The sequence below is a fragment of the Nocardia sp. NPDC003183 genome (assembly GCF_053590715.1).
Genome location: NZ_JBSFTG010000004.1, coordinates 282677 through 398019, shown reverse-complemented (window position 1 = coordinate 398019; position 115343 = coordinate 282677). Strand labels below are relative to the sequence as shown.

The 115343-nt window shown below is 67.5% G+C and carries 103 protein-coding genes and 3 tRNA genes (2 of these 106 running past the window's edge); 58 read left to right on the top strand and 48 right to left on the bottom strand.

Annotated features, from left to right (window positions below):
• The 5 genes from ACWDXS_RS17745 to rraA all read left to right on the top strand — a co-directional run.
• Positions 1-86, top strand: the end of a protein-coding gene (locus ACWDXS_RS17745; protein WP_379311968.1) for a YcnI family copper-binding membrane protein. 568 nt of this gene lie to the left of the window's left edge; the window shows 86 of its 654 coding nt (coding positions 569-654); its start codon lies beyond the left edge, outside the window; its stop codon occupies positions 84-86.
• Positions 86-610 (top strand): copper resistance CopC family protein, encoded by a 525-nt coding sequence (locus ACWDXS_RS17740; protein WP_378989420.1) that lies wholly within the window; start codon positions 86-88, stop codon positions 608-610. Before ACWDXS_RS17745 ends, ACWDXS_RS17740 begins: the two co-directional genes overlap by 1 nt.
• A 6-nt stretch (positions 611-616) precedes the next feature.
• The gene (locus ACWDXS_RS17735; RefSeq protein WP_449966813.1) at positions 617-1561 is read left to right on the top strand and encodes a CopD family protein; all 945 of its coding nucleotides are present in this window, start codon (positions 617-619) and stop codon (positions 1559-1561) included.
• A gap of 65 nt (positions 1562-1626) precedes the next feature.
• On the top strand, positions 1627-2082 hold the full coding sequence (locus ACWDXS_RS17730; protein WP_378989418.1) for an SRPBCC family protein: 456 nt from the start codon (positions 1627-1629) through the stop codon (positions 2080-2082).
• A 46-nt stretch (positions 2083-2128) separates the two neighbouring features.
• Entirely contained in the window at positions 2129-2617 is a 489-nt protein-coding gene (rraA, locus tag ACWDXS_RS17725) for a ribonuclease E activity regulator RraA (RefSeq protein ID WP_378989416.1), read from the top strand.
• A gap of 22 nt (positions 2618-2639) precedes the next feature.
• On the opposite strand, the gene ACWDXS_RS17720 is transcribed toward rraA, so the two are convergent.
• Positions 2640-2861, bottom strand: coding sequence for an RNA-binding S4 domain-containing protein (locus ACWDXS_RS17720; RefSeq protein ID WP_378989415.1), 222 nt, complete (start codon positions 2859-2861; stop codon positions 2640-2642).
• Between the two features lie 121 nt (positions 2862-2982).
• On the opposite strand from ACWDXS_RS17720, the gene lysX reads away from it, so the two are divergent.
• The 3 genes from lysX to ACWDXS_RS17705 all read left to right on the top strand — a co-directional run bounded on the left by lysX (position 2983) and on the right by ACWDXS_RS17705 (position 7510).
• Positions 2983-6291, top strand: a complete 3309-nt coding sequence (lysX, locus tag ACWDXS_RS17715) for a bifunctional lysylphosphatidylglycerol synthetase/lysine--tRNA ligase LysX (RefSeq protein ID WP_387446009.1) — start codon at positions 2983-2985, stop codon at positions 6289-6291.
• 162 nt (positions 6292-6453) lie between these two features.
• Positions 6454-6771 (top strand): hypothetical protein, encoded by a 318-nt coding sequence (locus tag ACWDXS_RS17710; RefSeq protein ID WP_378989413.1) that lies wholly within the window; start codon positions 6454-6456, stop codon positions 6769-6771.
• 118 nt (positions 6772-6889) lie between these two features.
• Positions 6890-7510: a histidine phosphatase family protein gene (locus tag ACWDXS_RS17705; RefSeq protein WP_387446010.1), complete on the top strand. Its 621-nt coding sequence runs from the start codon at positions 6890-6892 to the stop codon at positions 7508-7510.
• 54 nt (positions 7511-7564) lie between these two features.
• On the opposite strand, the gene ACWDXS_RS17700 is transcribed toward ACWDXS_RS17705, so the two are convergent.
• The 8 genes from ACWDXS_RS17700 to gltB all read right to left on the bottom strand — a co-directional run bounded on the left by ACWDXS_RS17700 (position 7565) and on the right by gltB (position 18175).
• Positions 7565-8464, bottom strand: a complete 900-nt coding sequence (locus tag ACWDXS_RS17700) for a cutinase family protein (protein WP_378989549.1) — start codon at positions 8462-8464, stop codon at positions 7565-7567.
• A gap of 223 nt (positions 8465-8687) precedes the next feature.
• Positions 8688-9059, bottom strand: a complete 372-nt coding sequence (locus ACWDXS_RS17695) for a hypothetical protein (RefSeq protein WP_378653460.1) — start codon at positions 9057-9059, stop codon at positions 8688-8690.
• Between the two features lie 10 nt (positions 9060-9069).
• Positions 9070-9546 (bottom strand): roadblock/LC7 domain-containing protein, encoded by a 477-nt coding sequence (locus ACWDXS_RS17690; protein ID WP_378989411.1) that lies wholly within the window; start codon positions 9544-9546, stop codon positions 9070-9072.
• Positions 9543-10475 carry a hypothetical protein gene (locus tag ACWDXS_RS17685; RefSeq protein WP_449966805.1) on the bottom strand — a complete coding sequence of 311 codons (933 nt, stop codon included), beginning with the start codon at positions 10473-10475 and terminating at the stop codon, positions 9543-9545. Before ACWDXS_RS17685 ends, ACWDXS_RS17690 begins: the two co-directional genes overlap by 4 nt.
• A complete protein-coding gene (locus tag ACWDXS_RS17680) occupies positions 10472-10819 on the bottom strand; it encodes a hypothetical protein (RefSeq protein WP_378989409.1) in 348 nt (115 codons plus the stop codon). The genes ACWDXS_RS17685 and ACWDXS_RS17680 overlap by 4 nt, the downstream gene beginning before the upstream one ends.
• Positions 10820-11159: 340 nt before the next feature.
• The gene (locus tag ACWDXS_RS17675; RefSeq protein ID WP_378989408.1) at positions 11160-11786 is read right to left on the bottom strand and encodes a tetratricopeptide repeat protein; all 627 of its coding nucleotides are present in this window, start codon (positions 11784-11786) and stop codon (positions 11160-11162) included.
• Positions 11787-12042: 256 nt separating this feature from the next.
• Positions 12043-13515 carry a glutamate synthase subunit beta gene (locus ACWDXS_RS17670; RefSeq protein WP_449966800.1) on the bottom strand — a complete coding sequence of 491 codons (1473 nt, stop codon included), beginning with the start codon at positions 13513-13515 and terminating at the stop codon, positions 12043-12045.
• Complete coding sequence (gltB, locus tag ACWDXS_RS17665) at positions 13508-18175, bottom strand: glutamate synthase large subunit (RefSeq protein ID WP_387446011.1); 4668 nt, start codon at positions 18173-18175, stop codon at positions 13508-13510. Before gltB ends, ACWDXS_RS17670 begins: the two co-directional genes overlap by 8 nt.
• A gap of 928 nt (positions 18176-19103) precedes the next feature.
• On the opposite strand from gltB, the gene ACWDXS_RS17660 reads away from it, so the two are divergent.
• Entirely contained in the window at positions 19104-20927 is a 1824-nt protein-coding gene (locus ACWDXS_RS17660) for a DUF4407 domain-containing protein (protein ID WP_449966796.1), read from the top strand.
• Between the two features lie 58 nt (positions 20928-20985).
• Here the strand turns inward: ACWDXS_RS17660 and ACWDXS_RS17655 are convergent, their stop codons facing one another.
• Positions 20986-22497 carry an MFS transporter gene (locus tag ACWDXS_RS17655; protein WP_378989404.1) on the bottom strand — a complete coding sequence of 504 codons (1512 nt, stop codon included), beginning with the start codon at positions 22495-22497 and terminating at the stop codon, positions 20986-20988.
• 80 nt (positions 22498-22577) lie between these two features.
• Between ACWDXS_RS17655 and ACWDXS_RS17650 the strand changes: the two genes are divergently transcribed.
• The 6 genes from ACWDXS_RS17650 (at position 22578) to ACWDXS_RS17625 (ending at position 29227) form a co-directional block, all read left to right on the top strand.
• Positions 22578-23123, top strand: coding sequence for a TetR/AcrR family transcriptional regulator (locus ACWDXS_RS17650; RefSeq protein ID WP_379312228.1), 546 nt, complete (start codon positions 22578-22580; stop codon positions 23121-23123).
• A gap of 163 nt (positions 23124-23286) precedes the next feature.
• On the top strand, positions 23287-24900 hold the full coding sequence (locus ACWDXS_RS17645; RefSeq protein ID WP_378989402.1) for an adenylate/guanylate cyclase domain-containing protein: 1614 nt from the start codon (positions 23287-23289) through the stop codon (positions 24898-24900).
• A 167-nt stretch (positions 24901-25067) separates the two neighbouring features.
• Positions 25068-25922: a hypothetical protein gene (locus ACWDXS_RS17640; protein ID WP_378989401.1), complete on the top strand. Its 855-nt coding sequence runs from the start codon at positions 25068-25070 to the stop codon at positions 25920-25922.
• Positions 25919-26944, top strand: a complete 1026-nt coding sequence (locus tag ACWDXS_RS17635; RefSeq protein ID WP_378989400.1) for a DUF4129 domain-containing protein — start codon at positions 25919-25921, stop codon at positions 26942-26944. Before ACWDXS_RS17640 ends, ACWDXS_RS17635 begins: the two co-directional genes overlap by 4 nt.
• Positions 26941-27936, top strand: a complete 996-nt coding sequence (locus ACWDXS_RS17630; RefSeq protein ID WP_378634537.1) for an AAA family ATPase — start codon at positions 26941-26943, stop codon at positions 27934-27936. Before ACWDXS_RS17635 ends, ACWDXS_RS17630 begins: the two co-directional genes overlap by 4 nt.
• Positions 27937-27940: 4 nt before the next feature.
• On the top strand, positions 27941-29227 hold the full coding sequence (locus ACWDXS_RS17625; RefSeq protein ID WP_449966789.1) for a DUF58 domain-containing protein: 1287 nt from the start codon (positions 27941-27943) through the stop codon (positions 29225-29227).
• Between the two features lie 178 nt (positions 29228-29405).
• Here ACWDXS_RS17625 and ACWDXS_RS17620 read toward each other — a convergent pair whose 3' ends face one another.
• On the bottom strand, positions 29406-30152 hold the full coding sequence (locus ACWDXS_RS17620; RefSeq protein ID WP_449966786.1) for an RDD family protein: 747 nt from the start codon (positions 30150-30152) through the stop codon (positions 29406-29408).
• Between the two features lie 18 nt (positions 30153-30170).
• Here ACWDXS_RS17620 and ACWDXS_RS17615 point away from each other — a divergent pair, with 18 nt between their 5' ends.
• The 4 genes from ACWDXS_RS17615 (at position 30171) to ACWDXS_RS17600 (ending at position 34377) form a co-directional block, all read left to right on the top strand.
• A complete protein-coding gene (locus ACWDXS_RS17615) occupies positions 30171-31205 on the top strand; it encodes a stage II sporulation protein M (RefSeq protein ID WP_379312233.1) in 1035 nt (344 codons plus the stop codon).
• Between the two features lie 1117 nt (positions 31206-32322).
• Positions 32323-32961 (top strand): class I SAM-dependent methyltransferase, encoded by a 639-nt coding sequence (locus ACWDXS_RS17610; protein ID WP_449966783.1) that lies wholly within the window; start codon positions 32323-32325, stop codon positions 32959-32961.
• Between the two features lie 43 nt (positions 32962-33004).
• Positions 33005-33844 carry an alpha/beta hydrolase gene (locus tag ACWDXS_RS17605; protein WP_449966780.1) on the top strand — a complete coding sequence of 280 codons (840 nt, stop codon included), beginning with the start codon at positions 33005-33007 and terminating at the stop codon, positions 33842-33844.
• Positions 33841-34377, top strand: coding sequence for a TetR/AcrR family transcriptional regulator (locus ACWDXS_RS17600; protein WP_379313260.1), 537 nt, complete (start codon positions 33841-33843; stop codon positions 34375-34377). Before ACWDXS_RS17605 ends, ACWDXS_RS17600 begins: the two co-directional genes overlap by 4 nt.
• A gap of 51 nt (positions 34378-34428) precedes the next feature.
• On the opposite strand, the gene ACWDXS_RS17595 is transcribed toward ACWDXS_RS17600, so the two are convergent.
• Positions 34429-34511 (bottom strand) — tRNA-Leu (locus ACWDXS_RS17595).
• A 219-nt stretch (positions 34512-34730) separates the two neighbouring features.
• Here ACWDXS_RS17595 and ACWDXS_RS17590 point away from each other — a divergent pair.
• The 8 genes from ACWDXS_RS17590 to ACWDXS_RS17555 all read left to right on the top strand — a co-directional run bounded on the left by ACWDXS_RS17590 (position 34731) and on the right by ACWDXS_RS17555 (position 45186).
• The gene (locus ACWDXS_RS17590; protein ID WP_449966776.1) at positions 34731-36176 is read left to right on the top strand and encodes a DUF3662 and FHA domain-containing protein; all 1446 of its coding nucleotides are present in this window, start codon (positions 34731-34733) and stop codon (positions 36174-36176) included.
• A 168-nt stretch (positions 36177-36344) separates the two neighbouring features.
• Entirely contained in the window at positions 36345-36821 is a 477-nt protein-coding gene (locus ACWDXS_RS17585) for an FHA domain-containing protein FhaB/FipA (protein ID WP_062992366.1), read from the top strand.
• Positions 36818-38266: a PP2C family protein-serine/threonine phosphatase gene (locus tag ACWDXS_RS17580; protein WP_449966771.1), complete on the top strand. Its 1449-nt coding sequence runs from the start codon at positions 36818-36820 to the stop codon at positions 38264-38266. The genes ACWDXS_RS17585 and ACWDXS_RS17580 overlap by 4 nt, the downstream gene beginning before the upstream one ends.
• A complete protein-coding gene (locus ACWDXS_RS17575) occupies positions 38266-39738 on the top strand; it encodes an FtsW/RodA/SpoVE family cell cycle protein (RefSeq protein ID WP_378634561.1) in 1473 nt (490 codons plus the stop codon). The genes ACWDXS_RS17580 and ACWDXS_RS17575 overlap by 1 nt, the downstream gene beginning before the upstream one ends.
• Positions 39735-41207 (top strand): peptidoglycan D,D-transpeptidase FtsI family protein, encoded by a 1473-nt coding sequence (locus tag ACWDXS_RS17570; protein WP_378989391.1) that lies wholly within the window; start codon positions 39735-39737, stop codon positions 41205-41207. Before ACWDXS_RS17575 ends, ACWDXS_RS17570 begins: the two co-directional genes overlap by 4 nt.
• A gap of 37 nt (positions 41208-41244) precedes the next feature.
• The gene (locus tag ACWDXS_RS17565) at positions 41245-42774 is read left to right on the top strand and encodes a protein kinase domain-containing protein (protein WP_378989390.1); all 1530 of its coding nucleotides are present in this window, start codon (positions 41245-41247) and stop codon (positions 42772-42774) included.
• Positions 42771-44666: a Stk1 family PASTA domain-containing Ser/Thr kinase gene (pknB, locus tag ACWDXS_RS17560; RefSeq protein ID WP_378989389.1), complete on the top strand. Its 1896-nt coding sequence runs from the start codon at positions 42771-42773 to the stop codon at positions 44664-44666. The genes ACWDXS_RS17565 and pknB overlap by 4 nt, the downstream gene beginning before the upstream one ends.
• A gap of 100 nt (positions 44667-44766) precedes the next feature.
• Positions 44767-45186, top strand: a complete 420-nt coding sequence (locus tag ACWDXS_RS17555) for a CBS domain-containing protein (RefSeq protein ID WP_378634571.1) — start codon at positions 44767-44769, stop codon at positions 45184-45186.
• A 1-nt stretch (position 45187) separates the two neighbouring features.
• Here the strand turns inward: ACWDXS_RS17555 and ACWDXS_RS17550 are convergent, their stop codons facing one another.
• The 3 genes from ACWDXS_RS17550 to ACWDXS_RS17540 form a co-directional block, all read right to left on the bottom strand.
• A complete protein-coding gene (locus ACWDXS_RS17550; protein ID WP_379316821.1) occupies positions 45188-45646 on the bottom strand; it encodes a deaminase in 459 nt (152 codons plus the stop codon).
• Between the two features lie 144 nt (positions 45647-45790).
• Positions 45791-46465: a RibD family protein gene (locus ACWDXS_RS17545; protein WP_387446023.1), complete on the bottom strand. Its 675-nt coding sequence runs from the start codon at positions 46463-46465 to the stop codon at positions 45791-45793.
• Between the two features lie 8 nt (positions 46466-46473).
• Positions 46474-47136 carry an aminodeoxychorismate/anthranilate synthase component II gene (locus ACWDXS_RS17540; protein ID WP_387446024.1) on the bottom strand — a complete coding sequence of 221 codons (663 nt, stop codon included), beginning with the start codon at positions 47134-47136 and terminating at the stop codon, positions 46474-46476.
• 63 nt (positions 47137-47199) lie between these two features.
• Here ACWDXS_RS17540 and crgA point away from each other — a divergent pair, with 63 nt between their 5' ends.
• Together crgA and ACWDXS_RS17530 are read left to right on the top strand one after the other, a co-directional pair.
• Positions 47200-47463 (top strand): cell division protein CrgA, encoded by a 264-nt coding sequence (gene crgA, locus ACWDXS_RS17535; RefSeq protein ID WP_387446025.1) that lies wholly within the window; start codon positions 47200-47202, stop codon positions 47461-47463.
• Positions 47464-47547: 84 nt separating this feature from the next.
• On the top strand, positions 47548-47997 hold the full coding sequence (locus ACWDXS_RS17530; RefSeq protein WP_378989385.1) for a PH domain-containing protein: 450 nt from the start codon (positions 47548-47550) through the stop codon (positions 47995-47997).
• 74 nt (positions 47998-48071) lie between these two features.
• Here the strand turns inward: ACWDXS_RS17530 and ACWDXS_RS17525 are convergent, their stop codons facing one another.
• On the bottom strand, positions 48072-48605 hold the full coding sequence (locus ACWDXS_RS17525; protein ID WP_378634585.1) for a peptidylprolyl isomerase: 534 nt from the start codon (positions 48603-48605) through the stop codon (positions 48072-48074).
• A gap of 52 nt (positions 48606-48657) precedes the next feature.
• On the opposite strand from ACWDXS_RS17525, the gene ACWDXS_RS17520 reads away from it, so the two are divergent.
• Complete coding sequence (locus ACWDXS_RS17520; protein WP_170112099.1) at positions 48658-48807, top strand: hypothetical protein; 150 nt, start codon at positions 48658-48660, stop codon at positions 48805-48807.
• A 13-nt stretch (positions 48808-48820) separates the two neighbouring features.
• Here ACWDXS_RS17520 and ACWDXS_RS17515 read toward each other — a convergent pair whose 3' ends face one another.
• Positions 48821-49615, bottom strand: coding sequence for an ABC transporter permease (locus ACWDXS_RS17515; RefSeq protein ID WP_449967021.1), 795 nt, complete (start codon positions 49613-49615; stop codon positions 48821-48823).
• Positions 49616-49671: 56 nt separating this feature from the next.
• A complete protein-coding gene (locus ACWDXS_RS17510) occupies positions 49672-50673 on the bottom strand; it encodes an ATP-binding cassette domain-containing protein (protein ID WP_378989383.1) in 1002 nt (333 codons plus the stop codon).
• 607 nt (positions 50674-51280) lie between these two features.
• Here ACWDXS_RS17510 and ACWDXS_RS17505 point away from each other — a divergent pair.
• Positions 51281-52864 (top strand): serine hydrolase, encoded by a 1584-nt coding sequence (locus ACWDXS_RS17505; protein WP_449966757.1) that lies wholly within the window; start codon positions 51281-51283, stop codon positions 52862-52864.
• A 62-nt stretch (positions 52865-52926) separates the two neighbouring features.
• On the opposite strand, the gene ACWDXS_RS17500 is transcribed toward ACWDXS_RS17505, so the two are convergent.
• The 11 genes from ACWDXS_RS17500 to dnaA all read right to left on the bottom strand — a co-directional run bounded on the left by ACWDXS_RS17500 (position 52927) and on the right by dnaA (position 66533).
• Positions 52927-53826 (bottom strand): acyl-CoA dehydrogenase family protein, encoded by a 900-nt coding sequence (locus ACWDXS_RS17500; RefSeq protein ID WP_449966755.1) that lies wholly within the window; start codon positions 53824-53826, stop codon positions 52927-52929.
• Positions 53827-53831: 5 nt separating this feature from the next.
• Positions 53832-53904 (bottom strand) — tRNA-Ala (locus ACWDXS_RS17495).
• Positions 53905-53936: 32 nt separating this feature from the next.
• Positions 53937-54044, bottom strand: a complete 108-nt coding sequence (locus ACWDXS_RS17490) for a DLW-39 family protein (protein ID WP_214516728.1) — start codon at positions 54042-54044, stop codon at positions 53937-53939.
• Positions 54045-54073: 29 nt separating this feature from the next.
• Positions 54074-54147 (bottom strand) — tRNA-Ile (locus ACWDXS_RS17485).
• A gap of 133 nt (positions 54148-54280) precedes the next feature.
• Complete coding sequence (locus ACWDXS_RS17480) at positions 54281-55252, bottom strand: DUF3566 domain-containing protein (protein ID WP_378989380.1); 972 nt, start codon at positions 55250-55252, stop codon at positions 54281-54283.
• A 42-nt stretch (positions 55253-55294) separates the two neighbouring features.
• Positions 55295-57802, bottom strand: a complete 2508-nt coding sequence (gyrA, locus tag ACWDXS_RS17475; RefSeq protein WP_378634601.1) for a DNA gyrase subunit A — start codon at positions 57800-57802, stop codon at positions 55295-55297.
• Between the two features lie 58 nt (positions 57803-57860).
• Positions 57861-59894: a DNA topoisomerase (ATP-hydrolyzing) subunit B gene (gene gyrB / locus ACWDXS_RS17470; RefSeq protein WP_378989379.1), complete on the bottom strand. Its 2034-nt coding sequence runs from the start codon at positions 59892-59894 to the stop codon at positions 57861-57863.
• Between the two features lie 441 nt (positions 59895-60335).
• Positions 60336-60872: a DUF721 family protein gene (locus ACWDXS_RS17465; protein WP_245914449.1), complete on the bottom strand. Its 537-nt coding sequence runs from the start codon at positions 60870-60872 to the stop codon at positions 60336-60338.
• Positions 60873-61004: 132 nt separating this feature from the next.
• Complete coding sequence (recF, locus tag ACWDXS_RS17460) at positions 61005-62207, bottom strand: DNA replication/repair protein RecF (protein ID WP_378989378.1); 1203 nt, start codon at positions 62205-62207, stop codon at positions 61005-61007.
• 24 nt (positions 62208-62231) lie between these two features.
• Positions 62232-63407 (bottom strand): DNA polymerase III subunit beta, encoded by a 1176-nt coding sequence (gene dnaN / locus ACWDXS_RS17455; protein WP_378634611.1) that lies wholly within the window; start codon positions 63405-63407, stop codon positions 62232-62234.
• A 786-nt stretch (positions 63408-64193) separates the two neighbouring features.
• Positions 64194-66533 carry a chromosomal replication initiator protein DnaA gene (gene dnaA / locus ACWDXS_RS17450; protein WP_449966746.1) on the bottom strand — a complete coding sequence of 780 codons (2340 nt, stop codon included), beginning with the start codon at positions 66531-66533 and terminating at the stop codon, positions 64194-64196.
• A 648-nt stretch (positions 66534-67181) separates the two neighbouring features.
• Between dnaA and rpmH the strand changes: the two genes are divergently transcribed.
• The 9 genes from rpmH (at position 67182) to ACWDXS_RS17405 (ending at position 74958) form a co-directional block, all read left to right on the top strand.
• Complete coding sequence (gene rpmH, locus ACWDXS_RS17445; protein WP_082843828.1) at positions 67182-67325, top strand: 50S ribosomal protein L34; 144 nt, start codon at positions 67182-67184, stop codon at positions 67323-67325.
• 22 nt (positions 67326-67347) lie between these two features.
• A complete protein-coding gene (rnpA, locus tag ACWDXS_RS17440; protein ID WP_378634616.1) occupies positions 67348-67767 on the top strand; it encodes a ribonuclease P protein component in 420 nt (139 codons plus the stop codon).
• A complete protein-coding gene (gene yidD / locus ACWDXS_RS17435) occupies positions 67764-68063 on the top strand; it encodes a membrane protein insertion efficiency factor YidD (RefSeq protein WP_101465063.1) in 300 nt (99 codons plus the stop codon). The genes rnpA and yidD overlap by 4 nt, the downstream gene beginning before the upstream one ends.
• 4 nt (positions 68064-68067) lie before the next feature.
• On the top strand, positions 68068-69150 hold the full coding sequence (yidC, locus tag ACWDXS_RS17430) for a membrane protein insertase YidC (protein ID WP_378989376.1): 1083 nt from the start codon (positions 68068-68070) through the stop codon (positions 69148-69150).
• 25 nt (positions 69151-69175) lie between these two features.
• Positions 69176-69712, top strand: a complete 537-nt coding sequence (locus ACWDXS_RS17425) for a Jag family protein (RefSeq protein ID WP_266294803.1) — start codon at positions 69176-69178, stop codon at positions 69710-69712.
• An 84-nt stretch (positions 69713-69796) separates the two neighbouring features.
• Positions 69797-70543 carry a 16S rRNA (guanine(527)-N(7))-methyltransferase RsmG gene (gene rsmG, locus ACWDXS_RS17420; protein ID WP_378989375.1) on the top strand — a complete coding sequence of 249 codons (747 nt, stop codon included), beginning with the start codon at positions 69797-69799 and terminating at the stop codon, positions 70541-70543.
• Between the two features lie 1535 nt (positions 70544-72078).
• Positions 72079-73074, top strand: coding sequence for a ParA family protein (locus ACWDXS_RS17415; RefSeq protein ID WP_378989374.1), 996 nt, complete (start codon positions 72079-72081; stop codon positions 73072-73074).
• Positions 73075-73108: 34 nt separating this feature from the next.
• Positions 73109-74152, top strand: coding sequence for a ParB/RepB/Spo0J family partition protein (locus tag ACWDXS_RS17410; protein WP_449966737.1), 1044 nt, complete (start codon positions 73109-73111; stop codon positions 74150-74152).
• A gap of 80 nt (positions 74153-74232) precedes the next feature.
• Positions 74233-74958 carry a GNAT family N-acetyltransferase gene (locus ACWDXS_RS17405; RefSeq protein WP_378635240.1) on the top strand — a complete coding sequence of 242 codons (726 nt, stop codon included), beginning with the start codon at positions 74233-74235 and terminating at the stop codon, positions 74956-74958.
• Between the two features lie 58 nt (positions 74959-75016).
• Here the strand turns inward: ACWDXS_RS17405 and ACWDXS_RS17400 are convergent, their stop codons facing one another.
• The 6 genes from ACWDXS_RS17400 to ACWDXS_RS17375 all read right to left on the bottom strand — a co-directional run bounded on the left by ACWDXS_RS17400 (position 75017) and on the right by ACWDXS_RS17375 (position 83147).
• Positions 75017-76228, bottom strand: coding sequence for an N-acetylmuramoyl-L-alanine amidase (locus ACWDXS_RS17400; RefSeq protein WP_378989372.1), 1212 nt, complete (start codon positions 76226-76228; stop codon positions 75017-75019).
• 132 nt (positions 76229-76360) lie between these two features.
• Positions 76361-76693 carry a thioredoxin gene (gene trxA, locus ACWDXS_RS17395; protein WP_189031738.1) on the bottom strand — a complete coding sequence of 111 codons (333 nt, stop codon included), beginning with the start codon at positions 76691-76693 and terminating at the stop codon, positions 76361-76363.
• A gap of 32 nt (positions 76694-76725) precedes the next feature.
• A complete protein-coding gene (gene trxB, locus ACWDXS_RS17390) occupies positions 76726-77712 on the bottom strand; it encodes a thioredoxin-disulfide reductase (protein ID WP_378634632.1) in 987 nt (328 codons plus the stop codon).
• An 88-nt stretch (positions 77713-77800) separates the two neighbouring features.
• Entirely contained in the window at positions 77801-78541 is a 741-nt protein-coding gene (locus tag ACWDXS_RS17385) for a hypothetical protein (RefSeq protein WP_378989371.1), read from the bottom strand.
• A gap of 96 nt (positions 78542-78637) precedes the next feature.
• Entirely contained in the window at positions 78638-79234 is a 597-nt protein-coding gene (gene sigM / locus ACWDXS_RS17380; protein WP_378635242.1) for an RNA polymerase sigma factor SigM, read from the bottom strand.
• A gap of 295 nt (positions 79235-79529) precedes the next feature.
• Positions 79530-83147: a murein biosynthesis integral membrane protein MurJ gene (locus ACWDXS_RS17375; protein ID WP_387446175.1), complete on the bottom strand. Its 3618-nt coding sequence runs from the start codon at positions 83145-83147 to the stop codon at positions 79530-79532.
• A gap of 660 nt (positions 83148-83807) precedes the next feature.
• Between ACWDXS_RS17375 and ACWDXS_RS17370 the strand changes: the two genes are divergently transcribed.
• Entirely contained in the window at positions 83808-84413 is a 606-nt protein-coding gene (locus tag ACWDXS_RS17370) for a hypothetical protein (protein ID WP_449966732.1), read from the top strand.
• 72 nt (positions 84414-84485) lie between these two features.
• Here ACWDXS_RS17370 and ACWDXS_RS17365 read toward each other — a convergent pair whose 3' ends face one another.
• Both ACWDXS_RS17365 and ACWDXS_RS17360 read right to left on the bottom strand, forming a co-directional pair.
• Positions 84486-86954, bottom strand: coding sequence for a DUF6049 family protein (locus ACWDXS_RS17365; RefSeq protein WP_449966729.1), 2469 nt, complete (start codon positions 86952-86954; stop codon positions 84486-84488).
• A complete protein-coding gene (locus ACWDXS_RS17360; protein ID WP_228536794.1) occupies positions 86951-87406 on the bottom strand; it encodes an NUDIX hydrolase in 456 nt (151 codons plus the stop codon). Before ACWDXS_RS17360 ends, ACWDXS_RS17365 begins: the two co-directional genes overlap by 4 nt.
• Positions 87407-87649: 243 nt before the next feature.
• On the opposite strand from ACWDXS_RS17360, the gene ACWDXS_RS17355 reads away from it, so the two are divergent.
• Complete coding sequence (locus tag ACWDXS_RS17355; RefSeq protein WP_387446033.1) at positions 87650-89113, top strand: CCA tRNA nucleotidyltransferase; 1464 nt, start codon at positions 87650-87652, stop codon at positions 89111-89113.
• Here ACWDXS_RS17355 and ACWDXS_RS17350 read toward each other — a convergent pair whose 3' ends face one another.
• A complete protein-coding gene (locus ACWDXS_RS17350; RefSeq protein WP_378989365.1) occupies positions 89114-89929 on the bottom strand; it encodes a hypothetical protein in 816 nt (271 codons plus the stop codon).
• Between the two features lie 138 nt (positions 89930-90067).
• Here ACWDXS_RS17350 and ACWDXS_RS17345 point away from each other — a divergent pair, with 138 nt between their 5' ends.
• From ACWDXS_RS17345 to ACWDXS_RS17315, 7 genes are all read left to right on the top strand, one after another.
• On the top strand, positions 90068-90466 hold the full coding sequence (locus ACWDXS_RS17345; protein ID WP_387446035.1) for a TOBE domain-containing protein: 399 nt from the start codon (positions 90068-90070) through the stop codon (positions 90464-90466).
• Positions 90463-91206 carry a molybdate ABC transporter substrate-binding protein gene (modA, locus tag ACWDXS_RS17340; RefSeq protein ID WP_449966724.1) on the top strand — a complete coding sequence of 248 codons (744 nt, stop codon included), beginning with the start codon at positions 90463-90465 and terminating at the stop codon, positions 91204-91206. Before ACWDXS_RS17345 ends, modA begins: the two co-directional genes overlap by 4 nt.
• Positions 91207-91327: 121 nt before the next feature.
• A complete protein-coding gene (locus ACWDXS_RS17335) occupies positions 91328-92158 on the top strand; it encodes an ABC transporter permease (RefSeq protein ID WP_449966721.1) in 831 nt (276 codons plus the stop codon).
• 1 nt (position 92159) lies between these two features.
• Positions 92160-93404, top strand: coding sequence for a sulfate/molybdate ABC transporter ATP-binding protein (locus ACWDXS_RS17330; protein WP_449966719.1), 1245 nt, complete (start codon positions 92160-92162; stop codon positions 93402-93404).
• Between the two features lie 99 nt (positions 93405-93503).
• A complete protein-coding gene (locus ACWDXS_RS17325; RefSeq protein WP_378989361.1) occupies positions 93504-94253 on the top strand; it encodes a LamB/YcsF family protein in 750 nt (249 codons plus the stop codon).
• A gap of 15 nt (positions 94254-94268) precedes the next feature.
• Positions 94269-94943, top strand: a complete 675-nt coding sequence (locus tag ACWDXS_RS17320) for a 5-oxoprolinase subunit B family protein (protein ID WP_378989360.1) — start codon at positions 94269-94271, stop codon at positions 94941-94943.
• Positions 94944-95012: 69 nt separating this feature from the next.
• Complete coding sequence (locus ACWDXS_RS17315; RefSeq protein WP_378989359.1) at positions 95013-95870, top strand: 5-oxoprolinase subunit C family protein; 858 nt, start codon at positions 95013-95015, stop codon at positions 95868-95870.
• 1 nt (position 95871) lies between these two features.
• On the opposite strand, the gene ACWDXS_RS17310 is transcribed toward ACWDXS_RS17315, so the two are convergent.
• On the bottom strand, positions 95872-97395 hold the full coding sequence (locus ACWDXS_RS17310) for a DUF4185 domain-containing protein (protein ID WP_449966714.1): 1524 nt from the start codon (positions 97393-97395) through the stop codon (positions 95872-95874).
• Between the two features lie 92 nt (positions 97396-97487).
• Here ACWDXS_RS17310 and ACWDXS_RS17305 point away from each other — a divergent pair, with 92 nt between their 5' ends.
• Entirely contained in the window at positions 97488-97724 is a 237-nt protein-coding gene (locus ACWDXS_RS17305; RefSeq protein ID WP_387446039.1) for a hypothetical protein, read from the top strand.
• On the opposite strand, the gene ACWDXS_RS17300 is transcribed toward ACWDXS_RS17305, so the two are convergent.
• Positions 97693-99006 (bottom strand): MFS transporter, encoded by a 1314-nt coding sequence (locus ACWDXS_RS17300; RefSeq protein ID WP_387446040.1) that lies wholly within the window; start codon positions 99004-99006, stop codon positions 97693-97695. The genes ACWDXS_RS17305 and ACWDXS_RS17300 overlap by 32 nt on opposite strands.
• Before the next feature lie 142 nt (positions 99007-99148).
• Between ACWDXS_RS17300 and ACWDXS_RS17295 the strand changes: the two genes are divergently transcribed.
• Positions 99149-99868: a pirin family protein gene (locus tag ACWDXS_RS17295; RefSeq protein WP_378989548.1), complete on the top strand. Its 720-nt coding sequence runs from the start codon at positions 99149-99151 to the stop codon at positions 99866-99868.
• Between the two features lies 1 nt (position 99869).
• Here ACWDXS_RS17295 and ACWDXS_RS17290 read toward each other — a convergent pair whose 3' ends face one another.
• On the bottom strand, positions 99870-100400 hold the full coding sequence (locus ACWDXS_RS17290) for a hypothetical protein (RefSeq protein WP_378989354.1): 531 nt from the start codon (positions 100398-100400) through the stop codon (positions 99870-99872).
• A gap of 221 nt (positions 100401-100621) precedes the next feature.
• Here ACWDXS_RS17290 and ACWDXS_RS17285 point away from each other — a divergent pair, with 221 nt between their 5' ends.
• The 5 genes from ACWDXS_RS17285 to ACWDXS_RS17265 all read left to right on the top strand — a co-directional run bounded on the left by ACWDXS_RS17285 (position 100622) and on the right by ACWDXS_RS17265 (position 106006).
• Positions 100622-101476 (top strand): helix-turn-helix domain-containing protein, encoded by an 855-nt coding sequence (locus ACWDXS_RS17285; protein WP_378989353.1) that lies wholly within the window; start codon positions 100622-100624, stop codon positions 101474-101476.
• 10 nt (positions 101477-101486) lie between these two features.
• Positions 101487-101852 (top strand): DUF397 domain-containing protein, encoded by a 366-nt coding sequence (locus ACWDXS_RS17280; RefSeq protein ID WP_449966709.1) that lies wholly within the window; start codon positions 101487-101489, stop codon positions 101850-101852.
• A gap of 42 nt (positions 101853-101894) precedes the next feature.
• Positions 101895-103910: a M13 family metallopeptidase gene (locus ACWDXS_RS17275; RefSeq protein ID WP_449966706.1), complete on the top strand. Its 2016-nt coding sequence runs from the start codon at positions 101895-101897 to the stop codon at positions 103908-103910.
• A gap of 64 nt (positions 103911-103974) precedes the next feature.
• Entirely contained in the window at positions 103975-104730 is a 756-nt protein-coding gene (locus ACWDXS_RS17270; RefSeq protein ID WP_387446043.1) for an MBL fold metallo-hydrolase, read from the top strand.
• Positions 104731-104824: 94 nt separating this feature from the next.
• Entirely contained in the window at positions 104825-106006 is a 1182-nt protein-coding gene (locus tag ACWDXS_RS17265) for a Fic family protein (protein WP_387446044.1), read from the top strand.
• 48 nt (positions 106007-106054) lie between these two features.
• Here ACWDXS_RS17265 and ACWDXS_RS17260 read toward each other — a convergent pair whose 3' ends face one another.
• The 7 genes from ACWDXS_RS17260 to ACWDXS_RS17230 all read right to left on the bottom strand — a co-directional run bounded on the left by ACWDXS_RS17260 (position 106055) and on the right by ACWDXS_RS17230 (position 114219).
• Complete coding sequence (locus ACWDXS_RS17260) at positions 106055-107131, bottom strand: ABC transporter ATP-binding protein (RefSeq protein ID WP_378989348.1); 1077 nt, start codon at positions 107129-107131, stop codon at positions 106055-106057.
• A 69-nt stretch (positions 107132-107200) separates the two neighbouring features.
• Positions 107201-108529, bottom strand: a complete 1329-nt coding sequence (locus tag ACWDXS_RS17255) for an ABC transporter substrate-binding protein (RefSeq protein WP_449966701.1) — start codon at positions 108527-108529, stop codon at positions 107201-107203.
• Positions 108530-108550: 21 nt separating this feature from the next.
• On the bottom strand, positions 108551-109417 hold the full coding sequence (locus ACWDXS_RS17250) for a carbohydrate ABC transporter permease (protein ID WP_449966698.1): 867 nt from the start codon (positions 109415-109417) through the stop codon (positions 108551-108553).
• A complete protein-coding gene (locus tag ACWDXS_RS17245) occupies positions 109414-110325 on the bottom strand; it encodes a carbohydrate ABC transporter permease (protein ID WP_378989547.1) in 912 nt (303 codons plus the stop codon). The genes ACWDXS_RS17250 and ACWDXS_RS17245 overlap by 4 nt, the downstream gene beginning before the upstream one ends.
• A gap of 158 nt (positions 110326-110483) precedes the next feature.
• Positions 110484-111374, bottom strand: a complete 891-nt coding sequence (locus tag ACWDXS_RS17240; protein ID WP_378989345.1) for a L,D-transpeptidase — start codon at positions 111372-111374, stop codon at positions 110484-110486.
• 320 nt (positions 111375-111694) lie between these two features.
• Positions 111695-113032, bottom strand: a complete 1338-nt coding sequence (locus ACWDXS_RS17235; protein WP_449966693.1) for a cytochrome P450 — start codon at positions 113030-113032, stop codon at positions 111695-111697.
• A gap of 8 nt (positions 113033-113040) precedes the next feature.
• Entirely contained in the window at positions 113041-114219 is a 1179-nt protein-coding gene (locus tag ACWDXS_RS17230) for a serine hydrolase domain-containing protein (RefSeq protein WP_378989545.1), read from the bottom strand.
• Between the two features lie 171 nt (positions 114220-114390).
• On the opposite strand from ACWDXS_RS17230, the gene lppU reads away from it, so the two are divergent.
• Positions 114391-115023: an LppU family putative lipoprotein gene (gene lppU / locus ACWDXS_RS17225; protein WP_378989343.1), complete on the top strand. Its 633-nt coding sequence runs from the start codon at positions 114391-114393 to the stop codon at positions 115021-115023.
• A 38-nt stretch (positions 115024-115061) separates the two neighbouring features.
• On the top strand, positions 115062-115343 hold the start of the coding sequence (locus ACWDXS_RS17220) for an MFS transporter (RefSeq protein ID WP_387446048.1). It continues 1167 nt past the right edge of the window; only the first 282 of its 1449 coding nucleotides appear in the window; it begins with the start codon at positions 115062-115064; its stop codon lies beyond the right edge, outside the window.

The window sequence follows — 115343 nt, the reverse complement described above, 5'->3', positions numbered from 1 at the left end:
GGATGGGTGGCATCGGCCTGGCCCTCGGCCTGTTCGCCGCCGCGCTCGGCCTCGGCCTGGTCGTGCGCTCCCGGCGGTCGTCGTGATGCGCAAGATGCTCGTCGGCCTGCTCGCGGTGCTGTTCGCCTGCGCCTTCGCGGCGGCAGGCACGGCGAGTGCGCATTCCGGCGCGGTGAGCAGCGTTCCCGAGAACGGTTCGACCGTCGAGGCCGGACCGGCGCGGGCCAGCGTCACCTTCAATGAGGAACTGCAGCAGAACTTTCCGTCGCTGACCGTGGTCGGCCCGGATGGCAGGCTGTGGTCGAAGGGCAAGGCGCTGGTCGAAGGACGCAGTGTGAGTGTGGAACTGGGTGAGCTGGGGCCGGTCGGCGAGTACACGATCGCGTTCCGGGTCACCTCGGCCGACGGTCATCCCGTGAGCGGCACGCGGACTTTCACGCTGAGCAAGGCGGGCACCGGCACGCCGGGCGCGCGTCCGGGTGCGGACACGGCCGACGACGGCGGCGACGGCGGGGTGCCCGTGTGGGTGTTCATCGCCGGCGGCGTGGTGCTGTTCGGCGCCGGCCTCGCGGTGGCGTTGCTCGGCGGCCGGTCCGGCCGCAAGAAGTAGTCGACGATGACGACCGGTCGCCGGGTGCCCGGTGCCGCGCTGCGGCAGTGGCGTGTCCTGGTGCCGGTCGTGGTCGCCGCGCTGCTCGGGGTGGTGCTGGCCTGGATATTGCGCAGCTCCGGCGGGTTCGCGTGGGTGGCGTTCGCGCGCGTGCTCGCCGATGGCGTGGGCGCGGTGGTGCTCGGCCTGGCCGCGCTGCCCCGGCTCAACGACCGGCTGACGGTCACCTGGCGACCGCTGGCCGCGCTGGCCGGTATCTGGTTCGCCGCCGAGTTCACCGTGCTGGTGTGTGAGGCCGCCGAGATCGTCGGCGTCGCCGTGACCCAGCTCGACGCGGGCGATTTCATCACCTTCCTCGGCAGGCTCAGCGGCGGCCAGATCGGGATCGCGATCCTGTTCTGCACCGGTGCGATCGCCTGCTACTCGGCACTGGCCTTCCGCAGACCCGACACCGCGTCGGCGGATCTGGTGCTCGTGTTCGCGGCGGTCGCGCTGTCGCTGCGGCCGATCACCGGGCACATGTCCCAGCAGATGTTCGGCTCGGTACTCGCCGCGGTCCACGCACTCGCCGCCGCCTTGTGGCTCGGCCTGCTGCTCGCGATGGTCCTGGTGCTGCGCACCCGGGGCGAATGGGCCGCGACGCTGCCGCACTACTCGAGGCTCGCCGCGCCCCTGGTCGTTGTCGTCGCGCTCACCGGCCTGATCAACGGACTGGTCCGCCTCGGCGGCATCACCTCGCTGCTGACCAGCGGCTACGGACGGATACTGCTCGCGAAGCTCATCATCCTGGGTGTACTCGTCGCGCTGGGCTGGTGGTGGCGTCGATCCTGGGTCCCCAAGGCCGGCGACCACCGCGTGACCGCCGAGGTCTCCCTGCGCAACGCGGCGGCCGAGGTACTGGTGATGGCGGTGGCATTCGGCCTGGCAGCGACGCTGGCCGTGACCGGGTAGTCACCTCGATCACGTTCGGTGTCGAGTGCCGTTCGGCCTCGATTCCACCGATTAGAGTGGCCGCTATGACCGAAGTGAGGATCGCCGAAGATTGCGCCGCGCCCGCCGAAGCGGCGTTCGCGTTCATGAACGACTACCGCAATCTGCCGAAGTTCTGGTACGGCATCGAATCCTTCACGCCCCTCACCGCGCAGACCGACGGCCTCGGCGCGACGTTCGACGGGAAGATGAAGCTCGGCCCCGCGTCGCTGACCTCGCGCGTCGAGGTCGTCGGCTGGGAAGAGGGCCGGTTGATCGCCACCAAGTCGATCAAGGGCATCGAGATCGTCGCGACCTTCAGGTTCATTCCCAAGGGTGAGATCGCGTGCACCGTGGACGCGGACATCGATTTCTCCGTCGGCGGCGGCATCACGGGCAAGATGCTCGGCAAGACGATCGAGCCGTTCGTGAAGATCGCGGTTCAGCACACCACCGACGCGCTCATTCGCGAGATCGAGAAATCACACAGCGAGCAGGTCTGAGAGCCTACGAATGGCGCGGCCGGGCGGGCCTGACACAATCTGATCCATGACCGAATCAGCGAATGTTGTGGCCACCGCCGATCTGGCCGACGAGATCGGCCCCGAGATCCGTAGCTGCGATACGCAGTTCATCCAGTTCGGCGGCCGCGCCGAATTCTCGGGCCGGATCACCACGATCCGCTGCTTCCAGGACAACCTGCTGGTCAAGCAGACACTGAGCGGGCCGGGCGAGGGCAAGGTGCTCGTCGTCGACGGCGGCGCGAGCGTGCACACCGCGCTGGTGGGCGACATCATCGCCGGCCGTGGCGTGGACAACGGCTGGGCCGGCGTGGTCGTCAACGGCGCCGTGCGCGACTCCGCGATCCTGCGCACCCTCGACATCGGGGTGAAGGCACTGGGCACCAACCCGCGCAAGAGCACCCAGACCGGCAGCGGCGAGCAGGATGTGCCCGTCGAGTTCGGCGGCATCACCTTCGTGCCGGGCGAGATGCTCTACAGCGACTCCGACGGCGTGGTCGTTCGCGCCGAAGACTGACGGCGACGCGGGTGTTCGAGGGTCAGCCCTCGGACACCCGTACTTTGTTGCCGGCCAGGACGACGATGTCGCCGATCTCGAGTTGCCTGCCGCGGCGTAGCTCCACTTCGTCGTTCACGCGCACCAAGCCCTGCGCGATCACCGTCTTGGCCTCGGAACCCGAATCGATCAGGTTGGCCAGTTTCAGGAATTGCCCGAGCCGGATGACAGCGTCATCGATCGGCACATCAACTGGTTCCGACATGCGCTAATACTTACCCCGTCGCGCGAAACCGGTCACCACCGGCCCCGCCGTTGCGGGTGGTGACGAACACGCCGCAGCCACCGCCACCCGGTTCCGGCTCGATTGGACGCACACTGGATCGGTGACTTCCACGCAGGCCGAGCAGCACCCCATCGTCGAGGACCGCACGCCGGTGCCCCATCGCGCGCACGGCAAGTTGTCCGAGGTACCGCACATCGCCGGATTGGTCCTCGGTGTGTTCGCGGTGCTGCTGTTCTTGTGGAGTGTTTCGCCCAGCCTGCGGATCCTCACGCAGGTGCCGCGGCACTATGTGGACACCTACTATTTCGATGCCCCCGACACGAGCCTCGTATGGGCGTTGATCGTCGGCTTGCTCGCGGGGGCGACCGCGGCCCGCAAGCGGATCGCCTGGTGGCTGCTGGTCGTGTACCTGCTGCTGTACGCGGTGGCGAACATCCTGGACTTCTTCGCCGACGACGATGTGGACGCGCTGGTCGCCTTCGTCGTGCACGTGGTGGTCATCGCGATACTGGTGGCCGCGCGCAAGGAGTTCTACACCCGGGTTCGGCCCGGCGCGCTGTGGAAGGCGCTGGGTGTCCTGGTGTCCGGGCTCGCGCTCGGCTGCCTGCTCGGCTGGGGCCTGGTCGAACTGTTCCCCGGTTCGCTGCCGGCGGGTGTGCAGCGTCCGCTGTGGGCGGTGTATCGCGTCACCGCCGCCGTGCTGGTGAACAACGAGCATTTCGACGGGCATCCGCGAGCCTGGGTGAACTTCCTGCTCGGCCTGTTCGGCGCGATCGCGCTGCTGGCCGCGGTGGTCGTGCTGTTGCGCTCGCAGCGCGCCGACAACGCGATGACCGCGCTGGACGAGTCGGCGATCCGCGGCCTGCTCGCGAGCAGCGATGTCGAGGACTCACTCGGCTACTTCGCGACCCGTCGCGACAAGGCGGTGGTGTTCGCGCCGAACGGCAAGGCGGCGATCACCTATCGCGTCGAGTTGGGTGTGTGCCTGGCCAGTGGCGATCCGATCGGCCCGAAACAGGCGTGGCCACAGGCGATTCAGGCGTGGCTCGAGCAGGCCGACCGGTTCGGCTGGCAGCCGGCCGTGATGGGCGCCGGCGAACTCGGCGCCACCGCGTACCGCAAGGCGGGCCTGTCGGCGCTGCGGCTGGGTGACGAGGCGATCCTCGACACCCGCACGTTCTCGCTGGCGGGCCCGGAGATGAAGCAGGTGCGTCAGGCCGCGAACCGGTTGCGCAAGAACGGCCTCGAGGTGCGGATCCGCAGGCACCGCGACATTCCCGCCACCGAGTTCGCCGAAATCGTCACGCGGGCCGACGCCTGGCGCGATACCGAGACCGAGCGCGGCTTCTCGATGGCGCTGGGCCGCCTCGGCGACCCACTCGACGGCGACTGCCTGCTGGTCGAAGCGGTGGACCACGACGACCGCGTGCACGGCATGCTCTCGCTGGTCCCGTGGGGGCGCACCGGCGTCTCGCTGGAACTGATGCGCCGCGACCCGCAGAGCCCGAACGGCGTGATGGAGCTGATGATCTCGCAGCTCGCCCTGAACTCCGACCAGTACGGCATCACCAAGGTGTCGCTGAACTTCGCGGTGTTCCGATCGGTGTTCGAAGAAGGCGGCCGGATCGGCGCCGGTCCGATCCTGCGGGCCTGGCGCGGGGTGCTGCTGTTCTTCTCGCGCTGGTGGCAGCTCGAGGCGCTGTACCGGTCGAACGTGAAATACCACCCGCGCTGGGTGCCGCGGTTCTTCCTGTTCGAGGAACGCAGGCAGTTGCCGCGGGTGGCCACGGCGAGCGGGCTGGCCGAAGGGTTCCTGCCGCGCATCGGCAAGGCGCCCGACGCGGGCGTGCACACCGGCACGACGGCGGCGGTCCCCGCGACGGTCACCGGCCTGCACGCCGACGGCAGCGCACCGGACGCACCGGAGGGCGCCGACGCCGAACAGGGTCCACGCAGGCCCGAACAGGTGCGGGTGCGCCTGGACAAACTCGACCGGCTCACGGCTTCGGGCATCGATGCCTATCCGGTCGCCTACCCGCCGACCCACGACATCGCCGAGGCCAGACGCTGCCCCAAGGGCACCACCGTGCGTATCGCGGGCAGGCTCTTGCGGATTCGCGACTACGGCGGCGTGATCTTCGCGCTGGTTCGCGATTGGACCGGCGAGATCCAGCTGGTGATCGATCGCGAACGGGTGGGCGCCGATCGCAGCAACGAGTTCACCGAATTCTTCGACCTGGGCGATCTCATCGAGGTGAGCGGGCAGATCGGCGCCAGCCGCAACGGTGAGCTGTCACTGCTCGCGCAGGACTGGCGGATGAACGGCAAATGCCTGCATCCGCTGCCCGACAAGTGGCGTGGGCTGGCCGATCAGGAAGCCAAGGTCCGGCAACGCTATGTGGACATGGCGATCAACCCCGAGACCCGCGAGGTGATGGCCAAGCGCAGCGCGGTCCTGCACTCACTGCGCGATTCGCTCTATGTCTGGGGCTTTCTCGAGGTGGAGACGCCGATTCTGCAACAGGTGCACGGCGGCGCCAACGCCACTCCGTTCCGCACCCACATCAATGCCTACGACCTCGACCTGTACCTGCGCATCGCCCCCGAGCTCTACCTCAAACGGCTGTGCGTCGGTGGTATGGAGAAGGTGTTCGAGATCGGCCGTACCTTCCGCAACGAAGGCGTCGACTTCAGCCACAATCCCGAGTTCACGATCCTGGAAGCCTATGAGGCGCACAGCGATTACCAGCAGATGATGCACCTGTGCCGCAGGCTGATCCAGCACGCGGCGATGGCCGCCAACGGTGCCGAGGTGGCATTGCGGCCCAACGACGACGGCGGCTTCGACACCGTCGACATCTCCGGCGAGTGGCGGGTGAAGACCGTGCACGGCGCGGTCTCCGAGGCGATCGGCGCCGAGGTGACCGCGCGGACCGAGCTGGCCCGGCTGCGCGAGCTGTGCGACGAGGCGGGCGTGGCCTACCAACACGGTTGGGACGCGGGCCAAGTGGTGCTGGAGATGTACGAGCACCTGGTGGAGTCGCAGACCACCTACCCCACCTTCTACCTGGACTTCCCCACCTCGGTCTCCCCGCTCACCCGCTCGCACCGCAGCATCGAGGGGGTGGCCGAGCGCTGGGACCTGGTGGCCTGGGGCGTCGAGTTGGGCACGGCCTACAGCGAACTCACCGACCCGGTGGACCAGCGGCGCAGGCTCACCGAGCAGTCGATGCTGGCCGCCGGTGGCGATCCGGAGGCGATGGAACTCGACGAGGACTTCCTGACCGCGCTCGAACACGCGATGCCGCCCACCGGCGGACTCGGGATGGGCGTCGACCGGGTGGTCATGTTGATCACCGGGCGCAGCATCCGTGAGACGCTGCCGTTCCCGTTGGTGAAACCGCGGTGAAATCGGGTACAGGTGTATACGGATCGCGACGCGTTCGCGATCAACACATGCTCTGTGTGGCGCTTGCGAGGCTTTCGAACCGAAAGCCACAGTGAGACCGTTACTCTCGGAGTTCCGGCACCGGGAGGATGCCGGACCACCAACACATCGGGATGGGATTTCATGTATCTGGACTTGCTGACCACAGCCACACTCGTCGATCCGCACATGTTCACCAGCAGTTTCGACACCCTGGCGAGCTCGGACGCAGTCAACACCGCGCTGGAACTCGCGGCCAAGAAGAAAAAGAAGAACAGCTCCGGCCTGATCATCGGCGGCATCTGCTGCCTGATCATCGTGGTGCTCATCGTCGGCGGCATCTTCCTGCTCAAGAACAAGAAGAAGGGCGACCAGCCGCCGTACAACGGTGGTCAGCCGCCGTACAACGGCCCGCAGGGTGGTCAGCCGCCTTACGGCCAGCCGCCCTACGGCCAGTCCTGACCTAGCCGGAGGACTCGCGGCGATACCCTCGGTCGACGACGAGGCATCCCCGCGAGTCCGTTTCGGCTGTGGGTGGCCCCGAGCCCTGGTATCCGGCGGATAGGGCAGAGTGTTGACCGTGCAGCTGATACTCGTGCGTCATGCCCAACCCGAACGCGTAGTCGGCGACACCACCGCCGCCGACCCCGGCCTCACCGACATCGGCAAGCTCCAAGCCGACCGCGTCCCCGCCGCGCTCGCACCCCACGACATCGCTCGCATCGTCAGCAGCCCCCAGCGCCGCGCCCGCGACACCGCGCTCCCCACCGCGACCGCACGCGACCTACCGGTCGACGTCATCGACGACCTCGCCGAGTACGACCGCGACCTACCCGCCTACATCCCGATCGAAGACGCGAAAACCGAATTCGCCGACGCCTACGCCCGCATCAAGGCGGGCCATCTCCCCGACCAGATCGACGGCCCCGCCTTCACCACGCGAGTCCTCACCGCCGTCGAAACCCTGGTCGCCACCACAGCTCCCGGCGACACCGTCGTAGCCTTCGCCCACGGCGGCGTCATCAACGTCCTCCTGGCCGACATCCTGGCCCTCCCCCGCCCCCTCACCTTCCCGATCGACTACTGCTCGATCACCCGAATCCTCTACTCCCGCACCGGCACCCGCACCGCCGCCACCATCAACGAGAACGCCCACGTCTGGAACCTGCTCCCCAGGTACCTGTCCCGAACCACGCCCTAGATCCACGAAAGAGCCCGGCACCGCCGAAGCGATACCGGGCTCTGCGCGAACGGCTCAGGCCGCCTGAGCGATCCAGTTGTGCATCCAGCTGATGGCGGTCTGCCCGCCACCCACCGAGTAACTGCCGTACAGCGTGTGCGCCTGCGAACGGTAGAACTGCTCCAGGTCCTTGGCCCGCTTCTGGTTGGCCGCGTCCGTCAGCTGCGCCCCCAGCGTCGGGATGCCGCCGAACGACATCAGGTCGCTCACGATCGCTCCGGCCTCGAGCTGGTAGCGCCACAGGTTGGCCGGGTTCGCGTCCGAGCTCTGTGCGAGGAAGCCGGCGAACCGCGTCACGAAGTCGTCGGTAGCGGTCGCGCAGTACAGATCGTCGACCGCGCAGATCGTGCGGGTGCGGTCGCTCAGCCAACCGAAGCCACCCGGCCGAGCGCCACCGGCACCGGCGCCCGCGGCGTGCGGGCCGACCTGGATATCGGTCGGCGAACGACGAGGATCGGAGATGAGGCCGACAGCGGCGACCCGGTCCTGCGGGATCGGGCTGATACCCGTCCCGATCTCGGCGGCCAGATCGCCTGCGGCGTCGGCACCCTGGCTGTAGCCGACGATCGCGGCCTTGGTGTTGCCGCAGGAGGCCAGCTTCTCGCTGATCAGCCCGCGGGCGGCGTCGACCGCCTGCTTCTTGGAGTTGCCGTAGACATCGCCCTCCCAGGGGAACGCGGTCGCGGCATAGGTGACGTAGTCGACGTCGGTGTTTCTCGGTAGGCCGTTGGTGACGCCGGCGAGCATGCCGGGGCCGGGGGCCTTCTCGTGGCCGGTTTCCCAGGTGCCGGGAATGGCGACGACATAAAGACTCGGGCAGGCGGGCGCCGCGCTCGCGCTCGTGCTGCCGACAACAATTCCGGACATCATCGCCGCGGACGCTCCCAGAGCCGCGACAACCTTCTTCAACTGCATACCGCTCCAGTTCACCCTTGCTCGTCGATGTGAGAGCAACCCCGATTACTGACGTTGTGGCCCCAGACCTCGCCGCGAATCACAATAGGCGTACGAGCCATCCCATGCCACACAACCTCTCGATCTTGTGATGGGTCGCACCGACTGATCGCGCAGGGTTCACCCCGCCGATGACGGGATGTCGGCGGCACGTCACCGCCGACACGCCCCCCGTTCGCGAAACTCACACCTCCAGGTCTTCTTCGATGCCCTTGAGCTTGTGCCGCGCCAGCGCCAGATTGGCCCGGCCGCGATCGAGGGCGAGGTAGAGGAACAGCCCTTTGGACTTGCGCCCCGTCATCGGGCGGATCAGGTGGTATTGCGTGCCCAGGGTGATGAGGATGTCCTCGATCTCCTCGTTGAGGCCGAGCTGCTCGATGGTGCGCATCTTCGCCCGCACCACCTCGGTGTTGCCCGCCGCGGCGACCTGCAGGTCTAGCGACTTGGTGCTGCTGAGCATTCCGAGGGCCATGCCACTGCTGTAGTCGACGATCGCGGCGCCGATCGCGCCCTCGATCACCATCATGTCCTTCAGAGCCAGATCCATATTCGACATCGTGTGCCTTTCAATCGTTGTGCGCCGCCGCCAGATGGCCGGCGATCGCGCGAGCTACCGGTCGCGACTCCAGATGGAGTCGACCGACATTCACTTCGGGTCCGGCGAGCACGGTCAGCGAGGTGCGCCCGGCGGCGTAGATCACCACCTGCCCCTCGGTGCCGTGCACGACGACCTCGCTGAACCCGCCGCCGTGCGCGGTGTTCGCCAGCCGGTACGACAGCGACAACTGCGCGGCCGACAGCGCGGCCAGGCCCGCGGGTTCGAGATGGGCGGGGAGGTCGTGTTCGATGAGCAGCCCGTCGCTGGAGGCCACCAGCGACCCGGTGAGCTGAGGTAGCCGTTCGCGCAACGACTGCAGTTCGGCCTGCACAGCCGGGTAGTTCTGGGGCGCTGTGTGTTCGGGCGCCCTGGGTTCGGGTGTGGTCATCGCCACCTTGGTCAACCTTCCCCTCCAATCACCGAGCAGCTTCTTCCGCACGGTCACGCAAGCTCCTCCAACGCCGCCCTGAGCCGGATGAGTGTTTCGCGGTCGACCTGCTGCCAGCGTTCGGGTTCCGCTGCGCCGGCCGGTTTTCCGCGGTGTCGGGCGGTCGCGGTCGCTTCCTCGTCGATCGCGTGCCTGCCCTGTCGTGCACCCGTCTCCTGCTGGGGGCGGGTCGGTCCCGCGCTGCCCGGAACGCGTCGGGGCAGCGTGGGCACGGATGTTGTCGACCGAGCCGAGCTCCGGTGGTCGGCCGGGTCCGGTGCGAGGGCGAGGTGGCGCCCGCGCGGTGGTTGTTCGGTCGCGACGGGTTCCGGCGCTTCGATCAGGCCCGCTGTGGTCAGGTCGCGGACCGCGACGAGGCAGCCGTAGGTGGTGCGGCCCAGATCGCGGGCGATGTCGGCGATGCTGCGGCGGGTGTCGGCGGCGGCGAGAACCTCTGCCTGACTTCCGGTGAGTACCACCTGGTTCCGCTTGATCCGGCGGGCCGGGACCACCGGAACCAGGGTGACGAGGTCGGCGGTCCACGGGCCGTACTCGTTGTCGGTGCGGCGTTCGCATTCGTGAACAAGCGCGCGGGGCGCGATGTGGCAGACCGGCGCCAGCCAGTGTTCGGTGGTCGGACGGAATTCCGGCTCACCCGCGGAGGCCAGCAAAAAATAGGCGGCGTCGAACACCGACAGCAGCGCCAGGGTTTCCAGTTGTGGCTGGTCCAGCAGCGGACCCGGGTCGCCCGCACCGGCGCGACGCCAATCCTCCGCCGTTGCTACGCCCGCTTCGACGACCAATCTGTCGAGTCCGATGGTCCGCCCGCAGCCGACCGAGGCGATAGTGCCGCGCACCAAGTGGAATTCGCCGTCGCCTGCGCGCAATACTCCGGTCGAGCCTTCTTCGCCGAGCCGATGCAATTCATCGGCGAGCGCGACACTCATCGATCCCCGCCCGTCAATTCCTGCAGTGCCGACCTGAGCTGATAGCGGGCCATCCCGAGATTGCCGGTGTCGCCGTCGAAGACGACATGCATGAACAACCTGCCGTCGAAATCGCCGTCGACCAGGTGGAGGAGGTGAAATCCCCTGGTCCGGCACACCACGATCTCGGTGAGGTCGTCGTCGGAGCTCCCCAGGGCCGGACACGCGAGCGCGGCCCGCATCACATCGGTGGTCCCCGCCGCGTCCTCGTGCTCGTCGACGCCTCGGCGCTCGCCGGCACCGGCGACGGCCAACCCGCTCGCCCCGTCCACCAGCGTCACACTGCGCGCCCCGGGAATATCCATGATGCGTTTCAGACACCCATCAAGAGAATTCACCGAGCCCCCGAACCGTCATCGACTATTGATCGAGACGAGACGTTATACCCCTCCGCTATTCCTCGCATCTTGAACGCCGGAAAATTGCTGCCGCACAATATGTTTGCTGATGGTTGCTGGAAAACCGCTCGGTATCAATACTTTTGAGTAACTTCGGCGCCCATTCGCTGCGAGCAGCTATAACCGGTGATCACTCGCCTGTTCCACCCGCCAGCGATCATCGCGTAAACATCGATAATTGTGTCTTCGCAGACCTCGCCGAACCCGACGCACAGCGGTTCCCCACCGATGTGCTCGGAGTGTGCGATCAGCCGGCGGCGCGGCGGTACCAGGTTTCCGCTTCGCGGTGGGCGCCTTGGGATTCCAGCAGGGCGGCGAGGTTGGCCATGGCCCGCGGGTGGCCGAGATCGGCCGCGCGACGGAAGCAGCGGCGGGCCTCGGTGATGGCGCCGCGGTGGCGCAGCAGGATGCCGAGGTTGTTCACGGCGTCGATGTCGCCGTGGTCGGCGGCCTCGCCGAACCAGGCTTCGGCGTCGTCGAGGCGGTCCTGATCCTGGAGGAGTCGCGCGAGATTGAACATGGCGTCGACATGGCCCGCCATCGCGGCGTGGTGGTACCAGGTTTCGGCGTCCCGGCGGTCACCGCACTGGTAGAGCATGGTGGCCAGATTGAACATGGCGTTGGCATTGCCCGCGACAGCCGCACGGCGGTACCAGGACTCGGCCTCGTCGAGTTCACCGAACTGGTCGAGCAACACGGCCAGGTTGTTCATCGAGCGCGTGTGCCCCGCGGCTGCGGCGCGCCGGAACCAGTACTCGGCGGCTTCGAAATCGCTGTGGTCGTGGTAGAAGTGGGCGAGATTGTGCATGGCGGTACCGTCACCACGCTCTGCGGCGCGGCGAAGGTTCGCCAACGCTTCCGGCGGCAACGGCACAGCTCCCCCTCGGATCTCCCGTACACCTCGACACGGAAAGTCTATGTGCTGCAGGGAAGATCAGCCACGTCGTTCGCTCGCCTACCGAACCCCTTGCACCCCTTCCCCGTTCACCCCCCTACGCACATTCCCCGCAAACCCGCAGGTATCCGGCAAGGCGTCCGGATTCGGCGCGACACCTGCCTCGTGTGGGGGGAATGACAAAAAAAGACGCCCGCGGGCTCGAAAGCCTGCGGGCGCCTTACTGGTTGCGCGGCTAGCGCTGGGCGACAGCCGTCGGGGGGATCGGCGCAGGCAGCGCGGTCTCGCCCTCGAGGAACTTGTCGACGGCCGACGCGGCGGCGCGGCCCTCGGCAATGGCCCAGACGATCAGCGACTGGCCACGGCCCATGTCACCGGCCACGAAGACGCCGGGGATGTTGGTAGCCCAGCTCTTGTCGCGCTGGACATTGCCGCGACCGTCGTAGCCGACACCGAGATCGGTGAGCAGGCCCGGCTTCTGGGGACCGACGAAGCCCATGGCCAGCAGGACCAGGTCGGCTTCGAGGGTGAAGTCGGTGCCCTCGACCTTTTCGAAACGGCCGTTGACCATCTTGACCTCGTGCGCATCGAGACCGGTGACCTTGCCGTCCGCGCCGACGAAACGCTCGGTGTTCACCGAGAACAGACGTTCGCCACCCTCTTCGTGCGCCGAGGCGACCCGGTACATCAGCGGGTAGGTCGGCCACGGGGTCGAGCCCGCGCGCTCCTCGGGAGGACGCGGCATGATCTCGAACTGGTGCACCGACTCGGCACCGTGACGGTGCGAGGTGCCCAGGCAGTCGGCGCCGGTGTCGCCACCGCCGATGATGATGACCTTCTTGCCCTTGGCGTGGATCGGCGGCAGGCCGTCCGCGTCGGCGATGTCGTCACCGAGCTGCACCCGGTTGGACAGCGGCAGGAACTCCATCGCCTGGTGGATGCCGTCGAGCTCGCGGCCCGGGATCGGCAGATCGCGGGCGATGGTGGCGCCACCGGCCAGCACGATCGCGTCGAAACGCTCACGCAGCTGCTCGGCGGTGATGTCGACACCCACGTTGACGCCCGCCTTGAAGATGGTGCCTTCGGCTTCCATCTGGGCCAGACGACGGTCGATGACCGACTTCTCCATCTTGAATTCCGGGATGCCGTAGCGCATCAGGCCGCCGATGCGGTCGTCACGCTCGAACACGGTCACGGTGTGACCGGCGCGAGTGAGCTGCTGGGCGGCGGCCAGACCGGCCGGGCCCGAGCCGACGACGGCGATCTTCTTGCCGGTGAGACGGGTCGGGTACACCGGGGTGACCCAGCCCTCGTCGAAGGCGTTCTCGATGAGCTCGACCTCGACCTGCTTGATCGTGACCGGCTCCTGGTTGATGCCGAGCACGCAGGACGCCTCACACGGAGCCGGACACAGGCGGCCGGTGAACTCCGGGAAGTTGTTGGTGGCGTGCAGGCGGTCGATGCCTTCGCGCCACGCACCCTTGTAGACCAGGTCGTTCCACTCGGGAATCAGGTTCCCGAGCGGACAGCCGTTGTGACAGAAGGGGATACCGCAGTCCATGCAGCGGCTGGCCTGGGTCTTCAAGGTGTCCTGGGAGAACTTCTTCTCCTCGTAGACCTCTTTCCAGTCGAGCAGACGCAGCTCGACCGGACGACGGGCCGGGGTTTCCCTCGAGGTGTGCTTCAAAAATCCCTGTGGGTCAGCCACGAGCCGCCTCCATGATCGCGGTATCCACGTCCTTGCCGGCCTTCTCGGCTTCGGAAATGGCGAGTAGAACCTTCTTGTATTCGCGGGGCATGACCTTCACGAAGTGGTTCACCTGCTGGGACCAGTCGCTCAGGATGCGTTCGGCCACAGCCGATCCCGTTTCGTCGCGGTGGGTCGCGATGATGTCGCGCAGCCAGGTGAAGTCGTCACCGGAGAGCTGCTCGATCGCGTCGACCTGATCCGGGTTGACCCGGCCCGGCAGCTTGCCCTCGGGGTCGTAGAAGTAGGCGACGCCACCGGACATACCGGCACCGAGGTTGCGGCCGGTGTCACCGAGGATGACCACGCGGCCACCGGTCATGTACTCGAGCGCGTGGTCGCCCACACCCTCGACGACCGCGGTGGCACCGGAGTTACGCACGCCGAAGCGCTCGCCCGCGACACCGTTGATCAGGATGCGACCGCTGGTGGCGCCGAACATGATCACGTTGCCCGCGATGATGTTGTCTTCGGCGACAAAGGCTTCCGGAGCCGAAGCCGACGGGCGGACCACGATGCGGCCACCCGACAGACCCTTGCCGACGTAGTCGTTGGCGTCACCGAAGACCCGCAGCGTGATGCCGGCCGGGACGAACGCGCCGAAGCTGTTGCCCGCCGAACCGGTGAAGGTGATGTCGATGGTGTCGTCGGGCAGGCCCGCGCCACCGTAGAGCTTGGTCACCTCGTGGCCGAGCATGGTGCCGACCGTGCGGTTCACGTTGGTGATCTTGGTTTCGATCTTGACCGCCTGACCACGCTCGAGCGCGGGAGCGCTCTGCGCGATCAGCTCGTTGTCGAGCGCCTTGTCCAGACCGTGGTCCTGGGTACCGGTGCACCGGGTGTTCTGGTTCATGAACGCCGTCTCCGGCATGTCCAGGATCGGCGACAGGTCCAGCTTGGCGGCCTTGTAGTGCTGCTTGGCCTTGGCGGTGTCGAGCAGGTCGACCCGGCCGACGGCCTCGTCGAGGGTGCGGAAGCCCAGCTCGGCGAGCAGCTCACGCACCTCCTCGGCGATGAACATCATGAAGTTCTCGACGAATTCCGGCTTGCCGGTGAAGCGCTCGCGCAGCACCGGGTTCTGGGTGGCGATGCCGACCGGACAGGTGTCGAGGTGACACACGCGCATCATGACGCAACCCGAGACCACCAGGGGCGCGGTCGCGAAACCGAACTCCTCGGCGCCGAGCAGGGCGGCGATCATCACGTCGCGGCCGGTCTTCATCTGACCGTCGACCTGAACGACGATGCGGTCACGCAGGCCGTTGAGCAGCAGGGTCTGCTGGGTCTCGGCCAGGCCGAGCTCCCAGGGTCCACCCGCGTGCTTGAGCGAGGTCAGCGGCGACGCGCCGGTGCCGCCGTCGTGGCCCGAGATGAGCACGACGTCGGCGTGTGCCTTGGACACACCGGTGGCGACGGTGCCGACACCCGGCTCCGCGACAAGTTTCACGTGAATCCGAGCCTGCGGGTTCGCGTTCTTCAGATCGTGGATCAGCTGCGCCAGATCCTCGATCGAGTAGATGTCGTGGTGCGGCGGCGGCGAGATCAGGCCCACGCCCGGCGTGGAGTGACGCACCTCGGCGACCCACGGGTACACCTTGTGCGCGGGCAGCTGGCCGCCCTCGCCCGGCTTGGCGCCCTGGGCCATCTTGATCTGGATGTCGGTGGCGTTGGTCAGGTAGTGCGCGGTGACACCGAAGCGACCCGACGCGACCTGCTTGATCGCCGAACGACGCCAGTCGCCGTTCTCCTCGACCTCGAAGCGAGCGGGGCTCTCGCCGCCCTCACCGGAGTTCGAGCGAGCGCCGATGCGGTTCATCGCGATGGCGAGGGACTCGTGCGCCTCGGCGGAGATGGAGCCGTAGCTCATCGCACCGGTCGAGAAACGCTTCACGATCTCGCTCGCGGGCTCGACCTCGTCGATGGAGATCGACGCGCGCTGGTTCGACTTGAACTTGAACAGGCCACGCAGCGCGGCCAAGCGCTCGGACTGATCGTCGACCAGCTTGGTGTACTCCTTGAAGATCGAGTACTGACCGGTGCGGGTCGCGTGCTGGAGCTTGAACACCGTGTCCGGGTTGAACAGGTGGTACTCGCCCTCACGACGCCACTGGTACTCGCCACCGACCTCGAGCTCGCGATGCGCGCGCTCGTTGCGGTTCTCCAGGAACGCGACGCGGTGGCGGATGGCCACCTCTTCGGCGATCTCGTCGAGACCGATGCCGCCCAGCGCGGAGCGCAGGCCGGTGAAGTACTCGTCGACCAGGTCCTGGGCCAGGCCGATGACCTGGTACAGCTGGGCGCCGTTGTAGGAGGCCAGGGTGGAGATGCCCATCTTCGACATCACCTTGAGCACGCCGTTGCTGGCCGCGGTGCAGTAGTTCGCGACGGCCTTGCGGAAGTCGGCGCCCAGATCGCCGGTGCTGCCCGGAATCTGCAGCGAGCCACGCTCGAGCATGTCCTCGATGGTCTCGAAGGCCATGTACGGGTTGATCGCGGCGGCGCCGAAACCGATCAGCAGGGCCATGTGGTGCACCTCGCGGGCGTCACCGGCCTCCACGACCAGGCCGACCATGGTGCGGGTCCGCTCGCGCACCAGGTGGTGGTGCACCGACGAGGTGAGCAGCAGCGACGGGATCGGCGCCAGCTTCTCGTTGGACTCACGGTCGGACAGCACGATGATGCGCGCGCCGCCGTCGATGGCGGCCGAGACCTGGGTGTTGATGGCCGCGAGCGCCTTGCGCAGACCCTCGCCGCCCTCGGCGACCGGGTACAGACCGCGCACGACCACCGAGCGCAGGCCCGGCTGGCTGCCGTCGTCGTTGATGTGGACGAGCTTGGCCAGCTCGTCGTTGTCGAGAATGGGCTGTTCGAGCGCGATCATGCGACAGGAGTCGGGACCCGGATGCAGCAGATCGGCCTCGGGGCCGAGGTTGCGCTTGAGGCTGGTGACGACCTTCTCGCGGATGGCGTCCAGCGGCGGGTTGGTGACCTGCGCGAACAGCTGCGAGAAGTAGTCGAACAGCAGACGCGAACGGTTCGACAGCACCGCGATCGGGGTATCGGTACCCATCGAGCCCAGTGCCTCGCCGCCGGTCTTGGCCATCGGCGTGATCAGCAGGTTCAGGTCCTCGGTGGTGTAGCCGAAGATCTGCTGACGGATCAGCACGCGGTCGTGCGACATGTGCACGTGCGGGCGGTCGGGCAGGTCGGCCAGGCGGCTGACGCCCTCGTCGAGCCACTGCTGGTACGGCTGCGCCGCGGCCAGTTCCGACTTGACCTCCTCGTCGGTGACGATGCGGCCCTGCTCGGTGTCGACCAGGAACATCTTGCCCGGCTGCAGGCGGATCTTCTGGACCACGGTGGCGGGGTCGATGTCGAGCACGCCGACCTCGGAGGCGAGCACGACAAGGCCGTCCTCGGTGACCCAGATGCGACCCGGGCGCAGACCGTTGCGGTCGAGCACGGCGCCGATCTTGGTGCCGTCGGAGAAGCACACCGCTGCCGGGCCGTCCCACGGCTCCATCAGCATCGAGTGGTACTCGTAGAACGCGCGCCGGTCGGGGTCGAGGTTCTCGTTACGCTCCCACGCCTCGGGAATCATCATCATGATGGCGTGGTGCAGTTCGCGACCGCCCAGGTGCAGCAGTTCGAGCACCTCGTCGAAACGCGCGGTGTCGGAGGCGCCGGGGGTGCAGACGGGGAAGATCTTCTGCAGCCGGTCCTTGCCCGCCTCGTCCTTGCCGAACACGTCGCTGCGCAGCAGCGCCTCACGGGCGCGCATCCAGTTCTCGTTACCGGTGACAGTGTTGATCTCACCGTTGTGGGCGACCCGGCGGAACGGGTGCGCCAGCGGCCACGAGGGGAAGGTGTTGGTGGAGAAGCGCGAGTGCACGATGCCGATGGCCGACTCGACGCGCTCATCCTGCAGGTCCAGGTAGAACGCACGCAGCTGGGGCGTGGTGAACATGCCCTTGTAGATGAAGGTCTGGCCGGACAGGCTCGGGAAGTACACCGATTCCTTGCCGACGGTGCCCTCGCCGGGGCCTGCCTTGCCGAGCTCGTGCTCGATCCGCTTACGGATCACGTAGGCGCGACGCTCCAGGTCCATGCCCGAGAGCTGCTCGGCGGAGTTCTTCGGTGAGCCGATGAAGATCTGCCGGAAGGTGGGCATCGCATCGCGGGCCAGCGCGCCGAGCGAGGTCTCGTCGATCGGCACCTCGCGCCAGCCGAGCACGGCCAGGCCCTCTTCGGTGACGATCTTCTCGACGCCGTAGGCGGCCCGCGCGGCTTCGCGGCGGGCCTGCGGCAGGAAGGCGATACCGGAGGCGTAGGAGCCTTCCGGGGGCAACTCGAAAGCGGCGCCTTCTTCGGCGAGGATCGCACGGAAGAACTTGTCCGGGAGCTGCAGCAGGACGCCCGCGCCGTCGCCGGAGTTCGGCTCGGCACCCGCAGCACCGCGGTGCTCCAGGTTCAGGAGGGCCGTGATGGCCTTGTCGACGATGTCTCGACTGCGTCGTCCATGCATGTCGGCAACGAACGCGACGCCGCAGGCGTCGTGTTCGAATGCCGGATCGTAGAGCCCGGTGACTCCGGGTGACCTGTGGCCAGGAAGTTGCGTCATGCCTCTGCCTTCAAGAAAGTCGGCTGTCGATGTCGGCCACCCAGCAAGCTGAGCGTGGGCCCTTCGTCGTTTCGCCTCCGTCAAGACTGCGTCCGTACGATCCGAAACCAGCGACGGTGGTGGTTTGCGGCGTTGACGTAGTTGGGGTGCTCAGAGGTAACGGGATGCTTACTTCTCCCTTACCTCTGCGCGGGGTTTCACCCGCTACTCTTGGCCCGGTTTCACCGGACCTCGAACAGGTGGTTGTGCCGAACTGGGTGCGTTCGGCGTAAGAGCAAACGATAAGTCAGACCGCAGACCCAACCAACTAAGGTTGTGCTAAGTAACCCGTCTAGCTGGGGTTTGTAACGGCTGCTTGCATCGTCGCGCGCGTCGTCCAGTGTAAAGCAGACCGGGGACCGGATCGATCCCGGACAACCCCCGCCTACCTGCGTGAACACAGTCGACGAGCAGACTCGGTTCCACCGTCGGCCGGGGGCCGAAAGCTGAACTCACCTGCACCGCAGCAGATTTCCCTGCAGATGCCCTGGTCAAACCTCCCACCTCCGCTAACCAGGGGTGGGGACTGTGAGATATTCCCGACACGGGCCCCCACAAGCGCTCCAGTCAGCCGACCGTACGGTCTGTATTGCGAAATGTGCGCCACAGCACACTGCTGGCAAACTTCTGGCAGTGTCGTTCGACACAAATCGGGCACGGACGGCGGTGCGGCCCGGCTCGCCGCGCGCGACACGCCGAGGTCGGCACAGAAATGTTTCGGTCAGCGCGATGAGTGGACCCATCCACTGTGAGGCTGACCACAAGCAGTACCTCGGCACTCGGTGTGTCGGTGTCCGGCCTGTCACGCTGACACAACGAATCCATGCCAGTTTCGCCTTATCTACCAGTTTCGCCATGCCCAGTGGAGCGCACGACCCGGGGAGAACTCATGACCGGCTTACTCACCTGGCTCGGCGGAGGCCTCGCCTCGCCACGGCGCCGGGACCACGAATCGGGCGCCGACCTGGCTTTCAGCCATGAACAGGGCCGTTATCTCGTCACCGGTGCCGCCGTGACGTTGTTCGCCGTGATCGCCGGTCTCGTCGCGATGTCCGCACTGCTCGCCGCCGACGCTGCCGTGCTCGTCGCGGTGCTGTTCGCGCTGGTCATCGCCGTCGCCGCGGGAGCGCTCGGCCGGGCGCAGGCGACTACGCGGCCCGGTGCGGACGACGATCGGTTCGGTATCGCGGCCCGGATCGGGGTCGGGGTGCTGGCCGGGGTCTTCGTCGCCGAACTCGCCGCCACCGTGCTGCTCGGCGGGACCGTCGACCGGGAACTGGATGTGCGCGCCCAGGCGAGTGCCGAGAACGCGCCTGCCGTGGTCGCCGCCCGCACCTCGTTCGACCTCGCCACCGCCGACCGGGCCGCGCTCGATCTGAGTATCGCCAAGTCGCAGGCCGACATCGACCGCGCGCTGGTGATCGCTCGCTGCGAGTACAACCCCACCGCGGAATGCCCGCGGACCAGAATCACCGGGGTACCGGGTCGCGGTCCGGAAACGCAGACCGCCAACGACATGCTCGACGACGCCCGCAAACAGCTCGCCACGGCGCAGGGCCGCATCGAGGGCCTCGACCAGCGGGTTCGCACCGAGTCCGCCGCGCTCGCCACCGCGCGGACCAGCGCGTTCGCCGACGGCGACCGTGGCTTGGGCGCCCGCTGGCTGGCCATGAACAGCTACACCGCGTCACACGCGGGCGCCGCCGCGCTGCGCCTGCTCATCCTGCTCGCGGGCATCGTCGTGGCCCTGCTGCCGCTGCTGCTGCGCTGGTGGCGCGGGGAAACCGCGCTCGACCGCCGGGTCGACGCCGCGGAGGTGGCCGATCGTGCCCAGCGCGAGGCCGACGCCGCCATCGCGGTGAAACGCGCCGAAGTGCGCACCGAGACGGCCGCCTTGCGCGCCGAACACGAGCTCACCGCCGCGCAACTGGCCATCGAAGCCGATACCGTGATCGATCGAGAACGTCAGCGCACCAGGATCATCGCCGCGATCGGCGGTTTCGAGCTCGGGTTCACCGAGCCGCATCGAAAGGACGACTCCGTGTCTCTGGAGCCGAACGTCACATCGCAGGTGCCCGCGGGGTACGTCCAGCACGCGCTGCCCGCCGGCACCGCCGGGGCTCTCGTCCCCGCCCACCAGACGCCCACCCAGCAGCCGCCCGCGCAAGCACCGGCCGGCGGTGGCGGTTTGGAGTTGCCGATCATCGGGACGGTGCCGTTCACCGACACCGCCGCCCGCTGGATCCGTCCGCTGGTACCGGCTTTCGTGGCCAATGCCTTCGACTCGGCCACCCACCCGATGCGGACCGCGCGGCAGGCGTTCGAAGAGGTCGAAGAGGTGACGTTCACGCTGCGCCGCACGCGCAAGGTCACTGTCGACACGCAGGATTCCGCGCAGCAACAGCAGGTCCCCGCCGGATATCAGTTGCAGGGTCAGCCCGCGCAGGGTTTCCTGCCGCCCGGCGCCTACCCGCAGCAGCAGTACCAGCAGCCGTACCAGCCGTACGCCCAGCAGATCGCCTCGAACGTGGTCGACGCGCCGTCGAGCCGCTTCCACCCGGACCCGCGTCAGTACCCCTCGGCCCCGAACTACACCGCGCTGCCCGCCGGTCAGGGCAACGGCCTGCCCGAGGCGGACAGCCACGGCGAGCTCGCCGGCGGAAACGCCAACGAGCTGCCCGGCAACCGGCGTCAGCTGCCGCCCGCCCGCTGATCGCACGGGGTGGCCCGCCCGCTGATCGCACGGGGTGGACAGTCTCGGCCACCCCGGCTCAGCCGCGCGTGGTCTTCGTCCGCACCGCGCTGTAGGCCGCGAACAACAGCACCGCGACGATGCCGAGCACCGTCAGATGGATGCCGCTGACGAACGCCTGGTTCGCCGACGACAGGAACTCCGCCGCCACCGCGGCGGGCAGCTCACCGGCCACCTCGACGGCACCGCTGAGCGAGCCCGACGCGGCCGCCACGGCGTCATCCGGCAGCAAGGACACGTCCAGACCACGCCGGAAGATCGCCATCACGGTGCTGCCGAGCAGGGCGACACCCAGGGCAAGACCCGTTTCGTAGGCGGTCTCCGAGATCGCCGCGGCAGCACCGGCGCGTTCCTCCGGCGCCGATCCGACGACCAGGTCGGCGGCCACGGTCATGGCCACACCGGCACCGAGACCGATGCCGACGAACCCGAGCACGAACGCTTCGGCGCCGCTCACCGCGTCGACCGCGAGGAAGGCCGCCGCGCCGATCGCGGTGACGACCAGCGCACCAGCCAGCACCAGCGCCGCGCGCCAGCGCCGCACGAGCCAGGCCGCCGCCAGCGAACCGAACACGCTCGCCGCGAGCCCCGGCAGCATCAGCAGACCCGCCTCCAAGGGCGTGCGGCCGAGCACCAGCTGCAGATACTGCGATCCGAAGAACAGCACGCCCGCCAGCGCGAACACCGCGAGCAGGTTGGTGAACACCGCCACCCGGAACCGCGGCAGTTCGAACAGCCGCAGGTCGAGCATCGGATCGGTCAGGCGACGCTGCCTGCGCACGAACAGCACGGCCGAGACCACACCGACCAGGCCGACCAGCAGCGCGCTCACCGCCGGACCGTGCGCGGCGGTTTCCTTCACCGCGTAGACCACCGGCACCAGCGCCAGCATCGACAGCAGCGCGCTCAGCGCGTCGAACCGGCCCGGGTTCGGGTCACGTGACTCGGGGATGAGCAGCGGGGCGAGGGCGAGCAGCACCAGCATCACCGGCAGGTTCACCAGGAACACCGAGCCCCACCAGAAGTGCTCGAGCAGCCAGCCGCCGACCAGCGGACCGGCCGCGGCGCCACCACCGGCCATCGCACTCCACACACCGATCGCGACGGTGCGCTGACGCGGGTCCTGGAACATCGATCGGATCAGGCCGAGCGTGGCGGGCATCAGCGTGGCGCCCGCGACGCCCTGCAGGACGCGCGCGGCGATCAGCATCTCCGGCGACACCGCCCACGCGGCCAGCGCCGAGGCGATGCCGAAGCCGACCGCACCGATCAGCAGGAGCTTGCGCCTGCCGATCCGGTCGCCGAGATTGCCCATCACCACCAGCAGACCGGCGAGCACGAAGGAGTACACGTCGATGATCCAGAGCAGCTGTGGCGTGCTCGGGGCGAGGTCGGCGCTGATCGCGGGCACGGCCAGGTCCAGCACGGTCGCGTCCACGGCGAGCAGCAGCAGGGCCAGGGCGAGTACGCCGAGGCCCGCCCACTCACGCGGGGTGGCGCGCGTCGGGGTGAGTGCTGTGGGGGTGTTCATCGGTCTCTCGTCTTTCGGGTTGGTAAACCGTCCAGACGGTACAGTAACAAGAAAACCGTCCAGACGGTACAGTGATTGCCGTGAGCTCTGACACCCGCGATCGCATCCTCGACGCCCTGGAGACCCTGCTGCTCGAACGCGGCGCGGCACAGATGACCCTCGACAACGTCGCCGCCGCGGCGGGCGTGTCGAAGGGCGGGCTCCTCTACCACTTCAAGAGCAAGGACGCCCTGCTCGTCGGCCTGGTCCAGCGGCTCGGCGAGCGAGCCCGCACCCAACTCGACGACGCCAGATCGAGCGGGAGCTCCATCGCCGAGTGGTACCTGCAGACGCCCGACCCCACCGCGCAGGACGACGCTGTCGAACTCGCCCTGTACCGCTCACTGCTGGCGACCATGCGCACGATCGACGCGTCGGCGGGCAGCGAACCCGACGAGGTGCAGCGCGCGCTCGACGCGGTGATGGCGGCCTGGTCGGACAACCTCGAGACCGAGGTGGACGACCCCGTCCGCGCCGACACCATCCGACTGGTGGGCGACGGGGTCTACCTGCGCGCCCTGCTCGGTCTGCCACAGATCGAACCCGCGCGCTACCGTGCCGTCGTCGACAACCTGCTCCAGGGTTGAGTGCACATTTGTACACCGAACGAAGCCGCGGACGACAGGACAGTCGACAGACCGGTGGGCGGTCACAAAACTGGGTGCGACCAGTTGGTATAGCCGCCTGACTGATGCAGTGACCTGCGCAACTCTGTGGCCGACACCGGGTTCACCGGTTTACAGTTCAGAAGTGATCAACCGCGATGGACCGGCGGGCGCGGCACGATCAGCGCCATGGGGCTCGCCGCTGCTCGGGCCAGTCGACGAGGCATCGAAGATCCGTCGAGTTCGGGTGCAGTTACTACTCACCGTCCCGCTGCTCATCGCCAATCTGATCGGCATCGCCATGGTGGTGGTGCTCGCGGGCTTCGTGCTGCCCGGTCCCACCGTGTTCACTCGGCAACTCCTGCTGGTCAACAGCGTGTTCACACCACTGTGCGCCGCGCTCGCGCTGGCGGGCGGCACCGTGTGGGGCACCGTGGCCGGGGTGCGCTCGATGGGCTGGGCCACCGATCCCGAGCACGTGCCGACGCCGGCCGAACAGCAGGTCACCGTGTCGGCGCCGCGCTGGATGGTGCTGCAGCAGGCCATCCTGTGGACGCTGACGTTGACCGTGCTCACCATCGTCTACGGGGTGCTCGAACCGGCGCTGATCCCCAAGGTCATCCTCTCCACCGGCGCCGCCGCGATCGTCGTGTGCGCCAACAGCTACCTGATCATCGAATTCGCGCTGCGCCCGGTGACCGCGCGCGTGCTGGCCGCCGACCCGCACCGCCGCCGTGGCATCGGCGTGTTCGGCCGGACCATGCTGTCGTGGTTCGTCGGGGTCGGCGTACCGGTGGCGCTCACGATGACGGTGGCGGTGTGGGCGCTGGCCGATCCCGCGGTGAGCAAGGCCAGGCTGGCGGTGTGCATGCTCAGCCTCGGCGGCTCCGCGCTGGTGTTCGGGTTGATCCTGATGGCCCAGGTCGTCGCGGCGACAGTGGCCCCGATCAAGGGGGTGCGCCAGGCGCTGCGGCGCGTGGAGAACGGCGACCTCGACGCCGAGATCGCCCTCTACGACGGCACCGAACTGGGCGAACTGCAGAGCGGCTTCAACACGATGGTGCACGGGCTGCGCGAGCGGGCGATGATCGAGGACCTGTTCGGCAAGCATGTCGGCCACGATGTCGCGATGGCGGCGATCGCCTCCCAGCCGGTGCTCGGCGGCACCGAAACCGAGGCAGCGGCCCTGTTCATCGACATCATCGGCTCCACCACGATGGCGGCCACCCTGCCCGCACCCGAGATCGTCGGCATTCTCAACCGGTTCTTCGACATCGTCGTCGACGAGGTGGAACGGCACGGCGGGCTGCTCAACAAGTTCGAGGGCGACGCGGCGCTGGCGGTGTTCGGTACCCCCGCTCCGCTCGACGACCTGGCTGGATCGGCGCTGTCGTGCGGTCGGGCGATCCAGCGCCGATTGCGCGACGCCTCCGATCTCGACGCGGGCATCGGTGTCGCGGCGGGACGGGTGGTCGCGGGCAACGTCGGTACGCACAATCGGTACGAGTTCACGGTGATCGGTGACGCTGTGAACGAGGCGGCTCGGCTGTGTGAGCTGTCCAAGCAGCACGACGAACGTTTGCTCACGTCGGCGACCACGCTTGCCGCTGCGGCCGACTCAGAATCCGCGCAGTGGATTCTCGGTGAGACGGTCACGCTGCGTGGGCGTTTGAAGCCCACGCAGGTTGCGCTGCCGAGGGTATCGGCGTCGGTTGATGAGCGGTCAGCTGTCGGGCGCGGGTCCGCCGATGTTCGGTAGGAATTGTCAACCGTAAAACCGGGCCAGGGGCGGGTGTACCTCGCTGTGTTTGTCGGAGCGCTGACGCGCTCGAGTCGGGGCGGGCCCCTCTCGGTAAAGACATACCGGGCGGGGCGGACGGGATTGACTAGACTCGGCCCGTGCGTCCCGCCGATACGGTTGGCGTCGTGAGGGCGGGAGTCGATCCGGCACCGGTGCCTGCGCCGGGGCCGCCAACACCGCCGACGGTGCCGATCCGCCCCTTGCGTTTCCGCGAATTGCTCGATGAGCCGTTCGCCCTGATCCAGGCCCATATCCGGACCTTCGCGGTGCTCGGCGGCAGTGCGCTCGTGATCGGTGTGCTCGTCGCGCTCGGGGTGACCGGTCTGGTTTCCCACCTCACCGACGGCTCCGACGCGGGCACCGCGTGGGCGGCGATCCTGGCGACCGCGGCCTGCGTGTGGGTGGTTCGCCTGGTCCTGCGCGGCGCGACCGTCGCGATCGCGCTCGCCGACTTCCACGGGGTGCGCTACGGCGTGCTCGACGGGTTGCGGGCCGCGGGCAGGCAGGCGACGCCGCTGGTGCTCGCGCAGATCATGTTCACGCTCACCGGGATCGGGGTGCTGCTGCTCGGCAGCATTCTGGTGATCACCTATCCGCTCGCGCTGATCTGGCTTTCGTATGTCCGGGCGCGGCGGTTCGTCACCGAGCCGGCGATCGTGGCCGAGCACGCGGGTTTCGGTGTGGGCGTTGCCCGTTCGAAGGAGCTCGTGCAGGGTGCCGACTGGTCGACCGCGGGTCTGTGGCTCACCCAGCGGTGCATCTTCGCGGTCCTCGCGGTGCCCGCGTTCGGAATTCCGTTCTTCCTCTCCGACTTCTCCGGCACTCATCGCTGGGCTTTCATCACCCTGCTCGTCGGCGGGTTTCTGCTGGTGGTGACCGTGAGCGAGATCGTCGAGGCGACCAGCCGCGTGCTGTGCTACATCAGCCGGCGGTGTGTGCGCGAAGGCATGGACATTCGAATTCCCGGTGATCGCCGGTGACCGAGTTCCCTGACGGCGTCCCACCGCAGCCCCGTCTCGGCGCCGCCGCCGAACATCGCGCCGCCGCCGAGAACGCCGCGGGCCGCCGCGATTACGACCGCGCACTGCGCGAACGCTTCCGCGCCGTCCTGCGCGGACTCGAACAGGACGGCAGCTTGCCGGTGCGCCGCTCGCGCACCGCGCAGGAGACCGCCGACGACGCGACCACGGCATTGCCGCTGGAGCAGTCCACCGAATTGCATCCGGCGGCACGGAGTTTCGACGAGGTCGTCTACGGCGGACGTAGCGCCACCGAGGACGAGTACCGTCGGCTCGAATACGCCGACCGGTACTCCCAGTCCGCACCACCTCCCGTTCTCGATCCGCTCGAGGTCGAGGTGGTCGAGCGAGAACCCAAGCAGCGCAGGAAGCTTCCACCCCTGCCCCCGATCCTGCGCAGCCCCCGCTTCTGGGCGGTGCTCGCGGCGGGACTCGCCATCGCCCTGCTGGTCTACGCCACCATGCAGTCGTGCGGCGCCCCCAACGCACCCCACCCGCCCGATCTGCCCAACCCACCCGACCCGCCCGAGCCACCTCCTGATGACAACGACCTCGATTTCGGCAGCGGCAAGGACTCGATCTTCACCCGCCTGCCCGGCTGGCTGGCGTTCGGCGGCTTGCAGTTCCTGCTCGCCTTCGTGGCGCTGATCTGGTGGCGGGCCCGCAGGCGTGGCGCGCTGGTCGGCGAGCCGCGCCCGGTCGAGGTCCCCGCGAACGAGCTGCTCGCGGGACAGGCGGGCCTGTATCGCCGCTCCGGCGACGTGGCCCATGTGGCCCATGTCCTGCGCGCGGCGACGCTGCGCCGGATCACACCGCGGCTGGGCGGCGAACTCACCGGCGATCAACTCGTCGAAGCCGTGTCCAGCCGTCTCGGCGTACCCGGCCGGCAGATCGGCACTGTCCTGTTCGGCGAGGTGCCGGACGAGACAACCCTCCATTACATTGCCGCACACCTCGAATGGATCGAGACGGAGCTCGGATGACAAATATTTCCAAGGACGCTGTGCTGCTCGAGACGCCGAGCGCGCAGGAGGCCGCGGCGGCACTGGCCGCACTGCGCACCGAGATCGGCAAGGCGGTGGTCGGCAACGACCAGGCCGTGCTGTACCTCGTGCTCGCCCTGCTGTGCCGCGGTCACGTGCTGCTCGAAGGTGTTCCCGGCGTGGCGAAGACGCTGCTGGTGCGCGCCCTGGCCACCTCGCTGGCGCTCGAGCACGCACGCGTGCAGTTCACCCCGGACCTGATGCCGGGCGATGTCACCGGATCCCAGATCTACGACCCGCATTCGGCCGAGTTCACCTTCCGTAAGGGTCCGGTCTTCACCAACCTGCTGCTGGCCGACGAGATCAACCGCACCCCACCGAAAACCCAGTCCTCGCTGCTGGAATCGATGGAGGAGCGCCAGGTTTCGGTGGACGGTCAGCCGCGTCCGCTGCCCGATCCGTTCGTGGTGGTCGCCACCCAGAACCCGATCGAGCAGGAGGGCACCTATCCCCTGCCCGAGGCGCAACTCGACCGGTTCCTGTTCAAGGTCGACATCCGGCTGCCCGACCGCGACGACGAGTTCCGCATCCTGCAACGCCACGCGAGCGGCTTCGATCCGCGCGACCTCGGCGCCGCCGGACTGCGCCCGGTGGCCGGACCCGAACACATCGCGGCCGCGCGCGCCGCGGTGGGCCAGGTGACCGTGAGCCCGGAGGTGCTGGCCTACATCGTCGATCTGTGCCGTGCCACCCGCTCCTCCCCCGCCGTCGCGCACGGCGCGTCCACCCGTGGCGCGACCGCGCTGCTGGCCGCCGCCCGCGCCTTCGCCTGGCTCAACGGCCGCGCGTACGTGACGCCCGACGACGTGAAAACCGTGGCGATGGCGGTACTTCGGCATCGCTTGCAGTTGCGGCCGGAGGCCGAGCTGGACGGGGTGAGCACCGAGGGCGTGCTCTCGTCGTTGCTGGTCTCGGTGCCGGTTCCGGTCTAGCGACGTGGTGGTCACAGGCCGGTTCGCGCTGCTCGCCACGGTCGCGGCGGCGGTGGTGATGTTCGTGGTGCCGACATGGGCCGGCGTGCTCGGCGCCTGCGCGGTGCTGGTGGCGCTGCTGCTGACCGATATCGCGCTCACCGCGCGCGCGGATGCGCTGTCGCTGACCCGTGATCCGCTGACGGTGGTGCGGCTCGGACGCGGCACCGAGGTGGAGTTGGCGGTCACCAATACCGGCACGGCCACGGTGCGGGGCCTGCTGTGGGACGCCTGGCCCGACAGCGCGCGTGCCGACATCCGCGAACACCAGCTGGATCTGGCCCCGCACACCCGAATCCGGCTGCGCACCAGCCTGACTCCCACTTATCGCGGTGATCGGGTCGCAGGCCCGGTGACGGTGCGGCTGCTCGGTCCGCTGGGTCTGGCCGGACGGCAGAGCCGGATCGACGTGCCTGCCAGGGTGCGCGCGCTGCCCGCGTTTCGCAGTGAGCGGCTGCTGCGTTCGAAGGTGAAGCGGCTGCATCATCTCGAGGGGCGCAATGTCGCCAATACGCGCGGGCAGGGCACCGAGTTCGATTCGTTCCGCGAGTACGTGGCGGGCGACGACGTGCGCAGCATCGACTGGCGGGCCACCGCGCGCGCGAACGACGTGCTGGTGCGGACGTGGCGGCCGGAACGCAACCGGCACATGCTGATGGTCCTCGATACCGGGCGGGCCGGCGCGGGCCGGGTCGGTGAGGGAACGCGGCTCGACAGCGCGATCGAAGCGGCACTGCTACTCGGTGGTCTGGCCGCCGCCGCGGGCGACACGGTCGACCTGCTGGCCTACGACCGCCGAGTCCGCGCGGAAGTGAGTGGCGTAGGCGGTAATCAGCTGCCTTTGAAACTTATGCACACCCTCGCCGGGGTTACTCCACAGCTGGTGGACACCGACACCGACGGGCTGGTACGCACCGTGATCTCGCGGGTTCGACGGCGGGCATTGATCGTATGGTTCACCAGTCTCGACGGGCCGACCGTCACCGAGCACCTGTTGCCCGCGCTGCCGACGCTGACACGGCGTCATCGGGTGCTGATCGTCTCTGTGATCGATCCCGACATCGCGGCGGCGGCGAGTGACCGTTCGCAGGTCTACACGGCGGCCGCGGCCGAGACTGTGCTGGCCGAGCGCGCGCTCGTGCAGGAATCGCTGCGGCGGCGCGGGGTGGCCGTGGTGGCCGCGGCACCCGATCGACTGCCCGAGGCGCTGGCCGACGAATACCTCGAGCTCAAGCAGTCCGGCTCGCTGTGATCGGCGGCATCGCGAATTGTGCACAACCGCACGTGGTTGTGGATAACCGCAGTTTCCACCGGTACTCACAGTTCATCCACCGACTCACCAACAGATTCATCCACAGGTGGGTTTGTGCACAGGTGGGTTCCCGCGCAACCTGATTCGTGCACAGGCGATTCATCCACAGGCTGTGGAGCTACACCCGTGAAAGCTGCTGTCGCCGAGCGAGAATCGCGCCGAGCACGTGATAGGGCGGGTAGCCGACGGGCACCGGGCAGCGCAGTGCGGCGCACATGGCCTCGACGAGCTGGGTGCCCAGATAGTGCTGTGTGGGCGGCGTCAGCGTGGGCAGCCTGGTCAGATACCGCCGTGCTGCCGCGGCCAGTTCGTCGGAGATCCCGCTCGGATCCAGCTGCGCCGACCAGCCTGTCAACCAGGGCGGGGCGACCGCCAGCGACGGTGCCGGCATGGTCTGGCGGGTGTGCACAACTACCGTCCCGGCGAGCACGTCACCCACTCGTCTGCCCTCGCGCGAACACAGCGACGTGACAACCGCGACCGCGCCGAACGCACCGAGCATCCAGAAATCCACAATCGCGCCCGCGAGGCCGCGGGTGAGCGCGTGCCGGAAGTCGATCGGCCCGGCGTCGGCGCGCACAACACGCAGGCCGAAGGCCAGCTTGCCCAGTGACCGGCCGCGCGAGACGGTTTCGCTGACCACCGGATAGGCGATCAGCACGGCCACCAGCGTGATGACCGCCGTCACCGAGAACCAGGCCGAGTCGGCATCGGTGGCCAACAGCACGAGCATCAGGACATATTCCAGCGTCGCGGCGAGGGCCAACTGGAGCATCAGGTCGAGCAGAAAAGCGCCCGCACGGCTGGGGATGCGCGCGATGGGGAGATCGAGCGCCACCGCTTCGCCGGTGGTGAATTCAGCCATGTGGCTAGCATTCCCGATATGGACACCGATGCCTACAGCTGGGCACGTCAACGGTCGTGGTATCGGCTCGATCAGCTGGTCCGCCAGCGCAAGCTGTCCGGCGCGGAGGCCGACGAGCTGGTCCGGTTGTACCGGTCCACGTCGCAGCAGCTGGCGAGATTGCAGGGGCACCACCCGGATCCGGAGCTCGTCGGCCGGCTGAGCGCGCTGCTGGCGCGGGCCCGTGGGCGGGTGCTGGCGGCGCGGTCGCAGCCGTGGCGCGAGGTCGGCCGGTTCTTCACCCGGCACTTTCCCGCGGCTGTGTACAGAGCTTGGCCGTGGTGGTTGGGGACAACTGCGATCTTCCTCGGCGTCGCGGGCGTGATCGGCGTGCTTGTGGATCGTTCGGCGGCGGCCCGCGATGCGCTGGGGATACCGGAGGGCGACCTGTCGGATGTCACCGGACCTGGGGGTTCGTTCGAGTCGTACTACTCCGCCCACCCCAACGAGGCCTTCGCCGCGAAGGTGTGGACACACAATTCGCTGGTATCGGCGATCGCGTTGTTCACCGGTGTCCTGATCCTCCCGGCTGTGTACGCACTGTTCATGAATGCGCTGAATCTGGGGATAACCGGTGGATTGATGGCCGAGGCGGGGCGACTGGATTCGTTCTTCGGCTTCATCCTGCCGCACGGCACGCTGGAGCTCACCGCGCTGTTCGTCGCGGGCGGGGTGGGGTTGAAGCTCGGGTGGACGCTGGTCGACCCGGGCCGGCGCAGCAGGGCGGCGGCGATGGCCAGGCAGGGGCGTGCGACCGCGACCGTGGCCCTCGGGCTGGTGTGCGTGCTGCTGGTATGCGGCCTGCTCGAGGGTTTCGTGACGCCGAGTCCGCTGCCTGCGCCCGTACGGATCGCACTGGGGTTCGCGGCCGAGGCGCTGTTTCTCTACTACGTCTTCGGGATCGGCCGGCGGGTGGCCGAGGAACAGGATGCCGCGGCGGTGGTGCCGGTCGCGGCGGCGGATCCGGCCGATCGGTGGCTGATGACGCCGGCGAAGGCCGTTGACCGGGCGTGAGTTCGCAACTGTGCGTGCATTTGTGAGGCCGACAACTCCGAGCACACCGCGTCGGGACAGCACCGGACAATCGGCAGCTACAGAAGGTTAAGAGACGGTGACGAACTCCCCCATTTGAGTTCCGCTGGCCGCAGTGAGTCGGGCTCGAACTGCGGCCAGCGTTACCGTCAACTGTACACAATCGTTATGCCCACGCAACCCCCAACGCGCAGGTCCGGGGTAGGAATTGTGAACCTGCAAAGCCCTGTGGACGCACCGATTTTCACACCTCTAGCAAACTTCTGGCGCGCCCCTCACCGAGCAGTTGGCAGCACCGAGAATTCACCCCGAGCAAACCTTCGATAACGAATCACGCACCCTCGACGGGTCCCGCTCGCGAATGTCGGGCAAGGTTGCTTCGGATCACACTGAGGCCAAGACATAGCTGTCACCTGGGGTTTCGGCAACGGAATTACGGTTGCCGCCTACTTGAAACGTTAAAAGAAACCTCAGGTTTGTTAACTACGTTGCAAACGAGATGCGCGCCCAGCAATCACAGTGAAACACCGAATTCATCGCCTCAAACTGGACGAACGACTGGTTGCGAACGGTCCGCCGAACGGACAGAAATCGGCAGAAGAACATCCGGAATACAAGCTTGCACAGGCAGTGTGACCTTCGCCTCACCTGCGAGGATCAGGAGTATCCGACGGCGCGAGCGGGCATGTGCGCCTCGGCAGGGGCAGCAGCGATACCGGCAGGCCACGGTGGTCATCGGGCTGCCGAAACAGACGCGAGGTCGGGTTCAACGCGCGAGAGGGGCTCAGCCGATTCGAACGACCTCGGTGACGTTGCCTGCCGCACCGGGTGATGAGCGCGGCTCGCTGTAGCGGGTCCCCGGCGACCGTGCCCGGCAGCGGAGTCGAGGGGCGTACGGCGCCGGTCGAGGGGTCGACAACGGCAGAGTCGAATCCGTCGAGGGGGGTTGTCGCGTCGGCCCCGATGCGCCGCCGGGTGCGGAGGCCGCCGTCGACGACCAGCCGACCCGCGTTGCCGAGAGAGGCGTACCACCGCGCCGAGCAAGCCGCCCTCGGCCGACGGCCGACGGCGGCGCGAAAATGCCGCCTACGATGGCGAAATGACCGGGGTCAAAGATCGCCTGCTCACGACAATCGCCGGACAGCTCGGGAATCCGCACGGTGTGCTCGGTAAGGGCGTGGCGTTCGTCCTCAATCGCGGGAACAAGCGGGCCATCGCGGCGGCGGTCGATGCCGCGGCGCCGCCCACCGGAGCGACGGTCGCCGATATCGGCTTCGGCGGCGGGGTGGGACTGGAGTTGCTGCTGGCGCGCGTCGGTGCCGAAGGCACGGTGCACGGCATCGAGCCCTCCCCCGACATGCTCGCCCGTGCCCGTGGTCGTTTCGCGGTGGAGGCCGCGGAGGGCCGCCTCCTCCTCGCCGATGGCACACTCACCGCGCTCCCACTGCCCGACGCGAGCCTGCACGCGGCGATCACCGTCAACACCATCTACTTCCTCGCCGATCTCCCGGCCGCCTGCACCGAACTCGCCCGCGTCCTGCGCCGAGGCGGCGTCGCGGTGATCGGCATCGGAGATCCCGACGCCATGGCCAGAATGCCCTTCACCCCTTATGGATTCACGTTGCGCCCGGTTGCCGATGTGGTGGCGGCGCTGAGTTCCGCGGGACTGACGGTGGAGCAGCGCACCTTGCCGAATCCGCCCATCCCCCACCACCTGCTGATCGCCCGCAAGGCCTGACCCAAGTCTTGACCGACCGGTCGGTCATGGCTACCGTCGGTCCATGACACCGTTCACCGTCACCACGCCGTACGGCGAGATCGCGGTACACCTGAGCGGATGCTCGCCCGACGACGCACCGGGACTGCTTCTGCTGCACGCGAATCCGGGTGACCATCGCGACTTCGATCAGATCGTGCCGGCACTGGGCAGGACATGGGCCGTCGCCGCGGTCGACTGGCCGGGCTACGGCGCGTCCACGGTCACCGACCCGAACGCTGTCACCGTCGACGCGCTCGGCGACATCGCCGTGCGGGTGTCGACATCGTTGGCGCAGATCGGTTTCGGTTCACTCACCGTGATCGGCAACAGTGTCGGCGGATACGCCGCAGTGCGGTTGGCCGAGCGCGCACCGGACCTGGTGCGCGGGCTGGTCCTGGTGCAGTCGGCCGGGTTTGCACCGCTGAATCCGTTGACCAGAGCCATGTTCGGGCTGATCGCGCGCCCCTCGGTAGCCCGTCGGTTCGTCGTCCCGCACGCGCGGCTCTACCTGGGCTCGCTGCGCAACGAGGGTGTTCGCCCCCTCTTCGAGCGGGCACGCGAGGTATCCGGCGATCCGATCCGGCTCGCCGTATATCGCAGCCTCTGGCGGAGCCTGGACGACCCGCGCGTCGACCTGCCCGCCGCGGCCCCACTGCTGCCCGGGCTACCCGTCCAGGTCGTCTGGGGCCGCGACGACCCGACCAATCCCTGGCTGATGAACCGGCGCGGCATCACCCGCGCCCTGCCCGGCGCGCCGGTCGCCGTACTGCCCACGCGGCACGAACCGTTCGCTCAGGCGCCCCGGTTGTTCCTCGACGCTGTGCGCGAGTTCCTCACCGCCCGTGCTGAAATGCCGCAATGAGATCCGCCGAACCCGGGCGCCGCGCCCTCCTGAACGCGGGCAGGCAGCTACTGGCCACCGAGAATCTGAGCAAGCTCTCGGTCAACGCGATCGCGGCCGAGGCCAAGATGGCCAAGGGCAGCTTCTACCAGCACTGGCCGAGCCGCGAGTCCTACATACTCGCCCTGCACCGCGCCTTCCACGACGATCTCGACGACCAGGTCAGCGCGGCGACCGCCGATCTCCCACCCGGCGAAGCACGCCTCGCGGCCGGGATCGCCGCCTACCTCGACGGCTGTCTGGCCGCCCCCGCGACGAAGGGCCTATTAGTACAGGCCAGAACCGACGCGGGTCTGGCCACCGAGGTGAGCGCCCGCAATTCCGCCGCCGCCGGCCTGCTCGCCACGAACCTCACGGCGATGGGCTGGTCCGACGCCGCGCCCGTCGCCGTCCTGTTGGTAGCCGCGATAGCCGAAACCGCCCTACTCGAGCTGGACGCACAGTCGCCCCGGCCGGATCTGCGGGCGGCCCTGTTTCGCATCGCCCGTCACTGACCCCGGAAACGACCGAAGGCCCGATCCGGAAGGATCGAGCCTTTAGTCTTGTGGGCGAAGGGGGACTTGAACCCCCACGTCCTTACGGACACTGGCACCTGAAGCCAGCGCGTCTGCCATTCCGCCACTCGCCCGAGCGACTGGAAAAATCTAACATGCCCCGCGGCCGAAAATAAAATCGATTCCCTGACCTGCGGCGATGTCGATTGAAAGGGCGCGGGAACTGGGTCACGCCGCCGGGAGTTACCCAGGTAGAGGATCGTGGATATCATGCAAGGAACGTGGTCGGGTCCGGACACGCCGTAACCAGCGTGTCGAGGAGGGCGGACACGCGCACCGAAGGGAGGGCTGTGATGGGCATCGTGTCGAGATTCGAACGTCGCTTGCAGGGCGCTGTCGGTGACGTGTTCGCGAGGGTGTTCGGCGGCAGTGTGGTTCCCCAGGAAGTGGAGGCCGCGCTGCAGCAGGAAGCCGCAGATCAGATCCAGGATCTGGAGGGCGGGCACCGTCTCGCGCCGAACAGTTACGTGATCACGATCAACGAGACCGATCACGGCAAGCTGGACGCCGATCACGACCTGACAACCAAAGCGTTCGCCAAACATCTGCAGGATTACATCCGCGAGCAGGGCTGGCAGACCTACGGCGAAGTACACGTGGCGTTCGAGGCATCACCTACGCTGCACACCGGAATGTTCAGAGCGAGCGGCCGCGTCGACCCCGACGCCGGTCGTGGGACGGCCCCACCTCGCCCCGGACCGCCACAACGACCCGCACACCCGCAACCAGGAGCTGGCCCCATGACGCATAACTCAGGCTACGAGCCCGGCCGAGAGCCCGCGGAGTCCGATCCACGCAACCGCGGGTACGCACCGCCGCCCGCCGGCGCACCAGGGGCTTCCTACCCGGCCGACGATTACGGCCGCGGTGGCGGCTACGGCGCGCCCGAGGCGCAGCCCGGATACGGCGACGCATACGGCCAGCAGGGCGGCGAATACCAGAACGGCTACGACCCCGCCGCGCCCGCCCAGCAGGGCTACGGCCAGCAGGGTGGCTACGGCGCCGCGCCCGCGTACGGCGAGCCCGGCTACGACCAGCAGGGCGGCTACGACCAGCAGGGCGGCTACGGCCAGCAGGCCTACAGCCAGCAGGGCGGCTACGGCGCGCAGGGCGGCCAGGCCGGTTACGCCGACCCGGGCTACGACCAGCAGGGCGGCTACGGCCAGCAGGGCTACGCCGAACCCCAGCAGCAGGGCTACGGCCAGCAGGGTGGGTACGGCCAGCAGGGCTACGCCGACCCGGGCTACGACCAGCAGGGCGGCTACGGCCAGCAGGGCTACGCCGAACCCCAGCAGCAGGGCTACGGCCAGCAGGGATACGGCGCGCAGCCCGGTTACGCCGAGCCCGCCTACGGCCAGGAGGAGCAGGGCGGCTACGCCCAGCCCGCCGCCGGTTACGGCCAGCAGGGCTACGGCCAGCAGCAGGGCGCGGGCTACGGCGCCGCCCAGTCGAGCTACTCGGCCACGCTCCAGCTCGACGACGGCAGCGGCCGCACCTACGCGCTGCGCGAGGGTTCCAACATCATCGGCCGCGGCCAGGACGCCCACTTCCGGCTACCCGACACGGGGGTGTCGCGTCGCCATATCGAGGTGCGCTGGGACGGCCAGACGGCCATGCTCTCCGACCTGGGTTCCACCAACGGAACGCTCGTCAACGGTTCCCCCGTGCAGGATTGGCAGCTCGCCGATGGCGACGTCATCCGGGCCGGACATTCCGAGATCCTGATCCGGATCGTCTGATCCCGTAAGCTGCGCGGTGCACGTCACGAGTCGACGCTGTCGGCTCTATGATGCTGCCATTACACGCACGGTCCCGACCTCGGGGCCCGCAAGCCAGCACGCTGGTGGGGGTGGTTCGCCCCGCACCTGCCGTACCGACGTACCCGGGCGAACAGGAGGTGGAACGCCGTGCAGGGATTGATCCTGCAATTGACCCGCGCGGGGTTCCTGCTGCTGCTCTGGTTGTTCGTCTGGGCCGTTCTGCGGACCTTGCGCAGCGATATCTACGCGGCATCCGGCATACGGATACAGCCGAGGGCAACCCGCGGAAATCGCGGATCCATCGGTCTGCCCTCCTTCAGCCGAAGCCAGAAGGGCGCCAAGTATCTAGTGGTGACTCATGGTTCACTCGCCGGCACTCGAATCACCCTCGGCACGCAACCGGTCCTCATCGGACGCGCCGACGATTCCACGCTGGTACTCACCGACGACTACGCCTCGACCAGGCACGCGCGACTGTCTCAGCGTGGTGACGACTGGTACGTGGAAGACCTCGGTTCCACCAACGGCACATATCTAGACCGCGCGAAAGTCACCACCGCCGTCCGTGTTCCGCTCGGCACTCCTGTGCGAGTCGGCAAAACAGTGATCGAGCTGCGATCGTGACACTTGTTCTGCGCTACACCGCGCGAAGCGACCGCGGACTCGTCCGGGGCAACAACGAAGATTCGGTCTACGCGGGCGCACGCCTGCTAGCGCTGGCCGACGGCATGGGTGGGCACGCCGCCGGAGAAGTGGCCTCCCAGTTGATGATCGCCGCGCTGGCGCATCTCGACGACGACGAGCCCGGCGACGACATCCTCGGCAAGCTCGACCACGCCACGCATTCCGGCAACGCCGCCATCGCCGACCACGTCGAGGCCGAACCCGAACTCGACGGCATGGGCACCACGCTCACCGCCATCCTGTTCGCGGGCCGCAAACTCGGCCTGGTCCACATCGGCGACTCGCGTGCCTACCTGCTGCGCGACAGCGAACTCGCCCAGATCACCCGCGACGACACGTTCGTGCAGTCGCTCGTCGACGAGGGCCGGATCACCGCCGAACAGGCGCACACCCATCCCCAGCGTTCGCTGATCATGCGTGCCCTCACCGGCAACGAGATCGAGCCGACGCTGATCATGCGCGAAGCCCGCGCCGGTGATCGTTATCTGCTGTGCTCCGATGGGCTTTCGGACGTGGTGAGTGACGAGACCATCGGCAACACCATGCGTGAGGGCAACACCGACGAGTGCGCCGACCGGCTCATCGAATTGGCGCTGCGCAGTGGTGGGCCTGACAATGTGACCGTTGTCGTCGCCGATGTGATCGACCTCGACTACGGCCAGAGCCACCCGATTCTCGCGGGCGCCGCCTCCACCGAGGAGGAGGAAGACTCCCCGCCGCCGAACACCGCGGCAGGGCGTGCCGCCGCGATGCGTCCGCCGCGGGCGCAACCGCGCCGGGCAGCCGCCGCACCACCGCCGCCGGAGACGAAGTCGCACAAGCTGCGCTGGCTGCTGCTGTCGCTGGCGTTGATCGCCGCGGTCGCCGTCGGACTCGTGGTGGGCTACAAGATGATTCGCAGCAACTACTACGTGGGCGCCGACAACGACAAGGTGGTCGTGATGCGCGGCCTGCCCGGTTCGATCCTCGGCTACTCGATCCACGATGTGGAGCTGACGGGCTGTGTGAACAGCAAGAGCGAGCTCACGCTCGTCGAGGTCGGCAAGTCCGCGCCGAGTGGGTGCAAGCCGCTGCTGGTCAGTGACCTGAAGCAGACCGGGCGCGACCAAGTGCAGAAGGGCCTGCCGCCGGATTCGCTGGACAAGGCGCGCGGCAGCATGAAGGTGCTGGCGCAGAACGAGCTCCTGCCGCCGTGCCCGAAGAAGGAATCGGTACCGCAGCCCGGCGTGCTGCCGCCCGAGCAGACCCCGGTGATCCCCGGCGGCGCACCGACTCCCGGCCCCGACCAGCCCGCGACACCGACCACGACCACGCCTGCCCCGACCACCACCGTCCCCCCGACAACCCCGCAGATCTCAGGGGAGAACTGCCGGGTGACGGACTGATGTCCGCACCGCCACCGCCGTCGGCTGGGGCGTTCCCCAGTCCCCCTGGTGGATTCGCGCCGGCGCCGCCGCCGTCGACGCGACGCAACCAGGAGTTGCTGCTGCTGGCGGGCGCGGCGGGCATCACCACGGTGTCGTTGTTCATCGTCGAGGCGAGCCAGGAACAGTCGATCACCACCGACATCGCCAAGTACGGGGTGGCTTTCCTCGCGCTGTTCGGGATCGCGCATCTCGCGGTGCGCCGGTTCGCGCCGTTCGCGGACCCGCTCCTACTACCGATTGTGGCGCTGCTCAACGGATTGGGACTGGTGCTGATCCACCGGCTCGATCTCGCCGAGGCGCAGAAGGCGGCGTACGACGCGACATCGGTCCCCTCCCCCGACGCCAACCAGCAGATCATGTGGACCGGCCTCGGCATCGTGGTGTTCATCAGCCTGCTCATCGTCTTGCGGGACTACCGCACGCTGGCGCGCTACACCTACACACTAGGCCTGGTAGGGCTGGTCGCGCTGGCGATTCCGGCACTGTTGCCGAGCCGGTTCTCCGAAGTCAACGGCGCCAAGATCTGGATCCGGCTGCCCGGATTCAGCATGCAGCCGGGCGAATTCGCGAAGATCCTGCTGATCATCTTCTTCGCGGGCGTGCTGGTGGCCAAGCGTGACCTGTTCACCGCGGCGGGCAAGCACTTCCTCGGCATGGAATGGCCGCGACCGCGCGATATGGGCCCGATCCTGATCGTGTGGATCGTCTGCATCGGCGTACTCGTGCTCGAAAAAGACCTCGGCACTTCGCTGCTCATCTTCGGCACGGTGCTGGTGATGATCTACATCGCCACCGAACGGGTGGGCTGGCTGATCATCGGCGGCGGCCTGCTCGCGCTCGGATTCGTGTTCGCCTACGAACTGTTCGGGCACGTACGCGTGCGCGTGGACACCTGGCTGCACCCGTTCGACGACTACCACAACACCGGGTACCAGATCTCGCAGTCGATGTTCGGCTTCGCCACCGGCGGACTCGCAGGCACCGGCCTCGGCAGCGGACGGCCCCAGCAGGTGCCCTTCGCCAAGACCGACTTCATCGTCACCACCATCGGCGAGGAACTCGGCCTGATCGGGCTCACCGCGGTGCTGATGCTGTTCCTGATCTTCATCGTCCGCGGGTTGCGCACCGCGCTGGCCGTGCGGGACAGCTTCGGCAAGTTGCTCGCGGCGGGCCTGTCGTTCACCATCGCGATCCAGATCTTCGTGGTCGTCGGCGGTGTCACCAAACTGATTCCACTCACTGGTCTGACCACGCCGTTCATCTCCTATGGTGGTTCGTCGCTGCTGGCGAACTACGCGCTGCTCGGGCTGTTGATCAAGATCTCCGATGCGGCCCGCGCACCGGCACCGGCCCGTAAGCGCGCGCCCGCCCCGATCGCGGACGCGGCCACCGAACTGGTCCGCAGGCCGGAAAGCAGGGTGAGCGAATGAACACACCTCTGCGTCGCGTCGCCGTCGCCGTGATGGTGATGGTGGTGGCGTTGCTCGTGAACGCGACCTACCTGCAGGTGGTCAAGGCCGACGACCTGCGCAGCGATCCGCGCAACTCGCGGGTGCTGCTCGACGAGTACTCACGCCAGCGCGGTCAGATCTCCGCGGGCGGCACGGTGCTCGCCGGCTCCGTCGCGACCGACGACCGGTACAAGTACCTGCGCGAATACCCCTCCGACCCCTCGGCGTACGCGCCGGTCACCGGTTTCTACTCGATGCAGTACGGCAAGACCGGGCTCGAGCTGGCCGCGGATCCGCTGCTCTCCGGCAACGACTCGAGTCTGTTCGGCCGCCGGCTCATCGACATGTTCTCCGGACGCGATCCGCGCGGCGCGAATGTGCTCACCACGCTGAATCCGATGATGCAGCAGGTCGCCTACGAACAGATGACGTCGAAGGGCTACACCGGCGCCGTCGTGGCGATCGAGCCGAGCACCGGCAAGATCTTGACCATGGTCTCCACGCCCAGCTACGACCCCAACGAGCTGTCGGGCCACGACGGCGCGGCGGGTCGCGCCGCCTGGGAACGACTGAGCACCGATCCGAGTCAGCCGATGCTCAATCGCGCCGTCTCGCAGACCTATCCGCCGGGGTCGACGTTCAAGACCGTCGTCACCGCGGCCGCACTGTCCAACGGCGTCGCCGGTCCGAACGACCAGTTCACCGCCGCGCCCAACATCACCCTGCCCGGAACCAGCACCACGCTGGAGAACTACAACGGCAGCACCTGCGGCGACCAGCCGACGGCCAGCCTCTACGACGCGTTCCGGCGTTCGTGCAACACCGCGTTCGTCGAACTCGGCGTGAAGGTCGGCGCGGCGAAGCTCAAGGACGAGGCCGCCGCGTTCGGCATCGGAGTCGAGGATCCGCCCGGTGTGCCGATCCCGGTCGCCGAATCGACCGTCGGCCCGATCCCGGACAACGCCGCGCTCGGCCAGTCGAGCATCGGCCAGCGCGATGTGTCGGTGACGCCGCTCAATGTCGCGGTGATCGCCGCGACCATCGCCAACGGCGGCACCAGGATGCAGCCGTATCTGGTCGATCAGACCCAAGCGCCCGATCTGTCGGAGCTCAGCAAGACCAAGCCGGTCAGCGTCGGGCAGGCGGTGAGCCCCCAGGTAGCGTCGACCCTGACGGATCTGATGGTCGCCTCGGAAGCCAATACCGCGGGCGGCGGACGGTCGCCGTACCAGATCGCGTCCAAGACCGGAACCGCCGAACACGGCAGTAATCCCCGTAACACCCCGCCACACGCCTGGTATATGGCCTTCGCGCCCGCGCAGAACCCGAAGATCGCCATCGCGGTGATCGTCGAGAACGGCGGCGATCGGGCCCTGGCGGCCACCGGAGGTTCGGTAGCCGCGCCGATCGCCAGGTCGGTACTGGACGCGGGCCTGGCAGGGGGCTGAACGAAATGAGTGTGCGAGTGACAACACGGGGGCCCCGATGCTGAACAACGGCGCCATGATCGCCGACCGCTACCGCCTGCAGCGGCTCATCGCCACGGGCGGTATGGGTCAGGTGTGGGAGGCGATGGACACCCGGCTCGACCGCCGGGTGGCGGTCAAGGTCCTCAAGACCGAGTTCTCCGCCGACCCGACCTTCCGTGCGCGGTTCCGCGTCGAGGCGCGGACCACCGCGCAGCTCAACGCGCCCGGGATCGCGGGCATCTACGACTACGGCGAGACCACCGACCCATCGGGCGGCGAGACCGCCTACCTGGTGATGGAGCTCGTGCAGGGCGAACCGCTCAACGCGGTGCTCAACCGGATGGGCAGGCTCTCGGTCGTCCAGGGTCTCGACATGCTCGAGCAGACCGGGCGCGCGCTCGAGGTCGCCCACGCGGCCGGAGTGGTGCACCGTGACGTGAAGCCGGGCAATATCCTGGTGACGCCGACCGGACAGGTGAAGATCACCGACTTCGGCATCGCCAAGGCGGTCGACGCCTCACCGGTGACCAAGACCGGCATGGTGATGGGCACCGCCCAGTACATCGCGCCCGAACAGGCCGTCGGCGAGGACGCCACCGCGGCGTCGGACGTCTACTCCCTCGGCATCGTCGGCTACGAAGCACTGGCCGGCGTCCGCCCGTTCACCGGTGAGGGCGCGATCACCGTCGCGATGAAGCACGTACGCGACGCACCACCGCCGATGCCCGACGACCTGCCCGCGAACGTGCACGAACTGATCGCCATCACCATGGCCAAGGACCCGCTGCAGCGCTACCGCAGCGGCGGCGAGTTCGCTGATGCCGTGGCCGCGGTGCGTGCCGGGCACATGCCGCCGCTCCCCGGTGGCGCCACCGGTCCGTCGATGACCGGGGCCACCCGGGTACTTCCGCCCGGCCCGACCGTGGTGCTCCCCGCCGCCGCGGCAGCCGCGGCCGCGGCGGACTACGACGGCGCGACCATGCGCTTCGGCCATCAGCCCGGCGGTCCGGTCGGTCCGCCCACCGGCGGTTACGGCGGTCCGGCCACCCAGGCTTCCGCGCCCGCGCCGGTGCCCGCGAGCAACGCCAAGAACAACCAGAAGTGGCTGATCGCGCTCGGTGTCGGCGCGCTGCTGCTCGGCGGTGGTGTGCTGTGGCTGCTGTTCGGCGGTGAACCGAACCGGGATTCGGGGACCACGACCACCACCGTGCAGACCACCAAACCGCTGCCGCCGCCGGTGACCACCACCCGGCCGGTCCCGCCGCCGCCGGTGACCACCGAGGAACCGCCGACCACCACGCAACGTCCGACGACGACCACCGAGCCGCCGACGACGACCACCGAGCCGCCGACCACCACGACGGTGCCCCCGACCACCACGACCAAGACCAAGCCGACGACCACACCGAAGCCGACCAAACCGGAGCCGACCACCACGGCGCCGGCCGCGGGCACCACCACCGTCGGTCGTCCCCGGCTGCCCACCTTCGACCTGCCGTTCCCCGATGGCGACACGGCGGTAGGCCCGACCATAGGACAACCATGACGACCCCGAAGAACCTCTCCTCGCGGTACGAGCTGGGCGAGATCATCGGGTTCGGCGGCATGTCGGAGGTGCACCGCGCCCGCGACGTGCGGCTGTCGCGTGACGTGGCGATCAAGGTGCTGCGGGCCGATCTGGCCCGCGATCCCACGTTCTACCTGCGGTTCAAGCGCGAAGCCCAGAACGCGGCCGCGCTGAACCACCCGGCCATCGTGGCCGTGTACGACACCGGCGAAGCCACCGTCGACGGCGGGCCGCTGCCCTACATCGTCATGGAATACGTCGAGGGCGACACCCTGCGCGACATCGTGCGCGGCAAGGGACCGCTCGCGCCGCGCAAGGCGATGGAAGTCGTGGCCGACGTGTGCGCCGCGCTCGACTTCAGCCATAAAGCCGGGATCGTGCACCGCGATATGAAGCCGGCCAACATCATGATCAACCGCGCCGGTGCGGTGAAGGTGATGGACTTCGGCATCGCGCGCGCGATCGCCGACAGCGCCAACCCGATGACCCAGACCGCCGCGGTGATCGGCACCGCCCAGTACCTCTCGCCCGAGCAAGCGCGCGGCGAGACCGTCGACGCGCGCTCGGACGTGTACTCGGTGGGCTGCGTGCTCTTCGAGATCCTCACCGGGCAGCCGCCGTTCACCGGTGATTCGCCGGTCGCGGTCGCCTACCAGCATGTGAAGGAGGATCCGCCGCTACCGTCGTCGGTCAATCCCGGCGTGCCGCGTGAGCTCGATTCGGTGATCCTCAAGGCGATGGCCAAGAACCCGGCCAACCGCTACCAGACGGCAGCGGAGATGCGCGCCGACCTGATCCGGGTGCTCGGCGGGCAGAAGCCCAGCGCGCCGATGGTGATGAACGAGGAAGACCGCACCGATTACGACGACGAACCGGGCCCGCGGAGTTTCCACGACCGCCGCGACGACACCTCCGAGCATCCCGTGGTCGGGCCCGACGGCGAGGAACGTAACCGCACCGGGCTGATCGCACTCGGTGTCGCGGCCGCGCTCGCTGTGGCGTTCGGCCTGTTCTGGGTGCTGGTCGGTCCAGGTAGCCGGGCCGATCAAGTTGCCGTCCCCGATCTGTCGGGCAAGCCCGCGCAGCAGGCACAGGACGACCTCCAGCAGGCCGGTTTCCACGTGGCCAGGCTGGAGAAGCCGGACGGCAAGGTGGCGCCGGGCAATGTGATCGCGACCCAGCCGCTCGGCGGTTCGCGCATCGACAAAGGCAGCACGGTGACGTTGCAGGTCTCGACCGGGCCCACGCAGGTGCAGTTGCCGCGGCTGATCGGGATGAGTCAGGCCGATGCCGAGCAGAAGCTGAATTCGCTCGGTCTGCAACTGGATCCGAATGTGGTGCGCAAACCGTCGAGCACCGCCGAGACCGACAAGGTGATCGCCCAGGACCCGAGCGCGGGTGTGCGGGTGGACATCGACCGGCCGATCGTCGTCACCATCGGCGGCGGGCCGGAAGAGGTGCGTGTGCCGACCGTGGTGGGCCAGGACATCTCCATCGCTCAGCCGAATCTGGTCGCCTCCGCCGGTTTCAAGGTCGAGATCCAGGAAGTGAAGTCCTCGCTGCCCAAGGGCCAGGTGCTCGCCACCAACCCGGCCGGCGGCAGCAACGCGGAGAAGGGCTCGACCATCACGGTTCAGGTCTCCGCCGGTGACCGGATCACCGTCCCCGATCTGACCGGGCTCACGCCGGTGCAGGCGCAGGAGACGTTGCGCGGGCTCGGGTGGACCGGTCAGCTCAGCCAGACCACGGTGATCACGCTCGACGGCAATGCCTCGGGCAAGGTCGTCGGGCAGAATCCGGCGGCCGGTTCGGCAGTGACGATCAACGGCAATGTGGTGCTGCACGTGGGAGCGTCGCCGATTCCGCGATGAGGTCTCGATTGGATGGCGAACACGCCCGCCGCGTCCGCGCGGGCGCAGAATGAGGCTGCTTTCATCCCATCCAGCGTTGCTGACGAGGAGGTAGCCCCCTATGACGACAGCCAGGGACATCATGAAGCCCGGTGCGCAGTGGATCACCCGTGGTGACACCGTGACGACCGCGGCGACGGCGATGGCCGATCTCGGGGTCGGATCGATCGTCGTCGCCGATGACGACGAGCGCATGTGCGGCATCATCACCGACCGCGACATCGTGGTGAAGTGCGTCGCGCTCGGTCTGTCACCTGATCTGACGACAGCGGCGGAACTCTGCGAGTCGACGCCGCGGTGGGTCAGCGCGGACGCCGATGTGGAAGACGTGCTCGACCAGATGGAATCGCACCGCGTGAAGCGGATGCCGGTGATCGAGAACAAGCGCCTGGTCGGGATGATCAGCGAGGCCGATCTGGCTCGGCACCTCGATGACAATCAGCTCGGCGAATTCGTGACCGCCATCTACGGGCGGCCCTGAGCTAACTGAGGTCGAGGTGGGTGTTCATCGACTTGGCTTCCGCGGCCAGGTCGGTGAGCTCCACCACGCGCACGCCATGGGTGCGGAGTTTGTCCACACCCTCGCAGGCGGCGACGAACAGGCTCGGCTCGCGCCAGGCGATCACCACCGTGGGGATGCCGGCGGCCAGGATGCGATCGGTGCACGGCAGCCGGGTGGCGGTGGCGCGGGTGGAGCACGGTTCGAGGGTGCTGTAGATCGTGGCCCTGGTCAGGCGGGGGTCGTCGGGGTCGAGCTTGTTGAGCGCGGACTCCTCGGCGTGCACCTTCTCGTCGGTTTCGCGAGAGAAGCCGGTCGCGATCTCCACCCCGTCGGCGACGATTACGGCGCCGACCGAATAGGCCGTCTCGCTGGGCGGACAGTTCCTGGCGAGCGCTATCGCCCTGTGCATGAACCGGTGGTCGGTGTCGTCGTGGCTCATGTCATTTCCCTGTGGTCGGCGAGTTATCCACAACTCTCGCGTGATGTGGAATCGGTCATGTTCAGGTGTGGAGCAAAGTTGTCCGTGAACTGTGGACAGCTGAATTTTCCCAGGTCAATGCAGTGATTCTGTTCGCGGTATCAGTTAGTTGCGGGGCTGTGGATCGGGGCTGACCAGGTAGTTCAGCACAGCGACATCCCCAAGTTGTTCCACACCCGCCAGGTGCAACCTGCGACCGGCCCCGCCGGGGAACTGCGCCGGTCCGACGAAGCGCGGCGCCGCCGGATCGCCGACCAGGATCGGCGCGATCGCCAGCCGGATCTCGTCGACCAGATCGGCCGCGAGGAAGCCGGTGTGCATGCCGGTACCCCCTTCGACCATCAGCCTGTGGATACCTCGCGCGCCGAGGTCGGCGACGAGGGCCGGGAGCGCGAGACGCTCGCCGAGGCTCACCACCTCGGCGAGTCCGTCGAGCCGGTCGCCCAGCCTCCCGGCACCCGCATCGGAGGTGTAGACGAGTTTGTCGCCGCCGGTGTGCCAGAAGCGCAGCCCCGGATCGAGATCACCGGAATCGGTGACGGTCACCTTCACCGGGAACTCCGGTTCGCCCGCTGCCACCCGAGCGGCCCGGCGCTCGGCGCTGTTCACCAGCAGGCGGGGGTTGTCGGTGCGCAGCGTGTGCGCACCGATCAGGATCGCGTCGGATTCGGCACGGATCTGGTCGACCCGATCGAAGTCGGCACTGTTCGACAGCAGCAGGCGCTGTGCGCTCGCGTCGTCGATATAGCCGTCCAGACTCGCCGCCACCGACAACCGCACCCACGGCCTCACTGCGTGACCAGCGCGGCGACCTCCGCCTCGAGCGCGGCGACGAGTGCCTCGGACGGACGTTCGCCGCAGACCTCGAGCCAGTTGGCGAGCATCCGGTGGCCGCCCTGGGTGAGCACGGACTCGGGGTGGAACTGCACGCCGTGGATGGGCAGCGTGCGGTGACGCATCGCCATCACGATGCCGCTCTCGGTGTGGCCGACCACCACCAGCTCCTCGGGAATGGTTTCCGGGAGAACCGTCAGCGAGTGGTATCGGGTGGCGGTGAAGGGGTCGGGCAGGCCGGCCAACACGCCGGACCCGAGATGGAAAACATCACTGGTCTTGCCGTGCAGCAATTCGGGCGCCCGGTCGACGGTGCCGCCGAACGCCTCGCCGATCGCCTGGTGCCCGAGGCACACGCCGAGCAGCGGCTTGTTGTGCCGGGCCGCCGCGTGCACGAGCGGGATGCTCGCGCCCGCCCGGTCGGGACTGCCTGGGCCGGGGCTCACCAGCACGCCGTCGAACGCTCCACCCTCGTCCCCGACGGTGAGCAGGGTGTCCAGATCGTCGAGGCGGGGGTCATCATTGCGCCAGACCACGACGTCGGCACCAAGCTGGCCGAGGTACTGCACCAGGTTGAACACGAAGCTGTCGTAGTTGTCGACGACCAATACACGCATGCGTCGAGGGTACGGGAGTTGCGATAGCCTAGGAGTTACCTGTACTCCGAATTCGAGGACGTCATGCCCAAGTCCAAGGTCCGCAAGAAGGCCGACTACACCCCGAGCCCCGCCAGCCGCACGCCGGTGAAGGTGAAAGCGGGGCCGTCGCCGGTCTGGTACGTCGCGATCATGCTGGGCTTCATGCTCGCCGGCTTGGTGTGGCTGATCGTCTACTACCTGGCGCAGGACCACATCAGCTTCATGCTCGATCTGGGCGCCTGGAACTTCCTGATCGGGTTCGGCCTGATGGTCATCGGCCTGGTCATGACCATGCGATGGCGCTGATCGCAGCGGATTACACCGGTGTTATTCATGCACACCTGTGGATAACCCTGTGCACAACTCGAGGATAGAGGGGCGAACAACCGCGTGAACGATGCACAACCCGTCTCGTGGTCCACCCCTGTCGCAGGTCTGCTCGCCATCAGCGGTGGCGGAATCCTGCTGGCCGTGCTGGCAGTCCTCGCCCAGGACGGCCCGAGCAGGCTGCTCATCGGCATCGCCGCCGTCGCCGTGCTGGCGATGTCCGCACTCGGCATCCGGCAGCGCCCTCGGCTCACCATGGTTCCCGGCCCCGCGCCGCGGCTGGTGGTCGGCACGCTCACCGGCCCGAAGGACTACCCACTCGACCGGATCGACCGGATCCGGATGGTCTCTTACCGCCGCATCGGCCGCAAATCCGCGATGCTCGAGGTCGACGTGCGCCACGAGGACACCGAGCGATTGCTGATCTTCGGCCGCTGGGACCTCGGTACCAATCCCCACGACGTGTACGACGCTCTGGTCGTCAACGGCTTCGCCTCGGTGACTTCGGACTGACGTTGTTTCACGTGAAGCAAAGAGAACTCCCCGCCGCGACGGTCCGCGGCGGGGAGTTCTGTGTGTGGCCTTGATCAGTCGATCGTGACGGCCGAGATGATGACCGGCTCGTCGGGGCGATCATTGCGATCGGTCTTCACCGAGGCGATAGCGTCGACGACCTTGCGCGAATCGGGGTCGACCACCTCCCCGAAGATCGAATGCTTGCGGTTGAGGTGCGGCTGCGCGCCGACGGTGATGAAGAACTGCGAACCGTTGGTCTCGGTGCCGGCGCCCGCATTCGCCATCGCGAGCAGATAGCCCCGGTCGAAGCGCAGATCCGGGTGGAACTCGTCGGCGAACTCGAAGCCCGGCCCACCACGGCCGGTGCCTGTCGGATCGCCGCCCTGGATCATGAACCCCGGAATGATCCGGTGAAAGACGGCGCCGTCGTAGAACGGGCCACTTTCCGTCCCACCGGCATTGACGGTGGAGTACGGCGCGGTGCCGTCGGCGAGACCGACGAAGTTGCGCACCGTCTTCGGGGCGTGGTTACCGAAAAGCGCGATCCTGATATCGCCGTGGTTGGTGTGCAGAGTTGCCACGGCCGTCTGATTGGGTGAGGTCACGCAGTTATGGTGCCACGCGACACGTCGAATCTGTTTGTGCCACAGTGGTCGAATGAAGCTTCGTAATCCGCTGCTCGCGTCGATCGCGCTCGCCGGGGCGGGCGCCCTGGCCTACCTGGCCCGCGCCAAGCGTCCACAACTGCCGGAACCCGCCGCCGAGCCGCCGCGTCTGGGGTATTCCCGCAACGGCTCGGCGCACTAGTTCCGGCTGTTGTTCAGCGACTGACCGACTTCTTGTACTGGATCTGAGCCAGCGGCACGAAGACGATCAGGATCACCACGATCCACATCAGCGTGGTAGTCACTGGATGCTGCATCGGCCACGCGTCCGAGGGCGGCGCCATCGGGTTGACGTTGCCGAACAGGTCACGCACCGCCTGGGTGAGCGCCGAGACCGGGTTCCATTCGGCGAAGACCCGCAGCGGAGCAGGCATGTTGTCGAGCGGAACGAACGCGTTCGACAGGAACGTCAGCGGGAAGATCACCATGAAGCTGGCGTTGTTGAACACCTCCGGCGCGCGCACGATCAGGCCGACCACGGCCATCATCCACGACAGCGCGTAGGCGAACAGCAGCATCAGCGCGTACGCGAGCACCGCGTCGAGGAACGATCCGCGGATCCGCCAGCCCACGACCAGACCGGTCAGCGACATCACTACCAGGCTGACCACGTTGATCACCACATCGCTGATCGTGCGCCCGACCAGCACGGCCGACGGCGCCATCGGCAGCGACCGGAACCGGTCGATGATGCCCTTCTGCATGTCTTCGGCCAGGCCCGCACCGGTGAAGGTGGCGCCGAACACCACGGTCTGGGCGAAGATGCCGGCGATCAAGAACTCCCGATAGCCACCTTCGAGCCCGGGGATCGAGATCGCCGAGCCGAAGACGTAGGCGAACAGCAGCACGAACATGATGGGCGACAGCGTCGTGAAGATCAGCACGTCGGGTACGCGCTTGATCTTGATGACGTTGCGTTTGGCGATGGTGATGCTGTCGCTCACCACCATCGACAGTCGTTCGCCGAGGCTGGGAGGGTGCAGCTCGGCCTTGTCGAGTGCGACGGTCATCGGTTCTTTCCTTCCGCGGCGCCCACGGTCTCCGACTCGCGATCGCCGTTGACGAGTTCTTCGGCCTCGTGCCCGGTGAGCGTCAGGAAGACGTCGTCGAGCGAGGGTCTGCGCAGGGCGACATCGTTGATGTCCACCTTGTGCTCGGTGAGCCTGCCGATGGCGGTGACCAGGTCCTGTGACCCGTCGGCGACCGGCACGATGAGCTTGCGCAGGCCGGGTTCGAGATGGATCTCGCCGTCGGCGAGCCCGCTGAGCACCTGCTGGGCGACGGCGAGCTGGTCGGCGGCGCCGACGGTGAGTTCGATCCGGTCGCCGCCGACGAGGGCCTTGAGTTCGTCGGCGGTGCCGCGGGCGATCACCTTGCCGTGGTCGATCACCGCGATCGAATCGGCGAGGCGGTCGGCCTCGTCCATGTACTGGGTGGTGAGCAGCAGGGTGGTGCCGCCGGCGACCAGCTCCTCGATGACGTCCCACAGGTCGAGCCGGGCACGCGGGTCCAGACCCGTGGTCGGTTCGTCGAGGAACAGCACCGGCGGGTTGGCCACGAGGGCGCCTGCCAGGTCGAGCCGCCTGCGCATACCGCCCGAGTAACCCTTCACCGGCCGGTCGGCGGCGTCGCTGAGGCGGAAGCGGTCGAGCAGTTCGCGGGCCCGCTCCTTACTTCGCTGGGTGCCGAGGTGGTAGAGCCTGCCGACCATTTCGAGGTTCTCGAAACCGGTGAGGTATTCGTCGACGGCGGAATACTGGCCGGAGGCGCCGATGCGCGAGCGCAGGGCCTGTGGATTGCCGAGCACATCGATACCGGCGACGGTGGCGGTGCCCTCGTCGGGTATCAGCAGCGTGGTGAGAACGCGAACAGTCGTGGTCTTTCCCGCGCCGTTGGGGCCGAGAAGCGCGGTGACGGTACCTTCCGGAACGGACAGGTCGAGTCCGTCGAGGGCGACGAGCTGCCCATACCGTTTGACCAGACCCTCGGCGACGATTGCGTCGGGCATGATTCTCCTGAAGTCGTGGTTGGCGATGCTGTGCCCAGTATTGCCCCACCCACCGACAAGTCGCATCCCAAATTTCCGCGCGACCGCAAGTCAGATGTACACAATTGTTCGACATGCCGACGTGTCGCGACACGCGGCGAATCGGACTGATTTTCTGTCTCCCGACACGAACAAGAGCGCCTGTTCGCTGGACGGTCGCCACACGCGAGACGAGAACATGTTCACCGTTGATTCCCCGTAAAACGTTGCGTACCAGCCGATTCCGATGTTCGTAAGACACCTGACAGGTACCGGGAGCGCGCACCGGCCGATCGCCGCACCCCGGACCACCGCCGACACCCGCACCGGCACCCGAAAAATCTCGTGAACTCGCCCGGTGCGCGTACACGAATTCCGCGCGTATCGCGTAGGATCGTTCAGGTCGGCCCCTCCCCCCCGGGCCGACCCTACGCGGGCCTCGGCTAACTCCCCCCCTTCGCCGAGGCCCGCTCCCCATTTTCCGGCAAGGTCGCAGCTCGGCAGATCAGCCGAAGCGCACCGCAACGCCGGGCGTCACAGTCCGGCCACGTTCCGGCGATCACCCGGCAACCAGGGTTATCGTCGGCCCATGGTGCCTGGTCGCGGTGCGATCGCCGGGGTCGTCCTCTCGATGACGATCCTCGTTGGTTGTAGCGGATCCACCGACGACACGCACACCACCACGACGACCACCGCCGAGCTCCCCCCGAATCAAGTCGCCGGCGTCGCCCTGCCCGCCGACGCGGTCGGCAAAGCCGTCGGGCAGCTCGACGAACTGGTGGGCTCGCTGATGGACTCCAGCCGCATTCCCGGCATGGCTGTCGCCGTGGTCCATGGTGGAAAGACCGTGTACGCCAAGGGTTTCGGTGTTCGCGCGGCGGGCACACCCGACAAGGTCGACGCCGACACCGTCTTCCAACTCGCCTCGGTGTCGAAGTCGCTCGCCGCGACCGTCGTGGCCAATCAGGTCGGCGCGGACACGATCGAGTGGACGACCCCGGTGGTCGCCCACCTCCCGTCGTTCGCGCTGGCCGATCCCGCCACCACCGCCCAGCTCACCGTCGGCGACCTGTTCGCGCACCGCAGCGGCCTGCCCGATCACGCGGGCGACCGGCTCGAAGACCTCGGCTACGACCAGGCCGCGATCTTCGACAAGCTGCGCCTCGAGCCCCTCGACCCCTTCCGGATCACCTATCACTACACCAACTTCGGACTCACCGCCGGCGCCGAAGCCGTGGCCGCGGCGGCCGGGAAGGATTGGGCCCAACTCTCGTCGGATGCCCTCTACACGCCACTCGGCATGCGCGACACCAGCTCTCGCTTCGACGACTTCCTCGCCCGGCCGAATCACGCGGTGGGACACGTGAACATCGACGGCGACTGGGTGGCCCGCTACGTGCGCGACCCCGACCCCCAGTCCCCCGCCGGCGGGGCGAGCTCCTCGGTGAACGATATGGCCCGCTGGCTGACGATGCTGCTCGGTAACGGCACGGCGGGCGCGACAACCATCGCCCCGCCCGAAGCGCTGCTGCCCGCCGTCACACCCCAGATCGTCTCGGCGCCGCCCGCCTCCCCCACCGCGCGGGCGGGCAGCTACGGGTACGGCTTCAATGTGTCGGTCTCCGCGGCCGGGCGCACCGCCACCAGTCATTCCGGCGCCTTCGGCCTCGGCGCGGCGACCAACTTCCTGGTGATCCCGTCCGCCGACGTGGCCATCGTCGCGCTGACGAACGCCGCGCCGCTCGGCGTCCCGGAGACGTTGACCGCCGAGTTCGCCGATCTGGTGCAGTTCGGCGAGGTGCGCGAGGACTGGCGCGGCCTGTACCGCGACGCTTTCGCCGCCATCGACGATCCGGAAGGTGCCCTGTCCGGTCAGCCCGCCCCGGCGAATCCTGCCCCCGCACAGCCGCTACCGACCTACGAGGGCAGCTACGACAGCGCCTATTGGGGACCCGCCACGATCGTCGCGACCGATAACGGCTTGCGCCTGACCATCGGCCCCGAGCAGCGGACCTATCAACTCCGGCACTGGGACGGCGACACCTTCGCCTTCGACCTGAGCGGCGAGAACGCCCCGCCCGGCAGCGTCACCTCGGCACGGTTCGCCGACGGCACTCTGACCATCGACTACTTCGACGAGAGCGGTCTCGGCACGTTCACCAGAACAAAATGACGCAGCACCAGAACGAAGTGACGCAGCACCAGAGCGAGTGACACAGCACCGGAACCGGTCGATCAGGCGAGCGTGCGCCACGCGGTTGCCAGCCGCGCCGCCCGCACCTTGCCCGCGACCCCGAGCAGCGGCGCATCACGCTCCCAGCGCTTCCTGACCTCCGGATCCACCGGCGCCCACAGCGGCTCCAGTTCGGTACGCAGACCGGTCAGCCGATCGAAGATGCCGCCGAGCGCGATGTGCACACCCGGGGAGCTCGGATCCTCGGCACCGACCCCACGCACCGCCGCAAACAGCGCCAGCAGCTGTTCTACGGGCTCCGCGGGCCACTGCGCTAGCCGGGCGACCCGAACGAGCTGACCGAGCACAGCGGCCACCACATGCAGGTCCTCGACCGTCCGGAACGGCTTCAGGTAGTCGGCGTAGCCGTCACCGGGCAGCAGCTCGCCCGGCGCGGCATCGAAGACGACTTCCGCGTGTGGGATCTCCGGCGCGAACGGCAGCGTGGGCAGCGGCGTCACCGCGGCGGACGCACCGGCGCCGACGAGCACGGCGCGCAGCAGCGGCCTGCCGTCGGGCTGGGTGCCGGAGCGGGCGATCACCAGGAACCGATCGGCGAACGCGCCCAGCGTGGCGAAGGATTTGGTGCCGCTGACGGTGCCGTCCTCGCGCACTGTTGTCGTCATCGTCGACGGTCGCGCACCGGCGCCCTCGGTCGCGCACATCGAGGAGAGCTCGGCGGGATCGAGCGAGGGAACCAGCGCGTGCAGGGCTTCCTGATAGCCACCGAGGAAGGCGGGACCTGTTCCCGCACCGTCGAATCCGGCGATCGCGGCCCGATCGAGCGAACTCGCGAACCCGGCTGTCCTGGTGCGGTGTCGCGCCCAGTCCGCCGCGAAATCAGCCGAAACGGCGTCGGCGGGAGTGGTGGTGAGAAGAAAATCGAATACCGAGGAATTCACAGATGTGGAGCCTAGGGGAATCGAACCCCTAACCCCTGCCTTGCAAAGGCAGTGCTCTGCCAATTGAGCTAAGGCCCCTTACCGGTCATCGACCGGTTGGCAACCCGAAATCAGCGGGTGGTGACCTCGCGCCAGAGGTCTGCGTCGTCGCGCTTGCGGAATTTGTTGACACCGATGAGAACGGCGATCACAACACCGACCATGAGGACAATCTTCATGATTCCCACCCTACTGTGCTGTTCGGGAGTGGGCCTAGGAGGACTTGAACCTCCGACCTCTTCGTTATCAGCGAAGCGCTCTAACCGCCTGAGCTATAGGCCCGAACTCATTTCGATCCCCGCCGGAGCAGTGAACCGCAACGAGAAACGAGGTTACCTTACCTGCCTGCCGATAACCAAAACGGCCGGTCAGACCCAGTTTCCTGGGACCGACCGGCCGTACCGGAAACCTGCTCCTAGTCGGGATCGGCCAGGGTTATCTGAATGCCGCCGACCAGATCGCAGCACTGGTTGTAGATGAACACGCCGACCGTGGCCAGCGCGGTGAACAGCACCACGTTGATCAGGCCGATCACACCCGCGTAGCCGAACACCGTGCCTGCGTCGATCAGGCTCGACGAGCTGCCCTCCTGGTTCAGCATCTCGCCCAGCGAGTTGTCCAGGTTGTCCCACACGCCCATGCCCGCCAGCACGATGTAGAGCAGACCGACGGCCAGCATCCACACGAAGAACAGCGCGACACTGATCACCAGGGTGATCTTCAGGGTCGACCACGGGTCGATCCGGCGGATCTGCACGGTCGCGCGTAGTGGCTCACCCGACGCGGCAGCCGCGATGGCCACCGGCACCGCGGGCGAGACGCTGCCCGCCGCGGCTGCCCGCGCGCTCGGCCCCATGTTGTGCTGGGGCTGCGGCGCCATCGGCAGCCCGGGCGGCGCCACCGGCGCCTCGGGTGCCGGGTGGCGCACGTCGGACAGGTCTGGCATGTCCTTGACCAGCTCCGGACGCGCGATGCTGCGGGTCGGCCCGTCGATCCCGACGGACTTCACCATCGCCGCTTCCTTGCGAGCCGCCTTGGCCGCCAGGTCGGCGGTGGTGCGGGCATTGGACGCCCCACTGCCCTTGAGACCGCCGCCGCCCGGTGCCCCGGACGAAGGCCGCCCCTGACTCGGCGATTCGCCGGGCCGGTACAGGTTCGACTGCGGTTCACGCTGCGGAAGCTGAGCCCACCCGTCCTGGTAGGGCGAGGATTTGCTGCCCTTGCCGTCGAACGAATCGGTCCCGGCCGCACCGGATTCCGGCGCCGCGCCCTCGGCCGGACCGCCCTGGCGTGGGATCGGCCGCGGCGGGATCGGAGACGTGGCGATCCGCTCGGTGACGCCGTTGGTCTGGTTCCGATCGTCGTTCGACTGATTCGGTGTGGTCAATGGAATCCTCAGATCCGTTCGTTGCCGCCGCTATTTGGTGTGTTACTCCGAAGCCACGTCGCCGAGGAGCTGATCGGGATCGGGCTCGTCGGCGTTGCGCGCGATCGCTAGCAAGGTATCGCCATCCGCGAGGTTCATCAATCGCACGCCCTTGGTCTGGCGTCCGGCCTTACGAACCTGCTTGGCTGCGGTGCGGATGACGCCACCACTGGAAGTGATCGCGTACAACTCGTCCTCGTCGTCGACGATGAGCGCACCCACCAGGCTGCCACGCTTCGGATCGTATTGGATTGTCAATACGCCTTTTCCGCCACGTCCCTGCGCGGTGTACTCCTCGATCGCGGTCCGCTTCGCGTACCCGCCGGCCGTCGCGACCAGCAGATATGTCTCCAGACGCACCACATTGAGCGAGAGCAGCTCGTCGTCGGTGTTGAAGCGCATACCCTGCACGCCGGAGGTGGCGCGGCCCATCGGACGCAGCGCCTCATCGGTCGCCGCGAAGCGGATCGACTGACCGTGCGCCGAGACCAGGAGCAGGTCATCGTCGGACGAGCACAGCACCGCACCGACCAATTCGTCGTCATCGCGCAGGTTCACCGCGACGATGCCGCCGGAGCGGTTGGAGTCGAAATCGGTGAGTTTCGACTTCTTCACCAAACCCGCGCGTGTCGCGAGCACGAGGTACGGCGCGTCCTCGTAGGTCTTGAGCTGGATGATCTGGGCGATCTTCTCGTCCGGCTGGAAGGCGAGCAGGTTGGCCACGTGCTGACCACGCGCGGTCCGGTTGGCCTCGGGCAGCTCGTACGCCTTGGCCCGGTAGACGCGGCCCTTGTTGGTGAAGAACAGCAGCCAGTCGTGCGTGGACGACACGAAGAAGTGCTTGACGATGTCGTCCTGCTTGAGGCCGGCGCCCATCACGCCCTTGCCGCCGCGCTTCTGCGAGCGGTAGAGGTCGGTCTTGGTGCGCTTGGCGTAGCCGGTCTCGGTGATCGTGACCACCACGTCTTCGCGGGCGATCAGATCCTCGTCGGCGACGTCACCGTCGGCGGCGATGATCCTGGTCCGGCGGTCGTCGCCGTACTTCTCGACGATCTCGGCCAGCTCGTCGCGCACGATCGCGCGCTGACGCTCGGGCTTGTCGAGAATGTCCTTGTAGTCGGCGATCTCGATCTCGATCTTGGCCAGATCGTCGATGATGCGCTGACGTTCCAGGGCCGACAGGCGACGCAGCTGCATGTCGAGGATGGCGGTCGACTGGATCTCGTCGATGTCGAGCAACTGCATCAGGCCGGTGCGCGCGGTATCGGTGTTGGCCGCGCCGCGGATCAACGCGATGACCTGGTCGAGCATGTCCAGTGCCTTGACCAGGCCGCGCAGGATGTGGGCCCGCTCCTCGGCCTTGCGCAGCAGGTAGCGGGTGCGCCGCACGATGACCTCGAGCTGGTGATTCACGTAGTAGCGAATCATCTGATCCAGCCGCAGCGTGCGCGGGACACCGTCGACGATCGAGAGCATGTTCGCGCCGAAGCTGGTCTGCAGTTGGGTGTGCTTGTAGAGGTTGTTCAGCACCACCTTGGCCACCGCGTCACGCTTGACCGTGACCACGATGCGCATGCCGACGCGGTCCGAGGACTCGTCGTGGATATCGGAGATACCCGCGATCTTCGCGTCCTTCACCTGCTCGGCGATGGAGTTGACGAAGTTGTCGGTGTTGACCTGGTACGGCAGTTCCGTGATGACGATCGTGGTGCGGCCACGCGCGTCTTCCTCGATCTCCACCACACCGCGCATGCGGATGGAACCGCGGCCGGTGGTGTACGCGTCGTGGATGCCCTGGCTGCCGACGATCAGGCCGTGCGTCGGGAAGTCGGGGCCCTTGACCCGTTCCATGCAGGCGGCGAGGGTGGATTCCTCGTCGGCCTCGTAGTTCTCCAGCGCCCAGTAGATGGCGTCGGCCAGCTCGTTGAGGTTGTGCGGCGGGATGTTGGTGGCCATGCCGACCGCGATGCCGTTGGAGCCGTTCATCAACAGGGCGGGCACGCGCGCGGGCAGCACGGTCGGCTCCTGCGAGCGACCGTCGTAGTTCGGGACGAAATCGACCGTCTCGGAGTCGATATCGCGCAGCATCTCCATCGCGAGCGGCGTCAGGCGGCACTCGGTGTAGCGCATGGCGGCCGCGCCGTCGTTGCCGCGGGAACCGAAGTTGCCCTGGCCGTCGACCAGCGGATAGCGCAGCGACCACGGCTGAGCCATGCGCACGAGGGTGTCGTAGATCGACGAGTCGCCGTGCGGGTGGTAGTTACCCATGGTCTCGGCGACCGGGCGCGCGGACTTCACGTAGCCGCGGTCCGGGCGGTAGCCGTTGTCGTACATCGCGTAGAGCACGCGACGGTGCACCGGCTTGAGGCCGTCGCGCACGTCGGGCAGCGCACGGCCGACGATCACGCTCATCGCGTAGTCGATGTAGCTGTTCTGCATTTCGGTCTGGATATCGACCGGTTCGGTCCGGTCGCCCGCACCGCCGGACGGGGGCAGCGTGGTCTCAGTCATCAAATCTCCTTCGAGGGGCCGACATGCGAGCGGGCGCGCCTATCAGGCGCAGCGCCGCTTACACATCGAGGAAACGGACGTCCTTGGCATTGCGGGTGATGAAGCTGCGACGCGCCTCCACGTCCTCGCCCATCAGCACGGAGAACAGCTCGTCGGCCGCGGCCGCGTCGTCCAGCGTCACCTGACGAAGCACCCGCACCGAGGGATCCATCGTGGTCTCCCACAGCTCCTTGGCGTTCATCTCGCCCAGACCCTTGTAGCGCTGGATCCCGTCGTCCTTGTTGATCTTCTTGCCCGCGGCGAGCCCGGCCTCGACCAGCGCGTCGCGCTCACGGTCGGAGTAGGCGAACTCGGGATCGGACCGCATCCACTTGAGCTTGTACAGCGGCGGCTGCGCGAGGAACACGTGACCGTGCTCGACCAGCGGACGCATGAAGCGGAACAGCAGCGTGAGCAGCAGCGTCGCGATGTGCTGGCCGTCGACGTCGGCGTCGGCCATCAGGATGATCTTGTTGTAGCGCAGCTTGGCGATATCGAACTCGTCGTGGATACCGGTGCCGAACGCGGTGATGATCGACTGGACCTCGTTGTTCTTGAGGACGCGGTCGATGCGGGCCTTCTCGACGTTGATGATCTTGCCGCGCAGCGGCAGGATCGCCTGGTACATCGAGTCGCGGCCCGACTTCGCCGAGCCACCGGCGGAGTCACCCTCGACGATGTAGATCTCGCACTTGCCCGGGTCCTTCGACCGGCAGTCGGCCAGCTTGCCCGGCAGTCCGCCCAGGTCGGTCGCCGACTTGCGACGCACCAGCTCGCGCGCCTTGCGGGCGGCCATGCGGGCCTGTGCCGAGGACACCGCCTTCTGCACGATGGTCTTCGCGTCGGCCGGATTGGCCTCGAACCAGTGCTGCAGGTGCTCGTTGCAGGCACGCTGCACGAACGACTTGACCTCGGTGTTGCCGAGCTTGGTCTTGGTCTGGCCCTCGAACTGCGGCTCGCCGACCTTGACGCTCACGATGGCGGCCAGGCCCTCGCGGATGTCGTCACCGGTGAGGTTGCCGTCCTTCTCCTTGAGGAGCTTCTTCTCCTTGGCGTACTTGTTGACCACCGTGGTGAGCGCCGCGCGGAAGCCCTCTTCGTGGGTGCCGCCCTCATGGGTGTTGATCGTGTTGGCGAAGGTGTGGACCGACTCGGAGTAGCCCGAGTTCCACTGCATCGCGACCTCGAGCTCGTGGCCGGTGCCCTTGACCGTGTAGCCGACGACCGAGTTGTGGATGGCCGACTTGGTGCGGTTGATGTGGCGGACGAAGTCCACCAGGCCGCCCGGGTAGTGGTAGGTGCGGGTCTTCACCTTGTGCTCGACCGCTTCGGCGGCGACCTCCTCGGCGTGCTTGGGCGCCTCGGCGGTCTCACTGACCACTTCGTCGGTCACGTCGCCGACGGCGACCCGCTCGTCGGTGAGCTTGATGGTGAGGCCCTTGTTCAGGAAGGCCATCTCCTGCAGGCGCCGCGCCACGGTCTCGAAGTTGTAGGTCGTGGTCTCGAAGATGTCGGGATCGGCCCAGAATCGCACCGTGGTGCCGGTGACCTTGGTCGGCTCGCCCTGCGCCAGCTTGCCGGGCTTGGCGTCCTTGTAGGTCTGGGTCCAGTGGTAGCCGTCGACGTCGATCTCGACCTCGACCTTGGTCGAGAGCGCGTTCACCACCGAGATACCGACACCGTGCAGACCACCCGACACCGCGTAGGAGTCGGAGTCGAACTTGCCACCGGCGTGCAACTGGGTCATGACGACCTCGATCGTGGGCACGCCCTGTGCGTGCATCCCGACCGGGATACCACGGCCGTCGTCGATCACCTCGACGCCGCCGTCGGCGAGCAAGGTCACCTCGACCTTGGTGGCGTAGCCGGCCATCGCCTCATCGACCGAGTTGTCCACAACCTCCCAGATGAGGTGGTGCAGACCGCGTTCACCGGTGGAACCGATGTACATGCCAGGGCGCTTGCGCACCGCCTCGAGGCCTTCGAGGACCGTGATGGAAGAGGCACCGTAGCCTGAATTGTTGCCCGATGCGTTGGAGTCGTTGGCAGCCACTTCTCGGTAGCTCTCCTTACTTGCTGATCCCTGGCGCAGCGATCCGGGCAGCACGCGCACGGCTCGGAAAGAGCCATCGAATATCACGGACTGCACAGCACGCGCCGAGGGTTCGCCGCTGGTTACGTCACCATCCTACTGGTAAGCCCAACTTACAGTGCACCTACGACACCCCTGGCTTCGCCGTGAATGCAAGAAATCGTCCGACCGCGAGGCGGTTCCGCCTCCTCGGGTATTTTGCCGGTCGTAGGCGCGAATAGAGTATGTCCTCGGACCGGCTGCCGGGACGCGTGAGATGTGTGGGGTTCCCGGGGAGTTACCCGTGTCCGCGCGGGATCAGATGTCGCCTCCGAAGTTATCCACAGGCTCTATGCACATGTCCACAACTTGGGGCCTGAGAGCGGCGCGGGCGCAACGGATCTCGCTCCGGTCACCGCGCGGCTACCCGTAGGTGTCGCGCGGGCCGCGGCCCTTGATGTGGCGATCGCCCTTGCGCCAGCTCGGCGCGGCGGGGCCGGTGATGCGCAGCGACGTCACCACGCCATGACCGACCGCGGCATTGATCTTGGCCAGGATCTGGCTCTGCAACATGCGCAGCTGGGTGGCCCACGCGGTGGACTCGGCGGCGATCTTGAGCACACCGTTCTCCAAGGTCACCGGAGTGGCGTGGGAGGCGATGTCCTCACCGACCACCCGCGGCCAGCTGCCGAACACCGTGCCCTCGGCCACCTTGCCTGACCAGCCACGATTCTTCGCGAGCGTGCCGCTGAGCGCACCGAGGAGCTGGGGATCACGGGCATCGGGACCCGACCCGGACCAACCACTGCGGCGCCTGCCACCGGCCCGCAGCTTGCGTACCGGCGAGGCCCTGCCCTGCCCCACGGACTTGCCGCTGGCCTTGGCCGCGGCCCGCGCCTCTTCCAGCGCCCGGCGGGCCAGATCGATGCCGCGCAGCTCCGGTGCGGGTTCTTCCGGCACGGGTTTCCGCCTTCCGGTGTCGAGGGTGGCCGAGTGTGGATGGAGTCTACGCCGGGGCGCCGACGGGCTCGTCGAGCACCGATCCGGCATATATCCAGCATGTTGCCGGTTTTCCACAGGGGCTGGGGATAACTATCGCGATCTGTGCATATCTTCGGCGTGTTGGACGACTTCGGGGACGATCTGTGAGGTACGCCGGTCCGCCTCGCCGGTCGTGTGCACACGCAACGGTTCGGCGGCCAGTTCCGACGGCACGTCCTCGGCCACCGCGGCCGTGATCAACACCTGCTCGGCACCCGCGGCCACCTCCGCGAGCGCGGTGCGCCGCCGGCGGTCGAGCTCGGCGAACACGTCGTCGAGCAGCAGCACCGGTTCGGAACCTTCTCCGCGCAACAGCTCGAACGAGGCCAACCGCAGCGCGAGAGCGAACGACCAGGACTCCCCATGACTGGCGAATCCCTTCGCCGGTGCGCTGCCGAGCAGTAACTCGAGATCGTCGCGGTGCGGGCCGACCAGACAGACCCCGCGATCGAGTTCCCGGTTCCTCGCAGCGGCCAGCTCGCGCAGCATGATCTCGTGCAGCAGCTGTGCGTCACCGGCCGCGGGCACTCTGGCCGGATCGAGGAGTTCCGGTGGGAGATACCCGGAGCGGTAAGTGATTGCTGCAGGACGTGATTCGGGTGCGATCGACCGATATGCCTGGGACAGATGGGGATACAGGTCGTGGACCAGGCGCAATCGTTCGGCGAGCAGCACCGCCGCATGATCGGCGAGGTGCCCGTCCCACACGTCGAGGGTGCCCAGATCGGCACGTGAACGCGATTGGCGCCCAGCGGTTTTCAACAGCGCCGAACGCTGCCGCAACACCTTGTCGTAATCGGCGCGCACACCGGCGAGCCTGGGCAACCGGGCTGTGGACAACTCGTCGAGGAACCGGCGCCGCTCCCCCGGATCCCCACGCACCAGCGCCAGATCCTCCGGCGCGAACAACACGGTCTGCAGAATCCCCAGGATCTCGCGCGAGCGGCGCACCGGCGAGCGATTGATCTGCGCGCGGTTGGCGCTGCCCGCCTTGAGTTCCACATCCACGCGCAGTTCCCGCCCGGTGTTCACCACGGTGGCCCCGATCCTGGCCTGGGTGGCGCCCATCCGGATCAGCGGCGCGTCGGCGGAGACCCGGTGCGAGCCGAGCGTCGCCAGATAACCGACGGCCTCGAGCAGATTCGTCTTGCCGTTGCCATTTGCCCCCAGGAGCACCGTGCGCCCTGGGGACAACTCGAGATCGGCGTGTTCCCACGAACGGAAATCACGGACCGACAGCTCACGGATGAACATGTAGGCCTAGCCGCCCCTGCCTGCTCAGCCGGGCAGCCGGACCGGCATCAACAGGTAGATGTACTGGCTCTCCAGCGCCGCGAACGCGCCCGACTCGAGCACCTTGGGCTCCTCGTCGGAGGCGGGCAGCAGCACCGCCGGACGGCTGGGCGTGGTGAACCCGAACGTGACCCGGTCGGTGTGCAGCGCGGCCAGGCCCTCGGTCAGGTAGCCGGGGTTGAACGCGATGGTGAGCGGTTCGCCGCGGAAATCGGCTTCCAGCCATTCCTCGGCCCGGCCCGCATCGTCCCCACCCGCCGACAGCAGCACGCCGTCTGTGGAGAACTCGAGCCGCACCTGGGCACCGCGCTCGGCCACCAGGGCGACACGCTTGATCGCCTCGGACAGCACGGCGACGGGCAGGGTGGCGATGGAGGTGTGCTCCTTGGGGAGCAACTGGCGGAACTTGGGGAATTCCGCGTCGAGCAGTCGGGTGGTGGTCCGCCGGCCGCCGTTGACGATGCCGAGCAGGCCGTCGGCGCCGCCACCACTGCCCAGCGACAGCTGCACGGGCGCCTCGGCGGCACCGAGGGTCTTGGCGGCCTCGGACAGCGTGCGCGCGGGGATGAGCACCGCGGTCTCGATGTCGGAGCGGGTCGGGTTCCACTGCAAGTGGCGCACAGCGAGTCGGAAACGGTCGGTGGCGGCGAGCACCACGTCGTTGCCCTCGATCTCGACCCGGATGCCGGTGAGCATCGGCAGGGTGTCGTCACGGCCCGCGGCGACGGCGACCTGGCCGACCGCCTCGGCGAACACGTCGACGGTGAGTTCACCGGTTTGCTGCGGCACCTCGGGCAGTTGGGGATAGTCCTCGACCGGCATGGTCGGCAGCGAGAACTTCGCGCTGCCACAGGCGATGAGCACACGGGTGCCGTCGACGGAGACATCGACCGGCTTGTTCGACAGCGACTTGGTGATGTCGGCGAGCAGGCGGCCCGAGACCAGCACCTGGCCGGGACCGGCGACCTCGGCCGCGACACGCATCTGCGCGGAGACCTCGTAGTCGAATCCGGAGACCGTCAGGCCGTTCTCGTCGGCCACCAGCAGCACACCGCCCAGAACAGGCACCGGAGGCCGGGACGGGAGACTGCGCGCCACCCAGGCCACCGATTCGGCGAAGTCCTCTCGGGCGACCCGAAACTTCATGCTCGCAAGCTCCATCGCCCGATTTGTCCTCTCCGAGTTTCGAATCCGTGTGCGGGTGTGTGTCAGCGGAGTTGAACTGCTGTGTCGGCCGCGCATTGAGTCTCGCACAACCGACCGACAACCAAACGGTACCCGTGCAGTGCGCGAACTCCGCATCGACCCTCCCGGTCGATTCCCGCTCGTCGAACCACTCCGCTCCTCCTTGCCTGTCTGTGAGTGAACGACCGCTCGACTCGAGCCTCCCCAACCGAGTTTCCACACACCCTGTTTTAAAAGAGTTCTCTCTAGAAGGAGAACTGAAGTAGTAGTAGGCACTGTGGAATCTGTGGATTTCGCCCGAATCCGCAGGTCAGAGCGCTTGATGGCATGGGGATGGCCTTGGGGTGACTCGAGGATGAATCAGCGGTGGCTGTGGAGGCGTGAAGTTGTCCCCATTCCATCCTCGAGTTGTCCTCGAGTTGTTCCACCGGATTCACCCAGTTGTTCACACGTCGGGTCAGCCTGGTGGCAACGGTGTGGATTCCTCGAGGACTCCACAGGGACTCCTCGAGGAATCCACAGGCCGGATTCGGTGACGCCGCAGGTCACCGCTAGTGCACAGGTGTTAGTGGAGCGTCTTGTGGATGATGTGGACAACTGCCTGTGCATGAACGCTGCACACCCTCGCCCAACACCCTGTGCACCGACCGGTGCACAAAGGTGTGGATTCCTCGAGGAATCCACAGGAATTCCTCGAGGAATCCCCAGGGCAAAAAAGAACACCGCCCCAGGTCAGGGCGGTGTTCCGGGTTGGGGATGAAATCAGCGGGAGCGCTGTTTGATTCGGGCTGTGAGTTCTTGGACCTGGTCGTAGACCCGACGGCGCTCGGTCATCTCCTTGCGGACTTTTTTCTCCGCGTACATCACCGTGGTGTGGTCTCGACCGAACGCCTGCCCGATCTTGGGCAGCGACAGATCGGTGAGCTCGCGGCACAGGTACATCGCGATCTGCCTGGCCTGCGCCAGCGGACGCGCCTTACCAGGGCCGGTCAGCTCCTCGAGCGTGGTGTTGAAGTACTCGGCGGTGACAGCCATGATCGTCGCCGCGTTGATCTCCAGTGCCGCCGTGTCGGGCATCAGGTCGCGCAGCACCACCTCGGCCAGCGAGAGGTCGAGCGGCTGACCGTTGAGCGAGGCGAACGCCGTCACCCGGATCAGCGCACCCTCGAGCTCGCGGATATTGCGCTCCACCCGGCTCGCGATCAGCTCGAGCACGTCGTGCGGCACATCGAGCCGGTCCATCCGCGCCTTCTTGCGCAGAATCGCGATGCGAGTCTCCAGCTCAGGCGGCTGCACATCGGTGATCAGGCCCCACTCGAAGCGAGTCCGCAGCCGTTCCTCCAGGGTGGCCAGCTGCTTGGGCGGGCGGTCCGAGGACACCACGATCTGCTTGTTCGCGTTGTGCAGGGTGTTGAAGGTGTGGAAGAACTCCTCCTGGATGCCTTCCTTGCCCTCGATGAACTGGATGTCGTCGACCAGCAGGATGTCGGTCTCGCGGTAGCGCCGCTTGAACGCGACCTTGCGGTCGTCGCGCAGGCTGTTGATGAAGTCGTTGGTGAATTCCTCGGTCGATACGTACTTCACCCGCATGCCGGGGAACAGCCGCTGTGCGTAGTGACCCGCCGCGTGCAGCAGGTGGGTTTTGCCCAATCCCGAAGCGCCCCAGACGAACAGCGGGTTGTAGGCGCGCGCAGGCGCCTCCGCGATGGCGACCGCGGCAGCATGCGCGAACCGGTTGGACGCGCCGATGACGAAGGTCTCGAACGTGTACTTGGCATTGAGACTGGCCGACGAGGAGGACTGCGGCGGCGCCTCGGGCGACTTGCTGAAATAGGTCGGCCAGTTGTTGCGGTTGCTCACCACGGGTTCGTCGTCGGCCGGCTGCGCGCCGGGCTGACCGGGGAACGGCTTGTCCTGGCCCTCGGCGCTCGGTTCCTCGGCACGAGCGGCGGCGGGCTCTTCGGACGGCCTGCCGCGGTTCGGCGCGCGCTGCGGCGCCGGGTCGGGAGTGAACAGCGACTCCTGGCCGGAGTGGTCGCGACGCGGTGCCGAGGCTTGCTCGCGGCGGGCGGGCGGTGCGGTCTCGGGGACTCGCTGGTCCGGACGCGCGCCACGGAACTCACCGCGCCCACCGAACTCGGCGCCGGGATAGTCGGGGACGGGGTACGCCCCAGTCGGCTCGAAATCGGTGCCGGGGAACTCGTTGCGGTCGCCCTGGTACTCGGCAGGCTGGCCGAAATCGGACGGTGCCTGCTGGTATTCGGGCTGCTGGCCGTATTCCGCGGGCGGCTGCTTGTACTCCGGTTGCTGGCCGTACTCCGGCGGTGCCTGCTGGTATTCGGGCTGCTGGCCGAATTCCGACGGATTCTGCTGGTAATCGGGCTGTTGCTGGTAATCGGGCTGTTGCTGGTAATCGGGCTGTTGCTGGTAATCGGGCTGTTGCTGGTAATCGGGCTGTTGCTGCTGGTACTCCGATTCGGCCGGGTACTCGCGGTGCCCCGCGTAGTCGTTGCGCTCGCCGTACTCGCCGGCCTGCCCGGGGTACTCACGGCCGCCGTAGCTGCTCGGGTACTCGCCGTTGACCGGATAGTCGGGGGACGACTGATAGTCGTTGCCGTACTCGCCACCCTGGCCGGGGTACTCGCCCGCGCCGTAGCGCGGCCTGCCGTACTCACCACGGGTGGCGTAATCGGGAACACTGAAATCGGGACCGGGATAACCGGCGGGTGGGCGCACCTGCTCGCGCGGACGCTCCGGCCTGCTCGTCATCCTGGCGTGCCGGGGCGAACTACCGGCCCGCTCCCCCGCGGCCGGGCTCGGCGCGGCGATGCGCACCCCGAGTCCTTCCACTTGGGGACCCAGCCGACGGCCGAGCGATCGCAGGATCGGCTCGCGCAGATCACGCTCGATCGCCTCCTGTGCCAGCGAGGACGGGACCGACAGCAACGCGAAACCCTGCGCGACGGTGAGTGGCTTCACCAGCTTCAACCAGGCCTGCTGTGCACGACTCACCGCGGGGATGGCGCCGTCGGCAGAGCCGGTGGTGAGCTCGGCAACCACCTCCGGCCACACTGTGGCCAGCACGTTCTGCTCGTCGTCCATACAGCGTCCTCCCCGGACCGGTTTGTTGGGGCCCACGGCCTTCGCGCACGCCGGAAAGCACCCGTGAACAGGTGTAATCCAGTGATCCTGCGTACAACCGAAGCCGGTTCGAACGCTGTGGCCCGGTAATTCGGACTGCGGCGCGGGCACCGACGGCCTTACGAATATGCCACTGCGGCCGTCTGTCCACATAATTATCCACAGATGTGGACAAACCTGGGGATAAAGGAATTCTGCCAGCGTGTGGCAGTGAATGGGGCTGGACCTGCGGTTCTTCAGCAATCCCCCGGCTACAGAGGCTAGCTGGCCGCGCCGTACAACGCCAGGGGTGTGGAAGAACTCACGAAAAGTGGCCGCATGCGTCACTGCGGCCCGGGCGTGTCGTGCCTGGTCGGGCCAGACCTCTGGTCCGTTCGGGCGTCCGGTAGCCTTGACCTGTGCCGGTGACAGGTACGTGGGGGCCGAGTTTGACCCGTTCCTTCGGGATAAGTACCCTCGTACAGTCACCCCTTGGCGCGGTTGGCGGCTGTCTGCTGCACATCGATCGCCAAGGCAATCTGTGCGTAGACCGCGGTCCGCAGCGCAGACAAATCATTTGTACAGACTTCGGGCGCCGAATGGTGTCCACCTACTACAGGAGTGTTGACCGTGGCCAAGGGCAAGCGGACGTTCCAGCCGAACAACCGTCGTCGGGCGCGCGTCCACGGCTTCCGTCTCCGGATGCGGACCCGTGCGGGCCGCGCCATCGTTGCGGCGCGTCGCCGTAAGGGCCGTACCGAACTGACTGCCTGATCGCGCGTAGTCGGACGCTCGGGTGTTGCCTGAGCCGTATCGGTTGCACCACCGTGCCGAATTCTCCCGCACGGTGCGCCGCGGTCAGCGAATCGGGAGGCGAGATCTCGTCGTACACGCGCTCACGCACGCGTACGACGATGTCGCCGACGGCGATTCTCTGGTCCGCGTAGGTGGTCCTCGGTTCGGACTGATTGTCAGCAAGGCGGTGGGAAACGCGGTGGTTCGCCACCGGGTGGCCCGCCGCCTGCGTCATATGTGCGCCCAGGTGGTCGATGAACTGCCGGTCGGCACCGATGTCGTGATCCGGGCACTGCCCGGCGCCGCCACCGCCGATTCCGCCGAGTTGCTGCGCCAGCTGCGCACCGGCCTGCGCAAGCTCGGCTTGCGCGGGGAACCGGAGCTCGCGCTCGGTCGCACCTCGGCCGGTGAACGGCGATGAGGACCCTCACCCGCCTGCCCGCGAAAGCCCTGATCGCCCTGATCGAGCTCTACCGGACCTATGTCTCCCCCACCCGAATGCCGATCTGCCGGTTCACCCCCACCTGCAGTGAGTACGCGGTGACTGCCTTGCGTACCCGCGGGCTGGTCGTCGGATCGGCCCTCACGGTCGTGCGGCTCGCGAAATGCGCGCCCTGGCACCCTGGAGGGTGGGATCCCGTGCCAGAGCGCGGGTCGAATGCCTGCACAAAGTCATCGCCCGCGCTGATCGGCGATACGAACGACGGGAGTACCTAGAGCCGTGCTCGACATCATCTATTGGCCGGTATCCGCAATTCTGTGGTTCTGGCACAAAGCCTTCGGCTTTGTGTTCGGGCCTGACAGCGGTCTCACTTGGGCACTGGCGATCGTGTTCCTCGTGTTCACGCTGCGCCTGGTGCTGTACAAGCCGTTCGTCAAGCAGGTACGCACAACCAAACAGATGCAAGAGCTGCAGCCCCAGATCAAGGAGCTGCAGAAGAAGTACAAGAACGACCGCGAGACCATGGCGAAGGAGATGCAGAAGCTCCAGAAGGAGCACGGCTTCAACCCGCTCATGGGCTGCCTGCCCGTCCTGGTGCAGGTGCCGGTCTTCCTCGGTCTGTTCCATGTGCTTCGTTCGTTCAACCGAACCGGCACCGGCTGGGGCCAGGTCGGGATGTCGAACTATGACAACGCGCATACCGCGAACTACATCTTCAGCGCGGCCGACGTCCAGTCGTTCCTGAGTGCCCGTATCTTCGGTGCGCCGATCGCGGCGTTCATCACCGCGCCGCCCGAGCAGCTGGAAGCCTTCGCGGACTGGGGCGGTACGCCCACGAAGCTGAACATCGCTCTCGTCGCCGTGCCGCTGATGATCATCGCCGGTCTGGCGACCCACTTCAACGCCCGCGCCTCGGTGCAGCGGCAGACTCCCGAAGCCGCCGCCAACCCGCAGGCCGCCATCATGAACAAGCTGTCGCTGTGGGTCTTCCCGCTCGGCGTGATGGTCGGTGGCCCCTTCCTGATGATCGGCATCCTGCTCTACTGGGTGGCCAACAACATCTGGACCTACGGACAGCAGCACCTGGTGTTCGGCCGGATGGAAAAGGAAGACGAAGAGCGTAAGCAGAAGAAGCTGGAGCTGCGGTCGCAGAACGCGCCCAAGCCCGGTGCCAAGCCGGTTGACGTCCGCAAGAAGCAGGACGCCCCGGCCGTCGATGACGAGCCTTCGGTGAACGGCACCGCGGCGACCAACGGCACCACTCCTAAACAGTCGGCCAAGCAGGGCGGTGGCAAGCGCAGGCCCGGCGGGCAGCAGCGGCCGGGTAACCGTGGCCGTGCGAACCAGAAGCGTAAGCGCTGAGACGCGATCGGATAGAGGGAATCCAATGACTGTTGAGACCGAGACCGACGGAGGGGACGCCACTGTGGCGACGACTGCTGTTGACGTCGTGAACGACGCCGAAGAAGCGTTGATCGAAGAGGGCGAGATCGCGGGCGACTACCTCGAGCAGCTACTCGATGTGCTCGACTTCGACGGCGATATCGACCTCGATGTCGAGGGCGACCGCGCCATCGTGAGCATCGACGGCGGCCGTGATCTGACCAAGCTCGTCGGGCGAAACGGTGAAGTGCTCGACGCGCTGCAGGAGCTGACTCGGCTCGCCGTGCAGCAGGCGACCGGCGTGCGTAGCCGTCTGATGCTCGATGTGGCCGGCTGGCGTGCACAGCGCCGGACCGATCTGAGCGAGATCGGCGTCGCCGCCGCGAAGCGGGTGCTCGAGTCGGGCGCACCCGAAGCGCTGTCCGCGATGACTCCGTTCGAGCGCAAGATCGTGCACGACGCTGTCGCCGATATCGATGGCGTAGCGAGCGAGAGTGAAGGCGTCGAGCCGAATCGTCATGTGGTGGTAGTGCCCGAGTAGGCTGACTTCCGCCGTAACCACGAACGATGTGATTAGGCCTCCGGTCTCGGACCGGGGGCTTTTTCATTGCCATCACTCGGAAGGATGTTTCACGTGGAACGAGAACTGGGTGCGCCGTCCGACGAGCAGGAACCGCCCGCCGCCGCTGCCCGAGTGTTCGGCGACCGCTTGGACATCGCCCGCCGGTACTACGCGGCGCTGGCGACGGCCGGTGTGGAACGCGGTCTCATCGGTCCCCGTGAGGTTCCCCGGCTGTGGGAGCGCCACATTCTCAACTGTGCCGTCATCGGCGAGCTGATCGATGAAGGCGCTTCGGTTGTCGATATCGGCAGCGGTGCCGGGCTTCCCGGAATCCCCCTCGCGATCGCCCGGCCCGACCTTCGCATCACTCTCGTGGAACCACTGCTGCGGCGGACGATCTTCCTGAGCGAGTTCATCGAAGAAGCCGGGTTGGATGTCACGGTGGTTCGCGGTCGGGCGGAGCAGTCCGGCGTGATCAAAGAAGCGGGCGGCGCGGATGTCGTCACTTCGCGCGCGGTGGCTCCTCTCGCCAAACTCGCCCACTGGTCGCTCCCCCTTCTTCGCGACCACGGTCGCATGCTCGCTCTCAAAGGAACCAGCGCCGCCGAAGAACTCGAGCGCGACGGTGCCGAGCTGATTCGTGACGGTGCGACCGATCTCCGGGTTGTCGGGTGTGGCGCCGGCATCGTGGAAATCCCCACTCTTGTCATCAGTGCCGAGCTACTCCCCCGCGCCGAGCGTCCGACTCGTCGCAGTGAACGGAAGGCCGCCGGAGTGGAGAAGAAAGCTCGGAAGCGTCGCGAATCCTGATCGACCTGAAATCTCTTCCATCTAGCGGGTTCGCGCGTTTCGTAACGTGACGAATCATGCCGAGGGTCGTTGTATGGGCTTGAGGCGGGTCTATTTTCGGTAGTTGCGGATGGGTGTCGCGTTCGGGGAGCGGAAGTGTTTCACGTGGAACGCGACAGCCGCTCCTCTTCGTTGTTGATCGAATTTCGTCTGCGTCGTGTGGACTTCGCCAGTCGGGTTTGGTCGTGGTGGATTAGCTCGCTCGGTTTGAAGCGGAACGCGATCTGTCCGGGAAGTGCGTTGCCTGTGAGTCGAGGCAGGTCTGGTGAGATCGAATCTTCGGGCTCACGGGTGGGGGTGATTGTCGGGCGTCCCGCTGGGTGGGGTGAGCGTCGGCGAAGTCGAGGGAAATCTGGTCGTCTGTTGTGTGGCAGTTCCTGGGATGGAAGTTGCCGTGAGCGAGCGTGTTCGGCAGCGCGTGTTTGCCGATCAGCAATGGGCGTTGGTGTCCTATCGGAAGGTGTGTGGCATCGGTTCTTCTCGGCGGCAGCTGGGCTCCGCTTCTCTCGTTGAGTAGTGCCACGGTGGTCGTCGCGGGCGACGTGTTCGGCCGGACGCTCGTCGACCGCTTGGGTGTGTGGAGATCGGTGCGGAGAAGTCTGGTGGTGATCGGGCGTCGTTTGGTCCACGTAGGGGTGGGGTCAGAAACTTGGCGGGTCGGATGTCGGCGAGACGGGCTGGGACTGTTGGCCGACGATTCATGTGGATCTGTGTGAGATGCGGCGCGGGGCGAGTGGTGAATTGGTTGGGGTGCTGTGCTGATGCTGAGGGGGTGCTTCTCGGCTGACTCCGGGGTGCGTGGGTGATGGGGAGTGCGGGTGGGATTTGTGGCTGGGATTGGGTGTTCGGTAGTCCCAGGGGTTTGAGGCTGTGTTTTTGGCGCGCTGGCGCGCGTGTCCGCGGCCCTGAGGGGCCGCCGGTCAGCGCTCGAGACTCGCGCCTGCGGCGCATGCGCTTCGAGCGCTGACCGGCGACCCGGCCGCGGACCGGCCACTTCGTGGCCGCCGCTCCCTAGGGGTCGCGGGTGCGGGGTTGGGTGTGCGGTCATGGCGGATCTGGGGAGTGCGGTGTGGCGGGGCGTGCTGTCTGGATGGGAGTGCGGTGCGCGGTCTGGATGCTGGGTGGGAGTGCGGACCCCAGATGGATTTGAGGGCAGGGGTGGATGGGACGGGCTGAGTGTGGGAGCTCTTGGGCGAGCTCGGACCATGCGTTGCGGCACTCATCGGCCGTCTGATGTGGTGCCCCGCTCCCCCGTTGTTTCCCGTGAAACATCGATCGCGGGCGCTAATTTGTGAGTGTTGGGTGTGTCCTTGTCGGCGTGCCGCGATTCAGCTTTCCTAAGTGTCTCGAGGCTGGCAAGCTGTCAGAGTCGGGCGGGAGTGAGCCACCCTCCTCGAGTCTTCGAGTTCTCCACCGACACAGTTAGTTTGTGACGACACGGCGCCGACGTTCGTCGGGGATACGTGATCTGAAGTTTCTCGGGTTAGGAGCAATCTATGTCGAGCGGTCCGGCGAATGTTTCACGGGAAACAGCGTCGCGGGTCCCGGGGATGCTGGATTCCAGCAGCTTCGACGCGGAGACGTTCGGGAATACTCCTTTCGGGCACATCTCCCCGGCCGAGACCCCGATCGCGGCGGAAGCGCAACGCGCCAGCCAGATTCTGCATCCAGGAAAGGTCACTGTGCCGAAACCTCGCGAGCAACGGATCATCACTATCGCCAACCAGAAGGGCGGCGTCGGTAAGACGACTACGACGGTCAATCTCGCTGCGGCGCTAGCGCACCAGGGAATGACGGTCCTTGTGGTCGATCTTGATCCGCAGGGCAACGCGAGTACGGCGCTGGGCGTCGCACACAACTCGGGTGTGCCGTCCAGCTACGAGCTCCTGATCGGTGAAGTGACGGTCAAGGACGCGATCCAAGTGAGCCCGCACAGCGAGCGATTGCTGTGTGTCCCGGCCACGATCGACCTGGCCGGCGCGGAGATCGAACTGGTCTCGATGGTCGCCAGGGAAGGCCGGTTGAAGACCGCGATCCGCGAAGCGGGCATGGTCGGCTTCGACATCGATTACGTGTTGATCGACTGCCCGCCCTCCCTCGGTTTGCTCACGGTCAACGCGCTCGTGGCGGCCAAGGAGGTGCTGATTCCGATCCAGTGTGAGTACTACGCGCTGGAGGGTGTCGGTCAGCTGCTCCGCAATATCGGGCTGGTACAGGCGCACCTGAACCCGGAGCTACACGTGTCGACCGTCCTGCTGACGATGTACGACGGCCGCACCAAGCTGGCCGACCAGGTGGCCGAGGAAGTGCGTAATCACTTCGGCGATGTGGTCCTCAAGTCGATGATCCCGCGCAGCGTGAAGGTCTCGGAGGCGCCGGGCTATGGGATGACCGTGCTCGATTACGATCCAGGCTCGCGCGGTGCGATGAGCTACATGGACGCGGGGCGCGAGCTGGCCGCTCGTGCGCAGCTGAAGCAAGACGCGTCTTAAGCGTGAGTTGGAACGAGGAAGGGATCGGTAGCCGATGAGTCAGGCGAAAAAGGGCGGTCTCGGTCGCGGGTTGGCCGCATTGATCCCGACGGGTCCGGCTGTGGCGCCGGGCTTGAGCAGTGCCGCCGCGAGCGTGATCGGAATCAACCCGATCGGCCCGCAACCGGCCGAGGCGTTCCTGCATCGTGTTCCGGACGCGGAGCCCGCGCCGGAGCCCGAGCCCGAGCCCGAATCCGATCTGGTCTCCCCCGGCGGCGCGGTGTACCGCGAGGTTCCCGCCGACCTGATCGAGCCGAACCCGAAGCAGCCGCGTCAGGTCTTCGAGGAAGACGCACTCGCGGAGCTCGTGCACTCGATTCGCGAGTTCGGTCTCATGCAGCCGATCGTCGTGCGCCGCCTCGAACCGGGCGTCGACAAGTTCCAGTTGGTCATGGGCGAGCGCCGCTGGCGCGCATGCCAAGAGGCCGGACTCGCCACGATCCCGGCCATCATCCGGGACACCGACGACGGCTCGATGCTGCGCGACGCGCTCCTGGAGAACATCCACCGCGTGCAGCTGAACCCCCTCGAGGAGGCGGCGGCCTATCAGCAGCTGCTCGAGGAGTTCGACGTCACGCACGAGGAATTGGCTTCGCGAATCGGTCGCTCGCGGCCGGTGGTGACGAATATGATTCGTTTGCTGAAGCTGCCGATTCCCGTGCAGCGTCGGGTGGCCGCCGGGGTGCTCTCGGCCGGACACGCCAGGGCGCTGCTCGGCTTGGATGCCGGCGCGGACGCACAGGAAGAATTGGCTGCACGAATCGTTCGTGAGGGAATGTCGGTTCGGTCTACGGAGGAAGCGGTGCAACTCGCGAACCGCGAGCCCACGCCGACCGCTCCCCCGGCACCGAAGCGCAAACCGATCCACATGCCGGGTCTGCAAGATGTTGCCGAGAGACTGTCGGGGTCCTACGACACCCGAGTCACGGTCAGCCTCGGCAAGAACAAGGGCAAGATCGTTGTCGAGTTCGGGTCCGTCGAAGATCTCGAGCGCATCGTGGCGCTGATGGAGCAAGTCGGCCCCGAAACGTCACTGTGACTGAAAGAGGCGGCACGTACTGTGGATAGTGATGTGGCGTGAGCGTGGATGAATCCGACAGCTGGAGGCTGAACAGAGCGGTGTCGACCAGCGTCACGGCTTTGACTCTCGACGGGCTCGGTCAGCTCCCGGCGCACACCCGGCGGTGTGTGTTCTGGGAGCTCGACCCGGCCGTCGCCGCGGACTCGCACGCGTTCAGCGATCCGGTCTTCGAAAAGGAAGCCTGGCTCTCGACGGTGATGCTCGAGTGGGGTTCGTGCGGGCAGGTGGCCCACGTGGACAACAACCTCGCGGGCTGTGCGCTGTACTCCCCCCCGAGTGCCGTGCCACGTTCCGCGCTGTTCCCCACGTCCCCAGTAAGCCCGGACGCGGTCCTGCTGACCACGCTGCAGGCCGAATTCCCCTACGATGAGGCCGATGTAGCCCATCGCCTTGTTCAGGCCGTGGTGGCCGATCTGGTGCGTCGTGGCGTGCGAGCGCTGGAAGCATTCGGCATTCGCAACGGCCCACCGTCGAGTTCGGTAGCCGATCGCGGCTTCGGATCGTCGATGCGGTTGATGGAACGGATCGCGGCGCCGCTGCGGGACCCGTCGTCCGCGACGAGGTGCACTCCCGAAACCTGCATGATCGACGCGGATTTCCTCGCCGAGGTCGGTTTCGAAGTGGTGGCCCCGCACCACCGCTTCCCCCGGCTGCGCCTGGAACTCGACTCCGATCACGGCTGGAAGGAAGACGTCGAGCGCGCGCTCGACCAACTCCTGGCGGCGGCGTCGATGGAACCGCCCTCGCGCGTCGGCGCGCACTGACCCGAGACAACAAGAACGGCCCCGCGGACAACCGCGGGGCCGTTGGTCTTGTGTGAGGCTAGACGCGCGGGGCGGGAACATTGCCCGCGTCGGCGGCCGCCAGCTCTTCGGCGAGCAACTCGGCGAAGGTGTAGGTGCCGGTCGGCTGGTCGTCCTGGCCGAGCAGATAGAGCCGCTTCACCGAGATCAGAATCGCTTCGGCGATCACGTCGCGCATGCGCGGGTTGGTGAGCACCGAGGCGTCGTAGTCGTTGGTGAGGTAGCCGAGGTCGACCTGCACGGTCGGCATCTTGGTCAGGCGCAACAGGTCCCAGGTGCGCTGATGAGTCCGGCAGTCCTGCACCGAGGTTCGGGCCACCACTTCGCGCTGGATGAAACCGGCCAGTACCTGACCGATCATCGACACCGAACCGTGCGAGTTGCCCCAGTAGAAACCGGCCACTCCCTTAGCGGACGGGTTGTCACTGGTCGCGCAGCGCAGCGAGATCATCAGGTCGGCATCGAAGGCGTTGGAGGTGTCGGCGCGTTCGACATCGGTGGGGTTGGCGCCCCACGGCCGGGACAGGAAGGTTTCCATACCGGTCGCGGCCATCCGGCCTTCGAGCCTGGAAGCGAGATCCCACAGGATCTCCGACTCGTAGACGTCACCGTATTCGGTGGGTACCGCGAAACCCTTGTCGGCGCCGCCGAATCCGGGGTCGATGACGATCCGCTTGCCGGTGAGCTGCGGGCCCGCCCGGTGCACCACTTCTTCCTCGGCGATGCGATGCGGGTTGCCGCCGGTGACGCGCGCGCCGAGCAGATCCAGCGAGCGCAAGGTGTCGGGTCCGCAGATACCGTCGGCGGACAGGCCGATCTCGCGCTGGAACGCGCTGAGCCCGTCGTGGGTGTGCGGGCCGAAGTGCCCGTCCACCCGGTACACGTAGAAGCCGAGATCCTGCAGCTTGCGCTGCAGGGTGGCCACGTCGTCACCGTAGAGCGGCGCCGACAATTGGTAGATCAACGTGCGAGCACCCAGCCGGTAGGAGGCTTCCTTCAGCGCGCGATAGGTGGCCGGACCGACCACCCCGTCGACGAGCAGACCGCGCTGCTGCTGGAACGCGCGGATCGCCGAATCGAGGGGCCGATCGAACACCGCCTCGGTGTCCTTCCAATACTCCGGTCCGTCAGTGGATTCGACGTGTGGGAGATGCAGGAAACCGAGGCTTGCGAGGGTGCTCCGAACCTCTGCGACGGCTGGTCCTGAATCGCCGTGACGAAGTCGGTGCATGCGTAAGAGCCCTTTCCTTCGGCCGGAGCGTCCGTCGATTGTCTCAGACCCGGGCCGCTTTGCGGGAATCCCGGGTCCAGGCATCCTACGGCGCGTCGGCCGGTAGGAGACGCTTTTATCGGATGCTCTGTGTTAGATGAGACCGTCGAGCTCGCGCAGCAGCGCCGCCTTACCTTTCGCGCCGACGATCTGCTTCACCGGCTTGCCACCCTGGAACAAGATCATCGTGGGCAGCGACAGGATCTGGTAGTCGCGGGCGGTGCCGGGATTGGCCTCGGTGTCGAGCTTGGCGATGGTCAGCTTGTCGGCGTGGGTGCCTGCGATCTCCTCCAGCACGGGGGCGACCATCTTGCACGGGCCGCACCAGTCGGCCCAGAAGTCGACGAGCACCGGCTTTTCGCTGAGCAGGACGTCGTCGGCGAAGGACTGGTCGGTGACGGTGATGGTGTTGGCACTCTCGGCCATGGGTGTCTCCTCGACAGGGGTGGAACTCGAAATCAGTTGGCGCGCACGGCGGCCGGGCCATCGGCGTGGTCGAGCGTGTTGGCGGTGATGTCGCCCTGCTCGGCGAGCCAGCGTTCGGCGTCGATCGCGGCGCGGCAGCCGGTGCCCGCGGCGGTGATCGCCTGCCGGTAGGTGTGGTCGACGAGGTCGCCCACGGCGAAAACACCCGCGACATCGGTGGCTGTGCCCGGATCGGTCACCTGCACATAGCCTTCGCCGTCGAGTGCGACCTGGCCCTTGACGAGTTCGCTGCGCGGATCGTGCCCGATGGCGACGAACAGGCCGGTCGCGTCGAGCTCGGACTCCGCGCCGGTGCGGGTGTCGCGCAGGGTGAGGCTGGTGACGCTCTTCTCACCGTTGACCTTCACGACCTCGGAGTTGAGCTGGAACTTGATCTTCTCGTTGGCCTTGGCACGCTCGAGCATGATCCGTGACGCACGGAACTCCTCACGGCGGTGCACGATGGTGACGCTCGCGGCGAACTTGGTGAGGAAGGTCGCTTCCTCCATGGCGGAGTCGCCGCCGCCGACCACGACGATGTCCTGGCCCTTGAAGAAGAAGCCGTCGCAGGTGGCGCAGGCGCTCACACCGCGGCCGAGCAGGTCCTGCTCCCCCGGCACGTTCAGGTAGCGCGCGGCCGAACCCATCGCGAGGATCACGGCGTAGGCCTCGAAGGTCTCGTCACCGACGGTGACCTTCTTCACGGGGCCGGACAGGTCGATCGCGTCGACGTCCTCGGTGCGCAGCTCGGCGCCGAAACGCTTGGCCTGGTCGCGCATCTGCTCCATGAGGTCGGGGCCCATGATGCCGTCGCGGAAGCCGGGGAAGTTCTCCACCTCGGTGGTGGTCATCAGGGCGCCACCGAACTGGGTGCCCTCGAAGACCAGCGGCGAAAGCTCCGCGCGGGCGGCGTAGACGGCCGCCGTGTAGCCGGCGGGTCCTGAGCCGACGATGATCAGGTCGCGAACTGGCGTGCTCATGGGGACCTTCCGAGAAGTAAAGCTGGGACGTGTCGGTCAACAACAGCCTAAACGGTGTTGTTCCCGGTATTTCTTTGCGGCTGGTCCCTCAGCCGATGTCGCGGAGGGTGAGCCGTTCCGGGGTGCCGGTGGTGCAGCCGGTACCGACCACCAGGGCGGTGATGGTGGGGGCCTGCTCGCCCTGGACGAGGACCAGGACGGCGTCGGAGCCACGGAAAGTGATATTCGACGCTCCCAGCACCGCGCGGTCGATGCCGTTGGCTTGCACGCAGCGGGTGAGGGCCGCTTCGTCGGCCAGCGGGCCGATCACGTCGCGTTTGCCCAGTGCGCGGAGTGCGGCGGCGGTGGTGAGTTCGTCGGCGGCCGCCGGTTCGGTGAACGGCGCGGCGGTGGGGGTGCCCTCGGTGGTGTCGAACGTGCTGAACACGGCACCGGCGCCCGCCAGGACGGCCACGGTGGCGGCGGCCGCGGCGAGTAGCCCCAGTCGGCGCCGGGAGCGGTAGCGATCCAGCGAGATCGGGGCCTCGCCGGCCGGTGCGGGGGGAACAGCGGCGAGCGGCGTGATGCGCTCGGTCGGGCCCTCCCCCGCGTCGAGTTCGGCGACGAATCGGAACATGCGGTCGGCCACGTCGTCGGGCATGCGGTGCATGACCCGCTCGTCGGTGGCGAGCGTGCGGAGGTGGGTGTTCACCTCGTCGAGCTTGTTCAGGTAGTGCAGCGCGTCTTCGTCGGTGCGGACCACGGGCCACAGCTGCTCGCACAATTCGGGCGCGAGGTTGTCGGCATGCAGATCGGCCAGCAGTTCCGACGGGAACGGAGGCTGCGGCACGGATCGAGACACCCTCGCACCTCCCCTGTTCTGTCGATATCGGATCGCAGGATTTACATCGCTGACTTGTTCGTCACTGTTAATGACGCATCCCGACTACATCCGGTTCCCTGGATCCCGGAAAAATTCCAAACGTTCTTGCAAACGTACGCGCGCTCGGGCGCATCGGCTCTTGATCGTGCCCGGCGCCACGCCGAGCGCAGCGGCGGTTTCGGCGACGCTGCGGCCCTCCATCTCGGTCATGACCAGGGCCAATCGTTGTTCGTCAGGGAGGGTGAACAGCGCCTCGCTCACGACGGTGGACAGTTCGTAGTGCGCGAAGGCGTCGTGCGGATCGACCGCCTCGGGCATGGTGTCGGGCAGGATCGACACGGCGCGACGGGTCTTGTTGCGCCGGATCCGGTCGAGGCAGGCATTCACCACGATCGCGTGCAGCCAGCTGCGCACCTCGGATTCGGCGCGGAACGAGTCGGCGGTGCGATGGGCCGAGAACAAGGCGTCCTGCAGACAGTCGGCGGCGTCCTCGCGGTTGTAGGACGTGCGCAGCGCGGTCTGCCAGAGATGGTCGGAATGCCTGCGCAGCAGTTCGGCGAAGACATACGGTTCCCCGCGAACGTGGGCGGCAAGCAGTTGCTTGTCGCTGCCGTTCTCCAGGAACGAGCGGACGCTGGGCGCGACCTGCCGCGGTGGCACACCGCGGACTTGCTCGTTGACATCCGGCGACAAAACTGACCCCTTGGACAGCGCTCATTACGGCGACTTCGAGCCGACGAACAAGGCCGATCCATCACCTGACTACAACGCGACGTCCAGGATCGACGTCAACAAATCCTGGGTAACTCTCAACCGAGAGCGCGGGGGGATCATATCGTTGATAACAATTACGCACCAACCGGACCGCGGTTCGATGAAGATCGGCAATGGGCCCGGAAATGATCGACCACCTGCGCAGATAGCAGAGGTGGGAGGGTTTTACGGCGCGATGAGACTAAGGGGCCGCGTCGAAGCGGACGTCGGCGATCGCGGTCTGGAACTGACCGCCGGAATTCGCCAGTCCGGTGATCCAGACGAGCACGAAACGAGCGGCCTGATCGGTCTGCACGGCGATATCGGTGACGCCGTCACCGAGCTTGGCCGAACCGATCAGCTGGGTCTGGTCGAGCGTGGGCGCCTCGGTGGGCGAGGTACGGATCTCGACCGTGCTGCCCGCACTGGGTGAGGTGATCGACACATTGGTGAGCTTGGCCGGCGTCGGCAGCGTGGCCAGCAGCCCCACGCCCTTCTTGAGGGCGGGGAACTGCTGGAAGTACTGATCGGTGCGCCACACCGTCGCCGCGTTGTGGTCGAGCACCGCGCCCGCCGCCGCGGCGCCGTCGGGGGTGCCCTCCGGGGAGAACACCGCGGCACCGGTGACCGGCACCGGCACACTCGTCGGCGGTGCCGCGGGGTCGTCGGCGGGCGGTGCGGACGCCGCGGGCGGAGCCACACTCGAGGTGAGGCCGATATTGATCTGCTGGTCCAGCGGCTTGTCCGACGCGCCGGGCGCGAAGATGCTGACCATCCACCAGATCAGCACGCCGACCACCAGCGCGGCGAGCACGCCGAGGCCGACCATGATCCACATCATCCGCTTGGAGCGTTCCCGCTCGGCCGCGAGCAGTTCCGGGTCGGCGAGTGAATCGGCACCGGGGGCCACAGCCCGCTGACCCAGACGTAAGACCGGAATGAAGTCGGTCTTCTGATCGACGACCGAGGCCTGCTCGAGCACGTGCTGCACGGTGGCAGCGGTGCGCACGCCCTTGTTGGATTCCAGCGAGCGAACCGCGACGGCCGAGATCTCGAACGGCACCTCCGGCCGGATCTGGCGCGGTTCCACCGGCGTGCCGTCCGGCCCGAAATCGGCCAGTCGCAGGCCGCCGATGGTGGCCGCCGACCCGGTGACACCACCGACGCGAATCGGCCAGCGTGCGGTGATCAGGGCGTAGAGCATCGCGCCGAGGCCGCGGACGTCGCCTTGCGCGTCGGAATCGCCGAGGGTGCCGGGGAACGCGAGGACGGCGTCACCGGAGGCACTGATCCGGATCCGATCGGGGTGATCGATCGACAGCGAGCCGCCGCCACGGTGCGCGAGTTCGGCCGCCGAGGCGAGCGCCCTGATGGCCCTGGCCGCGCCGACCGGCGACGGCACGGTCTCGGCCATCTCACGCAGCGAACGACCGGGGGTCCACTCGGCCACGACGATGCCGCCGGAGCTGCCACGGACCACGTCGAGCACCCTGGCCAGGCCGGGCGAATTGATCCGGCCCAATCGCAGCGTGCGCGACAGCACCGCCTGCGGGCCGTCGTGACCGGAGTTCTCGCCCGAGGTCTGATCCGCGTCCACGAAGGTCAGCGCGACCTCGCGATCGAGCTTGATATCGAGTGCCTGCCAGAACTTCAGCCCGCGCGCACCCCCGTGACCGGCCAGCAATCGGTACCGGCCACCGGCGACGGACGCGCCGGGGATGAGCTTGGGGCCACGCTGTCCACGGTTGGCCGCCGCGCTCGGGGGCACCTGCGGGGGAATCGGCAGCATGCCGGTGTCGTATGTCGGATCGTGCGGCGGCATGGCCGAACGTGCGTCGTCTTCGTGCGTATCGCCTTCGTCTGGCGCGTCGGTATGTTCGGAATCCGTCGAGTTCGGCGCATCGGGCCCGACCTCGGTGGACATTCCTGCTGCCGCGCGCGCCGCAGAATCAGCGGCCGGGACGCCGCCCACCGCGTCATCGCTCACCCTCGGTCCTCCTTCGGCCTGAAAACCCGTGTCGGTCTGCGGAACAGCGTACGGGAACTGTGCTTTACCGGTGCTGTCAACAGCGCCCGGTCGAATGACGGGAAGCACCATGGTCTGGGTGTCCAAAGACTGCCCATATGCGGGGAATCCGTAGGTATCGGGACGGCGCAGGACGGTGGTCGCGTAGATGTCGTCTGCCGGGGTGTCGTCGAGTCCGAGATCCGGCGCGGGCGGGGTGATGCCGAGCTTGCGCGAGATCGCCACGGTGATGGCGACGACCTCGGGGATACCGGCCAGACGCATCAGGCCGAAGGCCACCGAGAACATGACCAGCGAATCGACGACAACGCGCAGCAGCGAGCCCGCGCCGCCGGAGACACGGTCGAGTCCGGTCACCGAGTCGACGATCAGCATCACCGCGCCGCCCGCGATCGAGGCGAGCAACACTCTGGTCACAGTTCGGCCGACATTGACCATTCGCAGGTCGCCGAGGCTGCGGTGCAGCAGCACGCCGCCGATCACCGCGCCCGCGGTGAATCCGAGGCCGGTGGCGACACCGAGAACGATCACCACGTCGTCGCTGTCGCGGGCGATGACCGGTGCCAGCGCCGAGATCAGGATCTTGATCGTCGTGATGCCGAGGATGATCCAGGTCGGTGTCCATGCCTGCTCGCGCGCGTAGAACACCCGCAGATGGATGAGTACGAGCGAATACGGGATGAGCGAGAACGCCGACCAGCTCACCGCGCTGCCGAGCCGTTCGGCGTCACCGGAGAATCGCGCGTAGCCGTAGAGCGCCTGGCCGATCTCCGGGCCCGCGAGCGTCATGAAGGTGACGATCGGCAGCATCGCGATCATCGTGAGTCGCGTGGCTACGGACAGGTCGTCGACCACGGCGGGGGTGTCGTCGTCGGCGGCGCTGCGGCTCAGCCTCGGCATGATCGCGGTGAGCAGGGTTACCCCGATCACGCCGTAGGGCAGCTGCAACAGCGCCCACGCGTTCGCGAAGATCGCGGGACCCGCTTCGTCGGCCGAGGAGGCGATGTTGTTCGCGACCACCAAGCCGACCTGGCTGATCAGCACGTACAAGATGATCGCGATGCCCATCTTGCCGAACTGCTTGAGCCGCGCGTCGACTCCCCACAGCGGACGCAGGTTGATCCCGTGCCTGCGGATCGCGGGCAGCAGGCAGAGCGCCTGTGTCGCCACGCCCGCGGTGATGCCGAGGCCGAGGACCAGCAGTTTCGGGTCGCTCATGCGCACCGGGTCGAGCGTGATCTCGCCGGGTGTCAGCGCGTAGACCGCCAGCACCGTCAACGCGACCACATTGTTCATCACGGGTGCCCACGCACCCGGTTTGAACGCCTGTCTGGTGTTGAGGATCGCGGTGAACAGCGCGGACATGCCATAGAAGAGCAGCGCGGGTGCCAGTAGGTAGGTCAGCGCGACGGTCAGGTTCGTATTCACCTTGCCGTCGGAGGAGACGAGCACGTGACCGGCCAGGATCGGCGTGGCCGCCAAGGTGAGCACCGTGGCGACGAACAGCACGGTGAAGGCCGCCGTCACCAATCTGCGCACGAACGCGGCGCCGTTGTCGGCGTCCTCCTGCTCGGCGCGGATCAGGGTCGGCACGACGATGGCGGTGAGCACGGCGCCGAGGACGAGCTCGGCGACCATGTTCGGGATCAGGTTCGCCGAGATGAACGCACTCGCGATGGCCGGACCGAGCACGGTCAGCAACAGCAGCTGTTTGGCGAATCCGGTGATCCGGCTGATCAGCGTCGCGACGGCGATCGAACCCGAGTCCTTGAGCAGCTTCGCGTTGGCACTCATCGGGGCGCCGCCCGCCTTGCCGGCAGGTTCGGCCGCTACCTTCTTCGGCCGGGCGATGACCTGAGTCCGCTCCGCTGACCGATCGCCGGCGGGCACACCGCTCGCGTTCCGTCCACGATCGCCGAATCCGGCGCCTGCCTGGCGGCCATCCCGCGCGGGGTCCGCGGCGGGCATCCCGGGGAAACTCCCCCGCGACGGCATCGGACGTCCCTGCTCCGGCGGAGCTTGCCTGCGGGCACCGGCCTGATCGGGCCGATCCTGTCTCGGAATGGCGCCGGACTGCCCACCGCGCGGCGGGACCGGTCGTTGCTGGGGGAACTCGCCCGACGGGTTCGGCCCGGATCGCCGCGGGGCGAATCCGTCCGGTCCGGGACGTTGCTGCTGCGGAAACTCACCCGAGCGCCCGGCGGAACCAGGTCCGGGGCGCTGCTGTTGCGGGAATTCGCCCGAACGGCCGGCGGAACCAGGTCCGGGGCGCTGCTGTTGCGGGAATTCGCCCGAGCGCGCGCCGGAACCAGGTGCGTGGCGTTGCTGGGGAGGTACAGGGCGACCGTCCGGCCCGTAAGCAGGGGGGCGCGGTGGCAGGCCGGGCGGACCGGCAGGAGGCTGCGGTGCGCCGGGAGGGCCGCCTACACCGGGGCGCGGCGGCGGTCCGGGACGTTGCTGCTGCGGGAATTCACCCGAACGATTCGCCTGGCCGGGCGGTCGTTGACGTGGAGCGGGCCCGCGCCCTTGGCGGTCGCCCTGGGGCGGGCGCTGCTGATCCGGGCGGTAGTCGGCCGGGCGTGGCTGACCCTGTGCCGGGCGGAACCCGGCCGGTGGCTGTTCGGTGGGGCGACCGGGAGCCGGCGCGGCGCCGTGATCCGGCCCGGGACGGTATCCGGCCTGTTCTGGACGCACCCCGGGCCGAGCACCTGGCGCACCGGGATGACGTGGCGCGCCGGGCAGATCCACCGCGGGCCGATTCCCCGGCTGACGAAATCCACCGGGCTGTTCGAACGCCGGATCACCGGGGCGTACCGGCGGTCGGCCATCGCGAGGCGCGGCGTCCGGTCGATGACCAGGCGCGCCGGGCCGCCGATCCACGTGCTGTGCGGCCTCGTCGCGGTCGGCGTCCTGTCCGGCCGTCATCCCGCGTTCCCACGGAGCACTGGGCGCCCGGCGCAGGGTCGGGTCGTCGTCGTGGTCACGCCGATGAGCGGAATCATCGTCGCCCATCATGCCTCCTGTACCCGGCGTAACCCGCGAATCCCGCCGGTCCGATGAGCGTTTCGCTCACCAGTGCCACTCTCGTCCTTGTCTGTCATGGTGCCCTGACCGCGCGTCAGGCGCGGGTGTTCACTGCCGTTGCAGCCGCTGACGTGCCCGCCGCAGTCGACCCGCCCGTTCGACCGTCTCCGGGGTGAACCCTTCGTCGGCGGGGTCGGGCTGTCCGCGGAACCGCCGCAGCAGTCGGCGCCCGGCCAGCAGCAACAGCAGTATCGCGGCACATGCGGTAATTATGGCCAGGGCCTGACCGTAGGCGTTCGAGCGCACCGAGACCGAGGTCGCCTCTCCTAGCGCTATCCCGTCCGGGGTGGTAAGGGCGATCGGAATGACCAGCTTACGGCTGTCGCTCACCTCGGTCGGGATCTGGAACGACCGGGTCCCGGACGGCGGAAGCAGCTGTTCGCCGATATCGGTGATGTTCGTCTCGGCAGGCGCTTCGATCCGGAACATCACCCGGATGGCGACGGGCAGTTCATTGCGCGCCACCAGCAACAACGGGCTCTGCTCGGAGGCCAGTGTGTACACCCCGCCCGGTGGCAGCACCGAGACCGAGGAGAACATCGTGTCCAGTTCGCGGGTCGCCTGGTCGATGCGCCGCTGGGCGTGCAGGTCGGCGAGCGTGTCGTTGTCGGCCCTGCGGTCGGACAGGCTCAGCGCGCGCAGCAGATCCTCGCGTGCCGGGGTGAGGAACGCGTGCGGGGTGAGCTCGGATTCGGGCAGTTCGACCAGCGCGCGCATCAGCTCGGTCACCCGGGCGCCCTGGTCGTGCACCGGTCCGATGAACTGTTCCGGCGCGGCGTCCTGGGCGGCGCGCGGCAGATACTCCAGCGCGAACGGCCGCGGGTCGGGTGCCTGTGTGACGAGGTCGGTGAAGCTGCGCGGGCCGGCGAGGTTGTTGCGGGTGAGCAGTTCGACCTGCTTGAGCAGCGCGACGCCCTCCTCCCGGCTGGCACCCCACTGCTGCGGTGGCATCAGCAGCTGCGAGCGCGGCCGGTCCGGCGACGGATTGAGCGCACTCCAGGCCATCGCGCCGAGCGCGTCCTGCAACCGGGCCGCGCGTGAGTCGTTGGTGACGTCGAACCGCACCTTCGACGGTGTGAACGACGGCGTCGGGGGGTTCGAGCCGACCGCGGCCAGCGCGGTCGCCGACCAGATGTCGAAGGTGGTCACCCGCAGCGCGGGATCGGTCCCGGCGGCGGCGCCGGCGGGCGGTTCCACGCTCACGCCCGGCACCCGCACGACATCGGGCGCGGACTGTTCCCCACCGACGACCACATCGGGCGTGAGCGTGGTCGGAGCGGAGGTGAGCGCGTTGTCGGTATCGGCGGGCGACCCGTCACCCGACACCGCGGAACCGGCCAGCACCGCCGTGCCGTATCCGTGCTCGCGCAACAACAGCCCGGCCGGATCGTCGATGCTGCCCGAATCGGGCAGGCTCACCCCGCGCAGCGACTGCGTGCCGAGGATCGAGTCCACGACGTCGGCGGGCGCGAGCAGGGCCCGCGCCGACAGACCCGGATCGTTCACCGCGGCCAGTGCCGACACGTCGACCTGCGCGAACGGCAGGGCCACCGTGCACATCGACCCGGCCAGCGCGCGCAACCGGTCGAGCCAGGCTTGCGCGTTGGCCGCCCCGGTCCCCTCCCTGGTCGCCCCGCTCGGATCCGACGGACTGGCCAGCACCCGATAGCCGCGCGTCATCGTCTGCACGGTCGAGACGAGGTCGGGATCGATGGCGATACACACCGATCCGGCCACACTTCTGTCTTTGCCCGGCGCGGGCACCACCGATTCCAGCGCGGCGACGAGCTGTTCGAGCCGCCCGCCCTTGCCGACCGAGGCCGCCAGTTCGTCATCGAGCAGTTCGGCCTGGCCGTTCACCGAGCCGGGCTTGCCCGCGACCATGCGCGGCCGGTCGGCCAGCGGCCAGATCATCGTGGTCGCGACCGGTGACGCTTCCGGCGGCGGTGTCACCGCCGGTTCCGCGCTGCCGTCCACACCGGTCGGCGGCAGTCCGAGGACGGGGAGCAGGAAGCGCGCGTCGTCGAGCCTGGCCTGGGTGCCGTAGGCGGGTTCACCGTTGACGTTGAGCAGCAGCGGATACACCCCGGGATCGGTGAGCCCGAGCGATGCCTCCGAGCCCGCGCGCAACGCGATGCTCACCGAGAACTGTTTGCGCTGACCGGGACTCAACTGCGGCGCCACATCCTGGAACGGACCGGTCACCTCGTAGTTCACCTGGTCCAGCCGTAGCGAACTGCGCAACCCACTCGGCGAAGCCACCGCGGCGGCCCGTTGGATCCGCACGCTCACATCGTCGACGACCCGGTCGCCGATATTGGTGACTGTGCCGGAGATGGTCAGCTTCGGGTCGCTGCCGGTGGTGACCGTGCCCGGCGCCACCGCGTCCAGGGTCAGCTTGAGAAACTTCGGCGTTCCCGACCCGTCCGTTTGAGCGTGCGCGACCGCGGGCAGCAGCGTCATCGAACCCAAGATGGTCAGGACCGCCGTGATCAGCCGGATCAGTCCACCCGTCATCGCTTGCCGGTCTCCATCCGGTCGATCAATCGGTTCGCCACTTCGGCCAACCGCCGTTCGTCGGCGTAGGCCAGTCGGGAATCCAACTCGCTCAACGGAACCCACGCAACCTGGGTCACTTCGACGTCGGCGTCGGACAGCTCACCGCCCAGACACCGCAGCAGAAAATGGTGCACGGTCTTGTGTACCCGTCTGCCCTCGGTGACGAACCAGTAATCGATGCTGCCGAGCTCGGCGACCACTTCCCCGTCGATTCCGGTTTCCTCGGCGACTTCGCGGATCGCGGTCTGCTCGGAGGTCTCGCCCTCTTCGATATGCCCTTTGGGCAGCGACCACAACAGTCGTCCGCGACGGTCGGTGCGCCCGATCAGCGCGGCGGTGCGCTGTTCCTTGGGGCCGTCGAGCCCTTCGACGACCAGGCCGCCCGCCGAGGTTTCCCGCACGGTGCGCATGCGGGGTTTGCCGGCGTTGTTCGCCGAACCGCGCCGCCGCGGCTGGCGGCGTCGACTGTTCGCGCGATCGGCCGGAGGAGACACCTCGCCAGCTTAGCTGGGTTTGTTTTTGCGGCACCTGCGGTGCCGCGGGGTTTGCGCCCCCTGGTGTCCCGCAGTTGGGGGCGCAAACCCTTCGATGTGTGGGTGCTCAGAGGCGGCAGGGGCGCAATCGATTGGACCGGGTCGGTAAAGTCGACGTTCGTGGTTTCCCCCGATGTTGTCCCTGATGCTGTGGCGGATCGTCGTGCTCGCCTGCTGGCGGGGGCGGCGGTGACTTTGGGGCAGCTCAATGATGTTTTGACGCCGTTGGGGGCGATGTTCGCCGAGAAGGGGCACAGTCTTTATCTGGTCGGTGGCAGCGTGCGTGACGCGGTGCTCGGCCGGCTCGGCAACGACCTGGATTTCACCACCGACGCGCGGCCGGAGGTCGTGCAGGAGCTGATGCGTGGGTGGGCCGACCACCTGTGGGATACCGGCGGCTTGGCCTTCGGCACGGTCAGCGCGGCCAAGAAAGATCAGCAGCTCGAGATCACCACCTTCCGCGCCGATACCTACGACCGGGTCTCGCGTAATCCCGAGGTCACCTTCGGCGACTCACTCGAGGGCGACCTGGTGCGCCGCGATTTCACGGTGAACGCGATGGCGGTCAAGATCGCCGCCGACGGGTCGCTGGAATTCGTCGACCCGCTCAACGGGATCGAAGCGCTGCTCGAAGGCGTGCTGGATACTCCTGCGGCGCCACAGGATTCGTTCGACGACGATCCGCTGCGGATGCTGCGGGCCGCGCGCTTCGTCGCCCAGCTGGGTTTCGAGGTCGCGCCGCGGGTGCGTGCGGCGATCATCGAGATGGCCGATCAGATCGACCGGATCACCGCCGAGCGGGTGCGCGCCGAACTCGACAAACTGATCGGCGCCGACCACCCGATCGACGGCATCAACCTCATGTGCGACACCGGACTGGCGCAGCGCGTGCTGCCCGAGGTGCCCGCGATGAAGCTCGAGATCGACGAGCACCACCAGCACAAGGACGTGTACCAGCATTCGCTGACCGTGCTGCAGCAGGCGATCGACCAGGAGGAAGGCGACGCCGACCTGGTATTGCGCTGGGCGGCACTGCTGCACGACATCGGCAAGCCCGACACCAAACGCAACGAGCCCGCGGGCGGCGTGAGTTTCCACCACCACGAGGTGGTCGGCGCGAAGATGGTGCGCAAGCGGATGCGAGCGCTGAAGTACCCGAAGGCATTCACCGAAGAGGTTGCGCGCCTGGTGTTCCTGCACCTGCGTTTCCACGGTTACGGCAAGGGACAGTGGACCGATTCGGCGGTGCGCCGATACGTCACCGACGCCGACGACCTGCTCGAACGCCTGCACAAGCTCGTGCGCGCCGACTGCACCACCCGCAACAAGCGCCGCGCCGCGGCCCTGCGCTCGACCTACGACGAGCTGGAGGAGCGGATCGCGGCGCTGCGTGAGCAGGAGGACCTGGCCCGGGTGCGCCCGGATCTGGACGGCAACGCGATCATGGAACTGCTCGGGCTGCCGCCGGGGCCGCAGGTCGGTAAGGCATGGAAGTACCTGAAGGATCTGCGACTCGACCGCGGCCCGATGACCCGCGACGAGGCCGAAGCCGCCCTGCGGGAATGGTGGGCCACGCAGAACTGATCAGAAGACGATCAGCGTTGTTCCCGCGATGATGGCGTCGCGGATCTGGGTCAGGTCGAACGAGCCGGTGGTTTCGGGCAGTTCGAGCCGGAATTTCACCACGTCACCGCGCCGGTGCGCGTAGGAGATGCTGGCCCGGTTGGGCAGGTCGTCGAGCAGTAGCGCCGGCGCGGGCACCACGCGCTTGGGGAGTCGGATGCCGTACCAACTGGCCTTGCGGATGTCGAGGGTGAGCAGGTTGTCGTAGACCTGCCCGTCGACGACCGCCCGCATCTTGCGCGTGCGATGCGTCGCGACGATCTGTCCGCGCTGGTCGAGGCGCACCCGCCAATCCAGGTTCTGGGCGTCCACCCAGTCCGCCAGCGCGCCGATGCCGATGGCGCCCTCGATGTCGAGTTGCTGGACCCGAACCTTGGTCGGCACACCGGGAATCAGCCGCACACCGTGCGCGACCACGGTGACCGTGTCGAACGGATGTGAGTCCCAGACCAGGTTCGACAGCACGGTCTTGCTCTGGAAGTGAGCGCCTCGTCTGCGCAGCTTGAACGTGTCGAGGGTGGCGGTGAGGTCGTGCCCGAGCAGCGTGGCACTGATCTCCTGGCCGCCGAAACGGCTGAGGATGCCCTCGCTGAGCACGGTCATCAGCACATCGGGCATGAGCGCGGTGACGGTGCCGGAACCGAGGTCGGCGACGGGGTCGGCCCAGGACGTGGTGAAGCCGAGCCACTGGTCGATCCATGACGGGTCGAGCAGACGTTTGCCCATATCGACAGCGCCTGCCAGTGACCAGGACTTCGGATCGAAATACGTGGCCATGATGGCTCCGAGCGTACTTGGCCGCGTCGCCGGTGGCCATGAAGTGTGACCCGTTTATGGGATATCACCACCGGTTGCTTCCGAAGGTGCGGAGTTGTTTTCTTGTTACATCCGAATATGCGGACATATCCTGATCGGGTGGCGAAACTGCGAATCAAGGAAGCGGCCGATCTGCTCGGTGTCAGCGACGACACGGTGCGTCGCTGGATCGACACGGGCGCCCTCTCGGCGACCAAGGACGCCGCGGGCCGCCTGGTGCTGGACGGCCGGGAGCTGGCCGAACACGCCGTCGACCAGGCACGCACGCCACACACCCAGGTGGGTAGTGCCAGTTCGGCACGCAATCGGTTTCCGGGTCTGGTCACTCGCGTGGTGACCGACACGGTGATGGCACAGGTGGAGATGCAATGCGGTCCTTTCACGGTGGTTTCGCTGATGAGCAGCGAATCGGTGCGCGAGCTGGGGCTCGAGCCGGGCAGCGTCGCGCTGGCGAGCGTCAAGGCCACGACAGTGGTGGTCGAGAAGGCCGCCGAATGATCGGCCGGGTCGCGCTCGGTGCCGCGCTGGTGCTGGTCACCGTGAGTGGTTGCGGGAGTGGCGATACCGAGCAATCCACGCTCACCGTGTTCGCCGCGGCGTCACTGAAGAGCGTGTTCACCGGTTTGGAGAAGGACTTCGAGACCGCCAATCCCGGTGTGGATGTGCAGTTCTCGTTCGCCGGTTCGTCGGATCTGGCCGCCCAGCTCCAAGCGGGAGCTCCCGCTGATGTTTTCGCCTCGGCCGACCAGCCGACCATGGACAAGGCGGTCCAGAGCGGCCGAATCACCGCGGCCCCGGCCACTTTCGCCACCAACGTCCTCACCTTGGTCACCGCACCGGGAAATCCCAAGGGCATCACCGGAATCAACGACCTCGCCGACGCCACCCTGGTGGTCTGTGCTCCCCAGGTTCCGTGCGGCCGGGCGACGAAGAAGGTCGCCGACGCCGCGGGCGCCACGCTGCGTCCGGTGAGTGAGGAGTCCTCCGTGGCCGATGTTCTCACCAAGGTGACCTCCGGCCAGGCCGACGCCGGCTTCGTCTACGTCACCGATGCGTCCGCCGCGGGCGCGAAGGTGGGCGTCGTGGCGGTGCCCGAGGCGTCGGCGGCCGTGAACACGTATCCGATTGCCGTGGTGGCGGATTCGAAGCAAGCCGCGAACGCGCAGAAATTCTCCGAACTGGTCACCGGCCCCACCGGTCGGGCAGCCTTGGCCGCGGCGGGGTTCGGCGCGCCGTGATCGGTGTCGGCATCGGCGGCGCAGGCGGACCCGGCATCGCCGCGTGTTGCGCGGGCGGTGCCCGGTCCTGCTGGTTGGCTGGTGTCGTGAAGATTCCGGATCGGCCGGGGGTCGGTGTCGCGTGAGCACCGGGTTGCCTCGGTGGTTGCCGGTGCCCGCCGTCATCGGGTTCGCGCTGGTGGTGCTCCCGCTGGCCGCGTTGGCCTGGGGAGTGGAGTGGGGCCGGTTCGTCGAGCTGGTGAGTACCGAAGCATCAAGGGACGCACTGTGGTTGAGCCTGCGCACCGCGACCGCGAGCACCGTGCTGTGCCTGGTGTTCGGGGTGCCGATGGCGGCGGTGCTGGCCCGGGCCCGGTGGCCGGGGATGCCGGTGTTGCGTGCTCTGGTGTTGTTGCCCTTGGTATTACCGCCGGTGGTCGGCGGTATCGCGCTGCTCTACACCTTCGGCCGACGGGGGCTGCTCGGCGAACACCTCGAAACCGCGGGGATTCAGATCGCGTTCAGTACGACCGCGGTCGTACTGGCGCAAACCTTTGTGGCACTGCCCTTTCTGGTGCTCACCCTCGAAGGGGCGTTGCGGACGGCGGGTAGCCGCTACGAGCAGATCGCCGCGACGCTGGGTGCGGGCCCGAATACGGTCTGGTGGCGGATCACCCTGCCCCTGCTTCGACCCGCGCTGATCTCCGGCGCGGTCCTCGCCTTCGCCCGCGCCCTCGGCGAATTCGGCGCCACCCTCACCTTCGCGGGCAGTCTCCAAGGCCGCACCCGCACCCTCCCGCTGGAGATCTACCTCCAGCGGGAAGCCGATCCCGACGCGGCCGTCGCCCTGTCGGTGGTGCTGATCGTCGTCGCCGTCCTGATCGTCCTGCTCGCCTACCGCCGCACCAGCCCGATCCCCGGCACCCAGCTGCGCAGCGGCGCCGGTGCTCCGCGAGAGCGATCGGCGGCGTGAAGTGACCGAGGAATACGTGCCCTCGCCCGCTGCGGCATTGAACTGTCCGACCGGTCTGTCGGTATCGGCGCGGATCGCCGCCCGCGATCTCGACGTGCGGATCGACGTCGCCCCGGGCGAGGTGCTTGCCGTGCTCGGCCCCAACGGTGCGGGCAAATCCAGTCTGCTCCAGGTGATCGCCGGGCTGGTCGTCCCAGACGAAGGCCACGTACGACTCGGCGATCGCAGCCTCACCGACACCGCCGAAGGCATCGCGCTACCGCCACATCGACGCGCCGTCTCCCTCCTCGCCCAGGATCCGCTCCTGTTCCCCCACCTCAGCGTGCGTGACAACGTCGCGTTCGGCCCGCGCAGCCGCGGCGCGAGCACCCGCACCGCCCGGAAAATCGCGGAAGGCTGGCTGACCGCGGTCGACGCGACCGCCTTCGCCGACCGCCACCCCGGTGCCCTCTCCGGCGGCCAAGCCCAGCGCGTCGCCCTGGCCCGCGCCCTCGCTGTCGACCCCGACCTGCTGCTCCTCGACGAACCCATGTCGGCGCTCGACGTCGACGTAGCCCCGGCCATGCGCACCCTGCTGCGTCGTGTCCTGCGCGACGAACCCGGCCGCGCCCACCCCCGATGCGCCGTCCTGGTCACCCACGACATCATCGACGCCATCACCCTCGCTGACCGCCTCGTCGTTCTGGAGGCGGGCCGCGTCGTCGAGTCCGGCCCGGTCGCGGAGGTGATGTCGCACCCGCGCAACCCCTTCGCCGCCCGCGTCGCCGGCCTCAACCTCCTGCGCGGCACCGGGGTCGAGTCGGCGCTGCTGCCCGCGTCGGCGGCTCAATCCTGGGATCAGCCGAGTTCAGCGGATCAGCCAGGTGCCGATGAACCGGCGATGCCGCGTACGCCCCTCGACGAGCAGGCCCCGGCCTTCGGGACTGTGCTGGTCGAAGACCTCGGTGTCGACGGCCGCGTTGTCGGGGATTTCGTACCCGGTGCCCGCGCGGCCGCGGTGTTCTCCCCGGCCGCGGTGTCGGTCTTCCGCACCCGGCCCGGCGGCAGCCCACGCAACGTCTTCACCGTCGACATCGCGGAGATCACCGACCGGGGCGGCATCGTCCGAGTCCGCGGTGACGCACCGCGGGCTCCCGGCCTGTGCGCCGATCTGACCCCGGCGGCCGTCGCCCAACTCCAGCTCACTATCGGTGCGCGGGTGTACTTCGCGGTGAAGGCCACCGAGGTCCGCGTGTACGCCTGCTGAACCACGCCCCGGGTGATAACGGTATGAATCTGTGCGTTCATGCTCGAAATACCGGGGTACATTCCCGGCGAGTGACCCGCGAAGACCGGAGGGCATCACATGCCGCTGGACCTGAACAGTGATCTGGGCGAGGGCTTCGGCCCGTGGCGGATGGGCGACGACGCCGCCATGCTCGACATCGTGACCAGCGCGAACATCGCGTGTGGTTTCCATGCAGGCGATCCGGCCACCATGCGCCGCACCTGCGAACTCGCCGTGGCCAAGGGTGTGCGGATCGGCGCGCACGTCGGCTATCGCGATCTGGTCGGTTTCGGCCGCCGCGATATCGCCATCGCCCCGGCCGATCTGCGCGACGAGGTGCTCTATCAGATCGGCGCGCTCGCGGCCTTCGCGCGGGCGGCGGGCGACCGGGTCCGCTATGTGAAACCGCACGGCGCGCTCTACCACGCGGCCGCCCGCGATCGCCTGCTCGCCGAAGCCCTTGTCGCCGCGGTGGCCGAAGCCGAACCCGGTCTCGCGCTGCTCGGACCGGCGGGTACCGAACTGGAACGGGCCGCTCAGCGGGTGCGTTTCGTCGGTGAGGGATTCGCCGACCGGGCTTACACTGCAACGGGTTCGCTGGCCCCGCGCGGAGTTGCCGGGGCGGTGCTGTCGGCCGACGACGCCGTGGCCCAGGCGACAACTCTTGCGCTGTCGGGGACCGCGCGTACCGTAGACGGTCCCGGTACGGTCGCCGTGTCCGTGGCCAGCGTGTGCGTCCACGGCGACTCTCCGGCGGCCGTCGAGATGGCCCGCCGGATCCGGGGGGCGCTCGACGAAGCCGGGATACCGGTGGAGCCGTTCAGCTGAGGGGTGGGAGGCACGATGGACATCGATTGGAACGCGCGGATCCGGCCCGCGGGTGACCGCGCCGTGCTCATCACCCTCGACGACCCGCGCCCGGTACAGCGGTTGGCCTCCGCGCTGCGCGTGCACGCGATAGCCGGTGTCGAGGATGTGCTGCCCGCGGCGGAAACCGTGCTGGTCACCATGCATTCGGTGAGTTATGGCGTGCAGGTCCGCCGTGAACTCGTCGCGCTGCTCGACCGGCTGGATCACGAGCCACCGCAAGCGGATTCGCCAGATGTTTCCCGTGGAACAGTGCCGGATACCGAGGCGGTCGTGGAGATCCCGGTGCACTACGACGGCGCGGACCTGCCCGAGGTGGCCCGGCTGCTCGACCTGTCGATCCCGGAGGTGATCGCGGCGCATACCGGCACTGTCTGGCGGTGCGCGTTCGTCGGTTTCGCGCCCGGTTTCGGCTACCTCACCTCGCCCGACGGCAGGCTCACGGTGCCACGCCGCACCCATGCCCGCACGGCCATCCCGGCGGGCGCGGTGGCGCTGGCCGGCGGATATTCGGCGGTCTACCCGCGCGGCACGCCGGGCGGTTGGCAGTTGATCGGCACCACCGATCTGCGAATGTGGGCGGTGGACCGCGATCCACCCGCGCTGGTGCGGGCGGGTTCGGCGATCAGGTTCGTCGCTTCCGAGGAATAGCTGCTTCGGCGGAAAATCAAGGGCTGCTCAACGGTGCGCCGCCTCGACAGCGAATCGGGGAGAGATCGAATGCTGATCTTCATCGAACGGGTGGGGCCGCTCGCGACAGTGCAGGACCTGGGCAGACAGGGCTGGTTCGATTCCGGCGTCGGCCAGGCGGGTGCGGCCGACCGCGGGTCGCTGCGGCTGGCGAACCGGCTGGTCGGCAATCCGGAGAACTTCGCCGCCATCGAAGCACTGCTCGGCGGCCTCGCCCTGCGAGCCGACGGTCACCTCACCGTCGCGGTCACCGGCGCGCCCGCCCCCGCCACCGTCGACGGCACCCCGGTCGGGCATGCGAGTGTGCTCGAACTCGACGAGGGCCAGGTGCTGCGACTCGGCCTCGCGAACACTGGTCTGCGCAGCTACGTGGCGGTGCGTGGCGGAATCGATGTGGCCAAGGTGCTGGGTTCGCGTAGCCGCGACACCTTGTCCGGTATCGGTCCCGACCCGCTGGTGGTCGGCACGCAGTTGCCGGTCGGTCCCCCGCCGCGCACCCTGCCGACCGTGGAATTCGCGCCGGTTCCGTTGCCGCCGAAAGTGCTCACGGTCCGAGCGTGTCCGGGCCCGCGCGCGGACTGGTTCACCGATCCCGATCAGCTGTTCCGCGGTTCCTGGATCGTTTCCACCGACACCGACCGGGTCGGCGCCAGGCTGGATCGCGCCGACGGACCCCCGCTGGTGCGGTCGATCGGCCGCGAATTGCCCTCCGAGGGTGTGGCGCTGGGCTCGGTGCAGGTGCCACCGAGCGGTCAGCCCGTCGTCTTCCTGGCCGATCACCCGATCACCGGCGGTTATCCGGTGATCGCCGTCGTCCTCGATGCCGATGTCGACCGTGTCGCGCAGGCTCGCCCCGGCGACCGGCTGCTGTTCGTGGCGGCGTCCTGACTCAGCGCGGCGGATTCAATCGCGCGTGCATGAGGTACACGTTGTAGCTGTCCCACGCCGACATCGTGAAGTAGAGGTCCTGCGCGGTCGACCAGGGATGGATGAACCCGCCGTACGCCTTCGGATACATCTCGGTGGACACCAGCGGCACGGTCGAGGTCCAGGCGCCCTGTGGCTGGCCCGCGGTCCGCAACACGATCTGGCTCGCGGCCGAATCGAGATAGACCATCTGCCACTGCCGGCTTTCCTCGTCGAACCGCACCGACAGCTCGCTGGCCATCCCGTTCACGAGCGGTGTCGCCGAGTTCTGCGCCGCGGGCGCCCAATTGCCGTCCACCCAGTACTGATAGGCGGTCTTGTTGAGCACGTCGGCCTTGCGCACCCTGGCCAGGCCGATCATTCCGATCCGGCCGTTGGGCGTGCCGAACATGTAGACGTAATCCCCGTGCGGCACCATCGCCGCCACCTGGAACTGCCCGAGACCGAACATGTTCTCCCAGCGGGCATGCTGACCTTTGGTCCAGGTCGAGCCGCCGTCGTCGGAGTAGGCGAGTCCGCCGTAGTTCGTCATCCACATGCCGGGGATCTTCGACCAGTGGTTCACCGACATGTAGCTCATGAACTGCCGTTTGCCGAGCGCGAACCCCGAGGTCGGGATCGTGGTGGTCTCCCAGTTCTTGATCTTGCGGCTGCCGAGGAGCTCGGCGGCGTGACAGGGGCTGTCCTGCACCATCGAGTCGATGGTGATGCCGTCGTTCAGATCCTTGTCGGTGCTGTAGGCCAGCACATTCGATCGCCAGTCGGCGCCGTCGGAGCCCGCGCCGCCGTAGGCCCAGCCCTCGCCGAAGGTGTCGCCGAACACCATGGCCACCTTGCCCGGTTCGGTTTCCCAGAACAGCCCGAGGTCGGTGCCGTCGACCTGCCAGCGCATATCGGTCCGGTTGGTCGAGCCGTGTCCGGTGACCTGGTCCACGAGGCGGACGGACTCCACCTTCGCGGGCGCGACCGGCGCCGCGAGCGGGCCACGTTCGATCGGCCGGATCACCGGTTCCGGCGCTTCCTGGGCCGGTTCGCTCTCGCCGCCGGGCACCGGGATCGGAATCGGCTCGATCTCCGGGTTGATCCTGATCCGCGGCAACGCGATCGCCGATCCGGTCGAGGTGGACTCGTCCGAACTTTCGGGTTCGGGTTCCGGCGTGTCACGGACCTCCGGGCACGGATTGCGGCACGGATCCGTGGGCAGCGGAACCTGTGCGACGCGCGTGTTGTCGTGCGGCGGGTCGGGAATCGGTACCGGCGTCAGCTGCGGCACCCAGACGGGGATGTCGATGCTCGGCGGCAGGACCGGCGCCGGCGGTGCGGCCGGGTCGGGCAGCCGGTTGACCGGGTCGAATCCTGTTTCTCCGCAGAGATTCACCGGCGGGGGCACCCACGGCAGTGGGCCCGCCTGCGCGGGGACGGCGAGGATGGCGGACAGCACCACACCCACGGCGGCAGTTCCGTGCGATACCGGTCTTGCGCGCATCTGGCTCCCTCGAATCGGTGTCGGCGAGGAACACCTGTGATCTTGTGAGAACTTACCGGAACCGATCGCTGTTGCCGTGCGTCCAAACACATGTGAACGAAATCGAGTACGTCTTCGGAACCGGCGACGCGGTCGTGCACCACTGGTCGAGCCACGACGAACTGGCCGACACGAGCGTCGTCGATGCCCTCTGGATCGATTACGACACCGGGATCGACCACGACACGCTCCTCCCCGATATCCCGCTGGCCACCGCCGATCACCGCACGGTGCTGGCCCAGGAAACCGCGGGCACCCTCAGCAGGCCACCCTGGCTCGACGGGAATTGAGCGCGATGGCCGCGATGCCGAGGGCGTACACCCCGGCGCCGGCCAGCACCACCCCGATCGAACGTCCGTCGGCCGGGATCACCAGCGCGGTCACCGCGATCGCCAAGACGAAGCAGACGTTGAAAACCGTGTCCTGCAGGGCGAATACCTGCCCGCGCTGGTCGTCGTCGATGTCGATCTGCATGCTCGCGTCGCCGGTGAGCTTGATCGTCTGCCCGGCGAGGCCGAGCCCGAACGCGCCTGCCAGCAGCAGCCGGTGCGCGTTGTCGACCGCGGGACCGGTGGCCAGCGCGATGGGCGTCACGAGCGTGAGTTGCACGATCACCGCCGTCGAGAGCCCCACCAGTACCGTGCGCGGCCTGCCGAGGCGCGGAATCAGGATCGGCGCGCCGATCGCGGCCAGCAGCATGCCCGCCGCCGCGAAGCCGATCGCGACCCCGAAGCCGACCAGCCCGCCGCTCATCTCGGTGCCGTCGGTGGGCTGACGCAGCACCAGCACCATGATCAGCGTGTTCATCCCGAAGACGACGCGATGCGCGCCGATTCCGATCATCGCCGTGGTCACCTGGGCCGAATGCCACACGGCCCGCGCGCCGGTGCGCAGACCGGTCGCGATGGCGTGCACGGTGCTCTCGGTCCCCGCCGAGCCGCGGTCGGGACCGAGCACATGCGGGCGGAACCCCAAGGCCAGCACCGCGCCGACCAGCGAGCCGATCCCGCTCAACGCGACCGCGACCGCCGAGGCCGCGTCACCCGCGCCGATCAGCGCGATCACCGCCACCGACGCCGCGGCGCCGATCCCGGCACATACCGAGGCCACCGTCGCCAGCACCGAATTCATCGGCACCAGCCAGCGCTGTTCGAGCACGCGCGGCAGCGCCGCCGACACACCGGCCAGCACGAACCTGCTGATCCCCACCGTCGCCAGCGCCAGCACCAGCAGTGGCGTCTCCCCCACGCCCACGAACAGCCCGATCGCGGCCACGCCGATCAGTACCGCCCGCGCCACACTCGCCACCAGCAGCACATTGCGCCGATCCCATCGATCCAGCAGCGCGCCCGCATACGGTCCGAGCACCGAATAGGGCAGCAGCAGCACCGCGAAACCGGCGGCGATGGCCAGCGGATCGGTCTCGCGTTCCGGGTTGAACAGGATCGCGCCCGACAGCGCCGCCTGGAACATCCCGTCACCGAACTGCGCGGCCAGCCGCAACAGGGCCAGACGTGGCACCCGCGGGTTCCGGCGGACCACCTCGCGGGTGTCGCGAAGCAGATGTCTCATCGAGATCGGCTGCTCATCCGCCGTATTCGAGCCGTCAGGGGGATGAGTCGACACGTCATGACCATAGTGGTGCCAGAATTGAAGGGTGACGCCCACATCGACGACACCGCCGCGGATCGAACTACACCGCGGTGGCGACCGGATGAAGACGCGGATCCCGTGGCTCGACTCCAAGCATTCGTTCTCCTTCGGCGAGCACTACGACCCCGACAACACCCATCACGGGCTGCTGCTGGTGAACAACGAGGACGTGGTGCTGCCCGGCGAGGGCTTCGACACCCATCCGCATCGGGATATGGAAATCGTCACCTGGGTGCTCGGCGGCAGCCTCGTGCATCAGGATTCGCTCGGCCACAACGGCGTCATCTATCCGGGCCTGGCCCAGCGGATGAGCGCGGGCACCGGCATCCAGCACTCGGAGAAGAACGATTCGTGGCGCCTCGACGGCAAGACCCACGACGAGCCGGTGCACTTCGTGCAGATGTGGGTGGTTCCGGATGAGCCGGGCGTCGACCCCGGCTACCAGCAGCTCGAGATCGACGACGAACTCGCGCGCGGCGATCTGGTGACGGTCGCGTCGGGCCTGCCCCGCTATCGCGACCGCACGGCCATCGCGATCAATTCCTCACATGCCGCCATGCACGTCGCCAGGATGACGGCCGACAGTCCCGGCGTCACCCTCCCCGATGCTCCCTACCTGCATGTCTTTGTCGCACGCGGTGAGGTCGACGTCGAGGGCCTCGGCACCCTGTCCCAGGGCGACGCGATTCGGCTGACCCGCTCCGGTGGTCAGTTGATCCGTCCGCACGGCGACGCCGAGGTGCTCGTCTGGGAGATGCACGCGCGCCTCGGCGGCGGGTAGCTCAGGCTGAACCCGGCTGCCGGGTCAAGGTCGCCGACTTGGCATTTGTCCTGGTAGCGGCGACGATCTGCGCGAATTCGGGTCGGAAGTCGCCGTCTGGCGCCTGCATCCAGGTGCGATATCCGCTGCGCTCGTCGGCCGGCGAGGGCAGCACCACCTCGCTACCGGGCAGGGCGACCGAGGCGCAGACCCGGAACAGCTCGGCGAACAGCACGGTGTCGAGGTAGGAGTTGTCTACCGGGCCGGTGAGGAAGGTCCAGCGACCGGAGCGTGGGTGGGCGATGATCGGCCCGCAGCGCAGGCCCCGCGTGACGAGCAGCCCGCGGACCCGTTCGCCCAGCGTCGACGGCATCACCACCGCGCCGACCGAGCCGATCTCGAGCACGATCCGCCCCAGCGCCGCGTCGACGACGCCGTAGAGGCCATGGTGCTTGCGGTATTGGCGACAGCGCGCCAAAGCGTCCTGGGTGGCCGAGTATTCCTCGGCCGCCGTATACCCGCCCTTGTCCTCATCGGTGTGCAACGTGCTCATCACGACCTCGTCTCTGTCGACGGTGGTTCGATGTAGCTGTGAGTTCGCTCGATCGGGGCGAAACTCGGTGGGTGGTGGAGCATTACGACCGGGTGGCGCGGGAAACTTTTTCATAACGGCAGGACGTGAGAGAAAAAGACCGTTCCGGACAGCCTATAGCCGCACAACCATGCTGACAATAGTCAGTAGCTGGCGTGTCGATCGGCGTACGATATTCGCCCATGGCTCCCGTTTCGCCGACCGTCGCGCGCTGGGAACTCGTCCTGCGGCTGCGCGAACTCCGCGAGCAGCGCGGATTCGATTCGGCCGGGTTCGCCCGTCGCGTCGGGTTCACGCCCGCGAACTGGTCGCATGTCGAGAAGGGCAGGCGGGTGCTCACCCGCACCACCATCGAGCCGGTCCTCGATGTTCTCGATGTGACACCCGACGAACGCCGCGAACTGCTCGCCCTGCTCGAGGCGAGTAAACAGCGTGGCTGGTGGACGACGGCCTCCTCGGCGCTGATCGGTCCCGAGTTGCAGCGGCTGTACGGGATGGAGGCGGGCGCGCAGAGTATCCGCAGCTACGACAGCATGATCGTGCCCGGTCTGCTGCAGACCGAGGCGTACGCGCGGGCGCTGATCAGTGCCGATGTGATGATCCGCCCGGTTCAGGTTGACCAATTAGTCTCGATACGACTACGCCGCCAGCAGCGGCTGCGCGGGCCCGATCCGCTGGAACTCACCGCGGTGCTCGGCGAGGCGACCTTGCGTCAGCAGACCGGCGGTGGCGAGGTGCTGCGCGGGCAGTTGCGGCACCTGGTCGCGCTGGTGCGCGAACTCGACACCGTCGACGTGCGCGTCATCCCGTTCAGCGCGCCCGAGGGGGCCGTGCTCGGCGGTTCCAGCTTCCATCTGCTCGACTTCGCAAGCGATCAGCTACCTACCTTCGCCTGGGCTGAGAGCGCGGTGTTCGGCGGCCATGTCGACGATGCCGAACAGGTCCGCGATCTCGGCTTCGCCTACGTACGCGCCCGCGAGCAATCCCTTTCCCGCACCGAATCTCTCGCCCTGATCAGGGAGTATGCAAGCGTGTAAGATTCTGGTTATGTCCACCACCGCTCGCCGCCGCCCGGCCGAACACGGCTGGTTCACCTCGTCACGCTCGAATAACGGCAACCAGTGTGTCGAGGTTCGTTTCGACGGAGACGCTGTCCAGATACGAGACAGCAAATTTCGCCGCAACCCGATGAACGCCGGCTTGGTCGAGCCCATCATCACTGTCGACGCCCCCCTGTGGACAGCCTTCCTCCACTGCCTGCTCACCGCCCGCCCCCACCCGGACCTGGTAGCCCACACCTCCTCCGACGGCTCGACCACGCTCCGCCACGAAGCCGTCCTGCTGCACTTCACCCCCGAAGAGTGGAATGCCTTCACCGCCGGCGTCCGAGACGACGAGTTCGCCTGCGCGTAAGACCACATCGCCGGCCATCGGTATTTCGGCATACTGGGGGGCGTGACTTCTGATCTGAGCGCTCCCTCCGGTATTGATCTGTCCTTCCGCGATCAGGATGTGCGGGTGCAGGACGATCTGTTCGCGCATGTCAACGGGCAGTGGTTGGCCGGGTACGAGATCCCGGCCGACCGGGCCGTCGACGGTGCTTTTCGCACGCTCTACGACCAGGCCGAGCTAGATGTGCAGGCGATCATCACCGATAGCGCGGCCGGTGCCGCCGACGATGCCGATGCCCGCAAGATCGGGGATCTGTTCTCGAGCTTCATGGCCACCGATGTGGTCGCGGCGGCCGGGTTCACGCCTGTCGCCGAGGAGCTGCGCGCGATTGCCGAGGTCGGCGATCCGAGCGCGTTCGCCGCGCTGCTCGGGCGCTTGCAGCGCACGGGGGTCCGTGGCGCGCTCGCCTACTACGTGGACACCGACGACAAGAACTCCACCCGCTACCTCGTGCACGCGACCCAGTCGGGCATCGGGCTGCCCGACGAGTCCTACTACCGCGCCGACGAGTTCGCGGACATCCGCGACGCGTACCTCGCGCACATCACCAAGACGTTCACCATCGCCGCCGCGGACGCGTCGCTGGCGGGCCTGCTGCCCGCCGACCCGGCCGACGCCGCCCGTCGCGTGTTCGAGCTGGAACGCACACTCGCCGCGGGTCATTGGGATGTCGTGCGGCGCCGCGACGCCGAGAAGAGCTACAACCTCACCACTTTCGCCGACCTGGTCGCCGAGAACCCGGAATTCGACTGGGCCGCTTGGGTAGACGGTATCGCCACCGGACTCGACCGTGACGGCAAGGACCTGTTCGCCGAGCTCGTCGTGCGCCAGCCCGGCTACCTGCGCGCCTTCGCCACCGCCTGGGCCGAGGTGCCGCAAGCGGATTGGCAAGCGTGGGCGGCGTGGCAGGTGCTGCACGCGCGCTCGGGGTTCCTCACCGACGAGATCGTCGAGGAGTACTTCGACTTCTACGGACGCACCCTCACCGGCGCCGAGGAGAACCGCGAACGCTGGAAGCGCGGAGTGTCGCTGGTGCAGGAACTGCTCGGCGAAGCAGTCGGCAAATTGTATGTGGCCCGGCACTTCCCGCCGCAGGCCAAGGCCTGCATGGTGGAGCTGGTAGCCAATCTCCAGGAGGCCTACCGCCGCAATATCGCCGACCTCGAGTGGATGGGCCCCGACACCCGCGCGGCCGCACTGACCAAGCTGGAGAAGTTCACCCCCAAGATCGGCTACCCCGACACCTGGCGCGACTACTCCGCGGTCGAGATCGACGCGAGCGACCTCGTCGGCAACTACCGCCGTGGCCATGCCGCCGAGCACGACCGCGACCTGGGCAAACTGGGTGGCGAAGTCGATCGCGGCGAATGGTTCATGACCCCGCAGACCGTGAACGCCTACTACAACCCCGGCATGAACGAGATCGTGTTCCCCGCGGCGATCCTGCAGCCGCCGTTCTTCGACATGAACGCCGACGACGCCGCCAACTACGGCGGGATCGGCGCGGTGATCGGCCACGAGATCGGGCACGGCTTCGACGACCAGGGCGCGAAATACGACGGCGACGGCAACATGCAGGACTGGTGGACCGACGAGGATCGCGCCGAGTTCGGCAAGCGCACCAAGGCCCTGATCGACCAGTACAACGTGCTCTCCCCCGCCGACCTGGACGACGAGCACACCGTGAACGGCGAATTCACCATCGGTGAGAACATCGGCGACCTCGGCGGACTGTCCATCGCTCTTGCCGCCTACAAGATTTCGCTCGAAGGCCATCAGCCTCCGGTGATCGACGGCCTCACCGGTCTGCAGCGCGTCTTCTACGGCTGGGCGCAGGTCTGGCGCACCAAGGCCCGCACCGAGGAGGCCATCCGCCGCCTCGCCGTCGACCCGCACTCCCCGCCGGAGTTCCGCTGCAACGCGGTGATCCGCAATATCGACAGCTTCTATGACGCTTTCGGTGTGACTCCGGACGACAAGCTCTACTTGAAGCCGGAGGAACGTGTGACCATCTGGTGACGCGGTCTCGACCCTGCCGGTCGCCGGTAGGGTCGACACCACTCCATCGCAGAGGGGCAATCTCATGCGTCACCAGCAGGTAGCCGACAACGTCTTCACCATCGCGGGTACGGACGTGAACATGGTCCTACTCCGCGAGGGCCGTGACCTCACGCTGATCGACGCGGGGTGGTACGGCGACGCCGGCCTGATCGAGGCCAGTGTCGAGGCCCTCGGTCATCGCGTCGAAGACATCGCCGCGGTTCTGCTGACCCATGCGCACCTGGATCACGTCGGCGCCCTCAACCACCTCCAAGCGAAGTACGGCATCCCCGCCTACACCAGCCGGCTCGAGGTGGCCCATGCCAAAGGTGAGGTCCATGAGTCCGCCACTCCGCTCGACGTCATCAAACGGCTCACCGACGTCTCCACCTGCGGCTGGGCGCTGCGGATCACTCGCGCGGGTGGCCTCCGCAAGAACCCGGTCCCCCATATCCAGCCCTTCCGCACCGCGGGCGAGCTGGATCTTCCCGGCCGCCCCACGCCGATCGCCACCCCGGGACACACCTCGGGTCATTCGGCCTTCCATCTCGCAGCGGCCGGTGCGGTAGTTACCGGCGACACCCTGGTTACCGCGCATCCCACCTCGAAATTCACAGGCCCCCAATTACTTCCCGACTTCTTCAACCACTCGACCCCGGAAACCCTCACCGCACTCGAGGCCCTCGAGCCGCTCGCCGCCGATCTGGTTCTCCCCGGCCACGGTGCCCCCTTCACCGAGGGCATCCGGCAAGCTGTCGACCGGGCGCGAACCCACGCGAGAACCGAACGGCGCGAATAACGAGTAGTCAGCTGATTGCTGTCGTCACTCTGGGCAAACGCGAGTAGTGACCATGTAAGTAGAGTTTGTGATAGCGAAAGTACAGTAAGAGCAGATGGATTGGCCGGCCCACCGCACGGAACAACATTCCTGGCAGGCGCGTGACGGACGAAGTCCGCGAGTCGGCCCCGTCCCCGAGCAGGCAGCGGTGTCGATCCCACCGCGCATCGCCGAACTCGACTTCGCCACCAGGCGAACAACATCGGCGAGCGAGGCCGCGGTGATCGCGGTGACACATCTCGAAGCCGGCCAGGGCCAGTATTCGGCACCGCTGCGCGAATTCCTGCTGCGCAGCGAGGCTGTCGCGTCGTCGCGGATCGAGCACATCGATGCGGGGTGGCGAGCATTCAGCAAATCCTTCGGCGGCGCGACGACCGGACCTGAGGCGGCGTCACAGGTCAGCGCGGTCCGGGCCCTCACCGGACTGGTCGACAGTGCGGCGACCGGCCGGATCACGGAGGCGAATCTGCTCAGCGCCCATCGCGTGCTGATCGCTCCGGAATGGGAGAAGGCGGGACGCTTCCGGACCGTCCAAACCTGGATCGGCGGAAGCGATTACACGCCGCTGCACGCCCTGTACGTACCGCCGCCACCGGAACTCGTGCCCGAATTGGTCGCCGACCTGCTGGCCTTCGTCGCGCGTGGTGATCTGCCGATCCTGGTCCAAGCCGCGATCGCGCACGCGCAGTTCGTGTCGATCCACCCGTTCGTCAGCGGCAACGGCCGGATCGGACGCGCCCTGGTGAGCGCCATTCTGCGCAGACGCGGGCTGACCGACAGAGTCACCGTTCCCCTGGCATCGGTCATGCTCGCCGACACCTCGCGCTATTTCGCCCAACTGGCCGCCTACCGCGCCGGCGCCGCCGACGAATTCGTCATCTATCTGGCGCTCGCCGCGGTGTACGCCAGCGAGGCGGCGATCGACTCGGCCCGCACGCTCGCCGCGCTCCCCCAGCGATGGCGAGACCGCGCCCGCCCTCGCGGCGGTTCCGCGGACGAAGCGCTCCTGGCGAACCTGGTCGGGCACCCGATTCTCACTGTCGCCGGCGCGAACGCCATCACGGCGACCACCGATTCGGCTACCTACCGTGCCCTCGAACGACTCGTCGACGCGGGGATCCTCGACGTCGTCTCCGACTCCAAACGAAACCGAATATGGGCCGCCACCGACATCCTCGCCGAACTCGACGCCCTCAACGCCGCGATCGGCCGACGCACCGCGGCGGGCCTGTCCTAGCGCAGGCCGCTCGGCCGCGTCGCGGTACCGCCTGACCGAATGCCCTGATCAGCGCAGACGCAGTTCGGTGCCGGCGTCGAAGAAGAAGACTTCCTCCGGCTTCGGCCGCAGGTGCAAGGTCTCGCCGAGCGTGGTCTGGAACCGGCGATCGACTCGGACCACGATCTTGCCCGAGCGGGTGGACCAGTCGGTGCCCGCGCCGTGGGTGTAGACGAAGGATTCGGCGCCGAGTTCCTCGAGTAGTTCGGCGACGACGGTGATCCCGGCGGGATCGGTGGTGACTTCCCAGGATTCGGGGCGGATGCCCAGAACGACGCGCGTACCGGAAACAGTGCGGGGCACCGGGATTCGCAGTCCGTCGAGCACCGCCTCGCCGTCGACGACGGGCGCTTCGAGCAGGTTCATGCCGGGCGAGCCGATGAACCCGGCGACGAAGGTGTTCAGCGGATTGTCGTACAGCTCACGCGGAGACGCGATCTGCTGCAACCTTCCGTCGCGCAGCACCGCGACACGGTGCCCCATCGTCATCGCCTCCACCTGGTCGTGGGTGACGTAGACAGTGGTCGTGCCGAGTCGCTGCTGCAACGCGGCGATCTGGGATCGGGTGCTCACCCGCAACTTCGCGTCCAGGTTGGACAGCGGCTCGTCCATGCAGAACACCTGGGGGCGGCGCACGATGGCCCGGCCCATGGCCACGCGCTGACGCTGGCCGCCGGAGAGCTTGGCCGGTTTGCGGTCGAGCAGCGGCTCGAGTTCGAGCATCGCCGCGGCTTCCTTCACCCGAACCAAGGTGTCGGACTTCGACATTCCCGCGTTGCGCAGCGCGAAGCCCATGTTCTCCGCGACGGTCATGTTCGGGTAGAGCGCGTAGCTCTGGAACACCATCGCCACGTCGCGGGCGCGCGGCGGCAGGTCGGTGACATCGCGCTCACCGATCCGAATCGTGCCCGCCTCGACGGATTCGAGTCCGGCCAGCATTCGCAGACTGGTCGACTTGCCGCAGCCGGATGGGCCGACCAGCACGAGGAATTCACCATCGGCGATGTCGATGTCGAGTGCGTCGACGGCGGGGGCGTCGGCGCCGGGATAGCGATGGGTCACACCGTCGAACTGCACTGTCGCCATGGCGAATTCTCCTAGCGGGGAAAGCGAAACGGGCCGGTGGTCACAACGAACCACCGGCCCGTGGGGGAACTACTTGGGCAGCTTGGGCGTGATCTGCCGGTCGATGATCGCCTGCACGTCGGCGGCCACCTTCGCGAGAACCGTGGCCGGATCGGCATTCTGGAGACCGATCTGCTCGTAGCCGGTACCGATGATCTGATCGGCGCCGGGCACGAACACGCGCGCGTAGTCCTGCGACTTCGCTACCGAGAGCTGGTCGATGGCGACCTTGGAGTTGGGGTTCTTCGCCAGGAAGTCGATCTCGCTGGGGTCGGTCACGGCCGACTTGCGCACCGGCATATAGCCCGTGTTCTGCGTGAAGTACGCCGTGTTGGCCGCATTGGTGATGAACTCGATGAACTTGAGCGCGTTGACCTTTCGCGTATCCGAGATCCGCGACGGAATCGCCAGACCGGCGCCGCCGGTGGTGACGCCGGGACCGTTCGGGTGCGGCAGGAACGCGGTGCCGACCTCGAACTTGCCGTCGGCGTTCTTCTTGATGCCCTTGAGGTCGCCGGTGGAGGCGATGGTCGAGGCCGCGACGCCGGTGCCGAAGTCGACCGCGATCTGCGGGCGGATCGCGGCGTACTTCTTGACGTTGATCGAGTCGCGCAGGTACGTGGCCGCGGCGATCGAACCCGGATCGGTGAACTTCAGCTTCCACTGATCGGAGTAGGCGCCGCCGAAGGTCCAGTTCGGGCCCTGGAAGGTCCAGCCCAGGTAGTTCTTCGCGTCACCCCAGGCGTGCGCGAACTTGTCGGCGCCGACGAGCGACTGCAGCTTCGGGCCCCACTCGTCGAATTCCTGCCAGGAGTTCGGGCCGCGGTCGGGCAGTCCGGCCTTCGCCCAGACGTCCTTGTTGTAGTAGAACAGCGGCGTCGAGCGGGCGTAGGGCAGCGCGTAGTGCTTGCCGTCGAACAGGTAGTCGGCGGCGAGGGAGTCGACGTAGTCGCTCAGCTGCACACCCTCGGCGCCGAAGTGTCCGTCGAGCGGTTCGATGGCCTTGCTCAGCGCGTAGTTGAACCACCAGACATCCGACAGCACCACAACATCGGGCAGGTCACCACCGGTGAGCGCGGCGTTGAACTTCTGCGCCACCTCCTCGTAGTTCTTGCCCGCGTCGACCAGGTTCACCTTCAGGTCGGGGTTCTTCGCCTGGAACCGGTTGATCAGCTCCAGCTCCAACTCCTTGGAGGTGCCGGGGTGGTTGGACCAGAAGGTGATGGTGTTGGCGTCACCGGAATCACCGGATCCGCCGCCGGTGCCCGCGCACGCGGACAGCGCCGCGGCAGCGGCGACGCCGCCGGTCAGGCCGAGGAAGCCACGGCGGCTCAACGCCGGGAATCGTGAGTTGGACACTGGCGAACTCCTGTTCGAGATCTATCCCTTGACCGCACCGGAGGTGAGGCCCTTGATCATGTGACGTTGCAGGGCAAGGAAGACGATGAGGATCGGCAACATGGTGAGCACGGTGCCCGCCATCACCGGCCCCCAGTTGGTGACGCTGGGGTTCTCGGTGTTCTGCAGCAGGGTCAGCCCCACCGGCAGCGTCGCGACATCGGCGGAATCGGCCATCAGGAACGGCCAGAGGTACTCGTTCCATTCGTTGACCAGCGTCACCACCGCGAACGCCACCATCGTCGGTCCCGACATGGGCAGCACCACGCGAGTGAGCAGCCGCCACCAGTTCGCCCCGTCCATCCGCGCCGCCTCGATCACCTCGGCGGGCAGCGACAGGAAGTGGTTGCGCATCAGGAAGGTGCCGAAGGCGACCCCGCAGAGCGGAATGATGATGCCCTGGAAGGTATTTCGCCAGCCGAGCTGCGCGATGAACGCGTAGTTGGAGATGACGGTGATCTGGTTGGGCACCATCAGCGCCGCGATGATCACCAGGAACACGATGTTCTTGCCGGGGAAGCGCAGGAACACCAGGCCGTACGCGCTGAACACCCCGAGCGCGAACTTCACCACCGACACCACGCCGGTGACGATCAGCGAGTTGCGCAGGAAAGTCCAGAACGGCACCGTGGTGGTGGCGTGGCTGTAGTTCTCCGGGTGCCAGCTGTGCGGCCAGTAGACCGCGGGCTGGGTGTAGATGTCGGAGCGGTCCTTGAGCGAGGTGATCAGGATCCAGAACAGCGGGACTCCGACGATGATCAGCACACACACCATCGCCGCGTAGCCGAGTCCGGTGACGGCACGTTCGCGCCGCCTGTACGAGAGTGTCTGCGGGCCTACATGTTTCATCGTTCGCCTCGGTCCATCACGCGCACCTGGATCAACGTGACCACCAGCAGCACCACGAACATGATCGTGGCCACGGTGGCGCCGTAGCCGGCCCGGAAATTGCGGAACGACTCCTCGTACACCTGGAACACCATCGTCGTCGTGCCGTTGCCGAGCGGTCCGCCGCGCGTCATCACATTGATGATGTCGAAGACTTGCAGCGAGTTCAGCAACACGGTGATCGACAGAAAGAAGGTTGTCGGACGCAGTTGTGGCAGAAGAACTTTCGTGAATCGAGTCCAGCTGCTCGCGCCATCCATTTCGGCTGCTTCGAGCAATTCGGCGCGCACGCCTTGCAGCGCGGCCAGATAGATCACGAAGGCATAGCCGAGGTTCTTCCAGATGTAGGTGAGCGTCACCATGAACAGGGCCCAATTCGGATCCTGATAGAAATCCGGCACATTGTCGACGCCGAGCCGGTGCAGGACGTCTTGTACCAGACCGAAACTCGGATCGAAGATGAATTGAAAAGCCACGCCGATCGCCGCGCCCGAAATCACGAACGGGGCGAAAATTGCCGAGCGGACTACATTGCGCCCGAACAGTTTTCGATCGAGCAGCATGGCGAGCGCGAGACCGAGCGCCATACTCACCACCACCGCCGCCACGGTGAAGATCAGCGTATTGCTGACGACCTTCCATGAGTCGTCGCGCTGCCACCACTCGATGTAGTTGTCGAACCCGACCGAATTCGCCACCGGGTCAGCGATATTCCAGTCGGTGAACGATAGCCGGATGTTATCGGCAAGCGGTCGGTAAACGAACAGGGTGAGCAGCGCCAGGTTCGGCACCACGAGTACCGCGAACAGCGCGTAGTCCTGCCACGGACGGCTTCTCCCGGGGAGTACCCGCTCTGGACTCTTTCGCACCGCGGCAGCTTTACGGTGCACGGCGAACCATTGGTTAACCCTGCCCGCCGATTTCCTGAACATCGGGCACACAGTGCCGATTACAGCAAAAACCCGAACAACACGACCTCGATTGATCGTATTGTTCGGGTTTTGTTCAGCGCAGTGCGCTCAGTACATCAGTTCCAGTCGCCGAGACCGTCGCCCGCACTGAGGGTTCCGCCCTGGGTGCCGGTGATGACCACGGCGTCACCGCGGTGCGAGTTCTCCAGGAACCACTTCGCGTCCTCGGTGCTCACGTTGAGGCAGCCGTGGCTGGCGTTGGAATAGCCCTGCTGCGCAACCGACCACGGTGCGGCGTGCACGAAGATGCCGCTGTTGGAGATGCGGGTCGCGTATTCGACCTCGAGCTTGTAGCCCTCGGGATCGGTGACCGGCACGCCGTAGGTGGACGAGTCCATGGTCATCTTCTCGAGCCGCTCACCCACGATGTAGGTGCCGTTGGGGGTCTCGTGGCCGGTCTTGCCGAGCGAGGTCGGCATCTCGCGCACGACTTCACCGTTGATCGTCACGACGATCATCTTGGTGGCGTCGTCGACGGTGGCGACGAACGCGTCACCGATGTGGAACGCGCTGGAGGTGCCACCCGCGACCACGGTCACGTTGGTGTTGGCCGGCCAGAACTCGGTGGGCTTCCAGCGGACCTGCTTGCTCGAGGTCCAGTAGAAGTAGCCGGGCGCGTTGGTGCTCGAGGTGACCTTGATGGCCCGCTCGGCGGCCGCGCGGTCCTCGACCGGCTCCTGGAAGGTGATGATGATCGGCTGCGCGACGCCGACGGTCTCGCCGTCGGCGATGTTGATGTTCGGCGGCGCGAAGGGCGCCTGCTGCGCGGGCTCGTTCACCGCGGGCTGGCTCGAACCGGCGCCGAAGCCCGGCAGAGTCGGCTGAGCCTGCGCGGGCACGGCGATCAACGCGCCGGTCGCTGCGATCGCCGCCGACAGCAGCAGACCCCGGCGGAGCCAGTGCGATTGCCGCATATTTGCCTCGTAGTGCATAGGTTTCTCGTCCATTCCATCTCTCGTTCCGCATGCGGCGGCGCGAGATCTACTCAGTGACGCTCGTTCTCATGTGCCGTAGAGGCCGCAACGGGTCTCTACGGGGTAACGACTTCCCCGACCCTGACCCTCCATTACTACCCGCACCAGGTGACACGGTGCCAGCCGCGCCGAGCGGTGATAACAGGCGCGCAACTATGTGCCGTGGGTCACATAACATGCTGTTATTCATCGGCTTCCGTCAAACGCCGCGCTCACAGCGGCGAGTCGGCGGCGGTGCGTGCGAACAGCGGGGAAACACACCGGTGTGACTCTCAAACGTCACGTGAGGCAGATCACCCGGTGCGTGTGAAGTGGATCGCCCGATCCGGTGCGGTCGCGAGATTGCGGGGCACGGTGCGCGGTCGTCCACCGAGCGCCAGCGCGGGATCCAGGGTCAACCGGACCTCGGTCAGCAGCGTTGCCAGCACGATCCGCAGCTCGTAGTCGGCCAGTGTCGCGCCGATACAGCGCCGGTGACCACCGCCGAACGGCGCGAACTCGAACGGCGTGACGGTGCGGTCGAGGAACCGGTCGGGGTGGAACAGGTGCGGTGCGGGCCAGGTGGACGGTTGGCTGTGCAGGACGCCGACGGCGAGGCCGATGGTGGCGCCCGCCGCCACGTCGACCCCGAGCCAGCGCAGCGGCTCCTTCACCGTGCGCAGCACGATCGGCACCGGTGGATGCAGGCGCAGGGCTTCCTGGCAGACGGCGTCGAGCAGCGGTAGCCGGGCCTGCTCGGCCGGGTCGCCGCCCGCGGCGGGTAGCTCGGTGAGCAGTCGGGCGAGCAGGCCGGGTTCACGGTGCAGGTGGTAGAGCGCCCAGGTGAGAGTGGTCGCGGTGGTTTCGTGGCCCGCGACGAGCAGGGTGCGTAGCTGCTCGCACAGTTCGGCGTCGGTGAGGGTGGTGCCGTCGTCGTAGCGGGTGGCGAGGAGAAGATCGAGCAGGTCACCGTCGGCGGGGCCGGTGCGGCGCCGGCGGGTGATGTCGGCCAGGATCAGCTCGTCGAGCCGCTCCCGAGCCGCGGTGAACCGCTCCCACGGACCGAAACCGCCGATGTCACGGCGCAATACGGGTGCCACCAGAAGCGGGGTGGTGAAGGCGGTGAGGAAATCGGTGACCACGCCGCCGTATTCGGCCGCGCGATCGGAATCGGCGCCGAACACCGCGGCGAGGATGACACGCAAGGTGATGGCGCGCGCGGCCGCGAGCGCATCGATTCGCGTGCCGAGTTGCCAGGGACCTCGCGCGCCATGATGGATCTCGTTCAGTGTCGCCTCGCGAATCACCTTGCCCAGCAGTCGCACCCGCGCGCCGTGCAGTGCGGGCGCCAGCAGCGCGCGATCGGTGCGATGGCGCGTCCCCGAACTCAGAATCAGCGACGCTGCCCCGACCATCGGCTCGATCGGATTGGGCCGCGGCGGCTCCAGCAGCGCCACCGGCGCCCGGAACAACGCGCGTGCGCCCTCGGCAGTTCCGGTGAACAGCACCGGCGGAAACCCGGGGAACCCGACTGCGAACGGATCACTGCGCGCGGCGCGTCGTCGCAGGTAGCCCTCGAAATCCCGCCCCGCGGCCACGCCGTGCAGCAGGGACAACTGCGGCGCGGTGGGCGCGGGGCTCGGCGAACTCATACCTGGTACTACGTGGCATCTCTTCGAGAGGTTCGATCGCCCCGCACCGTCCCCTGCGCCATCGCCGCCAGCTTGGCCAATCGCGCGTCACCGAGCGCCGTCACGGCCCCGCCCAGCCGATTGGTGACGAACGCGATCGACATCCCCAGATCGGGATCGGCATAGGCACCGGAACCGCCGACACCGTAGTGGCCGAAGGCATGTCGTGGTTGCTGCTTGGTCATCAGTACCGGCCGGTGGTAGCCGAGGGTGAACCGCAGTGGCAGTCCGAGGACATAGTCGCGGCTGCTGGTCTGCTGGGTGCGGTTGATCGTCTCGATCGTCTCCGGGCGCAGGAACCGCACGTCGCCCACCTGCCCACCGTTGGCGAGGGCCCCGTACATCCTGGCCAGCGCCCGCGCCGAGAACACCCCGTTCCAGCCGGGCATCACCGCGTCGTGCACCCGTGGATCGCGGACCAGTTCGTCGAAGCTCTCCGGCATACCCGCCTCGGCCAGACCACGCGCGGGTCGCACCCACGACAGCACCGACGACGCGGTGTTCCAGCGGATCCCCGGTGGCGCCAGATGCGGAAAGATCTTCGCGATCCGATGCCGTTCGCCCGGCGGCACCTGAAACCAGAACTCGTCGATTCCCAAGGGCTGGGCCACTTCTCGGCGCAATACCGCCGTGAACGGATCGCCGGTGACCCGCTGCACGATCTCGGCGACCAACCAGCCGAAGGTGATCGCGTGATAGCCCGAGGTGCGGATGCGGCGCGGGTCGGCGGGGCTCTCGGCGAGGGCGGCCACCACCGCGTCGTAGTCGAGAATGCCCTCGCGACCCGGCACCAGCCCGCGTACGCGGTGCAGGCCCGCGCGATGGGACAGCACATCGCGCACGGTGATGTCGTCCTTGCCGTGCGACCCGAACTCCGGCCAGTAGGTGGCCACCGGCTCCTCGTAATCGATGAGCCCGCGCTCGGCCAGCCGATGCAGCACGGTGGCGGCGACACCCTTGCCGGTGGAGAAGGTGAGCGCGATGTTCTCGCCGGTCCAGCGCTGATCCTTGGCCGCCCAGCCCGCCCAGATATCGACGACCGGGCGTCCGTCCAGGTAGATGGCCAGCGCCCCGCCGCCACGACTGGGCTGGGTGAACATCCCGAAGAAATGATCCGCGAGCCGGATGAAGCGCGGATCGACCACCATTTGCCGTGGCGCCGCGAAGTCGTCGACCGGTGCTGACACGATGGATACCTCCTGATACACGCGATCGGGGGCCCCGCGCCGCACACGGCGACCGGAATCCCAAGGGTATCGCAGGGACAGACCCGCCGGTTGGAGTCGACGGGGGTGGCTCCGGTGGTGTATTCACAATGGGTGTTTGCAGATTTGCCAATCGGCCGGCTCGTCGGCGCGATCGCCATCACCGTGACCGCGTTCGTCTCGACCGGTTGCGGAGGCACCATCGACGGCCACGCTCAGCCGGCGATCGATGTCGTCCCCGCGACCAGCACCGCGACGCCGACCACCAAGCCGGGCAAGTCGACCACCGGCAAACCCACCGCCAGCAAGCCCGCGCCGACATCGAGCAAGGGCGGCAAGACCGACTTCCAGGCCAACGTCGGCGACTGCGTCGCGCTCGGCGGCACGGTCAACGACGCGACCATCGAGAAGGCCGCGTGCGGTAGCCGTTCGTCGAACTACAAGGTCATCGGCAAGGCCAAGACCAGCAACGGCTGCGTCGGCGACCGCGACAACTTCTACGCCGAGACGCTCAACGGCATCGAGACCGGCGCGCTGTGCCTCGACATCGACTGGGTCGTCGGCGGCTGCATCGACGTGGGCGGCGACGAACCCAAGCGCATCGAGTGCGGCGAGGGCGGGACCGAACCGGTCAAGGTCATCACGATCAACAAGAACTCCGACAGCGTCGACGACTGCCCCGATGCCGCCGATTCCGGCTTCAAGTACGCCGAGCGCCACGTCGTCGTCTGCGTGGAGAGCCTGTAGTCCCGACGGAAGACGTGGGTGGCGGCTAGTTTGGAGTAGTGCCACAGACGGTTCGGCTGAACTCGGCCACGGGCCGGTGGATTCTGCTCGCCACCATCCTCGGCTCGTCGATGGCGTCGCTGGACGCCACCGTCGTCTCCGTCGCGCTGCCGCGGATCGGCGAATCGCTGCACACCGATGTCGCCGGGTTGCAGTGGACCGTGAACGGTTACACGCTCACCCTGGCCTCCTTCATCCTGCTCGGCGGTTCGCTCGGCGACCGGCTCGGCCGCCGGCGCGTCTTCGTCTGGGGCATCGTCGGATTCGCGATCACCTCGCTG

Excerpts from the sequence above, each read along its gene's own strand:
- ACWDXS_RS17740 (WP_378989420.1), top strand. The coding sequence starts at position 86 with ATGCGCAAGATGCTCGTCGGCCTGCTCGCGGTGCTGTTCGCCTGCGCC.
- ACWDXS_RS17735 (WP_449966813.1), top strand. The coding sequence starts at position 617 with ATGACGACCGGTCGCCGGGTGCCCGGTGCCGCGCTGCGGCAGTGGCGT.
- ACWDXS_RS17730 (WP_378989418.1), top strand. The coding sequence starts at position 1,627 with ATGACCGAAGTGAGGATCGCCGAAGATTGCGCCGCGCCCGCCGAAGCG.
- rraA (WP_378989416.1), top strand. The coding sequence starts at position 2,129 with ATGACCGAATCAGCGAATGTTGTGGCCACCGCCGATCTGGCCGACGAG.
- ACWDXS_RS17720 (WP_378989415.1), bottom strand. The coding sequence starts at position 2,861 with ATGTCGGAACCAGTTGATGTGCCGATCGATGACGCTGTCATCCGGCTC.
- ACWDXS_RS17710 (WP_378989413.1), top strand. The coding sequence starts at position 6,454 with ATGTATCTGGACTTGCTGACCACAGCCACACTCGTCGATCCGCACATG.
- ACWDXS_RS17700 (WP_378989549.1), bottom strand. The coding sequence starts at position 8,464 with ATGCAGTTGAAGAAGGTTGTCGCGGCTCTGGGAGCGTCCGCGGCGATG.
- ACWDXS_RS17695 (WP_378653460.1), bottom strand. The coding sequence starts at position 9,059 with ATGTCGAATATGGATCTGGCTCTGAAGGACATGATGGTGATCGAGGGC.
- ACWDXS_RS17685 (WP_449966805.1), bottom strand. The coding sequence starts at position 10,475 with ATGAGTGTCGCGCTCGCCGATGAATTGCATCGGCTCGGCGAAGAAGGC.
- ACWDXS_RS17680 (WP_378989409.1), bottom strand. The coding sequence starts at position 10,819 with ATGGATATTCCCGGGGCGCGCAGTGTGACGCTGGTGGACGGGGCGAGC.
- gltB (WP_387446011.1), bottom strand. The coding sequence starts at position 18,175 with ATGACGCAACTTCCTGGCCACAGGTCACCCGGAGTCACCGGGCTCTAC.
- ACWDXS_RS17660 (WP_449966796.1), top strand. The coding sequence starts at position 19,104 with ATGACCGGCTTACTCACCTGGCTCGGCGGAGGCCTCGCCTCGCCACGG.
- ACWDXS_RS17655 (WP_378989404.1), bottom strand. The coding sequence starts at position 22,497 with ATGAACACCCCCACAGCACTCACCCCGACGCGCGCCACCCCGCGTGAG.
- ACWDXS_RS17630 (WP_378634537.1), top strand. The coding sequence starts at position 26,941 with ATGACAAATATTTCCAAGGACGCTGTGCTGCTCGAGACGCCGAGCGCG.
- ACWDXS_RS17620 (WP_449966786.1), bottom strand. The coding sequence starts at position 30,152 with ATGGCTGAATTCACCACCGGCGAAGCGGTGGCGCTCGATCTCCCCATC.
- ACWDXS_RS17615 (WP_379312233.1), top strand. The coding sequence starts at position 30,171 with ATGGACACCGATGCCTACAGCTGGGCACGTCAACGGTCGTGGTATCGG.
- ACWDXS_RS17610 (WP_449966783.1), top strand. The coding sequence starts at position 32,323 with ATGACCGGGGTCAAAGATCGCCTGCTCACGACAATCGCCGGACAGCTC.
- ACWDXS_RS17605 (WP_449966780.1), top strand. The coding sequence starts at position 33,005 with ATGACACCGTTCACCGTCACCACGCCGTACGGCGAGATCGCGGTACAC.
- ACWDXS_RS17600 (WP_379313260.1), top strand. The coding sequence starts at position 33,841 with ATGAGATCCGCCGAACCCGGGCGCCGCGCCCTCCTGAACGCGGGCAGG.
- ACWDXS_RS17590 (WP_449966776.1), top strand. The coding sequence starts at position 34,731 with ATGGGCATCGTGTCGAGATTCGAACGTCGCTTGCAGGGCGCTGTCGGT.
- ACWDXS_RS17575 (WP_378634561.1), top strand. The coding sequence starts at position 38,266 with ATGTCCGCACCGCCACCGCCGTCGGCTGGGGCGTTCCCCAGTCCCCCT.
- ACWDXS_RS17570 (WP_378989391.1), top strand. The coding sequence starts at position 39,735 with ATGAACACACCTCTGCGTCGCGTCGCCGTCGCCGTGATGGTGATGGTG.
- ACWDXS_RS17565 (WP_378989390.1), top strand. The coding sequence starts at position 41,245 with ATGCTGAACAACGGCGCCATGATCGCCGACCGCTACCGCCTGCAGCGG.
- pknB (WP_378989389.1), top strand. The coding sequence starts at position 42,771 with ATGACGACCCCGAAGAACCTCTCCTCGCGGTACGAGCTGGGCGAGATC.
- ACWDXS_RS17555 (WP_378634571.1), top strand. The coding sequence starts at position 44,767 with ATGACGACAGCCAGGGACATCATGAAGCCCGGTGCGCAGTGGATCACC.
- ACWDXS_RS17550 (WP_379316821.1), bottom strand. The coding sequence starts at position 45,646 with ATGAGCCACGACGACACCGACCACCGGTTCATGCACAGGGCGATAGCG.
- ACWDXS_RS17540 (WP_387446024.1), bottom strand. The coding sequence starts at position 47,136 with ATGCGTGTATTGGTCGTCGACAACTACGACAGCTTCGTGTTCAACCTG.
- crgA (WP_387446025.1), top strand. The coding sequence starts at position 47,200 with ATGCCCAAGTCCAAGGTCCGCAAGAAGGCCGACTACACCCCGAGCCCC.
- ACWDXS_RS17520 (WP_170112099.1), top strand. The coding sequence starts at position 48,658 with ATGAAGCTTCGTAATCCGCTGCTCGCGTCGATCGCGCTCGCCGGGGCG.
- ACWDXS_RS17515 (WP_449967021.1), bottom strand. The coding sequence starts at position 49,615 with ATGGTGGTGAGCGACAGCATCACCATCGCCAAACGCAACGTCATCAAG.
- ACWDXS_RS17510 (WP_378989383.1), bottom strand. The coding sequence starts at position 50,673 with ATGCCCGACGCAATCGTCGCCGAGGGTCTGGTCAAACGGTATGGGCAG.
- ACWDXS_RS17505 (WP_449966757.1), top strand. The coding sequence starts at position 51,281 with ATGGTGCCTGGTCGCGGTGCGATCGCCGGGGTCGTCCTCTCGATGACG.
- ACWDXS_RS17490 (WP_214516728.1), bottom strand. The coding sequence starts at position 54,044 with ATGAAGATTGTCCTCATGGTCGGTGTTGTGATCGCCGTTCTCATCGGT.
- gyrA (WP_378634601.1), bottom strand. The coding sequence starts at position 57,802 with ATGACTGAGACCACGCTGCCCCCGTCCGGCGGTGCGGGCGACCGGACC.
- recF (WP_378989378.1), bottom strand. The coding sequence starts at position 62,207 with ATGTTCATCCGTGAGCTGTCGGTCCGTGATTTCCGTTCGTGGGAACAC.
- dnaN (WP_378634611.1), bottom strand. The coding sequence starts at position 63,407 with ATGGAGCTTGCGAGCATGAAGTTTCGGGTCGCCCGAGAGGACTTCGCC.
- dnaA (WP_449966746.1), bottom strand. The coding sequence starts at position 66,533 with ATGGACGACGAGCAGAACGTGCTGGCCACAGTGTGGCCGGAGGTGGTT.
- yidD (WP_101465063.1), top strand. The coding sequence starts at position 67,764 with ATGAGGACCCTCACCCGCCTGCCCGCGAAAGCCCTGATCGCCCTGATC.
- ACWDXS_RS17425 (WP_266294803.1), top strand. The coding sequence starts at position 69,176 with ATGACTGTTGAGACCGAGACCGACGGAGGGGACGCCACTGTGGCGACG.
- rsmG (WP_378989375.1), top strand. The coding sequence starts at position 69,797 with ATGTTTCACGTGGAACGAGAACTGGGTGCGCCGTCCGACGAGCAGGAA.
- ACWDXS_RS17415 (WP_378989374.1), top strand. The coding sequence starts at position 72,079 with ATGTCGAGCGGTCCGGCGAATGTTTCACGGGAAACAGCGTCGCGGGTC.
- ACWDXS_RS17410 (WP_449966737.1), top strand. The coding sequence starts at position 73,109 with ATGAGTCAGGCGAAAAAGGGCGGTCTCGGTCGCGGGTTGGCCGCATTG.
- ACWDXS_RS17400 (WP_378989372.1), bottom strand. The coding sequence starts at position 76,228 with ATGCACCGACTTCGTCACGGCGATTCAGGACCAGCCGTCGCAGAGGTT.
- trxA (WP_189031738.1), bottom strand. The coding sequence starts at position 76,693 with ATGGCCGAGAGTGCCAACACCATCACCGTCACCGACCAGTCCTTCGCC.
- trxB (WP_378634632.1), bottom strand. The coding sequence starts at position 77,712 with ATGAGCACGCCAGTTCGCGACCTGATCATCGTCGGCTCAGGACCCGCC.
- ACWDXS_RS17375 (WP_387446175.1), bottom strand. The coding sequence starts at position 83,147 with ATGAGTGCCAACGCGAAGCTGCTCAAGGACTCGGGTTCGATCGCCGTC.
- ACWDXS_RS17365 (WP_449966729.1), bottom strand. The coding sequence starts at position 86,954 with ATGACGGGTGGACTGATCCGGCTGATCACGGCGGTCCTGACCATCTTG.
- ACWDXS_RS17360 (WP_228536794.1), bottom strand. The coding sequence starts at position 87,406 with ATGCGCACCGTGCGGGAAACCTCGGCGGGCGGCCTGGTCGTCGAAGGG.
- ACWDXS_RS17350 (WP_378989365.1), bottom strand. The coding sequence starts at position 89,929 with ATGGCCACGTATTTCGATCCGAAGTCCTGGTCACTGGCAGGCGCTGTC.
- modA (WP_449966724.1), top strand. The coding sequence starts at position 90,463 with ATGATCGGCCGGGTCGCGCTCGGTGCCGCGCTGGTGCTGGTCACCGTG.
- ACWDXS_RS17325 (WP_378989361.1), top strand. The coding sequence starts at position 93,504 with ATGCCGCTGGACCTGAACAGTGATCTGGGCGAGGGCTTCGGCCCGTGG.
- ACWDXS_RS17320 (WP_378989360.1), top strand. The coding sequence starts at position 94,269 with ATGGACATCGATTGGAACGCGCGGATCCGGCCCGCGGGTGACCGCGCC.
- ACWDXS_RS17315 (WP_378989359.1), top strand. The coding sequence starts at position 95,013 with ATGCTGATCTTCATCGAACGGGTGGGGCCGCTCGCGACAGTGCAGGAC.
- ACWDXS_RS17310 (WP_449966714.1), bottom strand. The coding sequence starts at position 97,395 with ATGCGCGCAAGACCGGTATCGCACGGAACTGCCGCCGTGGGTGTGGTG.
- ACWDXS_RS17300 (WP_387446040.1), bottom strand. The coding sequence starts at position 99,006 with ATGAGACATCTGCTTCGCGACACCCGCGAGGTGGTCCGCCGGAACCCG.
- ACWDXS_RS17295 (WP_378989548.1), top strand. The coding sequence starts at position 99,149 with ATGAAGACGCGGATCCCGTGGCTCGACTCCAAGCATTCGTTCTCCTTC.
- ACWDXS_RS17290 (WP_378989354.1), bottom strand. The coding sequence starts at position 100,400 with ATGAGCACGTTGCACACCGATGAGGACAAGGGCGGGTATACGGCGGCC.
- ACWDXS_RS17285 (WP_378989353.1), top strand. The coding sequence starts at position 100,622 with ATGGCTCCCGTTTCGCCGACCGTCGCGCGCTGGGAACTCGTCCTGCGG.
- ACWDXS_RS17280 (WP_449966709.1), top strand. The coding sequence starts at position 101,487 with ATGTCCACCACCGCTCGCCGCCGCCCGGCCGAACACGGCTGGTTCACC.
- ACWDXS_RS17270 (WP_387446043.1), top strand. The coding sequence starts at position 103,975 with ATGCGTCACCAGCAGGTAGCCGACAACGTCTTCACCATCGCGGGTACG.
- ACWDXS_RS17265 (WP_387446044.1), top strand. The coding sequence starts at position 104,825 with ATGGATTGGCCGGCCCACCGCACGGAACAACATTCCTGGCAGGCGCGT.
- ACWDXS_RS17260 (WP_378989348.1), bottom strand. The coding sequence starts at position 107,131 with ATGGCGACAGTGCAGTTCGACGGTGTGACCCATCGCTATCCCGGCGCC.
- ACWDXS_RS17250 (WP_449966698.1), bottom strand. The coding sequence starts at position 109,417 with ATGAAACATGTAGGCCCGCAGACACTCTCGTACAGGCGGCGCGAACGT.
- ACWDXS_RS17240 (WP_378989345.1), bottom strand. The coding sequence starts at position 111,374 with ATGGACGAGAAACCTATGCACTACGAGGCAAATATGCGGCAATCGCAC.
- ACWDXS_RS17235 (WP_449966693.1), bottom strand. The coding sequence starts at position 113,032 with ATGAGTTCGCCGAGCCCCGCGCCCACCGCGCCGCAGTTGTCCCTGCTG.
- ACWDXS_RS17230 (WP_378989545.1), bottom strand. The coding sequence starts at position 114,219 with ATGGTGGTCGATCCGCGCTTCATCCGGCTCGCGGATCATTTCTTCGGG.